This is a genomic window from Streptomyces sp. WAC03905, assembly GCF_057371075.1.
In genome coordinates this window covers 3,935,718-4,050,814 of record NZ_JBXYDZ010000003.1, presented here as the reverse complement: position 1 = coordinate 4,050,814, position 115,097 = coordinate 3,935,718, and the positions used below count along the sequence as shown (strand labels likewise).

The window sequence follows — 115,097 nt, the reverse complement described above, 5'->3', positions numbered from 1 at the left end:
ACTGGTCAACGCCGCCATCGCCCAGGCCACCGAGGCCGGCTTCATCCCGATGCTGACCCCGGCGCTGGTCCGCCCGCGCGCCATGGAGGGCACCGGCTTCCTCGGCCAGGCCGCGGAGAACGTCTACCACCTCGAGAAGGACGACTACTACCTGGTCGGCACCTCCGAGGTCCCGCTCGCCGCGTACCACATGGACGAGATCATCGAGGGGGACCAGCTGCCGCTGCGGTACGCCGGCTTCTCCCCCTGCTTCCGCCGTGAGGCCGGTACGTACGGCAAGGACACCCGCGGCATCTTCCGCGTGCACCAGTTCGACAAGGTCGAGATGTTCTCGTACGTCGCGCCGGAGGAGGCGGAGGCCGAGCACCAGCGGCTCCTGGAGTGGGAGAAGCAGTGGCTGACCAGCCTGGAGCTGCCGTTCCAGGTGATCGACGTCGCCACCGGTGACCTGGGCGCCTCCGCCTCGCGCAAGTTCGACTGCGAGGCGTGGATCCCGACCCAGGGCAAGTACCGCGAGCTGACCTCCGCCTCGAACTGCGACAGCTTCCAGGCCCGCCGCCTGTCGATCCGCTACCGCGACGGCAAGAAGACCCAGCCGCTGTCCACGCTGAACGGCACCCTGTGCGCCGTCCCGCGCACGATCGTCGCGATCCTGGAGAACCACCAGCTGGCCGACGGTTCCGTACGGGTGCCCCAGGCGCTCCGTCCGTACCTCGGCGGCCGCGAGGTGCTGGAGCCGATCAACAAGTGAGCCCGGTCCCGTTCCCGTACAAGCTCGTCGCGACCGACCTCGACGGCACGCTGCTGCGTGGCGACGACACCGTCTCGGAACGCACCCGGGAGGCGCTCGCCGCGGCCACCGCGGCGGGCGCGGCCCACATCATCGTCACCGGCCGCGCCGTGCCGTGGACCCGTCACGTACTGGACGATCTCGGCTACAAGGGGATCGCCGTCTGCGGGCAGGGTGCCCAGGTCTATGACGCGGGTGCGCACCGGCTGCTGACCTCCGTGACGCTGGACCGGCAGCTGGCCGGGCTCGCGCTGTCGAAGCTGGAGGCGGAGGTCGGTCCACTGGCCCTGGCCGCCAGCCGGGACGGGGTCGACGGGGAGGTCCTGTTCGGGCCGGGCTACCAGGTGCAGGAGGGCCTTCCGGCCCTCTACCTGGAGGACACGGCCGCGGTGTGGACGGCTCCCCTCAACAAGCTCTACATCCAGCACCCGGAGCTGGACGACGACCAGCTCGTCAAGGCGGCCCGGGTGACCGTGGGCAGCCTGGTCGACGTGGTCATGGCCGGCCCCGGCATCGTCGAGATACTGCCGCTGGGCCTGACGAAGGCCACCGGCCTCTCGCTGGCCGCGCGCCGGCTCGGGGTGAAGGCTGCGGAGACGATCGCCTTCGGCGACATGCCGAACGACATCCCGATGTTCGGCTGGGCCGCTCACGGAGTCGCCATGGCGAATGCCCATCCGGAACTCAAGGCGGTGGCCGACGAGGTGACGACCTCCCACGAGGAGGACGGGATCGCGGTCGTGCTGGAGCGCCTGTTGGGCGCTGGCTAGTGGGTGTCTTGTCGATCAGGCCGGATCAGGTGGCAGGCGCCGCGAGCCCGGCCTGATCGGCACGACACCCCCCAGTACGCAGGACGTGAGAGAGGTCCGGGGCAGCCCGCGCCAGTAGGCGCGCTCGAAGTGGCTGCCCCGGACCTTTTGTTGCTCCCCGCATCACTCACTCTGCCCCGCCCCGAAGCCGCGTACCAGCGAATTTCCGCGCATCAGCCGTGAATCCGACGGCGCCTCCAGTAGGCGACGGTCAGCACGCCCAGCAGCGGCCCCCACAGCAGCAGGGGGGCGTAGGACAGGGTGAAAACGCACCGGGCGAGTCCGGTGGGCGCGTCGGGGTTCGCGGCGTTGACTTCGGCCCACGTCGCGGCACCGAGGCAGGTGATGCAGGTGAGCGCGAGCCCGCCCAGTGCTGCGGGGACCACCGCCATCAGCGGGTGAACGCGACGCCCGCCGAGCACGGGGATCCGGCGGGGCAGCTCTTGGCCCCAGCGCCGCACCAGACCGAGGCTCAACAGGCCCAGGCATTCCTGCAGGAGAGTGACGAGGACGAGCACCAGGGATTCCCGCCCCGGGTAGTACGAGTGGTGCAGATCGCTGCCGGGCCCCAGCCCATGGGGATGCCGACCGCGAGCCGCCACAGGCCATCCGCCGATCAGCAGGTCCGGTGGGCATCGCCGGGCCCGCGGGTCGGCCGAACGGGAGATGGCCGGGCGGCGGCCGGCGCTCGTAGGGTCGGCGCATGAGCGTCAACCTGCGTGCTGTGTGGGCCCCGTTACTGGCTTCGGCCGCGCTCGCCGGGATCGCCGGGACCCTCCTGGGGGTGCCCGCGACGTGGCTGCTGGTCTGGGCGGGCGTGCTGCTCCTGCTGCTCGCCGTGGTGGCCCGCTGGGCGCCGTTGCGTCCGGGGGCGGTCGCGGGTGTGCTCGGCGTGGTCGCGGTCTCGGTGTGGCCGGTGCCGCTGGTGTGGGAGAGCGGATCGTGGCTGGAGCGCTGCGGGGTGGCGGGCTTCTGGGCCGTCCCGGCGCTCGGGGCGGTACTGGCCGGCGGCTACCTGCGCCGCCAGGCGAATCGGATGGAGCGGGCCGTCCGGGATGCGCGGCGCGATCAGCAACTGGAACTGGCCCGGGACCTGCACGACTTCGTGGCGCACGACGTCAGCGCCATCGTGGTGCAGGCACAGGCCGCTCGGTTCGTGGCCGCGCAGGACCCCGGGCAGGCGGTCCGCGCGCTGGAGCGGATCGAGACGGCGGGGCTGAGCGCGCTGGCTTCCATGGACCGCACCGTGCACGCGCTGCAGGAGGCCGCGGCCGGGCCGACGGCTCCCGTTCCGGGGCTGGCCCGGCTGCCGGAGCTGGTGGAGCGGTTCGAGGGCGGGGCCCTGGACTCCGACCCCGTGGCCGTGGGGAAGCTGTCACGGGAGGCGGACACCACCGCGTACCGAGTGGCGGTCGAGGCGCTGACGAACGTACGCCGGCACGCCCCCGGGGCGACTGAGGTCCGGGTCTGCGTACGCCGGACCGACGTAGGCACCGAGCTGAGCGTGACCAACTCCGCGGCTCCGCGCGGCGGGGCCGGGCTGCTGCCCCGCCGCAGGCGGGGCGGTACCGGGCTGGCGGGTCTGCGCGCACGGGTGGAGGCGGCGGGTGGAACCCTGCGGGCGGAGGCGGACGGGTACGGGGGGTGGCGGGTTTGCGCCGTCTTCCCGGTGCGGGAGGACGCCCGCAGGTGATCATGTCGGCGTGACCACTCGCATCCTGATAGCCGACGACCAAGAGGACATCCGCAGCGGCTTCCGGTTGATCCTCGATTCGCAGCCGGACATGACCGTCGTGGCGGAGGCGGCGGACGGCGAGAGTGCGGTCGCGCTGGCCCGGCGGCTGCGGCCGGACGTGGTGCTCGCGGACATCCGGATGCCACGGCTCGACGGGCTGGAGGTGACCCGACTGCTGGCGCCCGAGACGCGGGTGGTGGTGGTGACCACCTTCGACCTCGACGAGTACGTCCACACCGCACTGCGGAACGGCGCCTGCGGCTTTCTGCTGAAGCGGTCCGGGCCGACGCTGCTCATCGAGGGCGTACGGGCCGCGATGGCGGGGGACACCCTGATCAGTCCGCAGATCACGGTGCGCCTGCTGAGCCGGCTGACGCAGCCCGTTCCGGAATCCCGGCCCGTGATCCACCCGCTCACAGAGCGGGAACTGGACATCGTTCGGCTGGTGGCGCGGGGGCTCACCAACGCCGAAATCGGCGCGGAGCTGTTCATCACGGCGGGCACCGCCAAGACCCACATCGCGAACGTCCAGGCCAAGACCGGGGCCAGGAACCGGGTGGGGATCGCCGCGTGGGCATGGGAGCACGGCATCGTCAGGGCGGAGGCCGGCTGAGTGACGCGCCTGGTCACGTTTCACGTGAAACAGGCGGTGTTTCACGTGAAACAACGTGGCGCGTGAGCGGCCAGGCAAGCAGCCCCACGGACAGCGCGATGGCATGGCCGAGGTCGGTGAAGGTGCCGCCGGTGGCGAGGGGGATCCCGAAGAAGGCGATCGCGCCGGCGAGGTAGAGCCATCGCCAGGGATGGGGGAGCCGGTAGGTGAGGACCCCGATGGATGCGGCGAGGCCGTAGCTGACGCCGATGTCGACGACGTGGGTCATGCTGCGCGGGGCGCGGTGGTCCTGGATGGCCGTCAGAAGGACTTTCTGGCTGATCAGGGTGGCGACGACATGGGCGGTGGCCACGATCGCGAACCAGCGCAGGGTGCCGAGCCAACGCTCGACGGGAGCGTGGAACACCTCGAAGAGCACGGCGTAGAGGGCCAGCGACGCTGGGTTGGCTATCCAGAAGGCGCTGCTGATGAGCGCCCGGACGGGGTGCTGGACCAGCTGGTGGATGTTGCTGCTGTTGCGGTGGAGCAGGACCCGGTCCACCTGGTCCGGGGCTATCGCGACGACGACGCTGGTCACGGCGATGATCAACAGCCAGATGTGCGTTCCGGGCGAGGAACGTATCCAGGACCGCAGGGGCCGGGAAGGCTCCGGGTCGGTTCGCTCGCTCATGCACCGATGATGACCCGCAAAGCTGTGCCCCGCCCGGCCGATGGGCCGGGCGGGGCACTGGGGCGCGACTACCGGGGCCGGGCCTACTCCTCGCCGGCCAGGGTGAGACGGCGCAGCTTCTGACCCGCGTAGGCAGTCGCTCCGACGGTGACCACGACGAGCAGGACCGAGGCCGTGGGCAGTGCCACGGTGGCGTCCACGTAGCCCTCTCCGGCGACCTTCTCGGCCAGGGCCAGGGCCCACTGCTGCACGCTCAGGGTCTTGGCACCCGAGACCAGGCTGCCGAAGAGCGACTCCCAGATCAGGGCGTAGACCAAGCCGAAGACGACCGCGTGCCGGCTGACCGTGCCCAGCAGCAGGAACAGTGCGCTGTAGGCGATCGAGGCCACGAGTGCGGCGATCGTGTAGGCGACGGCGATCTGCTGGCCGTTGCCGTTGAGGATGAATCCGGCGATCAGGGTGGGGATCGCGGAGAAGGCCATGGTGACGGCGATGGCCACGATCAGCTTGGTCATGATGATCGTCGGCCGCTTCACCGGCTTGGCCAGCAGGTAGACGATGGAGCCGTCGTCGATCTCGGGACCGATGGCGCCGGTGCCCGCGATCACGCCGATCAGCGGGACCATCGTGGCGAGGGCGAATCCCCCGAGGAGATCCGCAGCGACCTTGTCGTCCACACCGACGAAGGCACGGACGACCCCGGCGATGACGATCAGCAGGGCGGGGAGTGCGAAGAGGATCAGCGCGCGACGCCGGCCGAGCAGGGCCCGGTAGGTGAGCCGGGCGACGGTGGGGTTGTACATGGGTGCCAGCTCCTTTCAGGCCGTGACGAGGTAGGAGAAGACCGACTCGAGGGACTCGTCGGAGGGCGAGACCGTCAGCAGCCGGACGCCGTGCTGTCGGGCCACGACGGGCAGCAGCTCGGTGAAGCGGCCGAAGTCGACGGCCTGGATGCGCAGCGCACCCTCCTTGAGGTCGACCTCGATGCCGGCCGTGGAGGGGTCGGCGATCAGGGCCGCCGCGAGGGCCCGGTCGTCGGAGGAGCGGATGAGGTAGCGGTGCGGGCGGTCCGTCATCAGGCGGCGGATCTTGCGGAAGTCGCCGGAGGCGGCGTGCCGTCCGGCCACGACCACCTCGATGTGGGAGGCGAGCTGCTCGACCTCCTCCAGGATGTGGGAGGAGAACAGGACGGTGCGTCCTTCGTCGCCCATGCGGCGCAGCAGGTCCATCAGCTGCATGCGCTGACGGGGGTCCATGCCGTTGAACGGCTCGTCCAGGAGGAGCACGGACGGGTCGTGGACGAGGGCGGACGCCATCTTCACGCGCTGGCGCATGCCCTTGGAGTAGGTGGAGATCTTGCGGTCCTGCGCGTACTCCATCTCGACGGTGGCCAGTGCGCGCTGCGCAGCCGCGTCGTCGAGGCCGTGGAGTTCGGCGTTGGCGACGACGAACTCACGGCCGGTGAGGAAGTCGTACATCGCCTCGCGCTCGGGCACCACGCCCACCTGCTTGTAGATCTGCTCGTTGCGCCAGATCGGAGCGCCGTCGAGGGTGACGGTGCCCGTTGAGGGGGCGAGGAATCCGCCCATCATGTTGATGAGCGTGGACTTGCCCGCGCCGTTGGGGCCCAGCAGTCCGGTGACGCCGGGACCGATGCGCATGGTCACGTCGTTGACGGCGACGACGTTCCCGAACCAGCGGGAGGTGTGGTCGATGTCGATGGTGGTCACAGCCCGGCCTTCCGGTAGCGGGCCATCAGGGCGGCGTAGGAGCCGGCGATCAGGCCGAGGGCGACGAGCAGGTAGACGATGCCGGTGCCGGCCGAGGGGCCCTCACCGCCGGGGAAGGCGGAGGTGGCGCCGAGGAACGCGGTCTGCACGCCGTCGATCAGGGTGATCGGGGAGAACAGGCCCAGCCAGTCGATGGCTCCCGGGTTCCCCGTGCTGTAGGCGATGCCCTGCACCGCGGTGACCGCCCCGTAGGGGATCAGAAGGACCGCGATGATCGCCGCGACGCCGAACCCGCGGCGCGGGGTGAGCGCGGCCATCACCAGACCGATCCCGGAGAAGAGCAGCGACAGCAGCAGAACCGACACGATTCCTTGCCCGAATCCCTTGGTCTGGTCGACGAAGTCGAACTTCGCCAGGAGTGCGCCGATCCACATGATCAGCAGCGGGGTCGCCGTGAGGATGAACATGGCCGAGGCCATGGCCGCGTACTTGGCGACGACGTAGTCGACGCGCTCGATGGGCCGCGAGAAGTAGAGCGGGACCGTCTTGAAGCGCAGGTCGCGCGAGACGGACTGCGGCGCCTGGGAGGCGAGGTACAGGCCGATGATCACCTGGGTGGTCAGGGCGTACGTCGTGTACTTGATCGGCAGGTCCGTGGAGCCGGGCACCGCGATGGCCACCGCGACGATGATCAGCGCCGGAACGCACATCACCGCGAAGAGCAGCATCGGGAGGACCTTGGACTTGGCGGACCGGCCGAGCCCGTAGGCGCCGCGCAGGGACTGCGAGAACAGCGACGTGCGGGCGTAGGCGCGGCCGAGCCGCGGTCCGTCGTAGGACCGGTAGCCGATGTTGTGGATCTGCGTCGACGTCTCAGGCGCCATCGGAACCGGCTCCCTTCTGCTGAGCGGTGTACGCGGGCTGGTCGTTGTCACGGAAGACCTCCGCGATGTGGTGGCGGCGCTGTTCCATGCGGACCAGGCCGATCCCCAGCTCGGCGACGGTGTCGCGGACGGTGTCGTAGGTGTGCTCGCCGGTGGCCTCGACGAGGAGGATGTGGCCTGCTCCGGGCAGGCCCTGCTCCTCGCCGGCGTGCAGGGTGAGCCCCGCCTCGGTGAGGGCCTTGCGCAGGGCGGCGGTGCCGTCCGGGTGGGCGTCAGAGTCGGTGACCTCGACCGCGAGGGTCGCGGTGGTCTGGGTGAAGTCGCTCGTGGAACTGGAGCGCAGCAGCTTGCCGCCGTCGACGACCACGACGTGGTCGCACGTCCGCTCCAGCTCACCGAGGAGGTGGGAGGTCACCAGGACGGAGATGCCGAAGTCGGTGTAGACGCGGCGGATCAGGCCGAGCATCTCGTCGCGCCCGACCGGGTCCAGGCCGTTGGTCGGCTCGTCGAGGAGGACCAGCTGGGGGTCGTGGACGAGTGCCTGGGCGAGCTTGACGCGCTGCTTCATGCCGGTGGAGTAGCCCCCGATGGGGCGGTAGCGCTCCTCGTACAGCCCGACGTGGCGCAGGGTGTCGGCGGTGCGCTCGCGGGCCGCGGTCGGCGGCAGTCCGGACATGCGCGCCATGTGGACGACGAACTCGGTGGCCGAGACGTCAGGTGGCAGGCAGTCGTGCTCGGGCATGTACCCGACGCGTTCACGGATGGCGCTGCCATGCGTATGGACGTCGAGGCCGAGCACGGCGGCGCTGCCCTCGGTGGCGGGGGACAGTCCCAGCAGAATCTTGATCAGCGTGGACTTGCCGGCTCCGTTGGCGCCCACGAGCCCGGTCACGCCGGGTCCGATGTCCAGGGAGAGCCGGTCGAGGGCGGTCACTCGGGGGTACCGCTTGCTCAGGCTTTCAGTCGCGATGACGGTCACGGAACCGACGTTAGTGGTGTGGCTCCCGCCAGGCGTCAGACCTGGAGCTGGATCCGGTCTCCGCCTTCCGGCGTACATACCCGTACTGGAGGCTGATGTGGACCGGACAACTTTGTCCACAGGTCCGTGCACGGCCCTTGACGTGATCTCCGGCCATTGTCACATTCATCAGTGTCAACTTACGGGCGCGCACGGCTCTACGGATGGACGGCTGACATGGCTGGGGACACCAGGCAACGCACCGCGCGACACCCCGGACCGCACTCCGGGCGGGGCTCCGGACGTCCTTACGCCGACCTGAGCGGCTTCAGAGAGGTACAGCGCCTCTCGTACGAGTGCGCCGAGGCGGTCGCGGCACAGCTGCGTCCCGGAGTCACCGAGCGCGAGGCCGCCCGCATGCAGCGCGCATGGCTGCGCGACCGCGGCGTCCGGGACTGGTTCCACCTGCCGTTCGCCTGGTTCGGGGACCGCACCGCCTTCGCCGACTTCCGCATCCCGCTGCAGTTCTTCCCGACCAACCGGCGGCTGGAGCCGGGGATGCCGTTCATCCTCGACATGGCACCGGTCTACAAGGGCTTCTCAGCCGACATCGGCTACTCGGGCAGCCTCGGCCTGAATCCGGTGCAGGACCGCCTCATGTCCGATCTGAGGGCGCACCGGACGCTGATCCTGGAGCAGGTGCGCGAGCGCCGCTCCCTGCGCGAGATCTACGAGGACGTCGAACGGCTGATGAACCGGCAGGGGTACGCCAACCGGCACCGCGCCTATCCCTTCGGCGTGATCGCCCACAAGATCGACCGGGTGAGGGAGCGGCGCTGGTCCCCGACGGTGTTCGGTTTCGGCACCCAGTCCCTCAAGGGACTGGCCAGTGACGCCCTGCACGGGCACCGTGAGGGCTGGTCCCCGCTGTGGAGCCCGTACCACTTCTCCGACCACCCGCCGCAGCCCGGCCTGTGGGCGGTGGAGCCGCATCTCGGCTTCCGGGGGACCGGCGCGAAGTTCGAGGAGATCCTGGTGGTCACCGACTCCCGGGACCCCGAGGAGAGCGCGTTCTGGCTGGACGACGACCTGCCGCACGTGCGGCGCTGGGCCGAGGAGGAGAAGGCAGCATGAGCGGCGTGAGCGGAGCAGGGGCGGCGGAGCTCGCGGGTGCGCGGGAGCAGTGGGTGCGCACCGGCGGGATCGAGTTGTGCGTGGTCGAACTCGGCGAGAGGGGCCGCCCGACCGTGATGCTGGTGCACGGCTATCCGGACAGCAAGGAAGTGTGGACGGAGGTCGCCGAACGGCTCGCGACCCGCTTCCACGTGGTGCTCTACGACGTACGCGGCCACGGGCGCTCCACCTCGCCGCAGCCGCTGCGCGGCGGGTTCACCCTGGAGAAGCTGACCGACGACTTCCTCGCGGTCGCGGACGCCGTCAGTCCGGACCGGCCGGTGCACCTGGTGGGCCACGACTGGGGTTCCGTACAGGGCTGGGAGTTCGCGACGGTCGGCCGCACGGAGGGCCGGATCGCGTCGTTCACCTCGATGTCGGGGCCCTCCCTGGACCACTTCGGGCACTGGATCAAGCAGCGCACGGCGCGGCCGACCCCGCGGGCGGCGGCGCAGCTCCTCGGACAGGGCGCCAAGTCCTGGTACGTCTACATGCTGCACACGCCCGTGCTGCCGGAGCTGGCCTGGCGCGGACCGCTCGGGAAGAGGTGGCCCGCGATGCTGCAGCGCGTCGAGAAGGTATCGGCCGGCTCCTACCCGACGGCGTCGCTGCCGTCGGACGCGGCGCACGGCGCCTGGCTCTACCGCGACAACGTACGGCCGAGGCTGCGCCGGCCGCGCTCCGACGCCTACGCCCACGTACCGGTGCAGCTGATCACCCCGACCGGGGACGCGTTCCTGTCCGAGCGGCTCTACGACGGTCTGGAGCGGTGGGCCCCGGACCTGCTGCGCCGGACCCTGCCGGCCAAGCACTGGGTCCCCCGGACCCGGCCGGACCAGCTGGCTGCCTGGATCACCGAGTTCGTCACGGCCCGGGAGGAGCCGGCCGCGCGGGCGCCCCGGCCGAAGGCACCGGCCAGGTACGCCGAGCGGTTCGGCGGCCAGCTGGTCCTGGTCACCGGAGCGGCCAGCGGCATCGGCCGGGCCACCGCCTTCGCCTTCGCCGAGGCCGGGGCGCGGGTGGTGGCCGTGGACCGCGACGCGGAGGGCGCGGCCCGCACGGCCGACATGGCCCGGCTCGTCGGCGCCCCCGAGGCGTGGGCGGAGTGCGTGGACGTCAGCGACGAGCAGGCGATGGAGAAGCTGGCGGCGAAGGTCGCCGCCGAGTACGGGATCGTCGACGTCCTGGTCAACAACGCCGGTATCGGCCTGTCCGGAGCCTTTCTCGACACCACCGCGGAGGACTGGAAGAAGGTCCTGGACGTCAATCTGTGGGGCGTCATCCACGGCTGCCGGATCTTCGGTCGGCAGATGGCGGAGCGCGGCCAGGGCGGGCACATCGTCAACACCGCGTCCGCCGCGGCCTATCTGCCCTCCCGCACCCTGCCCGCCTACAGCACCTCGAAGGCCGCCGTGCTGATGCTGTCGGAGTGCCTGCGCGCGGAGCTCGCCTCGCAGTCCATCGGTGTCTCCGCGATCTGCCCCGGCATCGTGAACACCAACATCACCGCCACCTCGCGCTTCGCCGGGGTGGACGAGGCCGAGCAGAAGCGCCGCCAGGAGCGCTCCTCGCGGCTGTACGGCCTGCGCAACTTCCCGCCGGAGAAGGTGGCCGACGCGATCCTGCGCGCCGTGGTCCGCAACGAGGCGGTCGTGCCGGTCACGCCCGAGTCCAAGGGGGCCTTGTGGATGTCCCGTTTCGCGCCGAGCGCCCTGCGCCGCATCGCCCGGGTGGAGCCCAGGTTGTGAGCGGGGAGGCGGCTGTGGTCCCACCTCCGTGGAGAGAGCCCGGCACGGCCATATCCCGCTACTTCCGGCAGTCGTACCATCCCTCGCAGGAGGTCTCGCTGCGCAGGGCGGTCGAGTACCTTGCGGCGCCACCTGCCGCCCGGGCCGCAGCCGGCGCGGGCTGCCGAGCCGCCATGTCGTAGGGAGCCGGGATTGTCCGATCAGGCGGTAGCCGAGTACCGGATCGAGGATCTGGCGCACCACAGCGGAGCGACGGTGCGCACGATCCGCGCGTACCAGGACCGCGGTCTGCTGCCCAAGCCGGAGCGGCGGGGCCGCTCCAACGTCTACCGGGACACGCATCTGGCGCGGCTGCGCCAGATCGCCGACCTGCTGGACCGGGGCTACACCCTGGCCTCCATCAAGGAACTGCTGGAGGCCTGGGACGCGGGGCGCGGGCTGGGCGGCGTACTGGGACTGGTCGCCGAGGTGCACGGGCCGTGGACCGACGAGGAGGCGGCCCGGATCAGCCGGGACGAGCTGAACGAACGGTTCGGGGGCCTGCCGGACGACAACGCGGTGGGCGAGGCCTGCGAGCTGGGCGTGCTCGAGCGGATCCCGGGGCGCCCGGACCAGTTCCTGGTGCCCTCCCCGCAGGAGCTCGCGGTGGCCGCCGAGCTGTACGCGGCCGGGGTGCCGCTCGCGGCGATCACCGGGCACCTCCGGGAACTGCGCGGCCAGGTGGAGCACATCGCCTCGCGGTTCCTGGAGTTCACCACCGAGCACGTCTTCGCGCGCTACCTCGGGCAGGTGCCGCCCACGGACGCGGACGCCGCGGAGGCGGCGACGATGGTGCGGCGGCTGCGCCCGCTGGCGCAGCAGACCGTGGACGCGGAGCTGGCGCGGGCCATGCGGCTCTTCGCGACCCGGCACCTCCAGCGTCACCTGGGGACGGCCGGCACGCCGCAGCCGACGGGGTCCTCCCCGGTGGCGCTGCCGGCGGGGACGGTACGGGCGGTGCAGGAACTGGTCGGCGCGGACCACGTGGCGGAGTTCGTGCGGGCCGCGACCGAGCGGGAGCTGCAGGCCCGGACGATGAACGATCTGGCGCGCCGGGCCGGCCGGTAGCGCACCCACCGGAGATCGGTCCACAGGTTCCACAGGGCGGATCACGCGTTTGCCGTCAAAACCCGCCCAAACGGCTGTGGACAACTGCCCCTTTCCTGTGGGCAACTGAGCAGGCGTCTCAGCCCACGGTCCGGTACGCGGCCCTGTCGGGCCCCTCACCGTCCACCGTGGCGACCCCGGGGAGCCCGGCCGGTACGGCCGCTCCGCCCGGCTGCGGTCCGGTTTTGCCGTCCGTCCCGTAGAGGAGGGCGGCCAGGGCCAGGCCGAGGATCCCGCCGGCCAGCTGGGCGGCGAGGAAGCCGGGCAGCGATCCGGGCGCGATGCCGGTGAAGGAGTCGCTGAAGCTGCGCCCGATGGTGCCGGCCGGGTTGGCGAAGGAGCCCGAGGAGGTGAACCAGATGGCGGCCGCGATGTACGCCGCCACCGCTGCCGGTACCAGCCCGGCGCGCCCGATCCGCCCCAGACCCTGGATCACGAGGACGAGGCCGGCGGTGGCGACCACCTCGCCGACGAGCAGGTGCCCGCCGTCGCGCACCTGAGTGGCGAAGGTGCCCGGGGTCCGGCCGAACATGGCCTCCGCGAGCACGGCGCCGCCGATGGCACCGGCCGTCTGGGCGGCGACGTAGACGGACACCTCGCGGCCGCCGAGGCCCGTACCGCCGGTGCGGCGGGCCCACCACGAGGTGAGGGTCACCACCGGGTTGAGGTGGGCCCCGGACAGCGGGCCGAGGAGGGTGATGATCAGGCCCAGGCCGATCGCCGACACGAACGAGTTGGCGATGAGGGCGACACCAGTGTCGGGGCTGAGCTCCGCGGCCTTGAGCCCGGAGCCGATCACGACCACGAGCAGGCCGGCGGTCCCGATCAGCTCGGCAGCCGCACGGCGTGGCAGAGAGGTATGGGCTGTCATGGGTTCCCCCCAGGGCAAGAGTGATAATGGAAAATATATTCCGCATCTTGGAATGACGATAGAGGGCCTCCGACCTCGGGCGGCCGGCAAAAATCGGCTGCCGAGGGGCCCGCGGAGCGGGCACGCTGGGGTTCATGGACGAAAGACGCACCGTGAAGGTCTCCAAATACGTCGCGAAACACCTGCGGCACCAACCGGAACGGATCGGACTGACGCTCGATCCCCACGGCTGGGTGGAGATCGACGACCTGCTGCGCGCCGCCGCCGCGCACGGCTTCCCCGTCAGCCGCGCCGAGCTCGACCACGTCGTGGCCGCCAACGACAAGCAGCGGTTCGCCGTCGACGGCACCCGCATCCGCGCCAGCCAGGGCCACACCGTGGCCGTGGACCTGGACCTGCCCGAGGCCGAGCCTCCGGCGTACCTCTACCACGGCACCGTGGCCGCGGCCCTCGACTCGATCCGCGCCGAGGGCCTGCGCCCGATGGCCCGCCACCACGTGCACCTGTCCCCCGACCGCGAGACCGCGACCCGGGTCGGCGCCCGCCGCGGCCGGCCCCTCGTACTCGGCGTGGACGCCGGGGCGATGCGTGCGGCCGGGCACGTCTTCCGGATCAGCGCCAACGGGGTGTGGCTGGTGGAGGCCGTACCCCCGCAGTTCCTGCGCTTCCCGTGACCCGGTCGGCACCTTGCTCCGCCGGCGCCTGAAATCGCGCGGAGTTTGTCGGACCATCCCCCTAATGTGTGTCCCACTCCGGGATCAGTGAGGGGGGGACCTCGCGATCGCCGAACCCTTCACGCACGCACGCGAGGTGACGCCCCATGACGTCCACACCCACGTCCGCCCCCACATCCCCGCCCACGCCCGCGCCCCACAGCTTCCAGGTCGATCTGCGCGGCCTGGTGGACCTCCTCTCCCACCACCTCTACTCCAGCCCGCGCGTCTACGTGCGCGAACTCCTGCAGAACGCGATTGACGCGGTCACCGCGCGCCGGGCGATCGACCCGCAGGCACAGGTCCGCATCCGGCTCTCGGCCTCGGGTGGCCGGGTGACCGTCGAAGACAGCGGCATCGGCCTGACCGCCGCCGAGGCCCACACCTTCCTCGCCACCATCGGCCGCAGCTCCAAGCGCGCCGGCGAGGACGAGGTCCACGACCGGGCCCTGGAAGCCACCCGCCACGACTTCCTCGGACAGTTCGGCATCGGACTGCTCGCATGCTTCGTCGTGGCCCGCCGGATCCGCGTCGTCACCCGCTCCGCCCGCGACCCGCAGGCTGCACCGGTGGAATGGCTGGCCACGGACGACGGCTCCTACACGGTGCGCGAACTGCCCCACGAGGCCCGCCCCGAGCCCGGCACCACGGTCATCCTGGAGGCCCGGCCCGGGACGGCCGAGTGGACCGTCCCGGCCAAGGTCGAGGAGCTGGCCCGCGACTACGGCTCCCTGCTCCCCCACGAGATCACCTTCGACGACGGCGAGGGCGGCGAACCGCGCCCCGTCACCGACCGGCCCGCCGTGTGGGAGCGCGCCTTCCCCACCCCCGACGCCCGCCGCGTCGCCCTGGCCGGGCACTGCGCGGGACTCTTCGGCTTCAGCCCGCTCGACAGCATCGACCTCGACCTGCCCGTCGCCGGTGTCCGCGGCGTCGCGTACGTCCTGCCCGACCCGACCAGCCCCGCCCACCGGGCCGGACACCGGGTCCACCTCAAGGGCATGCTGCTGACCCACCGGGCCGACAACCTCCTCCCGGACTGGGCGTTCTTCGTCCGCGCCGTCATCGACACCGACACCCTGCGTCCCACCGCCTCCCGCGAGAACCTGTACGACGACGAGACCCTCTCCGCCGTCCGGGAAGCCCTCGGCGCACGCATCCGCGGCTGGCTCGCCGAACTCGCGGCCAGCGACCCCGAACGCCTGGCCGCCTTCCTGCGGGTCCACCACCTCGGCGTGAAGTCCATGGCCCGCCACGACTCCGAACTGCTCGGGCTGATGCTCCCGTGGCTGCCGTTCGAGACCAGCGCCGGTTCGATGAGCCTGCAGGAGTTCGCGGCGGCGCACACCGACATCCACTTCACCCGCACCGTCGAGGAGTTCCGCCAGATCGCGCCGATCGCCGCGGCACACGGCCTCGGCGTCATCAACGCCGGCTACACCTACGACGCGGACCTGCTTGCCCTGCTGCCCGCCGTACGGCCGGAACTCAAGGTGACCGAACTGGACGCCGGGGCCGTCACCGAACGGCTCGACCCAGTGCCCACCGCGGCGGAACTGGCGCTCGCGCCCTTCCTCGCCACCGCACGCACCCGCCTCGAACCCCAGAGCTGCGACGTGGTGCTGCGCGCCTTCCAGCCCGTCACCGTCCCCGCGCTCTACCTGGACGACCGCCAGGCCCGCCAGGAGCGCGACCGCACCGCCGCGCTGGAGAGTGCCGACTCCCTCTGGAGCGGCATCCTCGGGTCGCTGCGCGGATCCGCGCCCCGGGCCCGCCTGGTCCTCAACCACAACAATCCGCTGATCCGCCGGATCTCCGGCCTGCAGGACGAGGCGCTGACCGGCACCGCCGTCGAATCGCTCTACGGGCAGGCCCTGCTGATGTCCCAGCGGCCCCTGCGCCCCGCCGACTCCGCCCTGCTCAACCGGGCCTTCCTCGGGCTCCTGGAGTGGGCGACGCACCCCACCGCGCCCTCCACCGGGCGCCCCACCGACGCCCACGACGGCGAGGAGGAGCAGAAGTGACGACCCTGACGCGCGAGGAGATCGTGCGGGGACTGGCCGAGAACCGCGAAGCCCCGAACGGCGCCGCACGCAACGCACACGCCGAGGTCCTGGCCGGTGCGGCCGAGGCCGACGGCGACCGGGCCCTGTTCCGCGAGGCCCTGGACAACCTCATCAACGCCTACCTCTACAGCTCCGAGTCGCCGAAGATCCTCGTGCCCTTCGCGCGCCTGCTCCAGGAGTACGACAAGGACCCGGCGGCCTTCTCCGAATGGGAGACCCACTCCCTGTTCTGGCAGTTCAAGTGGGTGGCGACGGCCATCGCCGACTCTCCCGGCATCTCGCTGGCGTCGGCGACCGGCTGGCTGGAGGAGATGGAGCGCCGCTACCGGCTCGCCGGATACAGCGAGCGGCCCGTGCGCGACGCCGAACTGTGGCTGGCCCACGCGACAGGTGATGACGCGCGCGCGGAGCGGGCGTTCCGGAGCTGGCTGGCGGCCGACCGCGACGACATGAGCGACTGCCAGGCCTGCGAGCTCGGGGGCCAGGGCCAGTACGCGATCCTGCGCGGCGACGACGCCGAGGCCCTGACCCTGTGGGAGCCGGTGCTGACGGGGAAGCTGGTGTGCGCCGAGGAACCGCACCGCGTGCTCGCCTCCTCACTGCTGCCGCTGCTACGGCTCGGCCGGACCGACACGGCACGTGCGAACCACCTGCGCGGCTACCGCATGGCCCGCGGCAACGAGAGCCTGCTGCCGTCGGTGGGACGGCACATCGAGTTCTGCGCACTCACCGGCAACACCTCGCGCGGTCTGGAGATCCTGCACGAACACGCCGCCCACGTCGCGCCGCTCGCCAACCTCGACGATCAACTCGCCTTCCACGGCGGCATCCTCGTCCTGCTGCACCGCCTGAAGGAACTGGGACACGGGGATCTCCCGACCGTCCCCTACGAGGGCACCCCCCGCACCGTCTCCGAGCTGTACGAGGTGCTGCACACCGGCTGCCTCGACATCGCCGGGCAGTTCGACGCCCGCAACGGCACCACCCGGGTCTCGGAGCGGTTCCTGGCGCGGGTCGGCCGGGAGCCGCTGGCGGAGGAGCTGCCCTTGGGGGTGCGCAGTACCGGGCTGCCCCGGCCGGCTTCCCCCACCGCCGACGCCGACGGCTCCGGCACCGCTTCCGTGTCCGGGAAGACCGGGGAGACGGGGGCGAACACGGTGACGCCCGCCGGCTTCGCCGAGCTCGTGGCGCGGGCCCGCAACGCCCGGGACCTGGGACATCCGGGTGCGGACGCCCTGTGGTCCGAGGTCGCCGCCCGGCTGGACGGCCGGCCGGAGACGGACCGGCTGGTCCGCGCGGACCTCGCCGACCAGCAGGCGCTGGCCGCCGCGCGGCGTGGGGCGCAGGAGGCGCGCGAACTGCTGGCCGCCGTCCGGGACGAGTACCGGGCTCTGGGCCGGGCAGAGCGGGCGGCGCTCGCGGAGCTGCGCCTGGCCGGCGCGGCCGCCCAGTCCGGTGCCGCACCCGCCGAGATCCGTGAACTCCTGCGCACCGCCCTGCGCTCCGCCGAGGCACTGGACCCCACCGAACCGCTCCGGGCACGGCGGATCGCCCTCGCGGAACTGTCCGCGATCCGCCTGGAGTCCTACCTGCGCACGGTGGAGACCACGGGGCCGGGCGGACACCACCACCAAGGCCCCTCACATGAGGGCGACCACACGCACGGTCATGCCGAACTCGCCGCCGAACTCACCGACTTCGTCTCCGTCCACCAGGACACGGCGCCGGACCTGGTGGCGGAGGCCGAGGAGATGCTGGGCCGGGTGTCCCTGGCCCAGGGCGACCCGGAACGCGCCCTGCCGTTGCTGGCGGCGAGCGCCGCTCGGGCGGTCGCGGCGGGTCGGCCCTGGCAGGCCGTGGACCCCTTGGTGCTGAGCGCCGGGGTGCTGATGTCTCTGGACCGCACCGACGAGGCAGAGCAGGCGGCGCGCGCCGGGCTGGAGCATGCGGCCGAGGTGACCGATGCCGAGGCGCAGGGCACCGTACGGCTGACCCTCGCCGACATCCTGCTGCGCCGGGGCGACGCGGAGGAGGCCGCGACGCACGCACTGACCGCTGCGCACTGGTTCGACCGGGCCGGTCCCGGCGCCGACGGCGGTGCCCAGGCCCGGCTGCTGCTGGCCAGGTCCTACGCACGGGACGACCGCGCCGCCGAGGCCACCGAGGTGCTGCAGTCGGCCCTGCCGGACCTGCTGGAGCACGGCGACGAGCAGACCGTGTTCGTTCGGGAGTTCCTGGGCGACCTGCTGCGCCGCCTGGGCGAGCTGCGCCCCGCGGCGGAGCAGTACCTGCTGGCGGCGGAGGTGACCCGGAACTGGGAGGACCCCCGTCCGCAGGCGAGCCTCGCGCAGTCGGCGGCGGACACCCTGGACGACGCGGGGCTGGCCGGGGAGGCCGTCGCCGCCTACGAACGGGCCCTGGAACTGCACCGCAGGACGAACTCGGATCCCGTCGCCGAGGTGCGGGTGCTGCGCTCCCTGGCCTGGCTGGGCCTGCGCGAGGAGATCACCGACGCAACGGTGGGCGGTGCCCGCCGCCGCATGGAGGAGGCCGCCGCGGTCCTGGAGGCGGCGCTCGCAACCGACCCCGGAGTCCCCGCCCTGCGGGCCGAACTCGCCCAGACCTGGCACCAGCTGGCGCAGGTGCTCGACCGGTACGTCGCCACCGCCGACGAGACCGACGGGGACGACGAGCCGGGTCCCTCCGGCCCGGCACCGCTGAACCCGACCGAGGTCGACGCACTGCGCCGGGAGGAGATCGAGTTGTGGAACCGGGCCTGCCGGACCTACGCGGAACTCGGGCCCGACCACCTGCGGGACTGGTTCCAGTGCCTGAACAACGCCGCCTGGACGGAGCAGGAACGGGGCGACGCGGCAGCCGGTGCGGACCGTGTCCGCGCGCTGATCGGCGAGGCCCGGACGCTTCCCGAGGACGAGGTACCGGACTGGCTCCTGCCCTCCGCCGAACGGCTGCTGGAGCAGTTGCAGAGCCGGAGCGGGTGACGGTAGGGCGCCCCACGTCGTCGCCGCTCCCGAGCCGGGAGCGGCGACGAGCGGGGATCAGCTGTCGAGCTGCGCCAGGGCCTCGGCGGCGATCTTCTCGAAGACGGCCTCGTCGGCGGCGAAGTCGGAGTCGGGGATCGGTGCGTGGATGACCAGCTCCGTGAAGCCCAGCTCGCGGTGCCGGCCCGCGAAGTCGACGAACGCGTCCACGGACTCCAGCACCGTGTTGGCCTCGGGCGTGAAGCCGGTCAGCAGGATCTTCTCCATGAGCTCGGGCGCCCGGCCGATCTCCACGAAGGCCTTGTCGAGCCTCTCCAGCTGGCCGCGCAGGGCCTCCAGCGACTGCTCGGGCGTGCCGTTCTCGAAGAGCTTCGGGTCACCAGTGGTCACCCACGCCTGCCCGTACCGGGCGGCGAGCCGCAGGCCGCGCGGGCCGGTCGCGGCGACCGCGAACGGCAGCCGGGGCTCCTGCACACAACCGGGGATGTTGCGGGCCTCATCGGCCGAGTAGAAGGTGCCCTCGTGGCTCACGGAGCCCTCGGTCAACAGCCGGTCCAGCAACGTCACGAACTCCGCGAAGCGGTCGGCCCGCTCACGCGGGGACCAGGCCTCCTGGCCCAGCGCCGTGGCGTCGAACCCGTTGCCGCCGGCCCCGATGCCGAGGGTGACACGGCCGCCCGAGACGTCGTCCAAGGTCATGAGGTCCTTGGCGAGGGTCACGGGATGACGGAAGTTCGGCGAGGTGACGAGCGTGCCCAGACGCAGCCGCTCGGTGGCGGCGGCCGCCGCGGTCAGGGTGGGCACGGCACCGAACCAGGGGCCGTCGCGGAAGGTCCGCCACGACAGGTGGTCGTAGGTGTAGGCCGTGTGGAAGCCGAGCTGCTCGGCCCGCAGCCACTGGTCCCGGCCCCCCTCGTGCCATCGACGTACCGGAAGGATCACCGTGCTCAGACGCAGACTCATGCGTCGAGCGTACGGCGGGCCGATGTTTCACGTGAAACAGGCTGTTTCACGTGAAACATCGGTCCCGGCGGCAGCCTGGCTTGATCATGGTTCGGTCCTCCGCCCGTATGGGCGAAGATGGAGCCGTGACCTCGGCTCCTCAGCGCCCGGACGGGCCAATCCCCACGCCCCGGCTCATCGCCACCGATCTCGACGGCACCCTGCTGCATGACGACAAGTCCGTCTCGCCGCGTACCGTCGCCGCCCTGGCCGCTGCCGAGGAGGCGGGGATCGAGGTCTTCTTCGTCACCGGCCGCCCCGCCCGGTGGATGGATGTGGTCGCCGACCATGTCCACGGTCATGGCCTGGCGATCTGCGCCAACGGCGCGGCAGTGGTCGACCTGCACGCCGATCGGGAGTTCGTACAGGTCAGGGCCCTCCCGAGGGAGGCCGCGCTCTCCGTCGTCGACGCGCTGCGGGCAGCGGCGCCCGGTACGTCGTTCGCGGTCGAGCTGACCACCGGCATCAACTACGAACCGGACTATCCGCCCTTCTTCAAGGACCCGGGCGCCACGCTCGCGACCGCCGAGGAGCTGCTCAGCGAGGACGCGGGCGAGAGCGCCGCGCCCGTGCTCAAGCTGCTCGCGCACCACCCCGAGATCACACCGGACGAGTTCCTCGCGCTGGCCCGCTCCGCCGCGTCCGCGTACGCGTCGATCACCCGGTCCAGCCCCACCGCTCTGCTGGAGATCAGTGGGCACGGCGTGTCCAAGGCGAGCACCCTGGCGCTGTGCTGCGCCGAACGGGGCATCTCGCCCGACGAGGTCGTCGCGTTCGGGGACATGCCGAACGATGTGGAGATGCTCAGCTGGGCCGGCACCTCCTACGCGATGGGCAACGCCCACCCCGACGTGATCACGGCGGCGTCCGGCCGGACGGTCGCCAACAACGAGGACGGGGTCGCCCTCGTCATCGAGCGCATCCTGGCCGAACGCCTCGCGCGGCACCAGGCCTAGTGGAGCGGGGCCTCCCACACCAGGGTGGTCCCGCCGCCGCCGTCCCCGATGCCGGGACCGTAGGAGCTCGTACCGCCCAGCGACTCCGCCCGCCGCCGCAGGTTGCGCAGGCCGCTGCGCCGCCCGCTCGCGGGGATGCCCACCCCGTCGTCGGCGACCTCCAGCCGGACCCCGGCTCTGCCGTCGGGCAACGTGACGGTGCAGTCCAGGACCACCTCGATCCGGGACGCCTCGGCGTGCCGGAAGGCGTTGGACAGGGCCTCGCGCAACGCGGCGATCAGGTTCTTGCCCACCAGCTCGCCGACGACGGTGTCAACCGCCCCCAGGAAGCGGTGGGCGGGTTTGAAGCCCAGCGGGACGGCCGCCATGTTGATCTCCCGCAGGACCCGGGTGCGCAGGCCCGACGGGGCTTCCGCGGGCCCCTGCTGGAGGGCGAAGATCGCGGTGCGGATCTCCTGGATCGTCACGTCCAGCTCGTCGACGGCCTTGCCCACGCCGTCGCGCACCTCGGGGACGATCGACCGGCGCGCGGCGCCTTCCAGCATCATTCCGGTGGCGAACAGCCGCTGGATGACGAGGTCGTGCAGGTCACGGGCGATCCGGTCGCGGTCCTCGAAGACCGCCAACCGCTCCCGGTCGCGTTGGGCTTCGGCCATCATCAGCGCGAGCGCCGCCTGCGAGGCGAACTGGGTGGCCAGGGTCCGCTCGGCCTCGGTGAAGGGTCGCTTGTCGCGGGCGCGCGGGGTGACGAGCGCTCCCAGCACCCGCCCCCCGCTGTGCAGCGGCAGCATCATGCAGGGGCCGTACTGGCTGGTGAGCGGGCTGACCATGCGCGGGTCCGACGAGGCGTCGTCGGTGAAGACCGGCTCCCCCCGCAACAGGTGGTCCACCACCGCGCTCTCGGCCGGGATCACCACCCCGAGCGACGTGGCGGGGTTGTCCGCCGACACCGCGACGATCTCCATGCCGCCGTCCTCGGCCGGCAGCAGGACGATCCCGGCCGCCGAGTCGGCCAGTCGGCGGGCCTGCTCGGCCACCACCGCGAGGGCGTCGTCGGCGTCCCCGCCGGACAGCAGGGCGGTGGTGACGGCGACCGAACCGTCGATCCAGCGCTCGCGCTGGGTGGCGGCCTCGTACAGGCGGGCGTTGCCGATGGCGATGCCAGCTTCGGTGGCCAGCACCCGGACCATGTGGAGGTCGTAGTCGTTGAACTCGACCCCGCCGTTCTTCTCGGCCAGGTACAGGTTGCCGAAGATCTCCCCCTGCACCCGGATCGGGACGCCGAGGAAGGTCTTCATGGGCGGGTGGTGCGGCGGGAAGCCCGCCGCGCGCGGGTCCTTGGTCAGGTCGGCGAGCCGCACGGTGTCGGAGTGCGAGATCAACGCCCCGAGCAGGCCACGCTTCCCGTCCGGACGGTGGCCGATCTTCCGTGAAAGCTCGGGGCTGATCCCGTGCGTGACGAAGTCCGAGAGCCCGCGGCCCTCCGTGTCGACGACTCCGATCGCCGCGTACCGGGCGTCCGCGAGCTCCGCCGCGGTCTCGCAGATGCGGTCGAGCGTGGAATGGAGCTCCAGGCCCGTGCCGACCGACCGCATGGCCTCCAGCAGCTGCGGCACCCGGGCCGTGAGCTCGGTGGACAGGCCGTGCAGGCTCTTGGTGGCCCGGGTGGCTGCCACCAAGGGGTCCGGTGTTCCCGGCGAGGGATCCGGCAGGGGATCCGGTGATTCCTGCGACGGCTGCGCTGACATGCCCTTGAGCCTAGTTAGTACCCATTAGAGGGGAAAGTTGGCCAACCTCCCGTCCGTTTCCCGTTCGCGGTCCAGCATCCGGCGCAGCGGCCCCTCGACGGCGGCCAGCTCCGCGTACCCGCCCCGCTGGACGACTTCGCCGCGGTCCAGCACGAGCACCTCGTCGACCGCCTCCAGGCCGGCCAGCCGGTGCGTGATCAGCACGGTGGTCCGGCCCTCGGTCGCGGCCAGCAGGTCCGCGGTGAGGGCGTCCGCCGTGGCCAGGTCCAAGTGCTCGGCCGGCTCGTCCAGGACCAGGACGGGGAAGTCCGCAAGCAGCGCCCGGGCCAGGGCCAGGCGCTGGCGCTGGCCGCCCGAGATCCGCTCGCCGTGCTCGCCGACGAGGGTGTCCAGTCCGTCCGGCAAGCCGTCCGCCCACTCCAACAGCCGGGCGGCGGCGAGGGCGTCCCGCAGCTGTTCCTCGCTCGCCCCGGTCCGGGCCAGCCTCAGGTTCTCCCGCACGGAGCTGTCGAAGAGGTGCGCGTCCTGGGCGCACAGGCCGACGAGCGCCCGTACGTCGTCGCCGTCGAAGGCGCGCGCGTCGGCGCCGCCCAGGCGGTAGGAGCCTTCGGCCGGGTCCAGAAAGCGGAGCATGACCTGGGCCAGCGTGGTCTTGCCGGAGCCCGAGGGACCGACGACGGCGATACGGCGGCCGGCCTCCAGCGTGAGGTCCAGCCCGCGCAGCGCATCCCGCTCCTGGCCCGGGTGGCGGGCGGTGAGCCCGGTCAGCGTGAGCGGGAAGGGGGAGGCAGGAGCGGCGGCGGGCCGCTCCGGCTCGACGACGGGGACGGGGGCGTCGATCACCTCGTAGACCCGTTCGGCGCTCCGGCGCACCCGCTGGCGGTACTGCACGGCGAGGGGGAGTCCGCTCACCGCCTCGAAGGCGGCGAGGGGCGTCAGGACCGCGACGGCCATGGCGACCCCGGACAGCCGTCCGTCGTGGACCGCGTTCGCGGCGACGGCCGCGGCGGCCACGACCGTGAGCCCGCAGACGAGGGCGGACAGCCCGCCGCCCAGCCCGCCCGCGGCGGCGCCCCGGGCGGCGATGCGCGTCAGGGCTCCGTCGCTCTCCCGGGCCCGGCCCTTGCGGTCCTCCAGCGCCCCGGCCACCGTCAGCTCCGCGGTGCCGGTGAGCAGGTCGGCCACCCGGGTGGCGAGATCGCCCCGGGCGGGTGCGAGCCGCCGCTCCGCACGGCGGGCGCAGGCACCGCTGACCAGCGGCACTGCGACACCCGCGGCAACGAGGCCGACGGCGAGCACCGCTCCGGCCTCCGGCAGCAGCCAGGTGGTGAAGGCGACGGAGCCCGTCCCGACGAGCACCGCGGTGCCGACGGGCAGCAGCCAGCGCAGCCAGTAGTCCTGCAGGGCGTCGGCGTCGGCGACCAGCCGGGCCAGCAGGTCTCCGCGGCGGTGCTCGCGCAGCCCGGCGGGCGCGATGCGCTCCAGCCGCCGGTACACCGACACCCGCAGGTCGGCGAGCATCCGCAGGACCGCGTCGTGCGAGACGAGCCGCTCCGCGTACCGGAAGACGGCGCGGCCCAGTCCGAAGGCGCGGGTCGCGGTGACGGCCACCATCAGATAGAGGACGGGGGGCTGTTCGGAGGCCCGGGAGATCAGCCAGCCCGACACGGCCATCAGGCCCACGCTGCAGCCGACGGCCAGCGACCCGAGCAGCAGCCCCAGCCGGAACCGGCCCTGCCATGCCCTGGCCACCGCCCGCACCCGGCGCAGCGGATCGGCTCCCCCCGCGTCGGACGTGCCACCGGGCCTCACCCGCTCGGCGGCGGCACCGAGGATCCACTCTCCGGCGTCCGGGTCGCAATCGCCCGGGGCGAGCTCCCCGGCCCCGGTCACCGCGGGGCGGGGGAGCCGCCCTGCGAGCGGGGCCGCCGCGGGGCGGGGACCCTCATGGGTGGGACCGGCCGTCATCCGGACCACCCGGTCCGCGACGGCGAGCAGGGCCGGCCGGTGCACGACCAGCAGCACCGTCCGCCCCGCGGAGAGCCGCCGGACGGCGTCCACGATGCCCGCCTCGGTTTCGCCGTCCAGGGCAGCGGTCGGCTCGTCCAGCAGCAGCACCGGGCGGTCCGCCAGGAACGCCCGGGCCAGCGCCAGCCGCTGCCGCTGCCCGGCGGAGAGGCCCGTACCGCCCTCGCCCAGCAGGGTCTCGGCACCGCGCGGCAGGGCGGACACGAACTCCCAGGCCCCGGCGTCCTGCAGCGCGGCGGCGACCTCGCCGTCCCTGGCCTCCGGGCGGGCCAGCCGGACGTTCTCGGCGACGGTCCCGGCGAAGAGGTGCGGCCGCTGCGGCACCCAGGCGATCTGCTCCCGCCAGTGCTCCGGGGCGAGTTCGGCCAGGTCCGCACCGGCGATCCGGATCCGCCCGGCGGTCGGCCGCACGAATCCCAGCAGCACCTGGAGCAGGGTGGACTTGCCGGCCCCGCTCGGGCCGGTGAGGGCCACGCACTCCCCCGGCGCGACGGTCAGCGAGACCGGACGGGGAGAGTCCTCGTCCCGTCCCTCGTAGCGGACGGCGATTCCCTCGATCTCGATCCGCAGGGGCGTGCCGGACGGCAGCTGCGCCGTACCGGCCGGGCAGGCGGTGGGGGTCTCCAGGACCTCGAAGATCTCCTCGGCGGCGGACAGCCCTTCCGCGGCCGCGTGGTACTGCGCTCCCACCTGCCGCAGCGGCAGGTATGCCTCGGGGGCCAGGATCAGGATGACCAGGCCGGTGTAGAGGTCCAGTTCACCGTGGACCAGCCGCATGCCGATGGTCACGGCCACGAGCGCGACCGACAGGGTCGCCAACAGCTCCAGGGCGAAAGAGGACAAAAAGGCGATGCGCAGCGTCCGCATCGTGGCCCGCCGGTAGTCGTCGGTGATCTTCCGGATCGACTCGGCCTGCGCCTTCGCCCTGCCGAAGACCTTCAGTGTGGGAAGACCGGCCACCACGTCGAGGAAGTGCCCCGACAGTCGCGAGAGGAGCCGCCACTGGCGGTCCATCCGGGACTGGGTGGCCATGCCGATCAGGATCATGAACACCGGGATGAGAGGGAGGGTGACCACGATGATGGCCGCCGACACCCAGTCCTCGGTGACGATACGGGCGAGCACCGCCACGGGCACCACGACCGCGAGCCCCAGCTGGGGCAGGTAGCGGGAGAAGTAGTCGTCGAGCGCGTCCACGCCCCGGGTGGCCAGCGACACCAGCGACCCGGTCCGCCGGCCGACCGGCTGCCCGGGCCCGAGCTTCCGCGGCCCGGTCCAGCAGCCGCCGCCGCAGTTCCGACTTGACCGCCGCGCCGGCGCGGTGCGCGGCCAGCTCCGTCAGCCAGGCGATCAGCGCCCGGCCGAGCACCACCGCCGCGAGCAGCAGCAGCGGCGTTCGCAGGGCCGCTCCGTCGAGCCCCTCCTCGAAGGCCCCGACCACGATCTCGGCGATGAGCATCGCCTGACCGACGACCAGCCCCGCCCCGGCGAGCCCCAGGGCCACCACCGCCCCCAGGAAGAAGCGGGTGGACCGGGCGTACCGGAGCAGGCGCGGGTCGATCGGTTTCACGTGAAACATCCCTCCAGGCTCAAGACGCGTCGCGGTTCAGTGCGCGTCGACGATGTGCTGTGTCCCGATCCGCTTGCGGAACACCCAGTACGTCCAGCCCTGGTAGAGCATCACGAGCGGGGTGGCCACCGCGGCCAGCCAGGTCATGATCTTCAGGGTGTACGGGCTCGACGAGGCGTTGGTGACCGTGAGGTTCCAGCCCGCGTCGAGCGAGGAGGGCATCACGTTCGGGAAGAGCGTCAGGAAGAGCATCGCCACGGCGGCGGCGATGGTGATCCCGGACAGGGCGAACGACCAGCCTTCGCGGCCCGCCAGGTTGAAGCCGAGCGCCCCGAGCAGGGCCAGGACCGCCACGGCCATCGCGACCAGGCTCTTGCCGTCACCGCGCGAGACCTGGGTCCAGATCAGGAAGACCAGCGCGAGCACGGCGGCGACGAGGCCCAGCACGGTCGCCGTTCCGCGCGCGCGGTCCCGGATGTCACCGACGGTCTTGAGCGAGGCGAAGACCGCGCCGTGGAAGGTGAACAGCGAGAGGGTGACCAGGCCGCCGAGGAGCGAGTAGACGTTGAGCAGGTCGAGGACGCTGCCGACGTACTCCTTGTTCTGGTCGATCTTCACTCCGCGCACGATGTTGGCGAAGGCCACGCCCCACAGGAAGGCGGGGATCAGCGAGGTCCAGAAGATCGCGTGTTCCCAGTTGGTCTGCCAGCTGTTCTCGGGGCGCTTGTGCCGGTACTCGAAGGCCACGCCGCGGATGATCAAGCAGACCAGGATGAGCAGCAGCGGCAGGTAGAAGCCGGAGAAGAGCGTGGCGTACCAGTCGGGGAAAGCGGCGAAGGTCGCGCCGCCGGCGGTGAGCAGCCAGACCTCGTTGCCGTCCCACACGGGCCCGATCGTGTTGATCAGCACCCGCTTCTCCGTACGGTCGCGGGCGAGCAGCTTGGTCAGTACGCCGATGCCGAAGTCGAAGCCCTCCAGGAAGAAGTAGCCGATCCACAGGACGGCGATCAGGACGAACCAGACGTCGTGGAGCTCCATGGTGCGTTCTCCTCAGCCTCAGTACGAGAAGGCCATCGGCCGGTCGGGGTTCTTGTCGTCCCCGCCGATCTTGGTGGGCGGGTTGAGGTCGGCCTCGGTGAGCTTCCGGGGGGCCGATCCTGACGTACTTGACCAGCAGCTTGACCTCGATCACGGCCAGCACGGCGTAGAGCAGGGTGAAGCCGATCATCGAGGTGAGCACCTCGCCCTGGGAGACGTGCGGCGAGACCGCGTCCCGGGTGCGCAGGACTCCGTAGACCACCCACGGCTGGCGGCCCATCTCGGTGAAGATCCAGCCCCAGGAGTTGGCGATGAGCGGGAAGCCCATCGTCCAGAGGGCGACCATCCAGTAGAGGTTGCCGAACTTGGGGCTCAGCGCCTTCTTGAAGAGGACCAGGTTCGGCACCTCGTCCTCACCGGTGCGCAGCCCCGGCGGGAGCAGGAACTTCCTGCGGGTCAGCCAGAGCCCCAGCATGCCGATGCCGAGCGAGGCCATGCCGAAGCCGATCATCCAGCGGAAGCCCCAGTAGGCCACCGGGATGTTGGGCCGGTAGTCGCCCGGCCCGAACCTTTCCTGCTCGGCCTTGTTGACGTCGTTGATGCCCGGGACGAAGGAGGTGAAGTCGTCGTTGGCGAGGAAGGACAGCAGGCCGGGGATCTCGATGGCCACCTTGTTGTGGCCCTTCTCGACGTCACCGTAGGCGAACACGGAGAAGGGCGCGGGTGCCTCGCCGTCCCAGAGGGCCTCGGCGGCGGCCATCTTCATGGGCTGCTGCTTGAACATGACCTTGCCGAGGAGGTCACCGCTGATCGCCGTGCCCATGCCGGCGATGATCAGGACGACCAGGCCCAGGCGCAGAGAGCTGCGCATCACGGGGACGTGCTTCTTGCGCGCGAGGTGGTAGGCGGAGATGCCCGCCATGAACGCGCCGCCGACGAGGAAGGCGGCCGTGATGGTGTGGAAGAACTGGGTGAGCGCGGTGTTCTGGGTCAGCACCAGCCAGAAGTCGGTGAGCTCGGCGCGGCCGCGCTCCTCGTTGATCCGGTAGCCGACCGGGTGCTGCATCCAGGAATTGGCCGCCAGGATGAAGTAGGCGGACAGGACGGTGCCGATGGACACCATCCATATGCAGGCCAGGTGGATCTTCTTCGGCAGCTTGTCCCAGCCGAAGATCCACAGGCCGATGAAGGTGGACTCGAAGAAGAAGGCGATCAGCGCCTCGAAGGCGAGGGGGGCACCGAAGATGTCACCCACGAACCGCGAGTAGTCGGACCAGTTCATGCCGAACTGGAACTCCTGGACGATGCCGGTGACGACACCCATCGCGATATTGATCAAGAAAAGCTTTCCCCAGAACTTGGTGGCCCTGAGGTACTTCTCCTTCTCGGTGCGCACCCATGCGGTCTGCAGGCCGGCCGTGAGCGCGGCGAGCGAGATCGTGAGGGGCACGAAAAGGAAGTGATAGACGGTGGTGATGCCGAACTGCCAGCGCGCCAGGGTTTCTGGCGCCAGAGCCAGGTCCACGTCCTCGTCTCCTTCGTGTCGCCGTGATCACAAGGGAGATCCACTTCCGGAGCCCACTCAAACCGGGAGGAAGCAGACGCGCTTGTGAACGCGTTCACATTCACAAGCATTATGGCGCACCACTTTCGGCCTCCTTCACCCGGGGTACCCCTCTGGCGAATCTATTCAACAGATTGTTGAATGCAGCTCATGCAGATTCGAATCTCCTGGCCCGCGGGCCAGCTCACCGCGACCCTGGACGAGACCCCGACCAGCAAGGCTCTGGCCGAGGCCCTCCCGATCTCGGCCTCCGCCCACACGTGGGGCGAGGAGGTCTACTTCGACACCGGCGTCTCCGTCGCCCTGGAGCACGATGCCCGGCAGGTCGTCGAGCCCGGCACCGTCGCGTTCTGGACCGAGGGCGACGCCCTCGCGCTGCCCTACGGTCCGACGCCCATCTCCCGCGGGGGCGAGAGCCGCCTGGCGAGCCCGTGCAACGTGCTCGGCTCGTTCGACGGCGACCCCCGCCTGCTGTCCACCGTTCGCGACGGCGATCCCGTCCGCGTGGAAGTGGCCTGAACCACCCCGCCCACCCGTCGGCGCCCACGGAAGACCTGAGCGCCCGGGGCCGGCTCCCGGAGACCGGACTACCGGACTACCGGACTACCGGACTACCGGAGACTAGAGCTCCTTGAAGAACGCCTCCGCCGTGTGCAGGAAGAGGTCGTTCGCCTCGGGCTCACCGATCGTGACCCGCAGGCCCTCGCCCGCGAAGGGCCGGACCACCACACCGGCCTTCTCGCAGGCGGCCGCGAACTCCACGGTCCGCTCGCCCAGCCGCATCCACACGAAGTTCGCCTGCGTGTCCGGCACGGTCCAGCCCTGCGCCAGCAGCGCCTCGTGGACCCTCGTCCGCTCGCACACCAGCGCCCCGACCCGCCCCATCAGCTCGTCCTCGGCGCGCAGCGAGGCCACCGCCGCGTCCTGTGCGAGCTGGCTGACGCCGAAGGGGACCGCCGTCTTGCGCAGCGCAGCCGCCACCCGCTCGTGCGCGACCGCGAAGCCGACCCGCAGGCCGGCGAGCCCGTACGCCTTGGAGAACGTACGCAGCACGGCGACGTTGGGGCGGTCGCGGTACAGCTCGATGCCGTCCGGGACGTCCGTGTCACGGACGAACTCGCGGTACGCCTCGTCCAGGACCACCAGGACGTCCGAGGGCACCCGGTCCAGGAAGCGCTCCAGCTCGGCCCGGCGCACGGCGGTGCCGGTGGGGTTGTTCGGGTTGCAGACGAAGATCAGCCGGGTCCGCTCGGTGATCGCCGCGGCCATGGCGTCCAGGTCGTGCACGTCCCCGTCGGTCAGCGGGACCTGCACCGAGGTCGCACCCGAGATCTGCGTGATGATCGGGTACGCCTCGAAGGAGCGCCAGGCGTACATGACCTCGTCGCCCGGGCCGGCCGTGGACTGGATCAGCGACTGGGCCACGCCCACCGAGCCGGTGCCCGTGGCCACGTGCTCGACCGGGACTCCGAACCGCTCGGCGATCTCGTTCACCAGGCCGGTGCAAGCCATGTCGGGGTACCGGTTGAAGGCCCCCGCCGCCGTGACGGCACTCTCCAGCACGCCCGGCAGCGGCGGGTACGGGTTCTCGTTCGAGGAGAGCTTGTACGCGACGGGCCCGCCCGCGGCAGCCGGCTTGCCGGGCTTGTATGTCGGAATGCCGTCCAGCTCGGCGCGCAGCTTCGGGCTGTTCTCGCTCACCGCAGGTCCTCCTCGACCGTCCCGTACGACGTCGCCGTCGACTCAATACTGCTCACCTTATGAGGATTCCGCCGTTCCGAGAATGGGGGCGCCTGGAATGCGGGGGAGCGCGCGCATATATGCGCGCGCCGGTGGCCTGCGCCGTGGCGCGCATCCCTCGTGCAGGTGAGTTGCGACCGATCCGAAACTGCGCCGCTTTGGCATGCCCGGTCCCGACGACAAGCCCCACCACCTGCATCCGCGATCAAACGCCTTTGTTTCCAAGGTCATTGGGGGTGGCGAACCATGCAGAAACGTGCCTGTCAACGCGTGCATATGCACTCGGACCACCCACCCCACCGAGCCCTACTATCGGCTCGCCATGACAGCAGCAGGGAAGCATCAGGTGAGCCGGACCGAGACCACCCGGCGGGCCGCCGGCCGACAGGGCCGGGCCGGCATCAGGGACGTGGCCGCCGCGGCGGGCGTCTCCATCACGACGGTCTCCGACGCGCTCAATGGCAAGGGACGGCTGCCCGACGCCACCCGCCGCCACGTTCGCGAAGTCGCCGACCGGCTCGGCTACCGCCCGTCGGCCGCCGCCCGAACCCTCCGTACCGGCAAGTCCGGCCTCATCGGCCTGACCGTGACCACGTACGGGGATGAACCTTTCACCTTCACCGAATTCGCCTACTTCGCCGAGATGGCCAGGGCCGCCACCTCGGCCGCGCTCGCCCGCGGCTACGCCCTCGTCATCCTGCCCGCCACCTCCCGCCACGACGTGTGGTCCAACGTCGCCCTCGACGGCACCGTCGTGATCGACCCCTCCGACCACGATCCGGTCGTCACCGAGCTGGTCCGCCAGGGCCTGCCCGTGGTCTCCGACGGCCGGCCCGCCGGCTCCCTCCCCGTCACCGCCTGGGTCGACAACGACCACGAGGCCGCCGTACTCGGTCTCCTCGACCACCTCGCCGCCGCCGGCGCCCGCCGGATCGGGCTGCTGACCGGCACCACCACCGACACCTACACCCGCCTGTCCACCACCGCGTACCTCAACTGGTGCGAGCGCGTCGGACAGGACCCGGTCTACGAGTCCTACCCCGCCCACGACCCGTGCGCAGGCGCCGTGGCCGCCGACCGGCTCCTCGCCCGCCCCGACCGCCCCGACGCCGTGTACGGACTCTTCGACCCCAACGGCACCGACCTGCTGGCCGCCGCCCGCCGCTACGGCCTGCGCGTCCCCGAGGACCTGCTGCTCGTCTGCTGCAGCGAGTCCACCGTGTACGCCAACACCGAGCCGCCCATCACCACCCTGTCCCTCAAACCGCGCCGCATCGGCACCGCCGTCGTGCAGCTGCTCATCGACGCGATCGAGGGCGTGGACACCGGACGACCGGTCGAACAGGTCGTCCCGACCGAGCTGATCATCCGTACCTCGTCGCAGCGCAGGCAGCCCCGCACGACCGTCAGCCCGCCCCGATCTCCGGCCCAGGACTGACCGCCGGACCGTCCGGTCGGCCTGATCGGCGGTCGGTCCAAGATTTCAGCAACGCCGATATCGGGAGAAAACGGTAGGAACCTTACGCTCCGCAAAGGATTCACCACCCCTGGTGCGTCACACAGCGCGAGCTGCATTCCTATGATGGGCGCACGACATCACGGACCCTCCTCCCCGGAGGTCAGGAGGGTCCGCAGGTGTACGGCAGCGCGACGGTGGTGGAGGGGTCGATGACTCAGGGGGCCGGTCAGGGACCCGCGATGCGGACGGAAACGCTGCGGGACTTCCGGGTGCCAGTCACCGAACCCGCCGCGCAGTACGCCGTATCCACCGGTATGCCCGACGAGGCCCCCGTGTACGGCGAGTACCCCGCGTACTACGAGGACGCCGCGCAGGCCTCCGTACCGCGGCAGCCCGACTTCGCGCCGCAGCCGCCCGCGCCCCCCGCGCCCCCCACGCCGCCGGTCCCGCACCACGATCCGCGTCAGGACCCGCGCCACGACCCACGGCACGACCCGCGCCAGGAGGAGCCGCACGCGCGTCCCCAGGGCGCCCCGCACCCCCTGGCGCACGCCGACGCCGACGCCGAGCCCGTGCACGCGACGGGCCAGGGCCCCGAGGAGGACGAGCCCGACGGCTACACCCCGACCTACCGGGACCTCCCCGTCATCGGCTCCGGCGCGCCCGGCGGTCCCGGCGACACCGTCCAGGTCCAGTACGTCCCGCAGGACGTCGCCGGGCCCGGCCCCCTGTACGTCGTGGGCGACGTCCACGGCTACCTCGACGAACTCGTCACCGAACTGCGCGCCCAGGGGCTGATCGACGCGGAGGGCCGCTGGTCCGCGGGCAACGCCCGGCTCTGGTTCCTCGGCGACTTCACCGACCGCGGCCCCGACGGCATCGGCGTCATCGACCTCGTCATGCGGCTGTCCGCCGAGGCCGCCGCCGCCGGCGGCTACTGCAAGGCCCTGATGGGCAATCACGAACTGCTGCTCATCGGCGCCAAGCGGTTCGGCGACACGCCCGTCGTCTCCGGCGCCGGCACCGCCACCTTCCAGGCCGCCTGGCTGCTCAACGGCGGCCAGCGCACCGACATGGAACGCCTGCAGGACGTGCACCTGCAGTGGATGTCGCGGCTGGACGCGGCCGTCCTGGAGGAGGGCCACCTGCTGCTGCACTCCGACACCACGGCCTACCTCGACTACGGCGACTCCATCGAGGACGTCAACGACACCATCCACGAGCTCCTCAACCGGGGCGACGTCGACATCACCTGGGACCTCTTCCGGAAGTTCACCAAGCGGTTCGCCTTCCGCGACGAGGAGACCGGCCCGCAGGCCGTCCGCGAACTCCTCGACACCTACGGCGGACACCGCGTCGTGCACGGCCACAGCCCCATCCCGTACCTGCTCGGCGAAGTGGGCGCCGAGGACGGCGACGAATCGCGCGGACCGGAGGCCGTGGACGGCCCGCACGTCTACGCCGACGGTCTCGCCATCGCGATGGACGGCGGCGTGACGATGGCGGGCAAGCTGCTCGTCGTACGACTTCCGCTGAGCGACTGAGAGCTTACGCAGAGGGGTATTTCCGGAAACCCCCTGTCACGGCGTGGCGTGGGCGCTCTACCATCGCTCTATCCGTAGCAGGCTCTCCTCCGTTTTCAGCCGGCGCCCGGGTCTACGCGGGCAAACCGGCTGCTACGGAGCATCGGGGGATGCACATGACCAGCGCTCCGCACCTGCTGACCGAAGACCGACCAGAATTCGACCGGCTCATCGACGAGGCACTGCGCGCCGCGGGCGAACGGCCCGAACTCGCCACCCTCGGCGAACGGCTGAACGCCGAACAGCTGCGCACGATGGCCCAGGGAGCCAGCGCCCTGCTGGCGGCCGCGGCGGCCGCCGAGTACGGCCACTACGTGAAGGTCCGCGGCGAACGACGCGACACGATGCTCTCGGCGCCGGGCACGACGGCGGACGAGGACGGCGAGCGGAGCAACGGCGGCGGCGCGGGCGTCAGCGCCGTGGTCGCGGTCCTCGCGCCGGTCCTGGCCGGCACCGCCATGCTGATCTTCCTGCTCGTCGGCTACATCCTGAAGATGATCGAGCCCGAACCGGCCTTCGCGCAGACCATGCTGACGGCGGGTTGGCTCTTCGGCGCGCTCACCGCGGCCGCCCTGCTCGTCGCCGTGATCGGACTGCTGGTCACGGCCGTCCGCAACAGCGCGACCGAGGTGGCGGCGGACGAGACCGAGGCGATACCCGACGAGGTGGCGCGGGCCCGCGAGGCCTGGCGGCACGCCCTGCTGGAGCGGGGCATCATCCCGTTCCTGCGGGACGCCCTGGCCGATCCGAGCGCGGGCCCTGGCTTTCCGACCCCCCGCACGCCAGGGGCCGGGCGCATCCCCAGTCTGGGGTACACCCGGCCCGACTTCACCAGTCCGGGACCCTCTTCACAGGGGTCCCCTCCCGGCTACACGCCTCCGGACTTCACGAGCCCGGACTTCGGCGGCCCCGAGCGCGGGCCGGAGTAGCCCCCTCCGGCCGCTCAGCGCCCTACTTCAGGCTCTTGGGCAGGTGGTTGGGGTCCATGGGGCGGACCGGAGGCGCGGCGGGCGTCCGGCGCAGGTCCGGGTCGTTCGGGTCCGGCTGCGGCACGTCCAGGTTCCACACCCCGTTGCAGGTGAGCGTGTCGGGCGTGCCCGGGTTGACGGTGCAGAAGGTCTCCCAGATCTGGCCTCCCGTGGTCACCACCTCGATCACCAGGCGGTTGGCCTGGTGGCCGATGGACACGCCGCAGGCGCCCGCCGGGTAGTTGCCGACGGGGTTGGTGGTGAGGTCGTACCAGGTCCAGGGGCCCACGACCGTGCCGCCCATCGACAGCTCACGGACGCCGGCGTAGGTGTTGCCGTCGCCGGGGTTGACCGCCTTGAACTCGCGGTCGTTGTTGTCCCGGACGGAGTCGATGTCGACGCAGGCGCTCGCTCCCGTGGCACCGGTCGCTCCCGTGGGGCCGGTCGCGCCGTCCTGACCGTCCTCGCCGGGCTCGCCCTGCGGGCCGCGCGGACCCGTGGGACCCGTCGGGCCCCGCTGGCCCTCGCAGTCGTCGCCGCCGCGCGGACCCGCCAGCCTGGTGTCCGCAGCCCGCGGGCTCCAGCTCGAGTCCTCCTTCGCCTCGCAGCCTCCGCCGGCGGTCGGACCCGCCGACCGGACCGTCGCGGCCGACTGGAAGCTCTGCGCGGTGGCTACGGCCGGGCTCGCGATACCCGCCACCACCAGGGCGAGGGACGCGAGGGTACCTCCCTTCACGACGGCATTCCGCCGGATCACCGGGCCAAGAGGTGACCTGGTCCTGTTCACGGGGCTCATATGTGCCGCTCCTTCTCCGAAACCGGATCGAACGTTGTGCGATCGGCCCGGGCGGGCCGCCTCGGCCATGGTCGGTACACCTCATGGACGGAGCCGACCGCCCCGCGCGGCAGTCATCTCATCGGACTATCAATAAAGCCCCAATGGCGGCTCACATCGTGGCTTCCTTGCACCCCCCTGGCGGGATCCCTACCGTCGCCTCACGGTCGTCTTCACCACTTCCGGGGACGGGATCCTTGAAAGCAAAAATCTGCCTGAACATGATCGTGAAGAACGAGGCCGCGGTGATCAGGCGCTGTCTCGAATCCGTACGACCCCTGATCGACACCTGGGTGATCGTGGACACCGGGTCGACGGACGGCACCCAGGGGATCATCCGTGAATTCCTCGGCGATCTCCCCGGTGAACTGCACGAACGCCCCTGGAAGGGGTTCGACGGAAGCCGCACCGAAGCCATCGACCTGGCCCGCGCCGAGGCCGACTACCTGCTGTTCGTCGACGCGGACGACGTCATCGACATCGACCCCGGATTCCGGATGCCGGAGCTCACTTTCGATTCGTACGGCATCGCGGTGCACCACCGGCCCATCATCCACTGGCGCCCCGCTCTGGTGTCCACGCGATTGCCCTGGAAATACGTCGGCGTCCTGCACGAGTACCTCGATTGCGACGCGCCGTTCACCCGGGGGGTTCTCGAAGGCTTCCATATCCGCGTCGTCGGCGGCGGAGCCCGCCAGGGCGAAGGAGGCGACCGGGAGAAGTACCTCCGCGACGCCGCGATCCTCGAAAAGGGCCTGCTGGAAGAGCCGGAAAACGCGCGCTACGCCTTCTATCTCGCGCAGAGCTGGCGCGACGCGGGTGAGCCGGAGAAGTCCCTGGCCGCCTACGACCGGCGGGCGTCCATGGGCGGCTTCGCCGAGGAGGCCTTCTGCGCCCAGCTGTACGCGGCGCGGCTCGCGGCGGGCCTCCGGCGTCCGCCGGCCGAGGTCATGGACCGCTACCTGCGCGCCCACGAGAGCCGTCCCGGGCGGGCGGAGGCGCTGGGCGACCTGGCGCGCCTGTGCCGTCTCGACAGCCGCTTCCAGCTGGCGTACCTGTTCGCCCGTCAGGCGGCTCGGATCCCGCGTCCCGACGACATCCTGTTCGTCGAGTTCGACTGGTACGAGTGGCGCGCACTGGACGAGCTGGCGGTCTCCGCGTACTGGGTCGGCGCGTACGAGGAGTCGCTGGAGTGCTGCGACCGGCTCCTGCGGGAGGGGCGGCTGCCGGAGGGCCAGCGCGAACGGGTCGGGGAGAACCGCGCGTTCGCGCTGTCCAAGCTCGGTCCGGAGTACCAGGTGGTGGCCTGAGGGCCGGGCGCTCCCGCACGGCCGAGGGGCCGGACGCATGCCCGGCGCGGGATGTGTCCGGCCCCTCTTCACGCGTGCGTCAGCGGGTGCGGTTGAGGGGGGTTCCGCGCATCGTGTCCCCCTTGAAGTCCTTGCCCCGCAGGGCTCCGGTCGGGCCCGGGGTCAGTTCGACCCACGGCTCGTCCCAGACGAAGTTCGCTCCGTTGGTGTCGCCGTGCGTCTGGTAGACCCTGTTGTCCGTGGTCAGGACCTTGATGTAGGAGTTCGGGCCCTGGGCGACGATGGAGATGCCGCAGGCCCTGCCGAACGGGAAGTTCGGGTTGTCCGCGTCCGTGAGGTTCTGCCAGACGGGCACGCCGCCGGGCAGGACGGCCCGGCCGGCGTAGGCGAGGCCGTTCGTGAGGACGGCGTTGAACGACTCGGTGTTCGACGGAACGGTGCTGTCGATGTCGCTGCACGGACCGGTGGCGCCGGTCGCACCGTTGGTACCGGTCGGACCCGTCGCCCCGGTGGCACCGTTCGTACCGGTCGGACCCGTCGCCCCGGTGGCACCCGTCGCGCCGTTCGTACCGGTAGCCCCAGTCGCACCCGTGGCGCCGGTCGCACCCGTCGCACCATCCGTACCCGTCGCACCGGTTGCACCATCAGTGCCGTTGGTCCCCGGCGCACCGGTAGCTCCGGTGGCACCCGTGGCACCGTCCACACCGGTCGCACCGGTCGCGCCCGTTGCGCCGGTCGCACCTGTCCCACCCGTGGCGCCCGTTGCTCCGTCCGAACCCGTGGCGCCCGTGGGCCCGTCCGGACCCGTGGGACCTGTGGCACCGGTGGCCCCGTCCGGACCCGTAGCTCCGGTCGCCCCCGTCGCGCCGTCCGCGCCACTGGGGCCGGTCGGGCCCGTCGGGCCGGGGAGGCCCGGCTCGCACCGATCGTCACCGCGCGGGCCGGCCATAATCCCCGACCAGGGGCCCTCGTCCGGGTCGAACTGCGGGTCGCCGTACGGTCCCTGGTCCGGGCCCTCCTCCGGACGGTCGTCAGGACGACCGTGGTGAGGGTGGTGAGGGCGGTGCCCGCCCGGCTCGCAGTGGTCCCCGCCCATCGGGCCCGCCGCGCCGACCCGTTCGGCGGCCCGCACGCTCTGCGCCACGGCGACGGCGGGACTCGCCATTCCCATCATCACCAGGGCGAGCGACGCGAGCGTGCCCGCCTTGCGCCAACTGCTCCTCGGCAGCGGGCCCAGCGGCGACCTGGTCCTGTTCTCGGGGCGCATACCACTCCTTCTCGAAACCGATCGAGCGATCGACGGCGGTGGGCCTCTCCGGCCACACCCGTAGCGTGAGAAACCCGCCCGCGGAGCCCCGAAACACCTCGCAGACAAGTCCACTCATCGGACTATCGATCTGACACCAATGGTCCCCGCGTCCCCCGGACGGCACGCAGAAACGGGCGGGCCCGCGACTCCCCCCATGGGTCGCGGGTCCGCCCGTCAGCCGGGTCCGAACTGTCGGCCTGCCGAACGGCCTCAGTCGGCCAGCGGCAGGTAGACGCGGTTGCCCGAAGCCGCGAACTCGGCGGACTTCGCCGCCATACCGGCCTGGATCTCGTCCGCCTTCAGGTCCCCGCCGTGCTCACGGCGGATGTCCTGCGAGATCTTCATCGAGCAGAACTTCGGTCCGCACATGGAGCAGAAGTGCGCGGTCTTGGCCGGCTCGGCGGGCAGGGTCTCGTCGTGGAACTCACGGGCCGTGTCCGGGTCCAGCGCCAGGTTGAACTGGTCCTCCCAGCGGAACTCGAACCGCGCGTCGGACAGGGCGTCGTCCCACTCCTGCGCGCCCGGGTGCCCCTTGGCCAGGTCCGCGGCGTGCGCGGAGATCTTGTACGTGATGACGCCGGTCTTCACGTCGTCCCGGTTGGGCAGGCCCAGGTGCTCCTTGGGCGTGACGTAGCAGAGCATCGCCGTGCCCCACCAGGCGATCATCGCGGCGCCGATGCCCGAGGTGATGTGGTCGTACGCGGGCGCCACGTCCGTGGTCAGCGGGCCGAGCGTGTAGAACGGCGCCTCCTCGCAGATCTCCTGCTGAAGGTCGATGTTCTCCTTGATCTTGTGCATCGGGACGTGGCCCGGGCCCTCGATCATCGTCTGGACGTTGTGGCGCTTGGCGATGGTGTTGAGCTCGCCCAGCGTCTTCAGCTCGGCGAACTGGGCCGCGTCGTTGGCGTCCGCGATGGACCCGGGGCGCAGGCCGTCGCCCAGGGAGTACGTGACGTCGTACGCCGCCAGGATCTCGCAGAGTTCCTCGAAGTTCGTGTAGAGGAAGTTCTCCTTGTGGTGCGCGAGGCACCACGCGGCCATGATCGAGCCGCCGCGCGAGACGATGCCGGTCTTGCGGCGGGCCGTCAGCGGCACGTACGGGAGCAGCACGCCGGCGTGGACCGTCATGTAGTCGACGCCCTGCTCGGCCTGCTCGATGACCGTGTCCTTGTAGATCTCCCAGGTCAGGTCCTCGGCGCGGCCGTCGACCTTCTCCAGCGCCTGGTAGAGCGGCACGGTGCCGATCGGGACGGGGGAGTTGCGCAGCACCCACTCGCGGGTGGTGTGGATGTTGCGGCCCGTCGAGAGGTCCATGACCGTGTCCGCGCCCCAGCGGGTCGCCCAGGTCATCTTCTCCACCTCCTCCTCGATGGAGGAGGTGACGGCGGAGTTGCCGATGTTGGCGTTGACCTTCACCAGGAACTTCTTGCCGATGATCATCGGCTCGATCTCGGGGTGGTTCACGTTCGCCGGGAGCACCGCGCGGCCCGCGGCGATCTCCTCGCGGACGACCTCGGGCGAGACGTTCTCGCGGATCGCGACGTACTCCATCTCCGGGGTGATCTCGCCCCGGCGGGCGTACGCGAGCTGGGTGACGGCGGCGCCGTCACGACCGCGGCGGGGCAGCCGGGGGCGACCCGGGAAGACCGCGTCGAGGTTCTTGAGGCCACCGCGCGGCGAGGTGTGCTTGATGCCGTCGTCCTCGGGGCGGACCGGGCGGCCGGCGTACTCCTCGGTGTCGCCGCGGCCGATGATCCAGTTCTCGCGCAGCGGCGCGAGGCCCCGTCGCACATCGGTCTCGATCTGCGGGTCGGTGTACGGGCCGGACGTGTCGTACAGGGTCACGTCCTTGCCGTTGGTGAGGTGGACCTGGCGGACCGGCACCCGGATGTCGGGGCGGGAGCCCGCCACGTAGCCCTTGTGCCAGCCCGGCTTGCGCTCGGTCGAGCCGTCGGCTTCCTGGCCGACGGCAGGCGTGCGTGCGTCCTGAATGGTCATGAGACCTGATCTCCCTACGCCGGCATTACCCGGTAACAGGTTCGGCGGTCGGCGCAGCCTCCTCCCGTACGCATCGTGTTCGCGTACGGTGATCAGCGCCCTCTCAGCCCGGTGCTCCGAGCTCCCGCGTTGTGCAAAGGTGCCCCCACGCTAGCGTCATCCATGGCGTGCTGAACAGTGGGCCCCCTCATCTCTTGCGATGATCTGCTGGTGACGTCCTCGCCGCAGCCCCCCACCGAGCCCACTGAGCCCAGCGTCCACTCCGGCCACGCGCACGACGGCCACGGGCACTCCCACGGTCATTCCCACAGCCATGGCCACGGACCGGCCGCCCCCGTCTCGAAGCACCTGCGCAAGGTCATTGCGGCCGTCCTGATCCCCTTCGCCGCCGCCGTCTTCGTCGGGCTGGTGGTGCTGTGGCCGGGCGGCACGCCCGCCCACGAGCGCACCGGGGTGGGCTTCGACCGGCAGACCCAGCAGGCCAAGGTCGTCTCGCTGGAGCAGGTCGACTGCAAATCCGTGAACGCGGCCCAGGTGCCGGCGGCCGGCGGGACCTCCGGGCCGTCGGGCGGCGGGGCCAAGGGCGCGCAGAGCGGCGAGTGCAAGAAGGCCACCGTCGAGATCGGGAGCGGCCCGGACAAGGGACGCACCTTCGTGGAGATCGTCCAGCCCGGCGCGCCACGGCAGTTGACGGACGGTCAGGAAGTGGTGGTGGCGTACGCCCCGGACGCGCCCCGCGACCTCCAGTACTCGGTGATCGACGTGAACCGCAAGCTGCCGCTGGCGGTGCTGGCCGGCATCTTCGCGCTGTCGGTCGTGCTCGTCGGGCGGATGCGCGGTCTGTTCGCGCTGATCGCCCTGGTGGTCAGCTTCGGCGTGCTGACGCTCTTCATCCTCCCCGCCATCCTCCAGGGGTCGAACCCCTTGGTGGTCGCGGTGGTGGGGGCGAGCGCGATCATGCTGATCGCGCTCTACATGTGCCACGGCCTGACCGCCCGTACATCGGTCGCGGTCCTCGGCACGCTCGTTTCGCTGCTGCTGATCGGCCTGCTGGGCTCGGTGTTCATCGACTGGGCGTTCCTCAGCGGCAACACCGACGACAACACGGGGCTGATCCACGGGCTCTACCCGGACATCGACATGAGCGGCCTGCTGCTCGCCGGCGTGATCATCGGATCGCTGGGTGTCCTGGACGATGTGACGGTCACGCAGACCTCGGCCGTCTGGGAACTCCACCAGGCCGACCCGTCGATGGGACCGCGGTCGCTGTACCGGGCGGCCATCCGGATCGGGCGCGACCACATCGCGTCAGTGGTCAACACCCTGGTGCTGGCCTACGCGGGCGCCGCGCTGCCCCTGCTCCTGCTGTTCTCGATCGCCAACAGCAGCATGGGGTCGGTGGCGAACAGCGAGCTGGTAGCGGTGGAGATCGTACGGACCCTCGTGGGCTCGATCGGGCTGGTGGCCTCGGTGCCCGTGACGACGGCGCTGGCCGCTCTGGTGGTCTCGGCCGACCGGCCGGAATCCTCCGCCGCCGCACCGGCCGCCGTACCGGCCTCGGGACCGGTCCGCGGCCGGGGCCGGCGGCGCAAGCGCTGAACGGAAGGTTCAGCCGGCGTTCTGCTCGTTCTGCTTCGACTCGGCCAGGATTCTGCCGAGCGCCTCGTCCAGGTGTTCCTCGAAATCGCCCGTGTTCCGCTCCTGTCCGAGCGGAACGAGCCGGTCGGTCCGGTCGAGGAACGCGACGAGCGGGGCCGCACTGGCACGGAACAGGGCCCGGTCGCCACCGACCTGGAGCCGGATGTGGACGTCGGACAACTCCTCGGGGCTGGTGGGGGCGATGTGCACATCGCCGTCACCGCATGGCTTGTTGATGCCGTCGAGGAGGAGCTCCCGGCCGAACGCCCAGGTCACGGGCGCGTCTCCGGGAAGGTGGAAGGTAAGGCGGACTGCATAGGGATCACGGGCGTCGTACCGGAGTTCCACCGGGATCCGGAACGAGAGCTCCTCGGAAACGAGGAAGCTCATCATGACCTCTGCCTGTACCGACTCGCGCATTGACTACCCCGCTGTAGTGGAAGTGGCCAGGAATGATCCCCCAGGGCCCTCTTGACAAGAGTGGTGGAAGCGCTAGCAGATCACAAGGAGTGAGTTTTCAGATACTGATAGAGAACGAGAGGGTGCTCAACAGCGCGCCTACTTCACTCCGTAGTCGATCGACTACATACAGCAATCGATCTTCCTGATGCAGGGGCAAAGAAATGGCCATGGTCGCGGCCACATCCCCGGCTGTGATGGGGATGGCCGCACAGACCGTGCCGAGGGCATATTCCTGCCGCTCGATTACAGGCTGCATTCGCCCGAGGGCCCCGATCCGGTTCTCCAAGGAACGCAGATCGCGCACGGTATAAGGGGTGATGGCCTCGACCGGATGACGGTCGTAATAGTCCTTGCGCGCGTCCTCGTCGAGCTGCCCGAGCAGGCACTGCCCGATGGCGTGCGCGTATCCCGTCTCCCGGAAGTCGGCCCACTCCTCGCACGCGGGGCTGCCCGGGGTGTCCGAGACGCCCACGACCTCGATTTCACCCTCGCGGTAGACCGCGAAGTAGACGGGGGCCCCGACCACGTCGCGGAAGTGCGCGAGCGAGTCGAGGATCATGCTGCGACGTTTCTGCTGGAGTCCCCCGTCGGCCAGCCTGCCGGCCGCGGCGCCGAGTACGAAGACTCCGCACTCTCTGCGCAGATAGCCCTCGTGGGTCAGGGTGCGCAGCAGGTGGTAGGCCGTGGGGAGCGGAAGCCCGGCCTCACGCGCCAGCTGCTTGGCGGGGGCTCCCCCGCTGTGGGATCCCGCCGCTTCCAGCAGCCTCAGCGCCCTCTGCACCGAACCGATCAGTGTCGGCACACCGGCATTGTGGACCGGAGACACAGCTCACCCCCAGGCATGGCGGCGGGCCTTGAGGGGTGACCCGCTCGGCGGGGGCCACCCCCGCGCATGCCGGGTCCTGGGGGTCGCGCTCGGCGGGTCGTCGGCATCACCCCAGGTCAGGGGTGATAGCGGCTCTCGGTGCCCAGGGAACGGCACAGATCGCGACTCTATCCACCGATTCCGGGGCCGTGAGCGGTCGAAAGCGTCACGTTCCCTCAGCTGGGTTAATCCGGCAGCCGCCCCCGCCCGTCACCGACCACTCGCCTACCACTCGCCGGAGGAGGACTTCGACGTTCCGCCGCCGACCTTCTTCACGACGAAGATCAGACCGCCGACGAGGCCGACGAAGAGGAGCAGCTTGAAGGCGAGCGAGATCAGTGCGCCCAGGATGCTGGTGATGACACCCCCGAAGACGAACAGGGCCAGCAGCGGGACCGCGACCCACTTCACCCACCTGGGCATGCCTGCGAATATCTCTCGGATGCCGTTCATGTCCTCGACCTCTTCCCGGTCTTCCCGTCGGTGACTTCCTGCTCCCGATGCTAGGAGCGCGCCGGCTCCGATCGGGGACCGCGAGCCCCCGGAGTCCCCTGATCCGCCCCTTAGGGGGATCAGGGGCGCGACCCTCAACCGCGGGGCAGGTCAGCCCTCCGGCGGGGAGAACACCACCATCACCCTCAGGTCCTCGGTGATGTGGTGGAACTTGTGCACGACGCCCGCCGGAACGTAGACCACGCTGCCGCGCGCCACGGTGGTCGTCTCCTCCCCGACCGTGATCGAGGCCCTTCCGCTGACGACGAAGTACACCTCGTCCTGACCGTGCGGCCGCTGCGGATCGGTCTGGCCGGCGTCGAGCGCGTACAGCCCGACCGACATGTTCCGCTCGCGCAGGAACTGCAGATAGGCGCCGTCGTTGGCGGCCCGTTCCGCTTCGAGCTCGTCAAGCCGGAAGGCTTTCATCGTGGTTGTGCCCCTTGTACTCGATCGTTCCCTCGCATCCGCTGATCCGCGGATGTCCCACCGGGATCTTCTCTGCCACGATCAGACACATGACGAATTTCGTAGTCAAGACGCTCGCCAACGCGGCGGCCCTGGCCGTCGCGGTGTGGCTGCTTTCCGGCATCACCCTCGACGACGGCAGCAGTCTCGGCCGCCGGACGCTCACCCTGATCCTGGTCGCCCTGGTCTTCGGCCTGGTCAATTTGATCGTCAAGCCGCTCGTGAAGCTGCTTTCGCTGCCGCTCTTCGTCCTCACCCTGGGGCTGTTCACGCTGGTCGTGAACGCCTTGATGCTGATGCTGACCTCGTGGCTGGCCAAGCAGCTCGATCTCAGCTTCCACGTCGACGGGTTCTGGACCGCGCTGCTCGGCGGCCTGATCATCTCCGTCGTCTCCTGGGCCGTGAACATGGTCCTGCCCGACAAGAACTGAGCGGCCCGCGCATGTACCGCGTCTGCTTCGTGTGCACGGGCAACATATGCCGCTCCCCCATGGCCGAATCCGTCTTCCGCGCCCAGGTCGAACGGGCCGGACTCGGCGCCCTCGTCGAGGTGGACAGCGCCGGCACCGGCGGCTGGCACGAGGGCGACGGCGCGGACCCGCGCACGATCTCCGTCCTGGAGGCCGCGGGCTACGCGCAGGACCACCGCGCCCGGCAGTTCCGTTCCTCCTGGTTCTCCCGCCTCGACCTCGTCATCGCGCTCGACGCCGGGCACCTCGCGGACCTGCGGGCACTCGCACCCACCGCACAGGACGCCGCCAAGGTACGGCTGCTGCGGTCCTACGATCCGGCGGCCGCGGCCGGGCAGTACGACGTAGCGGACCCCTACTACGGGTCGGTCGACGGGTTCGAGGAATGCCTGGAACTCATCGAGGCGGCCGGCCCCGGCCTGCTGGACGCCGTACGCGAGGCGATGAAGGAGCACACCGCGTGAACGAGCACTTCCCCGCAAGGACCCCCGCGTCGATCGGTGACGGCACCCGCGCCGTACGCGCCGGTCTGCCCGAGGCGGTCAAGAACGAACCGCCCCTGCCCGGGCCGGTCTTCGCCGCCCACTTCCACCTCCCCGGGGACGTCGAGGGCCCCTACGCCTACGGGCGCGACACCAACCCGACCTGGACCCTGCTGGAACGGGCGATCGGGGAACTGGAAGCCCCCGGCCAGGACGTGCACACCATCGTGTTCGCCTCCGGCATGGCGGCGGTCTCCGCCGTTCTGCTCTCCCAGACGCGCACGGGCGACACCGTCGTCCTGCCGGACGACGGCTACCAGGCTCTGCCGCTGGTGCGGGAGCAGTTGGAGGCGTACGGGATCCACGTGCGCACCGCCCCCACCGGCTCGGACGCCCAGATCGAGGTCCTCGACGGCGCCCGGATCCTGTGGATCGAGACGCCGTCCAACCCCGGCCTCGACGTCTGCGACGTACGACGCCTCGCGGAGGCCGCGCACGCCGGCGGAACCCTGGTCGCCGTGGACAACACCCTCGCCACCCCGCTGGGGCAGCGGCCTCTGGAACTCGGCGCCGACTTCTCCGTGGCCAGCGGCACCAAGGGCCTCACCGGCCACGGCGACCTGCTGCTCGGATACGTCGTGTGCCGCGACCCGGAGCTCGCGGCACGCGTCCGGGGATGGCGCAAGATCGTCGGTGCGATCCCCGGCCCCATGGAGGCCTGGCTCGCCCACCGATCGCTGGCCACGATTCAACTGCGCGCGCAGCGCCAGTGGGCCAACGCCCTCGCCGTGGCGGAGGCGCTGAGCGAGCGCCGCGACGTACGCGGCGTGCGCTACCCGGGACTGACGACGGACCCCTCCCACAAGACGGCCGCCCGCCAGATGCGGGGCTTCGGCTCGGTGGTCTCCTTCACGCTGCCCGACCGGGCGCACGCGGAACGCTTCATGACCGCCCTGCGCCTCGTCGAGGACGCCACGAGCTTCGGCGGCGTCCGGTCCACCGCCGAGCGGCGCGGACGATGGGGCGGCGACGCCGTGTCCGAGGGCTTCATCCGCTTCTCCGCCGGGGCGGAGGACACCGATGACCTGGTCGCGGACGTCCTGAGCGCCCTCGACCGGGCCCTCGGCCCGGCTGGTCACGATCGCTGACGCAGCCGTGGAAAGGGCGGTCCGAGCCTCCCCCCTAGTGGCTCGGACCGCCCCGGGTTCCGCGCGCGAAGAACCACCCGACAAGGCTAATTGACTCTGCGTCAGAGTCCAATCACGGTAGCGACAGGGGCCTATCTGCATATTTATAGTTGTAGACCCCCACCGAGAGGTGTCGCGATGGATCTGGCCCTGCTGCGCACCTTCGTCACGGTCCACCGGGCGGGCTCGTTCACGCGCGCCGCAGCCCTCCTCGGACTGTCCCAGCCCGCCGTGACCTCGCAGATCCGCACACTGGAGCGCCAGTTGGGGCGGCCGCTCTTCCACCGCCGGGCCCGCGGCGTGACTCCCACCGCCGTCGGCGACGAACTCGCCCACAAAGCCGCCCCGCACCTCGACGCCCTGCTCCGGATCACCGAGGCCGAGCGGGAGGACACCGGCGGACTGCGGTCCCTCCACGTCGCCGGGCCGCCCGAGTTCCTGTCGCTGCGCGTGCTCCCCGCCCTGGCACCCCTCGTGGGCCAGGGCCACACCCTGCGCGCCACCCTGCAGAGCGACTCCGGGACCGTCCTCGACGGGCTCGCCGCCGGCCACCACGACCTCGTCGTCACCACCGCCCACCCGCGCGGCGGCCCCTTCACCGCCACCGCGCTGTGCGACGAGGAGCACGTCCTGGTCGCCGCCCCCTACTGGGCCGCCCTCGTCGACACCGACCGGCTGCGGGAGGACGGTCCCGGGGCTCTGGAGGGCATCCCGCTCGTCGAGGTCCACGAGACCCTGCCGCTCGTCACCCGCTACTGGAGCGCCGTCTTCGATGTCCTGCCGACCGCCAGGTCCCTGACGGCCACCGTGGTCGCCCCCGACCTGCGCGCCGTACTGGAATGCGTCCTCGCCGGCGCGGGACTCGCGGTGCTGCCCCGGTACCTGTGCCAGGACGCCCTGGACAGCGGCCGGATCACAGCCGTGGCGGAGCCTGCCGTACCCCCGCTGCGCACGTGGTTCCTGGTCCTGCGAGCAGGGAGCCCTTCCCTCACCCACCTCGCCCGGGCGCGCGCGCGGCTGCTGGACGCCGCCGTGCACTGGTGAGCCCCCTGTTTCCGGCCCGTGGCGCGTTTCAGAAGCGGAGCGGTGGGCCACTCTTCTCCCATGACCGAACGTCCCGTGGTCAAACGCACCGCCCGCGCGATCCTGCTCGACGGTGACGACCTGATCCTCATCAAACGCACCAAGCCCGGCGTCGACCCGTACTGGGTCACCCCAGGCGGGGGAGTGGAGTCCTCGGACGCCACCGTCGTCGACGCCCTCCACCGAGAGGTCCACGAAGAACTCGGCGCGAAGATCACCGATGTCGTGCCCTGCTTCGTCGACACCGTCGAGCACATCGCCGATGGCGGAGTGACCGGCGTGAAGGTGCAGCACTTCTTCGTCTGCCGCCTCGAATCGATGGACCCGAGCCTCCGGCACGGCCCCGAGGTCGACGAGCCCGCCGGGGAGTACGAGATCGTCCGCGTGCCCTTCAGCCGGGTGGGCATCGCCGTGGTCCATCTCGTCCCACTGTCCCTACGGCACTACCTGGACGGCAACATCGAGGGCGTGCGCGCCATGCACGCGCCCGACCTGGGCTGAGGCCGCTCCGGGGCCGGTGGGCCGCCGCCGGTCCCGGACCGGTCGTGCCCGCCGGTCTCACCCGGCGATGCCCGCCAGTTCCTCGACGGCGTCGTGCCGGATCCGTTCGCCGGGGATGCCGATCCGCAGCAGCTCGTCCACCCCGCTGCGGATCATCGCCGGTGGTCCCGAGATGAAGGCGTCGTACGAGCTCCAGGGCCCGTGCTCACCCACGGCGTGCGGCAGCTGTCCCGCCAGCCCGTCACCGACCACCGGCCGTACCGACAGCCACGGGTGCGAGCGCTGCAGCCCCAGCAGGGTGTCTTTGTCGTACAGGTCGCTGTCGCTGCGGGCCCCGAAGAACACCTCCACCGGCCGACGCTCCCCGTGTCCGGCCACGTCCTCGATCAGCGCCTTGATCGGGGCGATACCCGTGCCGCCGCCCAGGCAGAGCATGCCGTTGTCCGTGGTGTGGTCCACCACCATCGACCCGGCCGGCGGCCCCAGACGCAGCACGTCGCCGGGGCGGGCATGGCGCACCAGCGCGTTGGAGACCCAGCCCGCGGGGACGGCCTTGACGTGGAAGGAGAGCAGTCCGTCGGCGCGGGGGGCCGAGGCGAAGGAGTAGTGCCGCCACACCCGCGGCCACCACGGGGTCTCGAGACTGGTGTACTGGCCGGCCAGGAAGGCGTAGGGCTGGTCGGGGCGGACGGTCAGCACGGCGATGTCAGGCGTGCGCAGTTCGTGGGAGACCACCTCCGCGTGCCACCAGGCGGGGCTCTTCACCTCGTCCGCGGCCGCCGCGTCGATCATGATCTGGGAGATCGCGGTGTACGCCCGCACCCACGCGGCCTCCGTCTCCGGTCCCCAGCTCAGCGTCGCGAACCGGGCCAGCGCCCCGACGAGCGCCTCACCGATCACGGGGTAGTGGCCGGCCATGGTGCCGTACTTGCGGTGGCCGGTGCCCAGGCGGCAGAGGTAGGGGGCGAGTACTTCGGGGTTGTCGATGTGCTCGGCGGCGGTCAGCAGGGCCTTCAGCAGGCGGTCGCGCTGCGTGTCCATGGCCACCGGGAACATGTCCCGCACCTCGGGATGCCCGGTGAAGACCAGGGCGTAGAAGTACGAGGTCACCTTGTCGGCGACCGGGGCGATCTCCGCGAGGGTCCGGCGGATGAGTACGGCATCCGGTGAGGGCTCGGCCGTACCGCCCTCGGAGGGTATCCGGGCCGCTTCGCGTCTGGCCGATCTGGTGGGCGGAGCGTCCATGCGGTGCCTCGCTTCGAGCATCTCGGTCGGTCTGCACACGCCACGGTCTATGAAGCCGTGGTTCCGGGTTTCACAGCGTGCCAGCCGTCCCAGAGGCCCGCGGGGAAACGCGGAAAATCCGCGTTTCGAACCCACTTTCCTCCTAAGATGCGTCAACTCCCGGGCGTGCCACCGCCACGAGCTGGTATACCTCCCGCAGATCCCGCCCTTCGTAGACGTGGCTCGCACGCGCGGCCAGATGCGGTCGCGCATTGACCGCCACCGAAACGGAAACCGCCTCGAAGAGGTGGATGTCGGTCGCCGAATCCCCGTACGCCACACAGTCGGCCCGGGTCACCCCGAACTGCTCGCACAGCCGGTCGGCCACCACGACCTTGGTCTCCGGGGTCAGGATTCCGGCCTCCTCGACGGGCCGCGTGAACGGCACCTCCGGGTAGACCGACCCGTGGGCGGCATGCGCGCCCCACTCCAGCAGCAGTTCCACGAAGAACGAGGGCGACAGGGAGACCACCGCGCAGTACTCCCCACGCTGCCTGATCTCCTGCCAGACGTCCCGGATGCCCGCCAGCCAGGGAGCCCCGTCGAACGCGGCCCGGACGTGCTCCTGCGTCAGCCCGGCCCACAGAGCGTGGACCGCCACCGAGAACTGGTGAGGCCCGATCTCCCGCGCGGCGAAGGACCGCTCCAGTGCGGCGATCTCGGTACTCACCCCGAGCTGGCGGGAAATCTCCACCGGAGCCGCCGAGCCGTACATCAGGGTTCCGTCGAGGTCGAAGAGGTGCAGGCGCGTCATAGCCCGAGGCTAGTGGCTTGGTTTCACGTGAAACACCGTGTTTCACGTGAAACACCGCTCCGGCGTTCACGGGGGGGGCGACGGCCCGCGCAGTCGCCCGAACACTCATGTTTCACGTGAAACATCGGCTCAAATCCTCTGGACGAGCCCACGCCCATGATCCAGTCTGGGCCGGTGACACCACCACACATCACCGATCTGCCGATCCGGGCGCTGACCGTGGACGATCTCCACCGCTGCGCCGACCTGTCCGAAGATCGTGGCTGGCTCCGCGAGGACCACAAGTGGGGACTTCTGCTCGCCGCCGGAAACGGCTTCGGCGTGGATGCTCCGGACGGCCGGGGCCTCGCCGCCGCCTGCGTCGTCACCCGGTACGGCAGCACCTCCGCCGGGCCAGGACTCGCCGCCATCGGCATGGTTCTCGTGGCCGACCGCTACGCCCGACAGGGCCTGGGGCGCACCTTGATGGTCCACGTCTGCAATGACGTACTCAAGGGTCTCCCGCTCACCCTGCACGCCACACCGTACGGGCGCCCGCTCTACGAGGAGCTCGGGTTCAAGACCACGGGGCGCGCCGAAATGCTGATGGGCGCTTTCCATGACGAAGGCGGCCCGGCCGCTCACGGAATTACACGGGTGCGGCCCGCGGTTGCCGACGATCTTCCGCGCATCCTGCACCTGGACGCCGAAGTCTTCGGAGCGGACCGCACGCACATGATCACGCGGCTGCCCGCCTTCGCCGACCAGTTGCTCGTCTGCGAGGAGCCCAGCGGGGACGGAACGCTCACGGGATACGCCGCCGCCTGGCCCAACATGCACACCCATGTCATCGGGCCCCTCATCGCCCGCGACACCGGCACCGCCAAGTCCTTGATCACCGCGCTCGCCCAGGGCACGGACCGGGTCCTGCGCACCGATGTGGACGTCCGGCACGAGGAACTGCTGGCGTGGCTGAAGGGCCGCGGGCTGGAGTCCGTGGCCTTCAACGCCGTGATGACCCGGGACATCCCCGAACTCCCCGGCGACTGGACCCGCCGCTGGGCACCGCTGACCGTGGCCGCCGGCTGAGAGGAGCTCCTCGTGACCCATTCCCCCGAACTGTCGATCAGGCCCGCCACCGAAGCCGATCTCCCGGCCATCGTCGCCATGCTGGCCGACGACCCACTCGGTGCCACCCGCGAGTCCCCGGAAGACCTCACCCCCTACCGCACGGCCCTGAAGCGGCTCGCCGATGACCCCAACCAGCACCTGGTCGTCGCCGTGCGGGCCGACCGGGTCGTGGGCACCCTCCAGCTGACCATCGTCCCCGGCCTGTCCCGCAAGGGCGCCACCCGCTCCGTCATCGAGGGCGTCCGCGTCCACGCCGACGAGCGGGGTGGCGGACTGGGCACCCGCTTCATCGAGTGGGCGATCGAGACGTCCCGGGCCGAAGGCTGCACGCTCGTCCAGCTGACCTCGGACGTGACCCGCACCGATGCCCACCGCTTCTACGAGCGGCTCGGGTTCGCGGCGTCGCACGTCGGGTTCAAGCTCCAGCTCTGACCCACCGCCGTGGGCCGGGCCGCAGCTCTCCGTCGGCGGCCCGGCCTACGATCGGGAAGATGAGCGCCCGTCTCCCCCTCATCAGCACCACGGAACGCCGCAGCCGGCTCGGCCGACGCCACCGGCTGGCTCCGTCGGCCCGTGCCACGACGGTCGCCGGGGCGGCGGACGCCGTGGTCGCCCTGCACGCCACCGACGCCGCGACCGTCTTCCTCTCCGCGCGGGCCCGGCTCGCCGAGGGCGGACCCGGGACCGTCGAGCAGGCGCTCTACGACGACGTCGGGCTCGTCCGGCTGCTCAGCATGCGCAACACCCTCTTCGCGGTGTCCTCGGAACTCGCCCCCTACGTCGACGCGTCGACCGCTCGTGGCATCGCCGTCAAGGAGCGCCGTACCTTCCTCAAGCACCTCGACGAGGACGGGCAGGGACTCGACGCCGAGTGGCTGGCCCGGGTGGAGACCGCCGCGCTGGACACCCTCGACACCCACGGACCGCTCACCGGCAGTCAGCTGTCCGCCGCCCTACCCGACCTGCGGCAGAAAATCACCCTCGGGCGGGGCAAGAAGTACGAGACGGAGCAGGGGGTCGCCACCCGGGTCATCCGGCTGCTGGCCGCCGACGGCCGGATCCGCCGGGACCGGCCACGCGGATCGTGGACCTCCAGCCAGTTCCGCTGGGTCCACACCGATCCCTGGCCCGCCGTACCGGCAGCCGAGGCCCGCGCGGAGATCGCCCGCCGCTGGCTGCACGCGTACGGCCCGGCCACCGAGGCCGACCTCAAGTGGTGGACCGGCTGGAGCCTCACCGACGTCCGCAAGGCCCTCGCGGCCGTCGGTCCCGACCAGGTACGCCTCGACGACGGCAGCACGGCCCTCGTCGGTCCCGGGGACACCGCGCCCGAGCCGGCCCCGGAACCCTGGGCGGCGCTGCTGCCCGCGCTCGACCCCGCCGGCATGGGGTGGTCCGACCGGGGTTTCCACCTCGACGCCGCCCACCGGCCCGCACTGTTCGACTACGCGGGCAACATCGGGCCCACCGTGTGGTGGAACGGCGAGATCGTCGGGGGCTGGGCGCAGCGTCCGGACGGTGAGATCGTCTGGCGGCTGCTGGCCGACCCCGGCCGCACCGCCCGGGAGGCGATCACCGCCGAAGCCGCCCGCCTCTCCGACTGGGTGGGCGACGCCCGCGTCACCCCGCGCTTCCGCACGCCGTTGGAGCGTGAGCTCGTCCTCTGAGGCCCGGCCGGTCAGCCGATGCCGCGCCAGCCCTGCGGGTCCACTCCGCCGGGCACCGGGGCCGCGGCGTCGTACGGCTCCCTCGTGAACACGAAGGACGCCAGGTCGAGGTGGCTCACCGAGCCGTCCTCCCGGCGCACCGCCCGCAGGGTCTCCCCGGCGTAGTAGCCCGACAGACCGGTCCAGCTGCCGTCGGGCTCGGCCCGGAAGCGTGCCGTGCGGCCCGCCCCGCCGACCGGCGCCAGTTCGAGGGTACCGTCCGCGATCAGCCGCACCACCTGGGCCGAAGTCCCCCAGTACCAGGGCCCGCACAGCTCCAGAGGCACTCGGTCCGCCTCCTGGAACGGCCGCCACGGCGGCGGGAACGGGGGCTCGGCGTCCGCCACGATCCCGACGAGGTCGGCGGCCACGGCCGTGGCCGCCGGCCCCGACGTGCAGTTGGCCAGGACCACCGCCGCCACGTCGTCCGCCTCGCTCAGCCACAGCCCCGCGAGGAACCCCGGCAGCGAGCCGCTGTGGCCCACCAGCCGGCGCGCACCGTGGGCCATCAGCTGCATCCCCAGTCCGTATCCGAAGTCGGCGAAACCGGGCTCGGGCGGCGCCACCGGCCGGCGCATCTCCCGTACCGACTCCGCGCTCAGGACCCGCTCGTCACCGCGCAGCAGGAAGTCGGCGAACCGTGCGAGGTCGCGGGTCGTGGACCACAGCTGACCGGCCGCGGCCATCAGCCCCAGGTCCTCCAGCGGTTCGGGCATCATCACGTCGGCCCACGGATGGACCGCCCAACCACCCGCGTGGGGAGCCTGCGGCAGCCCGCTCGTACGGTCCAGGCCGAGGGGCTCCAGCACCTCGGAGCGCAGGACCTCTTCCCAGGGCCGGCCGCGCATTGCCTCCACCAGTGAACCCAGCAGGGTGTAACCGGGGTTGGAGTAGTGGTGCCGGGTGCCGGGAGTGAGCTTGAAGGGCTCTTCGCCCAGCACGTCGACGAGCTCGGGCCGCTGCGTACCGGGGGTGCGCTCCCACCACTCTCCGGGGGTCTCCGCGGCCAGCCCGCCGGTATGGGCGAGCAGTTGCAAGACGGTCACCCGGCCGGCGGCCGTCCCCGGCAGATGCTTCTCCAGCGGGTCCTCGAGCCTCAGCAGCCCTTCGTCCCGCAGGCGCATGACGAGGACGGCGGTGAAGGTCTTGCTGATCGACCCGATCCGGTACTGGACGTCACCGTCCGGGCCGTGCCCTTCGACGGAGGTCCGGGAGCCCTCCCATACCACCTCTCCGCCGCGCAGTACGGCTGCAACGACGGACGGCGCCCGGCCGGCGCTCTGCGCGACGGCGAGCCGGTGCCGCAGCGCACGCCGGGTGGTGGGGAGCAGTTCACGGTCCTGGGCAGACTCATCCATGATCGGATGCTACGTGTTGGCCATGTCCACGAAGCGCGAGTAGTGGCCCTGGAAGGCCACGGTGATCGTCGCGGTGGGGCCGTTTCGGTGCTTGGCCACGATCAGGTCGGCCTCACCGGCGCGCGGGGACTCCTTCTCGTACGCGTCCTCACGGTGCAGCAGGATCACCATGTCGGCGTCCTGCTCGATCGAGCCGGACTCACGCAGGTCGGAGACCATCGGCTTCTTGTCGGTTCGCTGCTCCGGACCACGGTTCAGCTGGGACAGCGCGATCACCGGGACCTCCAGCTCCTTCGCCAGCAGCTTGAGGTTTCGGGACATGTCCGAGACCTCCTGCTGACGGCTCTCGGGCCGGCGCGAGCCGCCCGACTGCATCAGCTGGAGGTAGTCGATGACGACGAGCGAGAGGTCGTTGCGCTGCTTGAGCCGACGGCACTTGGCCCGGATCTCCATCATCGACAGGTTGGGCGAATCGTCGATGTAGAGGGGGGCGGCGGAGACGTCGGGCATCCGACGGGCCAGCCGGGTCCAGTCGTCGTCCGTCATCGTGCCCGAACGCATGTGGTGGAGCGCCACCCTGGCCTCGGCCGAGAGCAGACGCATGGCGATCTCGTTGCGCCCCATTTCGAGGGAGAAGATCACGCTGGGCAGGTTGCTCTTGATGGAACAGGCCCGCGCGAAGTCCAGCGCGAGGGTGGACTTACCCATGGCCGGGCGGGCGGCGATGACGATCATCTGGCCGGGATGCAGGCCGTTGGTCAGCGAGTCCAGGTCGGTGAAGCCGGTGGGGACGCCCGACATCTGCCCGCTGCGCGAGCCGATGGCCTCGATCTCGTCGAGGGCGCCCTCCATGATGTCGCCCAGTGGCAGGTAGTCCTCGGAGGTGCGCTGCTCGGTGACGGCGTAGATCTCGGCCTGGGCGCTGTTGACGATCTCGTCGACGTCGCCGTCGGCCGCGTATCCCATCTGCGTGATCTTCGTGCCGGCGGCGACCAGGCGGCGAAGGACGGCCCTCTCGTGGACGATCTCCGCGTAGTACTCCGCGTTGGCCGCCGTCGGCACGGACTGGACCAGGGTGTGCAGGTAGGAAGCCCCGCCGACCTTGCTGATCTCGCCGCGGCGCGTCAGCTCGGCGCCGACGGTGATCGGGTCGGCCGGCTCGCCCTTGGCGTACAGGTCGAGGATGGCCTGGTAGATCGTCTCGTGCGACGGCCGGTAGAAGTCGTGGCCCTTGATGACCTCGACGACGTCGGCGATGGCGTCCTTGGAGAGCAGCATGCCGCCGAGCACCGATTGCTCGGCGTCGAGGTCCTGCGGGGGGACGCGCTCGAAGCCGCCACCGTCCCAGGAGCCGCCCTCACGACCTCGGTCGTGCTGCTCGTCGCCGCGGCCCCGGCCCTCTCCGTTACGGCGCGGACGGGCGGGCAGACGGTCACTCGGACCACTGTCGGCCCAGGGGTCGTCCATGGGCTCGGGCATGCTCACCGGGCCGCCTCCTCCCGTCCGCTGCGCGGACCTCGCCGTGCGACTCTTTCTACGACACGGCTCTGACATTTGGGGCACCCGAATCCGCTCTCGGCGAGTCGGGCAACGCCCCACGGTAGGGCCGGGAGCGGCGTCAGCCAATCTTGTTATCCACAGGCTCTGTGGATGAGATGTGGATGACGGCGCCAATGCTGTGGGTAACTCCCCGGAAGCTGTGCACGGACCGGGGGACGACGCTGTGGACAAAATCACCCGGGGCACCCCGTTACCCCGGCTGACCTGCGATTTCCTCATCCACGGACGGCGGGCGCGAAAATTGTTCGGCGCGCTCTCGAGAACGCCTCCAACGAGGCGGGAAGAACCTGCAAGCCAGCACCTTGGTAAGGATCCATCAGGTGTTGCGTCCATTACCTGTGGAAGATTAGATTGGTCGCATGACACAGGCCCTCGCAGCACCCACGGCTGGGCCGAGACGGCATGACCGGGAGATCTTCGCTCTCGCAGTCCCCGCCTTCGGCGCCCTCGTTGCCGAACCCCTCTTCGTCATGGCCGACAGCGCCATCGTGGGACACCTCGGCACCCCGCAGCTGGCCGGCCTGGGCATCGCCGCCGCCCTGCTCACCACCGCCGTGAGCGTCTTCGTCTTCCTGGCCTACGCCACCACCGCGGCCGTCTCCCGCCGGGTCGGTGCGGGAGACCTGCAAGCGGCCATCCGGCAGGGAATGGACGGCATCTGGCTGGCTCTGCTGCTCGGGGTGGCCGTCATCGCCGTGGTACTCTCCGCCGCGCCCGCGCTGATCTCCCTCTTCGGCGCCTCCGACGCCGTCGCCCCGCACGCGATCACCTATCTGCGCATCTCCGCCCTCGGCATCCCGGCGATGCTCGTGGTCCTGGCGGCCACCGGGGTGATCAGGGGCCTCCAGGACACCCGTACGCCGCTCTACGTGGCGATCGGCGGCTTCGCCCTCAACGCGGTCCTGAACGTCGCCCTCGTCTACGGCGCTGGCCTCGGCATCGCCGGCTCCGCCTGGGGCACGGTCCTCGCGCAGTGCGCCATGGCCGCCGCCTACCTCTTCGTGGTCGTGCGCGGTGCCCGACGGCACGGCGCCTCCCTGCGTCCCGACAGCGCCGGAATCCGTGCCTGCGCCCAGGCCGGCGCTCCACTGCTGGTCCGCACGCTGTCCCTGCGCGCCATCTTGATGATCGCGACCGCCGTGGCCGCCCGGCTCGGCGACGCCGACATCGCGGCCCATCAGATCCTGCTCTCCCTGTGGAGCCTGCTCGCCTTCGCCCTGGACGCCATCGCGATCGCCGGACAAGCGATCATCGGCCGCTACCTGGGCGCCGGCGACACGGACGGCGCCAAGGCCGTCTGCCGCCGGATGGTGCAGTGGGGCATCGCGACGGGCATCGTGCTCGGCCTGCTGGTGGTCCTCGCCCGCCCGGTCTTCATTCCGCTGTTCACCAGCGACCCGGCCGTCGAGAACGCCCTGCTGCCCGCCCTTCTGGTGGTGGCCCTCTCCCAGCCCGTGTCCGGCATCGTCTTCGTACTGGACGGGGTACTGATGGGCGCCGGCGACGGACGCTACCTGGCCAGGGCCATGCTCGTGACGCTTGCCGCCTTCGCCCCCGCCGCACTGCTGGTCCCCGCTCTGGGCGGCGGCCTGACGATGCTCTGGTGGGCCATGACCCTGATGATGCTGGTCCGGATGGTCACGCTCCAGCTGCGGGCCCGCTCAGGCCGGTGGGCGGTCGCGGGAGCCACCCGGTAGGTGTTTCACGTGAAACACCCGCTCTGTGGTCGTCGTATCGGCTGCGGCCGCCGTGTTTCACGTGAAACATCGTCGGCCGACCGGCACGCAGAGCCCAGAAAACGACGAAGGGCCGCACCCCGTGGGGTGCGGCCCTTCATGTGCAGCCCTTAGGCGGCAACGACCTCGATGCCCACGTTCGCGGCCACGTCGGCGTGCAGACGCACGGAGACCTGGTACGAACCGAGGGTCTTGATCGGGGAGCCCAGCTCGACGCGGCGCTTGTCGACCTTCGGGCCACCGGAGGACTCGATCGCCGTGGCGATGTCGGCCGGGGTCACGGAGCCGAAGAGGCGACCGGCGTCACCCGCGCGGGTGGCCAGACGGACCTTCACGCCCTCGAGCTTGGCCTTGACCTCGTTGGCCTGCTCGATGGTCGCGATCTCGTGGATCTTGCGGGCGCGGCGGATCTGCGCCACGTCCTTCTCGCCACCCTTGGTCCAGCGGATCGCGAAACCACGCGGGACCAGGTAGTTGCGAGCGTAACCGTCCTTGACGTCGACGACATCGCCGGCGGTGCCGAGGCCAGAGACCTCGTGGGTCAGGATGATCTTCATTAGTCGGTCACCCTTTCCTTATCGCGCGGTGGACGTGTAGGGCAGCAGCGCCATCTCACGGCTGTTCTTCACGGCCGTGGCGACGTCACGCTGGTGCTGCGTGCAGTTGCCGGTAACGCGGCGGGCACGGATCTTGCCGCGGTCGGAAATGAACTTCCGCAGCATGTTCGTGTCCTTGTAGTCCACGTAAGCGGTCTTGTCCTTGCAGAACGCGCAGACCTTCTTCTTAGGCTTGCGCACAGGCGGCTTCGCCATTGTGTCTCTCCTGTGTGATCAAGAAGTTTGGATGGAGCTGCCCTAGAAGGGCGGCTCGTCCGAGTAGCCACCGCCGGAACCGCCGGAGCTTCCGCCCCAACCGCCCCCGCCGCCGCCCTGCTGCTGGCCACCGGCCGGCGCGCTGGACGCCCACGGGTCGTCGGAGGGAGCTTCGCCGCCCTGCTGGCCGCCGCCGCTGGGGGCTCCGCCCCAGCCGCCGCCACCCTGCTGCTGCTGACCGCCGCCGCCGTATCCGCCCTGGCCACCGCGACCGGTGGTCTTGGCGACCTTGGCCGTGGCGTTCTTCAGGCTGGGGCCGACTTCCTCGACGTCCAGCTCGTAGACCGTGCGCTTGACACCCTCACGGTCCTCGTACGACCGCTGCCTCAGCCGGCCCTGCACGATGACGCGCATGCCTCGCTGGAGGGACTCGGCGACGTTCTCCGCCGCCTGCCGCCACACCGAGCAGGTCAGGAACAGGCTCTCGCCGTCCTTCCACTCATTGGTCTGACGGTCGAAGGTGCGGGGGGTGGACGCGACACGGAACTTCGCGACCGCCGCACCCGAGGGGGTGAAGCGCAGCTCGGGGTCGTCGACGAGATTGCCGACGACCGTGATGACGGTCTCGCCTGCCATGGATGAACCTCTCGGCGGGGATTGCTGCTGGGCTGCTGTGCTACTCGATCCCGATTACCGCTGAACCGAAGTTCAGTGGGTCTCGGGGCGAAGGACCTTGGTCCGGAGAACCGACTCGTTCAGGTTCATCTGTCGGTCAAGCTCCTTGACGACCGCAGGCTCGGCCTGAAGGTCGATGACCGAGTAGATGCCCTCGGGCTTCTTCTTGATCTCGTAAGCGAGACGACGACGGCCCCAGGTGTCGACCTTCTCGACCTTTCCGTTGCCCTCACGGACGACGGAGAGGAAGTTTTCGATCAGCGGGGAGACAGCGCGCTCCTCGAGATCGGGGTCGAGGATGACCATCACTTCGTAGTGACGCATGTGGAACCCACCTCCTTTGGACTCAGCGGCCACGGTCGTTCCGTGACAGGAGGGTCGTGATGCGTGAGCACGGCGTCCGCAGAGCAGACACCGCGCAGCTGTACAGACTACCTGCTCGCGTCCTTCCGGTTGAAATCCGGCAGGAGAGGGCCACAATCTGTATCCATCGGGTGTGCTCGGTGCTATGCCCCCGGCCCCCTGCCGGAGACAACCCGCAGCACCGCCAGCTTCAGCCAGGAGGTGCCTTCCGATGGCACAGGCAATGCGGCCCCCTCAGATCTCCCTGCTCTCCACCGACGGCAAGCCCCACCCGCTGCAGGACACCCTGATGGCGGTCACTCTGACCCTCGGCGTCGTGGCGTTCATCACGGCCTTCTTCCACAACCTGCACCTGATCAGCTCGTGGGCCGGGCTGATCGGAATCCTGACGGGCGCGTACGGACAGTTCGTCTCCGTCACGACACGCGAGCGCTTCGCCCTGATCATCGGCCTTGGCGCGTCTGCCATCGGCTTCTACCTCGGCATGTTCCACGGCGGCCTGTTCGGAGGCTGACCGGGCTGCCCGCGGCACCTCCTCGGCAGGGCGCCGGCCGCACTCCGGCCCGGGCCCACGGCCCGTCCCCCAGAAGGGTGGCGCCCCTGTCGCAGTAGGCTTCGCGCCATAGCCAGCGAAGCCGCCGAGGAGACGCCCCGCATGAGCCTGTCCCTGAGGACCATCAGCCGAGAGCAGCATCTGGGTTACCTCCAGAGCCTGCCCTCGGCGAGCCACTGCCAGGTCCCGGCGTGGGCCGACGTGAAGAACGATTGGCGTTCCGAGAACCTCGGTTGGTTCAACGAGTCCGAGGAACTCGTCGGAGCGGCACTCGTGCTGTACCGGCAGCTGCCCAAGGTGAAGCGCTACCTCGCCTACCTCCCCGAGGGGCCGGTCATCAACTGGTACGCCCCCAACCTGGAGGAGTGGCTCCAGCCGATGCTGGCCCACCTCAAGCAGCAGGGCGCCTTCACCGTGAAGATGGGCCCGCCCGTCGTCATCCGCCGCTGGAACTCGGCCGCCATCAAGGCCGGCATCCAGGACCCGAACGTCAAGCGCCTGCGCGACGTGGAGGCCTCGGTCATCGAGCCGCGCGCCTTCGAGGTGTCCGACAAGCTGCGCCGCATGGGCTGGCAGCAGGCCGAGGACGGCGGCGCCGGCTTCGGCGACGTGCAGCCGCGCTACGTCTTCCAGGTCCCGCTGGCCAACCGCTCGCTGGACGACGTCCTCAAGGGCTTCAACCAGCTGTGGCGCCGCAACATCAAGAAGGCGGAGAAGGCGGGTGTCGAGGTCGTCCAGGGCGGCTACGACGACCTGCCCACCTGGCAGCACCTCTACGAGATCACGGCCGAGCGCGACAAGTTCCGCCCGCGCCCGCTCAGCTACTTCCAGCGCCAGTGGACGGCCCTCAACTCCGAGGACCCCAACCGGATGCGCCTGTACATCGCCACGCACGAGGGAGAGCCGCTGGCCGCCGCCACGATGCTCACCGTCGGCCAGCACGTCTGGTACTCCTACGGGGCCTCGGCCAACCACAAGCGCGAGGTCCGGCCCTCGAACGCGATGCAGTGGCGGATGCTGCGCGACGCGTACGCACTCGGTGCGAGCGTCTACGACCTGCGCGGAATTTCTGACACGCTGGACGAGAACGACCACCTGTTCGGTTTGATCCAGTTCAAGGTCGGTACGGGCGGCGAAGCCGTGGAGTACGTCGGCGAGTGGGACTTCCCGCTGAACAAGGTGCTGCACAAGGCGCTCGACATCTACATGTCGCGGCGCTGACCCTGACCACCCGCTTTCCCCCACACAGTTCCGCTGCCCTGCGCAGCTTCCCAGGAGAGGTCCCGGACGGGCATGGCGCTCACGCTCTACGTCGACACCGCGCGCTGGCGTGCGCACCAGAAGCAGGTCCAGGACCAGTTCCCCGGGATGATCCCGGTCTGCAAGGGCAACGGGTACGGCTTCGGCCACGAGCGGCTGTGCGAGGAGGCGACCCGGATGGGTGCCGACGTCCTCGCCGTCGGCACCACGTACGAGGCCGCCAGCATCAAGGACCTGTTCGGCGGCGACCTGCTCGTGCTCACCCCGTTCCGCCGGGGCGAGGAGCCGGTGCCGCTGCCGGACCGGGTCATCCGCTCGGTCTCCTCGCTGGACGGGGTCCGCAGCCTGGTCGGCGCGCGCGTGGTCATCGAGTGCATGAGCTCGATGCGCCGCCACGGAATCTCCGAGCAGGACCTCGGCCAGCTGCACGGCGCGATCGAGGACGTCCGGCTGGAGGGCTTCGCCCTGCACCTGCCGCTGGACCGCCCCGACGGCTCGGACGCCGTGGAGGAGGTCATCGGCTGGATGGACCGGCTGCGCGCCGCCCGGCTGCCGCTGCACACCATGTTCGTCAGCCACCTGCGCGCCGAGGAGCTGGCACGGCTCCAGCAGCAGTTCCCGCAGACCCGCTTCCGGGCCCGGATCGGCACCCGGCTGTGGCTGGGCGACCACGAGGCCACCCAGTACCGCGGCTCGGTGCTCGACGTCACGCGCGTGGCCAAGGGGGACCGCTTCGGCTACCGGCAGCAGAAGGCCGCCTCCGACGGCTGGCTGGTCGTCGTCGCCGGCGGTACCTCGCACGGTGTGGGCCTGGAGGCCCCGAAGGCGCTGCACGGAGTGATGCCGCGGGCCAAGGGCGTCGCCCGGGCCGGTCTGGCCACGGTCAACAGGAACCTGTCGCCGTTCGTGTGGGCCGGCAAGCAGCGCTGGTTCGCCGAGCCGCCGCACATGCAGGTGTCGATCCTGTTCGTACCCGCCGACGCGACCGAGCCGAAGGTCGGCGACGAGCTGGTGGCGCACCTGCGCCACACCACCACGCAGTTCGACCGGGTGCTCGACGCCTGAGCCGAACCGTCAGTGGCCGGGGCCGGTGCCCCAGTCGACCCGCTGTCCCTCCGAGGGCGCCGCGTACCGCGGCGCCCTCGCTGCGTCCGAGAGCACGAACACGTCCTCGGCCCCGTCCAGCACGCCCCCGGAGGGGTCGTCGGAGCCGTCCTGACGGACGACGTCGCGCTCCGGGAGGAGGATGTCGCGGACGATGACGGCGCACAGGTAGAGCGTGGTCAGCAGGTGGGCGGCGATCGCCAGCTGGTAGCCCTCCACGGGCAGGCCCTGGTGCTTGTCCCCGCTGTTGATGTACGCCAGGTAGGACCAGATCCCGAGGAAGTAGGCGACCTCGCCGGCCTGCCAGATCAGGAAGTCCCGCCAGCGCGGCCGGGCCAGCGCGGCGAGCGGGATCAGCCACAGCACGTACTGCGGTGAGTAGACCTTGTTGCAGAGGATGAAGGCTGCGACGACCAGGAAGGCCAGCTGCGCGAAGCGCGGGCGGCGGGGGGCGGTCAGGGTGAGCAGTCCGATGGCGCCGCAGAGCAGGAGCGTCAGCCCGGTCGCGTAGGTATTGGCGTCGTGCAGGGGGTTGCCCGAGCGCTGGGAGATCAGCAGCCATACGGACCCGAAGTCGATGGGCCGCTCCTGGCTGAAGGTGTAGAACTTCGTCCAGCCCTCCCAGGCGAAGAGCATGACGGGCAGGTTCACCGCGATCCAGGCCAGGGCCGCGCCCAGTGTCGCCAGACCGAACGCGCGCCACTTGCCGGCTCGCCAGCAGAGGACGAAGAGGACTCCGAGCAGCAGGACGGGGTAGAGCTTGGCGGCGGTGGCCAGGCCGATGAGGACACCGAAGAGGACCGTGCGTCCGCGGGACCACATCAGCATCCCGGCCGCGGTCAGCGCGATGGCCAGCAGGTCCCAGTTGATCGTCGCCGTCAGGGCGAATGCGGGCGCGAGCGCGAAGAGCAGGGCGTCCCAGGGCCGGCGGCGGTGGGTGCGGGCGACGCAGACGGCGATGACCGCCGCGCAGGCCATCAGCATGCCCGCGTTGACCATCCAGTACATCTGCTCGCGGTGCTGCATGGAGCCGCTGCCCGGGGTCAGCCAGGAGGCGATCTCCATGAAGAGCCCGGTGAGCACCGGGTACTCCAGGAACTCCATGTCGCCGGGCAGCCGGTCGAAATAGGGCGTCAGGTTGTCGGCGAAGCCGCGGACCGCGTACAGGTGCGGGATGTCGGAGTAGCAGGCGTGGGTGTACTGCGAGGTGGCGCCGCGGAACCACGCCCAGTCGTAGCAGGGCAGCTTCTGCACCATGCCGAGGGCGAACATCCCGATGGCGACGAGGGCCACGACGCGCACCGGTCCCAGCCAGTGGCCGCCGAGCCGGGCGTAGCGGCCGAGCGGGCCGCCGATGAGCTCACTGCCGGCTGCGGCGACCTCGTCCTGCTGCGTGGGCAGTACGGGGCGGTCCTCGTGCACCTTCGTCATGGGGCTCATCCTGCCGTACGTGGCCGGGCACGGGGGAAGGCCGCCGCACTGTGCGTGCGACGGCCTTCCGTGGGCCTGCGGGTCGGGCGGATCAGTCCTGCGTGGTGCCGGTGGTGTTGGTTCCGCCGGTCAGGCCGCCCGGGCGGCCGGGTCTGCCGCTGGGCGACGGGGACGGCGATCCGCTGGGTCCGCCGATGATCCCGGTGTTGGTGCCGGAGTTCGCACCGCCCTCGTTGGTACCGCCGCGCACGGTCTCCGGGTCGCAGTACAGCTCCCACGGCTTGCACGGCCGTCCGCCGCCCTTGGACGGGCTCGGCGACGGCGGCGGGGAAGCTCGGGGGCAGCGACGACGGGGACGGCGACGGGGACGCGGGTGCCACCGGGGTGGGGGAGGGGGCGCCGGCCGAGTCGGCGGTGACGCCGATGTCCTCGGCCTCGGGGAACTCCTTGACCGGCTTGCCCTTGAGGGCCTCGGCCATGTACTCGGTCCAGATCTCGGCCGGGATGTCACCACCGTGGAGGGAGGGGATGTCGCCCACGCCCTTCATGGAGATGAGCTTCTTCTCCGCCGAGTTGGGGTCGGTGCGGAAGAGGACCACGGAAGTGGACAGCTCCGGCGTGTAACCGACGAACCACGCGGACTTGTTCTCGTCCGTGGTGCCGGTCTTGCCCGCGGCGGGCCGGCCCAGCTTCTTGGCCTTCTTGCCGGTGCCGTTCTCGACGACGTTCTCCAGGACCTTGGTGACGTTGTCCGCGACCGCGTTGTCCATGGCCCGCTGGTCCTTGGGGGCCTCGAAGCCGGTGAGCTTCTCGCCGTTCTTCTCGACCGCCGTCACCGAGTACGGCTCGCGGTGCATGCCGGAGGCGGCGAACGTGGCGTAGGAGTCGGCCATGCGGATGGCACTGGGGGTCGAGGTGCCCAGGGCGAAGGAGGCGTCGGTGTTCGGGTTGATCGACTCCTCCAGGATGCCCGTGGACTTCGCCACGTTCCTGACCTTGTCGTGGCCGACGTCGAAGACGAGCTGGGCGAACGGGACGTTGATGGACTTCTCCATCGCCTCGTTGAGGGTCACGTATCCGAAGGCCGTGGGGCTCTCGTTCTTCTGCCGGAACGGCTGGCCCGAGGCGTCGCGCAGCGGCTTGCCCTCGCGGTTGTTGATCACCGTGAGGTCGTTGGCCTGGTACTTGCTGTCGACCGAGATGCCCTTGCCGTTGGAGTTCTGGGTGCCGTACTCCATGGCCGCCGCGAGCACGTACGGCTTCCAGGTCGAACCGACCGGGACGCCGCTGGTGTTGGCGTTGTTGCTGAAGTACTTCTGGTCCCAGCCCGGGCCGCCGTACAGGGCGACGAGCGCGCCGGTCTTGACGTCCACGGAGGCGGCGCCGAACTGTACGAAGGTGTCGGTCTCGGGGCGCTTCTTCTCGTCGATCAGGCCGGCGCGGATGTCCTCCACCGCCTTGGCCATGGCGTCCACCTTCGGCTTCTCGAAGGTGGTCTTGATCCGGTAGCCGCCCAGGGCCATCTGCTCGGCGGTGATGCCCTTGGTCTTCATCACGTACGCCTTGGCCGTGTCGACCAGGTAGCCGATCTGGCCCGTCATACCGCGGGCCTGCTCCGACTCGACGCGCGCCGGGAAGTCCATGTACTTGGCCCGCTCCGCCGGGTCCATGCGACCCACCTCGACCTCGCGGTCCAGCACCCAGGCCCAGCGCTTCCTTGCGCGGTCCTCGTTGAGCTCGGGGGTGGCGGCGGCGCCGATGCCGCCGTCCGGGTTGTAGAGGTTGGGGCCCTTGAGGACCGCCGCCAGGAAGGCGCTCTCGGAGGGGTTCAGGTCCTGGCAGTCCTTGCCGAAGTAGGCGCGGGCCGCGGCCTGGATGCCATAGGCGTCCCGGCCGTAGTAGGCGGTGTTCAGGTACCCGGCGAGGACGGTGTCCTTCTCCTCGGAGACGCCGAGCCTTATCGCGATGAAGAGCTCGGTGACCTTGCGCTTGAGCGTCTGGTCGGAGTCCAGGTACGTGTTCTTCACGTACTGCTGGGTGATGGTCGATCCGCCCTGCGTGGAGCCGCCCGTGCCCATGTTCCAGACGGCGCGGGCGATACCCATGGGGTCCACGCCCTTGTCCGTCTCGAAGGACTCGTTCTCCGCCGCGATCACGGCGTCCCTCATCGACCCGGGAATGCTGGAGATGGGGACGATCTGCCGGTTCATGGAACCGCCCGTCGCCACCATCTGGGTGCCGTCGGCCCAGTAGAAGACGTTGTTCTGCGCCTTGGCGGCCTTGTTCGGGTCCGGCGTGCTCACCATGGCGATGCCGATGCCGGCACCGGCGATGATGACCGCGAAGAAACCGAGGGCGGTGCCGGAGACCAGCTTCCAGGACGGCACGAAGCGCTTCCAGCCGTCCCGGTCGGACCGCGGGTAGTTGATGAGCCGCTTGTCCGGGCGGCCGGCGCCGCGCGCGCTCCCCGCAGCGCCTCTGCCGCGGCCCGAGGACCCTCTCTGCGCCGCCCGGCGGGCGTCGGCGCGATTGCCCTGGGCGGGCTGCTGTGCGTACGGGCCGCTGTGTGACGCCGTGGGGACGTCACGTCCGGCCGGGGCACCCCTGCCGGGGCGCTGCTGGGCGGCGCGGCGGGCGGAGGCCCGCCCCCCGCCCTGGGGCTGCGGCGGTTTGCGGCGGTGCTCGCTCATCGAACGACTACTCCTCGGGCAGGCGAGTGGCCTGGAAGCGGCAGATGAATTCCGGTTCCCCCCGGTGTCATGGCGCACAGACTACGCACGGTCAAAACCCGCCCAGTGCCGAAGTTCACCCCAAATCAGGCAACCTGGCTGGTGCGAATCGGTGATGTGATGCCGGTCACCATGTCTCCCCTTGTCGATGAAGGCGGCCCGTTCTATCGTCTGGATGTATCGAGTCGATACATCAGCTCGACATAAAGACTCAGGGGTGGAGGAGAGGCAGGCGGATGAGCAGACGCTCCGGCATCCTCGAGTTCGCCGTCCTCGGCCTGCTCCGCGAATCCCCCATGCACGGCTATGAGCTGCGCAAGCGGCTCAACACCTCGCTGGGAGTGTTCAGAGCCTTCAGCTACGGGACGCTCTACCCCTGCCTCAAGACGCTCGTCGCCAACGGCTGGTTGATCGAAGAACCGGGCAATGCCCCGGAGGACGCTCTCGCCGCTTCACTCGCAGGGCGCCGCGCCAAGATCGTCTACCGGTTGACGGCCGCGGGTAAGGAGCGCTTCGAGGAGCTCCTCTCCCACACGGGACCCGAGACCTGGGAGGACGAGTCCTTCGCCGCCCGCTTCGCCTTCTTCGGCCAGACCGAACGAGACGTGCGGATGCGGGTCCTGGAGGGCCGCCGCAGCCGGCTGGAGGAGCGCCTGGAGAAGATGCGCGCCTCACTCGCCCGAACGCGGGAGCGCCTCGACGACTACACGCTTGAGCTGCAGCGGCACGGCATGGAGTCCGTGGAGCGCGAAGTGCGCTGGCTGAACGAGCTCATCGAGAGTGAGCGGGCGGGACGGGATCGGAGACGATCAGGTCCGTCCGACGAAACCGAAAAATGAGGGCTGCATCTTGCAGGCCTTGTCCGAGAACAAACAGGGAGCAACCGGAATGGGTTCGGTTCGCGTAGCCATCGTCGGCGTGGGCAACTGCGCCGCCTCGCTGGTGCAGGGCGTCGAGTACTACAAGGACGCCGACCCGGCGTCCAAGGTCCCCGGGCTGATGCACGTCCAGTTCGGCGACTACCACGTGCGTGACATCGAGTTCGTCGCCGCGTTCGACGTCGACGCGAAGAAGGTCGGCCTCGACCTTTCGGACGCCATCGGCGCCAGCGAGAACAACACCATCAAGATCTGCGACGTCCCGAACGCCGGTGTGACCGTCCAGCGCGGCCACACCCACGACGGCCTGGGCAAGTACTACCGCCAGACCATCGAGGAGTCCGCCGAGGCCCCGGTCGATGTCGTCCAGGTCCTCAAGGACCGCGAGGTCGACGTCCTGATCTGCTACCTGCCCGTCGGTTCCGAGGACGCTGCGAAGTTCTACGCGCAGTGCGCCATCGACGCCAAGGTCGCCTTCGTCAACGCCCTCCCGGTCTTCATCGCCGGCACCAAGGAGTGGGCCGACAAGTTCACCGAGGCCGGTGTCCCGATCGTCGGCGACGACATCAAGTCCCAGGTCGGCGCCACCATCACGCACCGCGTGATGGCGAAGCTCTTCGAAGACCGCGGTGTCCGTCTCGAGCGCACCATGCAGCTCAACGTCGGCGGCAACATGGACTTCAAGAACATGCTCGAGCGCGACCGCCTCGAGTCGAAGAAGATCTCCAAGACGCAGGCCGTCACCTCGCAGATCCCCGACCGTGAGCTCGGCGAGAAGAACGTCCACATCGGCCCGTCCGACTACGTCGCGTGGCTCGACGACCGCAAGTGGGCCTACGTCCGCCTCGAGGGCCGCGCCTTCGGCGACGTCCCGCTGAACCTCGAGTACAAGCTCGAGGTGTGGGACTCCCCGAACTCCGCCGGTGTCATCATCGACGCCCTGCGCGCCGCGAAGATCGCCAAGGACCGCGGTATCGGCGGCCCGATCCTGTCGGCGTCCAGCTACTTCATGAAGTCCCCGCCGGTCCAGTACTTCGACGACGAGGCCCTGGCCAACGTCGAGAAGTTCATCAAGGGCGAGGTCGAGCGCTAGTCGAACCCCGCGGGTCCGGGCGACACCTGGACTTCGGCTGTTCTTCCGCGGAGGGTCCCCGGGCAATGTGCCCGGGGACCCTCCGCGTATGTGACCCTTTCCCTCATGCCTGTCGTACGTGATCTGCGCGTACTCCTGCGCCTGAGGGACTTCCGCAATCTGCTCGCCGTACGGCTGCTCTCCCAGGCGGCGGACGGCGTGTACCAGGTCGCGCTCGCCACCTATGTCGTCTTCTCCCCCGAGAAGCAGACCTCCCCGGCGGCCATCGCCTCGGCCATGGCGGTACTGCTGCTGCCCTACTCGGTGATCGGCCCCTTCGCCGGTGTGCTGCTCGACCGCTGGCGCCGTCGCCAGGTCTTCCTCTACGGCAACCTGCTGCGGTCCTTCCTCGCCTGCATCACCGCCGTACTGATCGTCGCGCACGTGCCCGACTGGCTGTTCTACGCCTCGGCGCTGTCCGTGACCGCGGTCAACCGCTTCGTCCTGGCGGGCCTGGCCGCCTCGCTGCCCCGTGTCGTCGGAGCCGACCAGCTGGTCACCGCGAACGCTCTCTCCCCCACCGCGGGAACCCTCGCGGCCGTGGCCGGCGGAGGGCTGGCCTTCCTCGTGCGGCTGCTCGCCTCCGGCTCCAACGCCCTCGTCGTACTGCTCGGAGCCGGTCTCTACCTGTGTGCGGCCCTGGTCTCCCTGCGCCTGGCCATCGGACTGCTCGGCCCGGACCACCGCGCGGGGCAGGTCCATCCCTCGCTGGCCCAGGGCATCGCCCTCACCGTGCGGGGCATGGCCGAGGGCCTCCGGCATCTGGCCGCCCGGCGCCGGGCGGCCAGGGCTCTCACCGCGATGACCATGATGCGGTTCTGCTACGGCGCCCTGTTCGTCATGCTCCTGATGCTGTGCCGCTACGCCTGGTCGGACACCGAGGCCGAGGGACTCGCCCTCCTGGGCGTCGCCGTCGGCGCCTCGGGGGCCGGATTCTTCGCGGCCGCGGTCGTGACCCCCTGGATGGTGGGGCGGCTGGGCACCCTCGGCTGGATCACCGCCTGCGCGGCGGGCTCCGCCGTCCTGGTGCCGGCCCTCGGCCTCTTCTTCGCTCCGGGGCCGATGCTGGTCGCCGCGTTCGTCCTCGGTCTCGCCACCCAGGGCGCCAAGATCTCCACCGATACCGAAGTGCAGTCGCAGGTGGACGACGACTACCGCGGCCGGGTCTTCTCGGTGTACGACGTGCTGTTCAACGTCGCTTTCGTCGGAGCGGCGGCCGTGGCCGCCCTCATGCTCCCCGTCGACGGACGCTCCGTGGTCCTGCTCGTCTGCGTCTCCGCCCTCTACGCCCTGACCGCGGTGATGCTCGGCCGACGTAGTCGATGTTTCACGTGAAACATCGCCCCTCCCGGTCCGCGGGTATCGATGTTTCACGTGAAACATCGACACCCGCGCCCTGGGGTCAGGCCTGGGCCGCCCACCACTCCTTGAGGGCGATCACCGCGGCGTCATGGCCCATCGGGCCGTTCTCCAGCCGCATCTCCAGCAGGAAGGCGTAAGCCTTGCCGATCACCGGCCCCGGGCCGACGTCCAGGACGCGCATGATCTCGTTGCCATCCAGGTCGGGCCGGATCGCATCCAGCTCCTCCTGCTCCTGGAGCTGCGCGATGCGCTGCTCCAGCCCGTCGTAGGTGCGGGAGAGCGCGTTGGCCTTGCGCTTGTTGCGGGTGGTGCAGTCGGACCGGGTCAGCTTGTGCAGTCGCTCCAGCAGAGGCCCTGCGTCACGGACGTAGCGCCGCACCGCGGAGTCGGTCCACTCGCCGTCCCCGTAACCGTGGAAGCGCAGGTGCAGCTCGACCAGCCGGGACACGTCCTTGATCATGTCGTTGGAGTACTTCAGCGCCGTCAGCCGCTTCTTGGTCATCTTCGCCCCCACCACCTCGTGGTGGTGGAAGGAGACCCGGCCGTCGCTCTCGAAGCGGCGGGTACGGGGCTTGCCGATGTCGTGCAGCAGGGCGGCGAGACGCAGCACGAGGTCCGGGCCGTCCTCCTCCAGCGCGATCGCCTGCTCCAGCACGATCAGCGAGTGGTCGTAGACGTCCTTGTGGCGGTGGTGCTCGTCACTCTCCAGCCGCAGCGCCGGCAGCTCGGGCAGCACCCGGTCGGCCAGCCCGGTGTCCACCAGCAGACCCAGACCGCGACGCGGGTTGGCGGAGAGGATCAGTTTGTTCAGCTCGCCCTGGACCCGCTCCGCGGAAACGATCTCGATCCGCTCGGACATCGCCTTCATGGCCGCCACGACCTCCGGGGCGACCTCGAAGTCCAGCTGCGCCGAGAACCGCGCCGCCCGCAGCATCCGAAGGGGATCGTCGGAGAAGGAGTCCTCGGGAGTCCCGGGGGTGCGCAGCACGCCCGCGGCCAGGTCTTCCAGGCCACCGTGCGGGTCGATGAACTCCTGCTCGGGCAGGGCGAGAGCCATGGCGTTGACCGTGAAGTCACGGCGCACGAGGTCCTCGTCGATCGAGTCTCCGTAGGAGACCTCCGGCTTGCGCGACGTCCGGTCGTAGGCCTCCGACCGGTAGGTCGTCACCTCGATCTGGAAGTTCCGCACGGCGTCCCCGACGCGCGCGTTCTTCTGGGCCCCTACGGTGCCGAAGGCGATGCCGACGTCCCAGACGGAGTCGGCCCACGGCCGGACGATCTTGAGGACGTCCTCGGGGCGGGCGTCGGTGGTGAAGTCGAGATCGTTGCCGAGACGCCCGAGCAGCGCATCGCGGACGGACCCGCCGACCAGGGCGAGGCGGAAGCCCGCCTCCTGGAACCGGCGGCCGAGCTCGTCGGCGACAGGAGCGACCCGCAGCAGTTCACTGACCGCACGGCGCTGCACCTGACTCAGGGCACTGGGGTTGTCTTCGTTGGCGTTCGGCACAACTGAAAAGGGTACGTGCCCGGCCCACCGGGGACCGCCCCGTTTATCGGGGACCCCGGTACCCGGCCGCCCCGGGCCCGAGCCGATCATGTGGAGCAAGGGGCGGCACTCGCACACAGCGCACCTCGTTACCATTCGTGGACGCACAAAAGACGACCACTGACACTTCTAGGGACGGGCTAGCGCGTGGCCGAGGCGGCAGACATCCAAGGGGCGTCCCCCGCCCCTGTCCGGCGCCGGTGGCTGCGGCGCGCGATCGTCCTGCTCGCCGGGACCCCCGTGCTGGCCGCTCTCGTCTACGCCCCCGCCCTGCAGGCCGAGGCCGCACCGGCCTCCTCCGTGGACGTCCAGCTGGTCTCCATGGCGCCCAGCGCCCCTGTGAAGGGCGACACCCTCACCCTCCAGGGCACCGTGGTCAACACCGGCTCCGAGACGATCACCGACGCCCACGTCGGCCTGCGGGTCGGCCCCGCCCTCTCGGACCGGTCCTCCATCGACGAGACGGCCGACCGCAACGGCTTCCGGGCGGGAACCGACCCGGGCGAGATCGACTCGGCGTACGCGGTGAAGATCGCTTCCCTGCCGTCGAAGGTCACCCAGAACTTCACGCTCACCGTCCCGGTCAGCAAGCTCGAACTGGACAAGGACGGCGTCTACCCGCTCGGTGTCTCGGTGTCCGGGGTCACCGACAGCCGACCGTCCGAGCAGGTGCTGGGCATCAAGCGGACCTTCCTGCCCTGGCAGCCGGAGGCCGCGGGCAAGCGCTCCCAGCTGACCTACGTGTGGCCGCTGATCTCCACCACCCGCGTCACGGCGGAGACCGGCTCCGACGAGCTCCAGACGCCGGTGTTCCTCGACGACTCCCTCTACGAGGAGCTCCGGTCGGGCGGACGTCTGGAGCAGATGGTCACCCTCGGCAAGGACCTGCCGATCACCTGGGTCATCGACCCCGACCTGCTCTACACCGTCGACGCGATGACCAAGGGATACCGGGTCCGCGGCCCCAACGGAAAGACCGTCCAGGGCAAGAACAAGGCCGTCGCCGAGCAGTGGCTGAGCTCCCTGGAGGCGGCCGTCCAGGGCAAGAAGGTCGTCGCCCTGCCCTACGCCGACCCCGACCTCGCCTCCCTCGCCCACCACGGCAAGGACGTCTCCGGCACCCTGGGGCAGCTGCGCCCGGCCACCGACAAGGCGAAGCAGGCCGTCGAGACGGTCCTGCACGTCCCCGCGTCCACGGACTTCTCCTGGCCGGTGAACGGCGCCATCGATCCGTCCATCGTGAACGTCGCCACCTCGGCCGGTGCCCACAACGTCCTGACCCGCAGCGACAGCCTCGTCGAGAGCGGCGCCCTCGGCTACACGCCGTCGGCCGCCCGGCCCATCGGCGCCGGCACCACCGCCGTCGTGGCGGACGCCGAGCTGTCCACCGCGTTCGAGGGCGACATGCTCAACGCAGGGAGCGCCACGCTCGCCGTGCAGCGGTTCCTCGCCCACAGCCTCGCCCTGAACCTGCAGAGGGCCGAGGAACCGCGCAGCTTCGTCGTGGCTCCGCAGCGGATGCCCACGATCAGCCAGGCGCAGAGCATGGCCGCCGCCATACGCGGCCTCCAGGGGGGCCGCTGGACGCAGCCCGCGGACCTGGAGGCAGCGGCCGCCGCCAAGCCCGACCCGGGCGCCACCACCCAGGTGCCGGGTGCCGGTCAGTACCCCGAGGACCTGCGCAAGCAGGAACTGCCGGTGTCGGCCTTCGAGAAGATCCGCACCACGCAGAACACGCTGGACCATTTCAAGGTGATCCTCGCCGCGCCCGACCGCGTGGAGATCCCCTTCGGCAACACCGTCAACCGTGAGATGGCGACCTCCTGGCGAGGACGGCCCGACGAAGCCCGCCTCTACCGGGACCAGGTGCAGGAATACCTGATCGGTCTCACCGAGAAGGTCAAGGTCATCCCCAAGTCCGACGCCACTCTGTCCGGACACAGCGCCACCATCCCCGTCAGCGTCCAGAACAGCCTCGTGCAGGACGTGCACGACCTGGTCCTGCGCGTGAAGTCCGCCAACCCGTCCCGCCTGATGTTCAACGGCAGCGGTCAGGCGGAGCAGCAGGTCACCGTGCAGGGCGATCACACGCAGACCGTGAAGTTCCCCGCCAACGCCACGGCGAGCGGACCCGTCGAAGTCACCGCGCAGCTCTTCACCAAGGACGGCGTCCCCTACGGCAAGGAACGCCGGTTCACCGTCGAGGCCACCGAGATCACTCCCACCGTGATGCTCGTGATCGCCGGCGGCGTGCTCCTGCTGGTCCTGGCGGGCATCAAGATGTACGCCAGCCGCAAGCGTGTCGCGGCGCGCGCCGCCGCCGAGGAGAGCACGCAGCCGAGTGACGAGTCCCTGGACACCGAACCGCAAAGCACCGAGGGGTCCGGCACGAGTGAGACAGTGGACCGTTGAGCGATGCCGTGGCCGGTCGGCCTGGGGACGATGAGGTGGGGTTTCGATGAACGCGCCGTACGACGGTGACCGCGCGCAGGGCACTGGCGGGCCTGCGCCCTCCCAGGGCACTGCCCCGGGCACCCCGGTGCCCGGGCAGGTTCCCGCGCCTGCGCCCGCGCCGGAACACGACCCGTATGTCCAGGATGCCTACGACTACGACCCGTACCGGTCCCAGGACCTGTCCGCCCAGGACCCCGTGGGCGAGGTCCTCTACGACCGTGCCGCGCACCCGCCGCCGCCCCCCGGCACCTTCCAGGAACCCGGTCCGCTGTACGCGGCGCCGGCCGCGCCCCTGTACTCCCCCGATCCGCGCGTCTGGGCCCAGACCCCGCCGCCCGAGCCGGACGGTCCCTCCCGGCACCTGCCGTACGGCGACCACGCCACCACCACCGAGTTCGTGGGCGTGGACTCCCTCGTCACCCGCGCCGCGGAGGATCAGCCCGAGCCGGACGCCTTCGCGCACCTCTACCGGGACCAGGAGGCGGCTCCGCGCACCCCCGTCGAGGACGTTCCTGTCGCCGCCCCGGCGCCGGCCAAGCCCGCCGGACGCGCCGCGAGCCTGCTCAAATCCAGCGCGCTCATGGCCGCGGGAACGATCGTCTCCCGCATCACCGGCTTCCTGAGAACCCTGGTCATCGCCGCGGCGATCGGCGTCGGCACCTTCAACGACACGTACCAGATCGCCAACACGCTGCCCACGATGATCTACGTCCTGGTCGGCGGTGGCGCCCTCAACGCCGTCTTCATCCCGCAGCTGGTCCGCGCGATGAAGAACGACGACGACGGGGGAGAGGCGTACGCCAACCGGCTGCTGACCCTCGTCGTGGTCCTGCTGGCCGGCATCACCACCATCTGCGTCCTGGCCGCGCCGGTGTTCATCACGATGATGTCGCCGAAGATCGCATCCGACCCGCAGCAGATGGACGTGGCCGTCGCGTTCGCGCGCTACTGCCTGCCCACCATGTTCTTCATGGGCGTCCACGTGGTGCTGGGTCAGATCCTCAACGCCCGCGGCCGCTTCGGCGCGATGATGTGGACCCCGGTCCTCAACAACATCGTGGTCATCGCCACCTTCGGCGCCTTCATCTGGGCCTTCGGCGGCTTCACCACCTCCGGGGTCAACGCCACCACCGTCACCCCGGAAGGCGTCCGCCTGCTGGGCCTGGGCACCCTCCTCGGCCTGACCGTCCAGGCCCTCGCGATGCTCCCGTACCTGCGCGACGCCGGCTTCACGCCGCGTCTGCGTTTCGACTGGAAGGGCCACGGCCTCGGCAAGGCGGCCCGTCTGGCCAAGTGGACGTTCTTCTTCGTCCTCGCCAACCAGGTCGGCCTCGTCATCGTCACCCAGCTGGCCACCTGGGCCGGTTCGGTCGCCGAGAAGCAGGGCCACCCCGGTACCGGCATCACCGCCTACAACTACGCACTGCTGTTGTGGCAGATGCCGCAGGCGATCATCACCGTCTCCGTCATGACGGCCGTCCTGCCCCGCATTTCCCGCTCCGCCCACGACGGGGACGCCGCCGCGGTCCGCGACGACATCTCCTACGGGCTGCGCACGTCGGCCGTCGCGATCGTGCCCTGCGCCTTCGCGTTCCTCGCGCTCGGCGTCCCGATGGCCACACTGCTCTACGCGGGCTCCGGCGCCGGCGCCCAGAACATCGGCTACGTCCTGATGGCCTTCGGCCTCGGACTGATCCCGTACTCCGTCCAGTACGTCGTCCTGCGCGGCTTCTACGCCTACGAGGACACCCGCACGCCGTTCTACAACACCGTCATCGTCGCCGCGGTCAACGCGGCGGGCTCGGCGATCTCCTTCTTCGTGCTCCCCGCCCGCTGGGCGGTCGTCGGCATGGCGGCCTCCTACGGTCTCGGTTACGCCGTGGGCGTCGGCGTGGCCTGGCGCCGCCTGCGCACCCGGCTCGGTGGCGACCTCGACGGCGCCCACGTGATGCGCACCTACGCCCGCCTCACCGGCGCCTGCGTCCCGGCCGCCGCCGTGGCCGGAGCGGCCGCGTTCGGCGTCACCCAGTGGCTCGGCAGCGGAGTCCTCGGTTCCGCCACTGCCCTGATCGCCGGCGGTATCGCCCTGGCGGCCGTGTTCCTCATCGCCGCCAAGCGGATGCGGATCGAAGAGCTCAACGCGATGGTCGGAATGGTCCGAGGACGTTTGGGGCGCTGATGCGCACAACCGTCGCCCCCTTTCGTGTGTCGTGCATAGCGTCGGACTGTGGGCACAATTGGCATGGCTTCGCAGACTGGCCTACAGCGCGCAACGGATGGGGAGGCAGGAACGACGGTGGCGGAACGTAGCACGGCTGCCGTCGACGTGGCCGACAACGACGGCGACGAGCCGTCTGCCGCTCAGGCGGTAAGGGCCACGTCCGACGGGGTGGACACCCAGAACGGACGAGCCGCGGACGGACCCATGCCCGAAAAGGACGGCGAACGCACGACCCCGGCCTCCACGGCCGCACCCGAACTCCACAGCGGCCACAAGCTCGCCAGACGGTACCGGCTGGAAGAGTGCGTCACCCGTGTGGACGGATTCAGCAGTTGGCGCGCGATGGACGAGAAGCTGCGCCGCGCCGTGGGCGTGCACCTGATGCCCGCCGACCACGCGCGGGCGCGCTCCGTCCTGGCCGCCGCCCGCTCGTCCGCCCTGCTCGGCGATCCGCGGTTCGTGCAGGTGCTCGACGCCGTGGAAGAGAACGACCTCGTCTACGTCGTCCACGAGTGGCTGCCCGACGCCACCGAACTCACCGCGCTGCTCGCCGTGGGCCCGCTGGAGGCCCATGAGGCCTACCAGCTCGTCAGCCAGGTCTCCCAGGCCATGGCCGCCGCGCACCGCGAGGGGCTCGCGCACCTGCGGCTTACGCCGAGCGCGATACTGCGGACATCCACGGGCCAGTGGCGCATCCGCGGCCTCGCCGTGAACGCCGCGCTGCGCGGCATCACCAGCGAGACCCCGCAGCGCGCCGACACCGAAGCCATCGGCGCGCTGCTGTATGCCGCCCTGACGCAGCGCTGGCCGTACGAGAGCGACGCGTACGGCCTCACCGGTCTGCCCAAGGGGGTCGGCCTGATCGCCCCCGACCAGGTACGCGCCGGGGTCCACCGGGGCCTGGGGGAGCTCGCCATGCGTGCCCTCGCCAACGACGGGGCCACCGCCTCCCGGCAGGAACCGGCCTGCACCACCCCGGAGGAGCTGTCCAAGGCCGTGGCCGCGATGCCCCGCATCCGGCCGCCGGAGCCCGCCTTCACGGCGCCGCCGGAGTACCAGCACACCACCTACCAGCAGGGCAGCTACGGCCGCCCCACGCCGCCCGGCGTGACCACCGTCCAGAGCCTGCCGGTCGCACCCCCGCCGCCGCCCTTGCAGAGCCGTACCGGCCGCGCGCTCAAGTGGGGGGTGGCAGCCCTGCTCATCGCCGCCCTCGGCCTGGGCAGCTGGCAACTGGCCGACACCCTCCTGGAACGCGGCACCCAGAAGGGCGACAGCGGCACGAGCAACACCACCAAGCCGGGCACCGACGACAACGGGGAGGAGAAGAAGGAGCCGACCCCCCTCACGATCACGGGTGCCCAGGAGTACGCCCCGGACGGCAAGCCGCAGAACGCCGAGGACGTCACGAACACGTACGACGGCGACGCCGCTTCCTACTGGCGGACGAAGAGCTACATCGACGGCCCCGAGGTGAAGATCAAGGACGGCCTCGGCATTGTGTACGACCTCGGGTCCGAACAGGACGTCAGCGCAGCCTCGATAGCGCTGAAGTACGGCGGCCCTCACACCACGCTCACCCTCTACGCCACCGACGCCAAGTCCCCCAAGGGCTCCGTCGGCTCCATGTCGAAGATCGCCAGCGTCTCCAGCTCGGATACCAGCCTCCAGCTGACCGCCGAGAAACCCGTCAAGACGCGGTACGTGCTTGTGTGGATCACCGCCATGCCGCAGGCGCCGGCCGATGACTTCAGCGGTTCCGGATACAAGCAGGCCATCACGGATGTGAAGTTCTCGGGCTGACCGCACCACGGGAGGGGCGAACCGTTGAACGACACGACACCCGGCGCGTGCAGCGACCAGGAGCTCCTGGAGCGGCACGCGGCCGGGGATCCTGATGCCTTCGGGGAGCTCGTGCGGCGGCATCGGGACCGGTTGTGGGGCGTGGCGCTGCGGACGCTCGGGGACCGGGAGGAGGCCGCGGACGCCGTGCAGGACGCCCTGGTGTCCGCGTACAGGGCCGCGCACACGTTCCGCGGGGAATCCGCCGTCACCACCTGGCTGCACCGGATCACCGTCAACGCCTGCCTTGACCGTGCCCGCAAGGCCGCCTCGCGCAGGACGGCGCCCCTGGACGACACGGAGCGCCTGGAGCGCCTTCTGGAGCCTCACGAGTCCGCCGAAGCACCCGCGGAGCGGGAGGACCTCCACCGCCAGCTCCTGGCCGCCCTCAGGACCCTCCCGGAGGAGCAGCGAGCCGCCTTGGTCCTCGTCGACATGCAGGGATACCCCGTCGCCGAAGCGGCCGGCATCCTCGACGTGCCCACCGGCACCGTGAAGAGCCGGTGCGCCCGCGGCCGGGCGAAACTCCTGCCGCTCCTCACTCATCTGCGCGCGAATGCCGGGGATAACACCACCGGCGAGGGGGGAAGGAACCGGACGCCGGGCCCGCCCGTCCCACCAGCGGCAGGACCCAGGCAACCAGACCCAGATGCTGTGAAGGGCGGAGGTGGACGACCATGAGCCCTGCGACTGACGCGCCCGGCACGACCGGCACGATCCGGCACCCGGACGTCTCGGAGATCTCCGACCTGACCGAAGGGCTGCTCTCCCCGGCCCGTACGGCGGAGATCCGCCGTCACCTCGACGACTGCGCCCTGTGTGCCGACGTGCACTCCTCCCTGCAGGAGATCCGCGGCCTCCTGGGCACGCTCCCCGGGCCCGCCCGTATGCCCGGCGACATCGCAGGACGCATCGACGCGGCCCTCGCCGCCGAGGCCCTCCTTGACGCGACCCAGCCACGGGACGAAGCCACCCCGGCTCCTCGCCCCCGTACTACAGCCCGCGACGTTTCACGTGAAACATCGCCGACAGGGCACCCGAGCGGCCCCACCGGTCCCGGCCGGCGCCGCGCCCGACGTCGGATCGCTGTTCTGGGCGGCCTGGCCGGCGCTGCCGTCTGCGCTCTCGGCCTCTTCCTGTTCGTCGACTTCTCCGGCGCTCCCCACCCCAACACCGCAGCCTCGGACTCCGCCGCGCACCCTCCCGTCAGCGCACCCGCCGACGGTGCCTACACCGCGCAGGGGCTCGAAGACAGCGTCCAGCGGCTCGTCGCTCCGGGAACGGCCGCCAAGACCGCCCCCGGCGAGCAGAACAACACCTTCGGGATGGACGACACCACCGGCGCTCCCGGTGTCGCTCCCGGGGACAAGCGGGTGGCATCGGCGATCCCGGGCTGCGTCCAGGACGCGACCGGCCGGTCCGAGGCACCGCTCGCCGCCGAACGCGGCAGCTACCAGGGCGATGCGGTCTACCTCCTCGTCCTGCCGCACCCGCAGGACACCTCCCGCGTGGACGCCTACCTCGTCGACACCACATGCGAGAACTCCGGCTCGACAGCCCCGGGAAAAGTCCTCCTGAGGAACAGCTATCCCCGAAGCTGACCCGTTCACCTCCGCACCGCGACGGGTGGGGAATGCCGGCGCCGTAGGATCCGTTGGGTGGGGTGAGAGTCCGCACCGGCCCCCGGTAGGCAGCACGCAGTCCGCAGAGACGAGGAAGAAACCCGTGAGCGACGTTCGAAACGTGATCATCATCGGCTCCGGGCCGGCCGGTTACACCGCCGCCCTGTACACCGCACGCGCTTCGCTCAAGCCGCTGGTCTTCGAAGGCGCCGTCACCGCTGGTGGTGCCCTCATGAACACCACCGACGTGGAGAACTTCCCGGGCTTCCAGGACGGGATCATGGGCCCGGACCTCATGGACAACATGCGTGCCCAGGCCGAGCGCTTCGGCGCCGAGCTGGTTCCGGACGACATCGTGTCCGTGGACCTCACCGGTGAGATCAAGACCGTCACCGACACCGCCGGCACCGTGCACCGCGCCAAGGCCGTCATCGTGACCACCGGCTCGCAGCACCGCAAGCTCGGCCTGCCCAACGAGGACGCGCTCTCCGGCCGCGGCGTCTCCTGGTGCGCGACCTGTGACGGGTTCTTCTTCAAGGACCACGACATCGCCGTCGTCGGCGGCGGCGACACCGCGATCGAGGAAGCCACCTTCCTCTCCCGGTTCGCCAAGTCCGTCACGATCGTCCACCGCCGTGACAGCCTGCGCGCCTCGAAGGCCATGCAGGACCGTGCCTTCGCCGACCCGAAGATCAAGTTCGCCTGGGACAGCGAGGTCGCCGAGATCCACGGCGAGCAGAAGCTCTCCGGCCTCACCCTGCGCAACACCAAGACCGGTGAGACCTCCGAGCTGCCCGTGACCGGCCTCTTCATCGCCGTCGGCCACGACCCGCGCACCGAGCTGTTCAAGGACCAGCTGGACCTCGACGACGAGGGCTACCTCAAGGTCTCCGCCCCCTCCACCCGGACCAGCGTCACCGGTGTGTTCGGCGCCGGCGACGTCGTGGACCACACCTACCGTCAGGCCATCACCGCCGCCGGAACCGGCTGCTCGGCCGCCCTCGACGCCGAGCGCTTCCTCGCCGCCCTCGCGGACGCCGAGAAGGCGGCCCACGCGGCGGTCTGACCGGTCCGATACCGCACCGTCCCTACACCCCACCCCGCAGGAAGAACAAGGAGGCCGCTGTGGCCGGCACCCTCAAGAACGTGACCGACGCCGACTTCGACGCCGAGGTCCTCAGGAGCGACAAGCCCGTACTGGTGGACTTCTGGGCCGCCTGGTGCGGACCGTGCCGCCAGATCGCACCGTCCCTCGAGGCCATCGCCGCCGAGTACGGCGACCAGATCGAGATCGTCAAGCTCAACATCGACGAGAACCCGGCCACCGCCGCCAAGTACGGCGTCATGTCCATCCCGACGCTGAACGTCTACCAGGGCGGCGAGGTCGCCAAGACGATCGTCGGTGCGAAGCCGAAGGCCGCCATCCTGCGCGACCTCTCCGACTTCGTCGAGGTCAAGACCGCCTGACAACGGCAGATGTTTCACGTGAAACGGGCCCGCCCCTTCGAGGGGCGGGCCCGTTTCCGTACGGCGCTCAGAGCGGTCGCAGTGCCGGCTCCTTGCGGGCCGCGCCCAGCAGCCGGTCCAGCGCCAGCTCGACGTCTTCCTTCCAGGACAGGGTGGACCGCAGTTCGAGGCGCAGCCGGGGATGAGCCGGGTGCGGCCGTACGGTCTTGAAGCCCACCGCCAGGAGATGGTCCGCCGGGAGCAGGCAGGCCGGCCCCTCCCACCGCGCATCCCCGAAAGCCTCTATCGCCCGGAACCCCCGGCGCAGGAGGTCCTTGGCCACCGTCTGCACCATGACCCGGCCCAGCCCCTGCCCCTGGTATCCCGGCATGATCCACGCGGTGATCAGCTGCACGGCGTCCGGCGAGACCGGACTCGTCGGGAAGGCGGTGGCCCGGGGGACGTAGGCCGGCGGTGCGTAGAGCACGAAGCCCACCGGCACGTCGTCCACGTAGACCACACGGCCGCAGGACCCCCACTCCAGCAGGACAGCGGAGATCCACGCCTCCTTCTCCTCCGCCGAGGTGCCCGCCTTCACAGCGGCCTCACCGCTGACGGGATCCAGTTCCCAGAAGACGCAGGACCGGCAACGTCGGGGCAGATCCTGGAGGTTGTCCAGCGTGAGCGGTACCAGCCGACGACCCATGACGGCATCGTATCCACTGGTCCCTCGTTCTTCGACAGCAAAGCGAAGGGGCGGACCGCCGGTTGTCACCGGCATGATCCGCCCCTCGGTCCAGCCGGAGATCATTCCCCGGCGAGGCCCTGATCCAGCACCCGGCCCTCGCCCGGCGCCAACGTCCCGAGGATCCGCTCCAGATCCTCCATCGAGGCGAACTCGACGGTGATCTTCCCCTTCTTCTGGCCGAGGTCCACCTTCACCCTGGTCTCGAAGCGGTCCGACAGCCGCGTCGCCAGCTCGCTGAGCGCAGGCGACACCCGGGCGCCGGCACGCGGACCCTTCGGCTTGACCGCACTCGACGGCTCCGAGGCCATCAGCGTCACGATTTCCTCGACCGCACGCACCGACAGCCCCTCGGCCACGATGCGGTGGGCCAGCCGGTCCTGTTCCGCGGAGTCGTCCACCGAGAGCAGCGCCCGCGCATGCCCCGCGGAGAGCACCCCGGCTGCCACTCGGCGCTGCACCGGCGGCGACAGCTTCAGCAGACGCAGGGTGTTCGACACCTGAGGACGCGAACGGCCGATCCGGTCGGCCAGCTGGTCGTGCGTGCAGTTGAAGTCCTGGAGCAGCTGGTCGTAGGCCGCGGCCTCCTCCAGCGGGTTGAGCTGGGCCCGGTGCAGGTTCTCCAGCAGCGCGTCCAGCAGGAGTTTCTCGTCGTCGGTCGCACGGATGATCGCCGGAATGGACTCCAGCCCGGCTTCCCGACAGGCGCGCCAGCGACGCTCACCCATGATCAGCTCATAGCGGCCGGGCGCCGACTGGCGCACCACCACCGGCTGGAGCAGACCCACCTCCTGAATGGAGGTCACCAGCTCGGCGAGCGCGTCCTCGTCGAACACCTCGCGCGGCTGCCGCGGGTTCGGCGTGATGGTGTCCATCGGAAGCTCGGCGAACATCGCTCCCGCCACCACGTTCGCCTCAGGCTCAGGCTCCCGCGCCGGCTCCGGCTCCGGCTCCGGGACGACCGCCGACTCGTCCACGGTGACGACCGCCAGGGATGTTTCACGTGAAACATCGGCCTGCGCCAGCGCCGCGAGCTTCGCCGCCGCGATCCCGCGCTCGGACGTCAGCTCCGGTACCGCCGCCGGCGAGGTGGAACCGGCACTGCTCGTCGGCATCGTCTTCTCCTGCGGAGCCTGCGGGATCAGTGCAGCGAGCCCCCGTCCCAGACCTCTACGTCGCTCACTCACTGGATCCCCTCCACCGCACTCTGCGTGCTGTTCATGCCCGCGCCCAGGTGGGCGTGCTGGGACTCGTACTGCATTCCGACCCCCCGATACGCGATCTCTCGCGCCGCCTCCAGATAGGAGAGGGAACCGCTGGAACCCGGGTCATACGTGAGCACCGTCTGCCCATAGCTCGGCGCTTCGGAAATACGCACCGACCGGGGGATGCTCGTGCGCAGCACCTCCTTGCCGAAGTGGCTGCGCACCTCCTCCGCCACCTGCGATGCCAGCCGCGTCCTGCCGTCGTACATCGTCAGCAGGATGGTCGACACGTGCAAGGACGGGTTGAGGTGGGCCCGCACCAGATCGACGTTGCGCAGCAGCTGACCGAGGCCCTCCAGCGCGTAGTACTCGCACTGGATCGGGATCAGCACTTCGGCGCCCGCGACCAGGGCGTTCACGGTCAGCAATCCGAGGGAGGGGGGACAGTCGATCAGGATGTAGTCGAGAGGCTGGTCGTAGGCCTGGATCGCCCGCTGGAGCCGGCTCTCCCTCGCCACCAGCGACACCAGCTCGATCTCCGCACCTGCCAGATCGATCGTGGCCGGCGCGCAGAAGAGCCCCTCCACGTCCACGACCGGCTGGACGACCTCCAGGAGAGGCCGGCTGTCCACCAGCACGTGGTAGATGGAGGGCACGTCAGCATGGTGGTCGATGCCCAGAGCGGTGGACGCGTTGCCTTGCGGGTCGAGGTCGACCACGAGGACCCGTGCCCCGTTCAGAGCCAGTGAGGCCGCCAGATTCACGGTCGTCGTGGTCTTGCCCACGCCGCCCTTCTGATTGGCGACCACCATGACCCGGGTCTGTTCCGGGCGGGGCATGGCCGCACCGGAGCGTCCCATGGCCTCCACCGCCTGCTGGGCGGCTCGACCGATGGGGGTCTCGTTGTCTACAAGGGGTGGGGGCGATGTTTCACGTGAAACGTCTTCACCCACCGGTTCTGAGCGGGGACCGGGGACCGGGTCGGCCATCGGCCCCGCGAGGTTGGCGTCGGACCGCACGGTGTCACTCTCCTCGACATCAGGCTCGCGATGAACAGAGCCTGCCATGTCACCGGGGTCGCGAACCAGCGGGGCCCGTACTCCTGTGGATGAATCCACCGATGTGGACAACTCCGTCCCCCTTGCGTCTTTGCGCTGGAGGGGCGAGGCGGCCGCACGACCGCGGCTGATGATTCCGTGCAGCAGAGAGCGACGTTTCACGTGAAACACGATGCCCGGACGGAGTCTTCAGGCCTCTACGACACTCCGAAATCCATACCTATAGGGCCCAACACAGACGAAATATCCGCTTGGGCCCCACAGCACCAGAGAATCAACGACGGCGGCGAGCTCGGCCGACCCTGGCAGCCTTAGCCCGCTTGGCCGCGAACCTCACCCCTCCGGGGCTTTCTCCGACCTCGACGCGCACCACCGTCGACTGCGGATCAACCAGGCCCTCGCCCACCTGCAGCACCGAGGTCTTCACCACACCGAGCTTCGTCAGGGCCGTCTTCGCCGTCACCAGCTCCTCCTCGGCGGTGTCGCCCTTGAGCGCCAGCATCTCTCCGTACGGGCGCAGCAGGGGAACGCCCCAGCCGGCCAGTCGGTCCAGAGGAGCCACCGCACGCGCCGTCACCACGTGCACCGGCTGGAGTTTGCCGAGGACCTCCTCGGCCCGCCCGCGCACCACCGTGACGTGGTCGAGGCCCAGCAGTTCCACGGCCTCCTGGAGAAAGGTCGTCCGCCGCAGCAGCGGTTCGAGCAGTGTGATCTTGAGATCCCGTCGCACCAGTGCCAGCGGGATGCCGGGCAGGCCCGCACCGGAACCCACATCGCAGACAGTGACGCCCTGGGGCACCACTTCCGACAGCACCGCGCAGTTCAGCAGGTGCCGCTCCCACAACCGCGGCACCTCACGCGGGCCGATCAGGCCGCGCTTGACTCCCGCGTCCGCGAGCAGCTCCGCATACCGCACAGCTTCCGGGAAAAACTCACCGAACACCGCGCGCGCCTCTTCGGGCGCCTCGGGAAGCTCAGCTGCCTCCGTCACGGGACCGTCCTTCCGTACCTCGTGGTCCTGAAGACCACGTCTTCAGGATGCCGCGTCGTTCACATGCCAGGCTGACAAACATCGGCCCCGCCTGCGACACAGACGGGGCCGAACACACATGCCGGTGATCAGGCCGGGAGCACAACGACGAAGCGCTGCGGCTCCTCGCCCTCGGACTCGCTCCGCAGACCGGCAGCCGCCACGGCGTCGTGGACGACCTTCCGCTCGAACGGGGTCATCGGCGCCAGCTTCAGCGGCTCGCCCGACGCCTTCACGTCCTCCGCGGCCTTGGCGCCCAGGGCCGCCAGCTCCTCGCGCTTCTTCGCCCGGAACCCGGCGATGTCGAGCATCAGCCGGCTGCGGTCCCCGGTCTCCCGGTGCACGGCCAGACGGGTCAGCTCTTGGAGTGCCTCCAGGACCTCACCGTCGCGGCCCACGAGCTTCTGCAGGTCGCGGCTGGCGGAGTCACTGACGATCGACACAGCGGCACGGTCGGCCTCGACGTCCATGTCGATGTCACCGTCGAGGTCGGCGATGTCCAGCAGACCCTCGAGGTAGTCGGCCGCGATCTCACCCTCCTGCTCGAGGCGGGTCAGGGTGTCGCCACTCTCAGCGGCGGCGGTGGTGGTGCCTTCCGTCACGGGAGGGACTCCTTCTTACTTCTTGGGAGAGGGCTTGCTGGGCGTCTGGCGCTGCGACTTCGTCTGCCGCTTCGGCTGCTGCCGCTTGGCGGCACCGCCGCTGGCCGCATCCGAGTCCGCCGTGGTCTCGGAACTCTTGATCACGGAACCGTCCGCCTGAGCGGCCAAGCCCTGCTTCGACAGGGCCGTGATGAACTTCCGCTCGTTGTCGTTGCGGTCCGGACCCTTGGCCACGATGCCGGCGACGATCTTCTTCCTGCCCCGGCCCTTGACCTCACCGTGCGAGGTGGCGTGCTTGAGCAGCCGCGTCAGGTACTGGTCCTGCGCCTTGCTGCCCGGCGTCGGGTTCTGGTTGATCACGTACATCTGCTGACCCATGGTCCAGACGTTGGTGGTCAGCCAGTAGACGAGGACACCGACGGGGAAGTTGATGCCCATGACCGCGAAGATCACCGGGAAGATGTACATCAGCATCTTCTGCTGCTGCATGAACGGCGTCTTGACCGACAGGTCGACGTTCTTCTGCATCAGCTGACGCTGGGTGTAGAACTGCGACAGCGACATCATGATGATCATGACCGCGGTCACGATGCGGACGTCCGTGAGCGTGGCCCCCAGGGCCGCGACCTTCTCGGGGCTGTCCATGAACTTCGCCGCGATCGGAGCACCGAAGATCTTGGCCGCGCGAGCGCTGTCGACCAGCTGCTGGTCCATCGCGCCGACGGCCTTGCCATCGGCGATGTTCGACAGCACGTGGTAGAGGGCGAAGAAGAACGGGGACTGCGCCAGGATGGGCAGGCACGAGGAGAGCGGGTTGGTACCCGTCTCCTTGTACAGCTTCATCATCTCTTCGGACTGACGCTGCTTGTCGTTCTTGTAGCGCTCCTGGATCGCCTTCATCTTCGGCTGGAGCGCCTGCATGCCACGCGTCGCCTTGATCTGCTTCACGAAGAGCGGGATCAGGCAGATACGGATCAAGATCACCAGGGACACGATGGACAGGCCCCAGGCCCACCCACTCGACTCACCGAAGATCGCCCCGTACATCGAGTGGAACTGGACGATGATCCACGAGACGGGGTAAGTGATAAAGCTGAACAGACTGGCAATCGTGTCCACTAATCAGGCTCCTTGAGCATTGCGAGATCTACGCAACGCACTGCGCAGCTGCTCGTGCCAACGCGGGCGTTTACGGGGTGGGACATGGTCCACACCGCCCGGGGACCACGGATTGCACCGCAGGATCCGCCAGGCGGTCAGCGCTGTCCCCTTCACCGCACCATGCCGGTCGATGGCCGTGTACCCGTAGTGCGAACACGACGGGTAGTAGCGGCACACCGGCCCGAGCAGCGGACTGATCGTCCACTGGTACAGCTTGATCAAAGCGAGCAGCGGGTACTTCATCGAGCCACGCCTCCCAGGAGCCGCACCAGAGCGGCATCCAGGTCCCGGGCCAGTTCATCGGGGCCGGCATCACCCGCTCCGGGCAACGCTCGTACCACCACCAGGCTACCGGCGGGCAGCTGTGAGAGCCGCTCGCGGACCAGGTGGCGAAGGCGACGCTTCACCCTGTTCCGTACGACGGCGTTGCCCACGGCCTTGCTGACGACGAAACCCGCACGCGACGAGGGATCGATCTCCCCCGACTCGTGCGGGTCCGTTGCACCGCTTGTACGTAGGTGGACGACGAGGAGTGGGCGACCGGCCCGGCGTCCTCGGCGTACCGCGCTCGCGAAGTCCTCGCGCCGCCTCAGCCGATTCTCGGGAGACAGCACGACGTCACGACCTGCGCGTTGTTACGCGGAAAGGGCGGCGCGGCCCTTGGAACGGCGGTTCGCCAGGATCGCGCGACCGGCACGGGTACGCATCCGCAGGCGGAAGCCGTGGGTCTTGGCACGACGGCGGTTGTTCGGCTGGAAGGTGCGCTTGCTCACTCGGGGGCTCCAGAGAATGAATCGTTGTGGCGGGACATCGCCTGGCTGTCACCGTGCGCCCACGAGGAAACTCGCGTGTTCGCCCGAGTGGCACCGCTAATTGATCACTATCAGTGACCTTCGCCCATCGGTAGGCAGGCGGCAGCAGCCATCGACAACTCGACCTCGTTACGGTACGCGCGGCTACGCCATCCGGTCAAACCGAGCCTGCCCGACCCCGCACTGTGCACAGGCTGTGGACAACGACTTGAACCGCAGCCTCTGGCCTGACTACCGTTGCCTGACCCCGGATTTTTTGTCCCGACCGTCCCAAAGAACCACACATTCGTGGGACCCCTGTGAGAGAGCGTGCTCTGTGGCTGACGTACCTGCCGATCTTGCCGCAGTGTGGCCAAGGGTGCTGGAAAAGCTCCTCGGGGAGGGACAGCCGGGCATCGAGCCCAAGGACAAGCAGTGGGTCGAGCGGTGCCAGCCCCTGGCCCTCGTCGCCGACACCGCCCTCCTGGCCGTCCCCAATGAATGGGGAAAGCGCGTCCTCGAAGGCCGCCTCGCCCCGCTGATCAGCGATGCGCTCAGCCGCGAGTGCGGCCGCCCCATCCGGATCGCCATCACCGTGGACGACTCGGCCGGCGAACCCGCCCCCTCCGCCCCGCCCGCCCCGCAGCAGGGCGGCTACGAGCCGTACGGCGGCCAGCGCCAGGGCGGCGGCGGCCCCGGCGGCGGCCCCGCGGACGACCAGCTCCCCACGGCGCGCCCGGCCTATCCGGACTACCAGCAGCCGCGCCCCGAGCCCGGCGCCTGGCCCCGCGGCGGCCAGCAGGACGACTACGGCTGGCAGCAGCCGCGCCTGGGCGGCTTCCCCGAGCGCGACCCCTACGCCTCCCCGCAGCCGGGCTACCTCCAGCAGGCGGAACCCTCGGGCTACGACCAGCAGCAGTACGACCAGGGCTCCTTCGACCAGCAGCCGTACGAACAGCAGCCGTACGAACAGCAGCAGTACGAGCAGTCCCCGTACGAGCAGCAGCAGTCGCACCAGTCCCACCAGGCGCACCAGAGCCATCAGTACGAGCAGCAGTCCTACGAGCAGCCGGCCTCCCGCCAGGCCCCCGGCCGGCCGGCAGCGCCGCCGGCGCCGTCCGGCGGCTCCACCTCGGGCCCGCTGGAGCCGACCGCCCGGCTCAACCCCAAGTACCTCTTCGACACCTTCGTGATCGGAGCGTCCAACCGCTTCGCGCACGCCGCCGCGGTGGCCGTGGCCGAAGCGCCGGCGAAGGCCTACAACCCCCTCTTCATCTACGGGGAGTCGGGCCTGGGCAAGACGCACCTGCTGCACGCCATCGGGCACTACGCGCGGAGCCTCTACCCCGGCACCCGCGTGCGGTACGTGAGCTCCGAGGAGTTCACGAACGAGTTCATCAACTCGATCCGCGACGGCAAGGGCGACGCGTTCCGCAAGCGCTACCGCGAGATGGACATCCTGCTCGTCGACGACATCCAGTTCCTCGCGAGCAAGGAGTCGACGCAGGAGGAGTTCTTCCACACCTTCAACACGCTCCACAACGCCAACAAGCAGATCGTCCTCTCCTCCGACCGGCCGCCCAAGCAGCTCGTCACCCTCGAGGACCGGCTCCGCAACCGCTTCGAATGGGGCCTGATCACGGACGTCCAGCCGCCCGAGCTGGAGACCCGCATCGCGATCCTGCGCAAGAAGGCCGTCCAGGAGCAGCTCAACGCCCCGCCGGAGGTACTGGAGTTCATCGCCTCCCGCATCTCGCGCAACATCCGCGAGCTGGAGGGGGCGCTGATCCGGGTCACGGCCTTCGCGAGCCTCAACCGCCAGCCGGTCGACCTGGGCCTCACCGAGGACGTCCTCAAGAACCTCATCCCCGGCGGCGAGGACAGCGCACCGGAGATCACGGCCACCGACATCATGGCGGCCACCGCGGACTACTTCGGTCTGACCGTGGACGACCTGTGCGGCTCCTCGCGCAGCCGGGTCCTCGTCACCGCCCGGCAGATCGCGATGTACCTGTGCCGGGAGCTCACCGACCTGTCCCTGCCGAAGATCGGGGCGCAGTTCGGCGGCCGCGACCACACCACGGTCATGCACGCGGACCGCAAGATCCGCGCGCTCATGGCCGAGCGGCGGTCCATCTACAACCAGGTCACCGAGCTCACCAACCGCATCAAGAACGGCTGACAGGCCCCTTCAAACGCTTTTCGAGGGCGCTCCCGGTCCACAACGGGGGCGCCCTTCTTCGTGCGTGCGCCCCTGACCTGTTCGAATACGCCCCCCGCGGAGCAACTCATCCACAGATTCGGCGACTTTCTTCCGTCCACACCCTGGGGACCGCCCGCGTCACCCACAATCTGTCCACAGGGCTGCCTGGTGAGGATCCATCAGCCCTGGTCAGCACCCTGTGGATTTGTGCGCAAGCGCTATCCACAGCCTGTGGACGAAAATCTTCTCCACAGCCCTGTCCACGACGTTGTCCACCGCCACCCCACAGGTTCCCTCATGCTGTGCACAGGTTCTGCGGACTTCTCCACACCCTTGTCCACTGTTCGGCAACCCGCCACCCCCTCTCACCGCCCGGAGTGAAAGCCGTCACACGGATGTAGACGTTTGGGCTGTGGAGTACCGGGGGAAAGCTGGGGACACACCTGTGGAGTAACCAGGGGCACCTGGGGACAGCCTGTGCAGAACTTTTCGTTCTCCACAGGAGCACCGGGTTGTCCACCGGCGCCACCCACAGGCCCGGTGGATAAAAAATGCGGTCTGACCTGCGACGACGGGCTTATCCACCGTTTCCACAGGCCCTACTACTACCCCCATGGAGAGTTAGGCCGGTTTCGGTTTTCAAGCAGGCCCTGTGCACAACTCGTCGGTCGCCCGCCCCGACGCTCCGCTCCCGACTTGACCGCCGGCCGCACCGAGTGTCGGCGCCGTACGTCAGACTGGTCCCCGGCATCGGTCGAGGCATCGACGAGCCGACGACGAAGGCCGGCAGACGAGCGAGCAACAGCAGGAGGCGGTTCCGGTGAAGATCCGGGTGGAGCGCGACGTACTCGCGGAGGCGGTGGCCTGGGCGGCCCGCAGCCTCCCGGCCCGGCCGCCGGTGCCCGTCCTCGCGGGCCTGCTGCTCAAGGCCGAGGAAGGCACCCTGAGCCTCTCCGGCTTCGACTACGAGGTCTCGGCGCGGGTCTCGGTCGAGGCGGACGTGGAGGAGGACGGCACCGTCCTCGTCTCCGGCCGGCTGCTCGCCGACATCTGCCGCGCCCTCCCCAACCGCCCCGTGGAGATTTCCACAGACGGTGTACGGGCGACCGTGGTCTGCGGTTCCTCGCGGTTCACCCTCCACACCCTGCCTGTGGAGGAGTACCCGGCCCTGCCGCAGATGCCCACCGCGACCGGCACCGTGCCCGGCGAGGTCTTCGCCGCCGCCGCCAAGCAGGTCGCCACCGCCGCGGGCCGCGACGACACGCTGCCGGTGCTGACGGGTGTCCGCATCGAGATCGAGGGCGACCGCGTCACCCTGGCCTCCACCGACCGCTACCGCTTCGCGGTCCGCGAGTTCCTGTGGAAGCCCGAGAACCCGGAGGCGTCGGCCGTGGCCCTGGTGCCCGCCAAGACGCTCCAGGAGATCGCCAACTCGCTGACCAGCGGTGACACCGTCACTCTGGCGCTTTCCGGCTCCGGCGCGGGCGAGGGCCTGATCGGTTTCGAGGGCGCCGGCCGCCGCACCACCACCCGGCTCCTCGAGGGCGACCTGCCCAAGTACCGGACGCTCTTCCCGACGGAGTTCAACTCCGTCGCCGTGATCGAGACCGCGCCGTTCGTCGAGGCCGTCAAGCGCGTGGCCCTGGTGGCCGAGCGCAACACCCCCGTCCGCCTGAGCTTCGAGCAGGGGGTGCTGATCCTGGAGGCCGGCTCCTCCGACGACGCACAGGCTGTGGAAAGGGTCGACGCGCAGCTCGACGGCGACGACATCTCGATCGCCTTCAACCCGACCTTCCTGCTGGACGGCCTCAGCGCGATCGCGTCCCCGGTGGCCCAGCTCAGCTTCACCACGTCGACCAAGCCCGCGCTCCTCAGCGGCCGCCCCGCGGTCGACGCGGAGGCCGACGAGGCCTACAAGTACCTGATCATGCCGGTGCGCCTGTCCGGCTGACGCCCCACCCGTCGACGCCGGGCCCGGTCTCGCACGCTGCTGCGGACCGGGCCCGCCGTCGTCCACAGGCTGGGGAGGGCTCCGGGAGAACCGGAAAGCCGGAAAGCCGGACCGGTCGCATGGAGCGCCCGCGGGGCCCGTCGCCGCGGCCCGGCGTAGGCTCGGACCCGGTGGGAGGCCCCCGCCCGTCCCGCGCGGACACGTGCCGGGGCAGCCCCGGCAAAGACGGCCACAACGCTTAAGGAACCACCTGATGGAGCTTGGTCTCGTCGGTCTCGGCAAGATGGGCGGCAACATGCGCGAGCGCATCCGCCGCGCAGGCCACACCGTCATCGGATACGACCGCAACCCGGACCTCGCGGACGTCCACAGCCTCCGGGAACTCGTGGACAGCCTGCAGGCCCCCCGCGTCGTGTGGGTGATGGTCCCCGCCGGCGCTGCGACGCAGTCCACCGTCGACGAGCTGGCCGAGCTGCTCTCGATCGGCGACATCGTCGTCGACGGCGGCAACTCCCGCTGGACGGACGACGAGAAGCACGCCGAGGAGCTGGCGGCCAAGGGCATCGGTTTCGTCGACTGCGGTGTCTCCGGCGGTGTGTGGGGCCTGGAGAACGGCTACGCCCTGATGTACGGCGGCGCCAAGGACCACGTCTCCCGCGTCCAGCCGATCTTCGACGCCCTCAAGCCCGAGGGCGACTTCGGCGCCGTGCACGCCGGCAAGGTCGGCGCGGGCCACTTCGCGAAGATGGTCCACAACGGCATCGAGTACGCCATGATGCAGGCCTACGCCGAGGGCTGGGAGCTCCTGGAGAAGGTGGACTCGGTCACCGACGTCCGCGAGGTCTTCCGCTCCTGGCAGGAAGGCACCGTGATCCGCTCCTGGCTGCTGGACCTGGCCGTGAACGCCCTCGACGAGGACGAGCACCTGGAGCAGCTGCGCGGCTTCGCGCAGGACTCGGGCGAGGGCCGCTGGACGGTGGAGGCGGCGATCGACAACGCCGTGCCGCTGCCCGCGATCACGGCCTCGCTGTTCGCGCGGTTCGCCTCGCGGCAGGACGACTCGCCGCAGATGAAGATGATCGCCGCGCTGCGCAACCAGTTCGGCGGCCACGCGGTCGAGAAGAAGTAGCAGTTCAGCAGCACAGCACCAGAGAGCAGTGGAAAGCCGGGGGAGGTCGGCGCCGTATGCATGTCTCGCATCTCTCATTGGCCGACTTCCGCTCGTACGCCCGGGCCGAGGTTCCCCTCGACCCGGGCGTCACGGCTTTCGTGGGGCCCAACGGCCAGGGCAAGACCAACCTCGTCGAGGCGGTCGGCTACCTGGCGACCCTCGGCAGCCACCGCGTCTCCTCGGACGCCCCGCTCGTCCGCATGGGCGCGGACCGGGCCGTGATCCGCGCGGCCGTCACCCAGGGCGAGCGCCAGCAGCTCGTCGAGCTGGAGCTGAACCCCGGCCGCGCCAACCGGGCCCGGATCAACCGGTCCTCGCAGGTCAGACCGCGGGACGTGCTGGGGATCGTGCGGACGGTGCTGTTCGCGCCGGAGGACCTGGCCCTGGTCAAGGGCGATCCGGGCGAGCGGCGGAAGTTCCTCGACGACCTGGTCACGGCGCGTTCGCCGCGGATGGCCGGGGTCCGCTCGGACTACGAGCGCGTGCTCAAGCAGCGCAACACCCTGCTGAAGTCCGCGGCGATGGCCCGCCGCCACGGCGGCCGCTCGATGGACCTGTCCACCCTCGACGTGTGGGACCAGCACCTCGCGCGCGCGGGCGCGGAGCTGCTGGCGCAGCGCCTCGACCTGATCGCGACGCTGCTGCCGCTGGCGGACAAGGCGTACGAGCAGCTCGCGCCCGGCGGCGGCCCGCTGGGGCTGACGTACAGGAGCTCGGCCGGCGAGAGCGTCGACCGTGGTGCGGCGCGCGGCCGGGAGGCGTTGTACGAGGTGCTCCTCGCCGCGCTCGGGGAGGTGCGCAAGCAGGAGATCGAGCGGGGCGTGACGCTGGTCGGCCCGCACCGCGACGACGTGCTCCTGCGGCTGGGCGAGCTGCCCGCCAAGGGCTACGCCAGCCATGGGGAGTCCTGGTCGTACGCGCTGGCCCTGCGGCTGGCCTCCTACGAGCTGCTGCGCTCGGAGGGCAGCGAGCCGGTGCTGGTCCTGGACGACGTGTTCGCGGAACTGGACGCGCGGCGCCGGGAGCGGCTGGCGGAGCTGGTGGCGCCGGGTGAGCAGGTACTGGTGACGGCGGCCGTGGACGACGACGTCCCCGGTGTGCTGGTGGGAGCGCGGTTCGGGGTGTCCGGCGGTGAGGTGACCCGGTTGTGAACGAGCACGGCAAGGATCCGCGGCAGGACGAGGATCCGCGGCAGGGCCGCAGGACCCCGGAGGCCTCCGGGGTGGACCTGGCCCGCCAGGCCCTCGCGGCGGCCCGCGAGCAGGCGCGGGCCCGGGGCAACGCGGCGGCCGGCCGCAAGCGCCAGCAGCAGCCGGGGCTGCGTTCGGGCGCCCGCGCGGACGGCCGGGACCCGATGCCGCTGATGGCGGCGCTGGACCGGCTGCGCACCGAGCGCGGCTGGGAGATGCCGATGGCCGTGGCGGGCGTGATGGAGCGCTGGCCGGAGATCGTCGGCCCGGAGATCGCGGCGCACTGTGAACCGCAGCGGTACGAGAACCGTGAGCTTGTCGTGAGGTGCGACTCCTCGGCGTGGGCGGCGCAGCTGAAGCTGCTGGCCCCGCAGCTGGTGGCGCGGCTGAACGCGGATCTGGGGCAGGGCACGGTCCGCCTGATCAAGGTGCAGGGACCGGGCGGACGCCCGAAGGGGTACGGCCCCTGGCGGGCTCCGGGGAGCACCGGACCCGGCGATACCTACGGGTGAGTAGCACCCGTGGGCGGCCGGCGTGCCCGCGTCGGCGGGTGGCGTCCCTCACGGTAGCCGGAGGTTGACAGGCCGAAGCGCTGGGTGCCCGTGTGAGCCTCTTTGAGCCCCTGTCCGGATGTGGGGAGTCGGAGAGAGGAGGTTCAGGGCGGCACATGCGGACTCAGGTACCGGCAAACCCCCATTCATGTCCGTGGTACCGGTAGACTGGAGCCAATCCCGCCCATTTGCGGGATCACGCAGACAACGCAGATCGACGCGGCCGCTCCGCTGGCGCACTTGCTGGGTCCGGAGCAGGGGCTGCGCTGTGCCAGAAAGGGCGCTTCGTGGCCGATTCCGGCGACTCCAACGAGAAGAATTACGACGCCAGTGCGATCCAGGTCCTCGAGGGCCTGGACGCGGTCCGCAAGCGGCCGGGTATGTACATCGGCTCGACGGGTGAGCGTGGTCTGCACCACCTCGTCTACGAGGTCGTCGACAACTCGGTCGACGAGGCCCTGGCCGGGCACGCGGACACCATCGACGTGACGATCCTCGCCGACGGCGGGGTGCGCGTCGTGGACAACGGCCGCGGTATCCCGGTCGGCATCGTTCCGTCCGAGGGGAAGCCGGCCGTCGAGGTCGTCCTGACGGTCCTGCACGCGGGCGGCAAGTTCGGCGGCGGCGGCTACGCCGTCTCCGGCGGTCTGCACGGCGTCGGCGTGTCCGTGGTGAACGCCCTGTCGACCAAGGTCGCGGTCGAGGTCAGGACGGACGGCCACCGCTGGACCCAGGACTACAAGCTCGGCGTGCCGACGGCCCCGCTGGCCAAGAACGAGGAGACGGCCGAGACCGGCACCTCGGTCACCTTCTGGGCCGACGGCGACATCTTCGAGACGACCGAGTACTCCTTCGAGACGCTGTCGCGGCGCTTCCAGGAGATGGCCTTCCTCAACAAGGGCCTGACCCTGTCGCTGACGGACGAGCGCGAGTCGGCGAAGGCCACGGTCGGCGCGGACGACCCCGACGCGGACACGGCCGAGCCCACCGCGCGCACGGTGAAGTACTACTACGAGGGCGGCATCGTCGACTTCGTGAAGTACCTCAACTCGCGCAAGGGCGAGCTGATCCACCCGACCGTCATCGACGTCGAGGCCGAGGACAAGGAGCGCATGCTCTCGGTCGAGATCGCGATGCAGTGGAACTCGCAGTACACCGAGGGGGTCTACTCCTTCGCGAACACGATCCACACGCACGAGGGCGGCACCCACGAGGAGGGCTTCCGCGCGGCGCTGACCGGTCTGGTCAACCGCTACGCGCGGGACAAGAAGCTGCTCCGCGAGAAGGACGACAACCTCGCCGGCGAGGACATCCGCGAGGGTCTGACGGCGATCATCTCGGTCAAGCTGGGCGAGCCCCAGTTCGAGGGGCAGACGAAGACCAAGCTGGGCAACACGGAGGCCAAGACCTTCGTGCAGAAGGTCGTCCACGAGCACCTCAACGACTGGTTCGACCGCAACCCGGTCGAGGCCGCGGACATCGTCCGCAAGGCCATCCAGGCGGCGACGGCCCGCGTCGCGGCCCGCAAGGCCCGCGACCTGACGCGCCGCAAGGGCCTGCTGGAGAGCGCCTCCCTGCCGGGCAAGCTGTCCGACTGCCAGTCGAACGACCCCACCAAGTGCGAGATCTTCATCGTCGAGGGTGACTCCGCCGGCGGTTCGGCGAAGTCCGGCCGCAACCCGATGTACCAGGCCATCCTGCCGATCCGGGGCAAGATCCTGAACGTCGAGAAGGCACGCATCGACAAGATCCTGCAGAACACCGAGGTCCAGGCGCTGATCAGCGCCTTCGGCACCGGTGTGCACGAGGACTTCGACATCGAGAAGCTCCGCTATCACAAGATCATCCTGATGGCGGACGCCGACGTCGACGGCCAGCACATCAACACCCTCCTGCTGACCTTCCTGTTCCGCTTCATGCGGCCGCTGGTCGAGGCCGGTCACGTGTTCCTGTCCCGTCCGCCGCTCTACAAGATCAAGTGGGGTCGCGACGACTTCGAGTACGCGTACTCGGACCGCGAACGCGACGCGCTGGTGGAGCTCGGCAAGCAGAACGGCAAGCGGATCAAGGAAGACTCGATCCAGCGCTTCAAGGGTCTGGGCGAGATGAACGCCGAGGAACTGCGCGTCACCACCATGGACGTGGACCACCGCGTCCTCGGCCAGGTCACGCTGGACGACGCGGCGCAGGCCGACGACCTGTTCTCGGTGCTGATGGGTGAGGACGTCGAGGCGCGGCGCTCCTTCATCCAGCGCAACGCCAAGGACGTCCGCTTCCTCGACATCTGAGTCGGCTCCGCTGACCGCCGCCTGAAAGGACTTCTGACCAGCAATGGCCGACGAAACCACTCCCACCGCAGAGAACCCCGCGGAGGAGCAGCCGCAGCTGCGCATCGAGCCCGTCGGGCTCGAGACGGAGATGCAGCGCTCCTACCTCGACTACGCGATGTCCGTCATCGTCTCGCGCGCCCTGCCGGACGTGCGCGACGGCCTCAAGCCGGTGCACCGCCGCGTGCTGTACGCGATGTACGACGGCGGCTACCGGCCCGAGAAGGGCTTCTACAAGTGCGCCCGCGTCGTCGGCGACGTCATGGGCACCTACCACCCGCACGGTGACAGCTCCATCTACGACGCCCTGGTCCGCCTGGCCCAGCCGTGGTCGATGCGCATGCCGCTGGTGGACTCCAACGGCAACTTCGGCTCCCCGGGCAACGACCCGGCGGCCGCGATGCGCTACACCGAGTGCAAGCTCATGCCGCTGGCCATGGAGATGCTCCGGGACATCGACGAGGAGACCGTCGACTTCCAGGACAACTACGACGGCCGCAACCAGGAGCCCACCGTCCTGCCGGCGCGCTTCCCGAACCTGCTGATCAACGGCAGCGCCGGTATCGCGGTCGGCATGGCCACCAACATCCCGCCGCACAACCTGCGCGAGGTCGCGGACGGCGCGCAGTGGTACCTGGCCAATCCGGAGGCCACGCACGAGGAGCTCCAGGACGCGCTCATCGAGCGCATCAAGGGCCCGGACTTCCCGACCGGCGCCCTGGTCGTGGGCCGCAAGGGCATCGAGGAGGCGTACCGGACCGGTCGCGGCTCCATCACGATGCGCGCGGTGGTGGCGGTCGAGGAGATCCAGAACCGCCAGTGCCTGGTGGTCACGGAGCTCCCCTACCAGACCAACCCCGACAACCTCGCGCAGAAGATCGCCGACCTGGTCAAGGACGGCAAGGTCGGCGGCATCGCCGACGTCCGCGACGAGACGTCCTCGCGGACCGGCCAGCGCCTGGTGATCGTCCTCAAGCGCGACGCCGTCGCCAAGGTCGTGCTGAACAACCTCTACAAGCACACCGACCTGCAGACGAACTTCGGCGCGAACATGCTGGCACTGGTGGACGGCGTGCCGCGCACGCTGTCGATCGACGCCTTCATCCGCCACTGGGTGACGCACCAGATCGAGGTCATCGTCCGTCGTACGCGCTTCCGCCTGCGCAAGGCGGAGGAGCGCGCGCACATCCTGCGCGGTCTGCTCAAGGCGCTGGACGCGATCGACGAGGTCATCGCGCTGATCCGGCGCAGCAACACCGTCGAGATCGCGCGCGAGGGCCTGATGGGCCTCCTGGAGATCGACGAGATCCAGGCGAACGCGATCCTGGAGATGCAGCTCCGCCGCCTCGCGGCCCTGGAGCGCCAGAAGATCGTCGCCGAGCACGACGAGCTTCCAGGCCAAGATCAACGAGTACAACGCGATCCTGGCCTCGGAGGAGCGCCAGCGCTCCATCGTCAGCGAGGAACTGGCCGCGATCGTCGAGAAGTTCGGCGACGACCGGCGTTCGAAGCTGGTGCCCTTCGACGGTGACATGTCCATCGAGGACCTGATCGCCGAAGAGGACATCGTCGTCACGATCACGCACGGCGGCTACGTCAAGCGCACCAAGACCGAGGACTACCGCTCGCAGAAGCGCGGCGGCAAGGGCGTGCGCGGCACGAAGCTGAAGCAGGACGACCTGGTCGACCACTTCTTCGTCTCCACCACGCACCACTGGCTGCTGTTCTTCACGAACAAGGGCCGGGTCTACCGGTCCAAGGCGTACGAGCTGCCGGACGCCGGCCGCGACGCCCGCGGTCAGCACGTCGCGAACCTGCTGGCCTTCCAGCCGGACGAGAAGATCGCGCAGATCCTCGCCATCCGCGACTACGAGGCGGCGCCCTACCTGATCCTGGCCACCAAGGGCGGCCTGGTGAAGAAGACGGCGCTGAAGGACTACGACTCGCCCCGTTCGGGTGGCGTGATCGCGATCAACCTGCGGGAGACCGAGGACGGCAGCGACGACGAGCTGATCGGCGCCGAGCTGGTGTCCGCCGAGGACGACCTGCTGCTGATCAGCAAGAAGGCGCAGTCGATCCGCTTCACGGCGACCGACGACGCGCTGCGCCCGATGGGCCGTGCGACGTCGGGCGTGAAGGGCATGAGTTTCCGAGAAGGAGACGAACTGCTCTCGATGAGCGTCGTCCGGCCCGGTACGTTCGTCTTCACCGCGACCGACGGCGGCTACGCCAAGCGGACGCCGGTCGACGAGTACCGCGTCCAGGGTCGTGGTGGTCTGGGTATCAAGGCCGCGAAGATCGTGGAGGACCGCGGGTCGCTCGTCGGGGCGCTCGTGGTGGACGAAACGGACGAGATTCTCGCCATCACGCTCAGCGGTGGTGTGATTCGCACGCGCGTCAATGAAGTCAGGGAGACCGGCCGTGACACCATGGGCGTCCAGCTGATCAACCTGGGCAAGCGCGATGCCGTGGTCGGCATCGCCCGTAACGCCGAGGCCGGTCAGGAAGCTGACGAGGTCGAGGTCGACGAGAACGAGACCGAGGCGGCCGACGCACCGGCCGCCGAGGCCGCCGAGGGCACGCAGCCTTCGGCCGGGGAGCACGAGGAGTAAGTCGTGAGTGGAGCCACGGGCGCCGGACCGGCCAAGACTGGAGCGAACGGTGCCCGTGGCCCCGCCGCGGACTCCCAGGGGGGAACCGTGACGGACACCCGAGGGCCGAAGGCGCCGGAGGAGACCGGGGCCGAGGCCGTCGCAGGCGCGGACAAGCCCGCGCAGCCGTACCAGCCGCCGCAGGCCTACGCGGCGCCCGCGGGCCCGGGTGCGCCGCGCGGCGGCGGTGCGCCCGCCACCCAGCGCAAGCCGCGCACGCCGGTCCGTACGGCCCCCAGGACGCGCAAGGCGCGGCTGCGGGTGGCCAAGGCCGATCCGTGGTCGGTGATGAAGGTCAGCTTCCTGCTGTCGATCGCGCTGGGCATCTGCACGATCGTGGCGGCGGCCGTGCTGTGGATGGTCATGGACGCCATGGGCGTCTTCTCGACCGTCGGCGGCACCATCAGCGAGGCGACCGGGTCGAACGAGGGCAACGGCTTCGACCTGCAGGCGTTCATGTCGCTGCCGCGCGTGCTGATCTTCACGTCGGTGATCGCGGTGATCGACGTGGTGCTGGCGACGGCACTGGCGACGCTGGGCGCGTTCATCTACAACCTGTCGGCCGGCTTCGTCGGCGGCGTCGAGCTCACCCTCGCCGAGGACGAGTAGGCCTCCCGGAGGAGCGGCTGCGAGGGGTCGGATGACCTGCGCAGACGCCCCCCGGGAACGGATTTTGGCCTGACCGGGTCTGTGCGCTAATCTTCAGGAGTCAGCGCGCAGCGCGGATGGGGCTATAGCTCAGTTGGTTAGAGCGCATCCCTGATAAGGATGAGGCCACAGGTTCAAATCCTGTTAGCCCCACAGTGTCGAAGACCCCCAGGCCAAGGCCTGGGGGTCTTCGTCGTTGGGCCAGTTGGCGCACCGGCAGGTCACCGATCGGTATCGGTCGGTGTGTATTGTTGGGCGCCAGAAGTCCCCTACGTCAACGAAAGACGAGGTCGCGCGGTGAAGAAGCTGCTCCTGGTCGCACTGGCCGCCATCGGCGGGCTCCTCGTGTACCGCCAGATCCAGGCGGACCGCGCCGAGCAGGACCTGTGGACGGAGGCAACCGACTCCGTGCCCTCTGGTTCCGGTGTGTGAGACCGAAGGCTGAGTTCATGAAGCCCCGGCTGCCGCTGCGGCCGGGGCTTTGTGCTGTTCTGTGACGAAAACTTGCGTTATGCAAAGATTTGGCTTGCGGTAGCGAACTCGGGGGTCGTGATGGGTCGGGCACGGACGACGGTGTGGGCGGCGGCCCTCAGCATGGCGGTGACCGGTGCGTCCGGCGTCACCGTGACCGCGTACGCCGACGGGACCGCGCCCCGGCCCCTGCCCGTCTACCGCGCCGCCGACGGCGCCCGGCCGGTCGAGGGCGGGCCGTCCACGGCGGACGCCCCGCTCATCGAGGCCGGGAAGACCTACGGGGACACGATCGGGCCCGGTGAGCGCCTCTACCGGCTCGTCCTGGAGAAGGACGGCTCCGACACCTACGTCTCCGCCGTGGTCAGGCCGCCGGCGGGCGCCGAGGTCTCCGGCAGCGACGGCATCGAGGTGGAGCTCATGACCACCGCCGGGCGCTCCTGCCCGGGCAGCACGGGCCGGGCGACCTTCGGCTACGACGCGGTGCCCCTCGCCGCCGCAGGGGTCCGCCGGGGCGCCGAGGACGCCGACTGCGCGCCCGGCGGCGTCTATTACGCGAAGGTCACCCGGACGTCGGCCAAGGATTCCGACCAGAGGCCCTGGCCGCTGGAGCTGAAGGTCCAGCGCGAGCCCGGACGCGCGGCCGGGGGGCCCACCACCGCGCCCAGCGGTCTGCCCACGGGAGCCCCGTCGTTGCCCGGCACCGAGGCCGTGGGCCGGGCCGGCGGCACCGGCTTCAACGACGCGCGGGCCCTGGGCCCGGGCGTGTGGCGCGACGAGATGCGGCCCGGGCAGACCCGCTGGTACCGCGTCCCGCTGGACTGGGGGCAGCAGCTGGGCCTGGGGGCCGAGCTGTCCGCGGCCCGGGTGACGAAGAAGTTCACCTCCGCCTCGGGCGGACTGGCCGTCACCCTCTACACCCCGTACCGGGGCCAGGTCGCGGGCAAGAGCACCTCCTACGACGGGGTGCAGGCCGGGGTGACCCTGGAGAAGACCCCGCCCGTCGGCTACGCGAACCGATTCTCCAGCGACCGCGAGGTCCAGCCGGTGAGCGTCGCGGGCTGGTACTACGTCGCCGTGACGATGGGCGGCAAGGTCGCGGACTTCACCGAGGACGCGGTCCCCGTCCCGCTGACGCTGCGGCTGGAGGTCACCGGGACCCCGGCGAAGGCGCCCGCGTACCAGGGCGATCCGGCCGCGGGCGGCTTCGCCGTCGGGGCGGCCGACCGGGCGGCGGCGCAGGAGGGGCTCACGGCGCCGGAGGCCGCCGAGGCGGCCGGGACCCGCTCGCTGATGCGCGTCGTGGCGGGCGCCGGCTTCGGCACCGGGGCGGTGCTGCTGGCGGTGCTGGGCGGCTGGGTCTGGCTCGGGCGGCGGGGGCGCGGCGCTACATCTGCGTGAGGGCCCAGACGCCGACCGCGAAGCACAGCAGCGCCGCGGCGAGCAGCGAGGCCACCGCCTTCGGCGGGGGCGGGCCGACGGCGCCGCGCGTCCGGACCGGCGCGGCCGCGGGGACGGCCGGCGGGGGCAGGTGGAAGCTGCCCGTCTCCGAAGGCCCGTACGAGGGCGGGGGCCCGTACGCGGGGGCCGGGGCCGCCGGGGTGGCCTGCTGCGGGACGGGGGGCGCCGTGGCGGAGGAGCTGCGGGGGTCGGTACGGACGGGTTCCGCGGCCACCGTCACGGCGGCCGGCCCGCCCGGCGCGGGAGCGCCCGCGGTGGACGGCGGCGCGGCGGCGGGAGGGGACACCGGCGGGGCTGCGGGAGCGGACACCGGCGGGGACGCGGGCGCGGTGGACGGCGGGGTTCCGGGAGCGGGCGGGACCGGTCCCGTCGGGCCGTCGGGGCCGAAGCCGGGCGGGAGCGGGCCGAGTTGGTCGAAGACCTCCACCGGATCCTCGTCCGGGGCGGGCGGGGGCAGCAGTTGGACGGCCTCGGCAAGGGCCTTGCGCGCCCCTGTGGCGGTCCGGAAGCGGCTCTGGGGGTCGGGCTGCAGGAGGTTCGCGATGACGTCCCAGAGCACGGCGGGGACGCCCTGCGGGGCGTCCGGGGTCCCGTGGGCGCGGAAGTGGTCCACCAGCGCCCGGGAGTCGGGTTTGCTGCCCAGGAGCAGGTACAGGGCGACCAGTCCCACGGCGAAGAGGTCCGCGGCGAAGTCGGGCTCGGCGCCCATCAGTTGCTCGGGTGCGAAATAGCCCGGCGTGCCGACCACGTAGTCGGTCTCGGTCAGGCGGGGCTCGCCCTTGCGCATGGAGATGCCGAAGTCGGACAGCCGCAGGTGCGGCCGCCCGCTTCCGGTGGCCTCCAGCAGGATGTTGGCCGGCTTGATGTCGCGGTGCACCACGCCTTCCGCGTGCACGGCAGCCAGGCCCGAGAGGAGCTGGTCGAGCAGCGTGCACACGAAGCGGGGCGGGAGGGCGCCGTAGTCCCCGATCACGTGGGCGAGGGAGCCGCCGCCGACCAGGTCCATGGTGAAGAGGACCTTGTCGTCGTCGGCCGCCCAGCTGGCGGGAGCCAGTACGTGCGGGTGGTCGATCCGCAGCGCCTGCTCCCGGACGAACCGCAGCAGCGTGTGGGCGTCGCTCTGCAAGAGCACCTTCGCGGCGACGTAGCGGCGGCGGCGGTGGTCCCAGGCCCGCCATACGGCACCCGCGCCACCGCGCCCGATCGGATCGATCAGCTCGTACCGGCCGGCGAAGACCTCACCCATCGCTGCGCCCGTCCCCCGTCACCCGTTGTCCGCGTCGTGCGTGTCAGTTCTGGTGCGCCTCGTAGTGGGCGACCGCGTCGGCGGTGCGGCCCGCTCCGTAGACCCTGAGGAACTCTGCCAGTTCCGGATGGCTGGGGGCGAGGCTGTTCGCCGCGTCGATGATGTCGCCGGCCGCGGAGACGGAGCGCAGCAGCGACTGGATCTCGCGGACCACGCGCTTGACGGTGGGTGCGCCGGAGCCGGTGGTGGTCTGGCCGCTGCTGCTGAGGACGGATCCTCCCTGGGTCTTCTTGATCTCGTCCATCCGGTCGGTCGCCTCCGCCGCGCTGACGCTGCCGTCGGCCACCTGTCCGGCGAGGTCCTGGAGGGCCTGGACGCGCTGGACGACCGCAGGGTTGCCGATCTTGGCGCGCTGGCCGCTCATCAGCTGGGACAGCATGGGCGCCGACAGCCCGAGTACGGCAGCGAGACGGGCCTGGTTCAGGCCGAGGTCGTCTATGAGCCGACGGAAGAGCGCTCCCAGCGGCTCCCCGTACCAACTGCGCTGAAGCTCTCTGGCTCTGGCCGTGGCCTCTTGCTGCACTGCGTCCACTCTTACTACTCCCCTTCGCTGGTGCGAACCTCGCGAGCATCTTACGGAGAGTGGTCGCAGGGCGGGAGTCCCTATCATTTTGCGAGATGAGGGGGTAGACCCGGTACTCTGTTCTGCGGAACGACCACATCCCGCACGCGGGAGGGGTGCGTCCAGTTCCGAGGGGCCTTAGCTCAGTTGGTAGAGCGCTGCCTTTGCAAGGCAGATGTCAGGAGTTCGAATCTCCTAGGCTCCACATTCAGATGCTCTCCGACCTGCGGAAACGCGGGTCGGAGGGCATTTTTTTAGTGCCGGTCGGCGGCCGCCGCCCCGGTCTCGACCCCAGCGGTGTCTCCCGGGGGCGTGAGGTCTGCCCGTCCGTTCCCGCCCGGGCTGCCCCCGCGGACCCGCGCAGGGGGCCGGTAGTGCAGGCGTCCATGTCGTTGCCGGGCCGGCGCCCGTCCGAAAGTATGGTGGATACACCTATCGGTGCGGGGCCGCGCGTTCGGGGCAACTCCACGGCCGGTCGGCGGGTTTGGACCGGCTGAAGTCTCGCTAAAGCGGCGGGGTCCGAGGGCTCCGGAGTGGCGTACGCCACGGTGGGCGGGCCCTTCCGCAAGGTACGGTCATATGCGTACCTCCGTTTGGAGACGTACCTGCATGCAAGAGGGGGAACTCAGCCATGTCCACGACCCTGGCCACCGAACTCAGTTACGCGAGCACCGTGACGCGGGCCCTTGTGCACCGAGCGGCCGTCTGCGAGGTGTTCCTCACGGACTCGGTCCGGGTGGCCGAGGACGAATACCTCATCGCCGCGCAACTCCCGCGCGTGCACAGCTACTACAGCGACCAGATCGCCTCGCCGGCCGTCTACGACCCGCTGCTCCTCGTCGAGGTCTTCCGCCAGGCGTCGATCTACGCCGCCCACACCTTCCTCGACGCCGCGATCGACGAGAAGTTCATCTTCAACGGCGGCGAGATGATCGTCACCGACCTCACCGCCCTGCACATCGGCACCCGGCCGGGCCACGCGCGGATCCACGCCCGGCAGGCGGGGCTGAAGCACCGCGACGGCGTCGTCACCGGCAGCACGCTCGACATGGTCCTCACGGTCGACGGGCGCGAGGCCGCGACCATGCGCACCACCTGCCAGTGGATGCCCGGCCGGGCCTGGGACCGGATGCGCGAGAAGGGCCGCGCCCTGCTCGACCTCGACACCGCCCGCCCGCACCACACGGGGCGCCGCGTACCGCCGGCGTCCGTCGGCCGTGTCTCCCCGCACAACGTGGTCCTGTCCGAAACCGAGGTCCGCGAGCACGAGGTCCTCACCCAGATCGTCGTCGACCAGGCCAACCCGGCCCTCTTCGACCACCCGCTCGACCACATCCCGGGCGCGCTGATCTTCGAGGGCTTCCGCCAGTCCGCGGTGCACGCCGCGCACGAGCTGTTCGGCCTCTCGCCGCAGGGGCTGGTGCTCACGCGGGTGGAGACGGACTTCACCCGCTTCGGCGAGTTCGAACTGCCCACGGACTGCCTGGTGCGGGTGGTGGAATCGCCGACCCCGGACACGGTGGCCTTCGAGATCACCATGACCCAGGAGGAGCAGATCGCCCGGGCCCGGGTGCACCTCGCTCTGACCAGCCCGATCGGCGGGGCGCTGCTGAACCGGTTCTTCTCCGCCCCCGTCGGCGCCTGAGAGCCCGTATCCCGTATCCGGGCGACACAAGGAGACACCGCAGTGCCCCAGCCCATGATCTGGTTCGACTTCGGTGGCGTGCTCTCGCCGCCGCTCGACGAGCTCTTCGACTCGTACCACGCGCGTACGGGCATCACGCCACGTCAGATGAAGACCGCGCTGGCCGCGGTCGCGGCCGAGCTGGGCGTCGAACCCCTGGCACCCCTCGAACTGGCCCTGCTCACCGAGGCCGAGTGGGGACGCGCGATGGTCCGCGTCCTGCGGGAGGCCCACCCCGGCATCGACCTGTCCCGTGCGCGCTTCGAGGAGTTCGGCCGGCAGTGGTTCGAGGGGGTCCGCGCCAATCCGGTGATGGTCGCGACGGCCCGGCACGCCAAGGAGCACGGCTACCGGGTCGGGATCCTCAGCAACAACGTCGTCGAGTGGGAGCCCTACTGGCGCGCGATCGTCGCACCCGTCGGCGAGGTCGACTGCATCGTCGACTCGTGCGTGGTGGGCGTCCGCAAGCCCGACCCGGAGATCTTCCGGCGGGCGGAGAAGGAGGCCGGCGTGCCGGCCGCCGAGTGCGTGCTGATCGACGACCTCGCCGAGAACTGCGCCGCGGCGCGGTCCGTCGGCTGGCGCGCGGTGCACTTCCGCAACAACGCCCGGACCGTACGCGAGCTGGCGGGCCTCACCGGGCTGCCCGCGCTCGTCTGACGCACCACTCTTCCCCACGGAGCACACATGACCACCACCGTCACGTCCGCGGCCGTCACCGTCACGGACATACCCCACCTCGACCCCGTCCCGGCGTTCACCGTGCTCGACGAGCGCGGTCCGGGCGGCGTCCCGCTGATCCAGCTGCCGAGCGGCCACAAGGTGGCCCACCTGACCCGCTACGCCGACGTGCACAAGGTGCTCACCGACCCGGCGTCGGGCCGTACCGAGACCAACGTCGAGGGCGGGCCGAGCTTCCTGCCGACCGTGATGCCCAAGGAACTGCTGCTCAACCTGGACGCCCCGCACCACGCCCGCATCCGCGGTTTCGTCGCGGCCGACTACAGCGCCGCGGGCACCGAACGGCTGCGCCCGGTGATCGCGGAGGTGGTGGACGAGGGCATCCGGCGGCTGCGCTCCAGCGCGTCCCCCGACCTCTTCGCCGACCTCCTCGACACGGTCCCGGTCACCGTCAACGCGCACTTCCTCGGCTTCCCGATCGAGGACGTGCCGTACTTCCGGCCGTCCTCGCGGATCGTGCAGATCGCCTCGCACGAGGACGTGCCGGACCTGGTGGAGCACTTCTACCGGGTGTACGGCTACGTCCATGACCTGGTGACCGGGGAGCGGCCGGTCGTTCCCGGCGGCCTGATCGACCGGTTCCGCGGCGACCGGGACCGGGCCGAGCCGCCGCTGGACGACGCCGAACTCACCGGCATCTTCTTCGGCTCGCTGCTCGGCGGCGACCAGAACGTCGTGTCCGTGCTGACCAAGTCGCTGTATGCGCTGCTCGCGGCGCCCGCGGTGTGGCGCCGGCTCGCCGACGACCCGTCGATCGCCCCGCGTCTGGCCGAGGAACTGATCCGTCTGATCCCGCTGGGGGCGATCTCCGCGTTCCCCCGGATCGCCGGCCGTGACCTGGAGACCAGCGAGGGCGTCGTGACGCAGGGCACCGTGGTCTACCCGGACGCCTTCGCCGCCAACCGGGACCCCGAGGCGTTCCCGGACCCGCTGACCATCGACCCCGACCGCGAGCCGGCCAAGCGGCACCTGCAGTTCGGCTACGGCATGCACCACTGCATGGGCGCCGCACTCGCCCGCATGGAGATCGTTGCCGTACTGACGCGGCTGGCCCAGGAGTTCCCGAACCTGGCCCTGGCCGTCGACCCGGCGGACGTCCCCTGGGACAACGGGACGGTGCTGCGGCGCCCGACGTCGCTGCCCGTGCGGTGGTGAGCCGGGACCGCGGCTGATCCGGCGCCGGGAGGGGGCGGGCACGGGGTATCCGTGCCCGCCCTTCGCCGTGCCCGTCAGCGGGGCTCGCCGAACCACTGGCGCAGCGTGTCGGCCAGCGAGCCGCCGTCCGCGGCCCAGGCGACGTATCCGTCGGGCCGGACGAGGACGGCGTCCCAGGGCAACGGGACGGCGCTCGTGGCGGGGACCGTGTGCAGTACGTGGGCCCAGCGCGCGGCCTGTTCGCGGTGGACCCCGCCGTCCTCGCCGAGCAGGATCAGCAGGGGGCGGCCGGGCAGCAGCAGCCGGATCAGGTCGGTCGGGCCGTCGTCCGTGGTGAGCGGCAGGTTCGGCAGGAAGCGGCCCTCCCAGCGGGAGCCGAGGCCGCCCTGCGAGGTGTACGCCGTTTCCTGGGCGCTGATCATGTGGCCGAGGCGGCCCTTCACCTCGTCGAGGCCGAGCAGCTCGGTGACGAGGTCCCGCAGCGGGTCGAGGCCGGGGGCGGGCCGCATGAGGGCCAGCTGGGCCCGGGTGTTGTCGATGACGCGCTGTCCGGCGGGCCGTCGTTCGGCGTCGTAGGTGTCGAGGAGGTCCTTGCCCGCGGTGCCCGCGAGGGCGTGGGCGAGTTTCCAGGAGAGGTTGAGTGCGTCCTGCAGACCGAGGTTGAGGCCCTGCCCGCCCACGGGGAAGTGCACATGGGCGGCGTCGCCGGCGAGGAACACCCGGTCCTGGCGGTAGTCGCGCACCAGGCGGGCGAAGTCGCTGAAGCGGGAGAAGAAGACCGGGTCGGCCATCGGCACGTCCCGGCCGAGGATGCGTTCGCCCTCGTGGCGCAGTTCTTCGAGGGTGAGCGGGGAGTGCCGGTCGGGGTGCGGGCCGCGGAAGTCGATCGTGATGAACCGGCTGTGCCCGTACGGGTTGACGCCCGCCACCGTCCAGCCGCGCGGGGTGCGGTGCCAGCCGTACGGCACGTGGTCCGGGTCGGTCAGCCGTACCAGGCCGAGCAGGGCGGACACGGTCGCGGGGTGGGTGTCCTCGGGGAAGCCCAGCCGTTCGCGCACGAAGCTGCGGGCGCCGTCCGCGCCGACGACGTACTCGGCGGTGAAGCGCCGTACGCCGTCCGGGCCTTCGGCGGTCACCTCGACCGCGTCGGGGCCCTGGTGGATGTCGGTGACGCGGTGCCCGCGGAGCACGGTGACGCCCCGGGCGCGGGCCCGCTGCTCGAAGTCCCGCTCCAGGTCGGCCTGCGAGCGCCCGACGATGGGTCCGGGCTCGGTGGCCGGTGCGGTGATGACGAGCCCCGGCATGCCCGCGAAGTGGAAGGCGTCGGCGGAACTGCGGCGCAGCCGGTCCTCGGTCGCGGGGTGGGCGGGCAGATGACCGCGCCGGGCGAGGCCCTGCACGGTGCGGGCGTGCAGGGTGCCGGCCTTGGGCTGGTCGAGGGTCCGCGGTTCGGCTTCGAGTACGACGGTGGCGACGCCGTGGTGCCCGAGCTCGGCGGCGGTGAGCATGCCGACCGGTCCGCCGCCGACGACCAGGACCTGGGCCTGTACGGGGGCGGGGCGGAGGCCTCGGAGGGCACGGTTCATGGGGGCGCGGGTCCTTTCCTGGGGCCGCCCCGCCGGTCGGACACGGTGGGCCGCGGCAAGCGCGGTGGCGGCGCGGGTGAACGCGGGAGGCCCGGCGCCTTGACGGGGGAATCGGGGCGCCGGGCCGGTCTCGGGGACGTCGTGCGGAACGGGAGGGGAGCGCGGTGCGCGCTCCCCCCGCTCACGGCACGGTCAGGCGGTGTTCTTGGCGGGGCCGCCGCGCAGCAGGGCGGCGACCACGGCGCAGAGCACGACGCAGACCGCGGCCAGTCCCCACAGGACGGTGTGGAACGCGGAGTCGTAGGACTGGGCGAGGAAGTGGCCGAACCCCTCGGTGTCCACGGCGCCGGAGACCTCGGTGGCGCGGGCGAAGTCGCCGCCCGCGGCCTGGTCGGCGACCTGGTCGGCGTTCCCGGCGCCGGCGTAGTCGCCGATGCCGTCCTCGATGCGGGTGCCGAGGACGGTCGCGAGGACCGATCCGTACACCGCCACGGCGATGGCCTCGCTGCCGAGCCGCAGCGTGTTGAGGAAGCCCGCGGCCATGCCGGCCTTCGCCGGGTCGATCAGCTCCAGCGCCTGGCCGTCGACGAGTCCGGCGGAGAGGCCCATGCCGGCGCCGGTGACGAGCATGGGCAGGGCGACGACGAGGACCTTCACGTCCGGCGAGAAGAGCGTGAGCGCCACATCGCCGACGACGAGGCAGGCGAGGCTGACGTAGATGAGGGTGAGCGCGGAGATCCCGCGGGTGACGAGCTTCGCGGCGAGCATCGGGCAGACCAGCACGGGCGCCGTGAGCAGCAGCATGATCAGGCCGGCTGCGCCGGTGTCGCGGCCGGTGGCCGCGGTCAGGTAGCTCGGCAGGTAGGTGAGCATGGTGACGAACCCGAAGGACGCCGCGACGGGCACCAGGCACAGGCCGACGAACCGCCGGTTGCGCAGCACGCTCAGGTCCAGCATGGGGTGTTCCCTGCGGTTCTCGACGGCCGCGAACACGGCGAGGACCACGACGGCGCCGGCGAACAGCGCCAGCACACCGGTGCTGCCCCAGCCCCACTGCGAGCCCTGCACGATGGCGGTGGTCAGCAGCACCATGGCGACGACGAACAGCGCGCTGCCGGGCACGTCGATGCGCGCGCCGCTGCCGCCGTCGGCCGGCATGGCCTTGGCGATGGCGGGCACCGCCAGCAGGACGAGGAGGAGGGCGACGGCGTGCACCGCGAACACCCAGCGCCAGCCGAGGCCTTGTACGAGTACGCCGGCCAGCGAGGGGCCGATCGCCACGCCTACGCCCGCGACCGTGCCGAACAGGGCGAACGCCTTGGCGCGGGCCGGGCCGTCGAACACGGTGGCGATGATCGCCGCGCCGCAGGAGAAGATCGCCGCGCCGCCGATGCCGGCGAGGGCGCGGGCGCCGTCCAGCCAGAGCACGTTGGTGGCGAGCGCGCTGGCGAGGGAGGCCACGGCGTAGACGGCGGCGCCGGCCGCGAAGGCCTTGACCCTGCCGACGATGTCGGCGATGGAACCCCAGACGAGCGTGAAGCAGGCGAAGGCGACGTTGAAGGCGTTCACCACCCACTGCAGGGGGGCGAGGCCGGCGTCGGTGTCGGCGCCGATGTCGGGCAGTGCGACGGCGGTTCCGGAGATCGACATGGGGACGACGAACACCGCGAGGAGCACTGCGGCGAGGGTGAGGGTGCGGCCCGGCTGCCCCTCCGCCTGCACAGGTGGCGCGGCCGACGACGTGGTCTGCGTACTCATGGGGGCACAACTCCAGGCTCGGCCCGGCCGACGGCGCGACCAGGTACGGTTTGGATCGAACCTTAAGCTGACACAGAAGAGAGGTATGATGCAACCCGTACCTCAGGAAGGAGCATGCGATGCCCGATGAGGATGGCCACCCCTCCATCGAGGAGATGAGCCTGCCGGCCGTACTGAGCGCGCTCGCCGACCCCCTGCGCTACGCGGTCGTCTCCGCCCTGCTGAAGGAGCCGGAGGGCACGGCGCGGACCTGCGCGTCCTTCAACCTGCCGGTCTCGAAGTCGACGATCACCCACCATTTCAAGGTGCTGCGCGAGGCGGGCCTGGTGGGACAGGTGGACCGCGGCAACAGCAGGGCGGCGACCCTGCGCCGGACGGAACTGGACGAGCGCTTCCCCGGCCTGCTGGACCTGATCCGCGCCAACCACTGACCACCCGGCACGTGCGGCCGCCGTGAGCCGGCGCGCCGTGCCTCCCGCACGCCCGCGAGCCCCCGGGAAATCCCGCCGCGCGGACGGCGCTGTCCTGCAGCGCCGCGCCGTGCGGCTCCCCGGCATGCCCCCGGGCGGCCACGCGAAGGAGAGACACCATGACGACAAGCAAGGGCTTACCCACAGGTCACGCCGTTGGGGTCGAGGGCGGAGCCGCCGAGGACGCGGCCCTCGGCGGGCTGCTCGTCAGGGCGGCGGCGCGGTACCCGGAGCACGGGGTGCGCCACTGCTCGGGGGAACGGCCCCTCGACCACACGCTCCTCACCTATCCGCAGCTGCTCGACGCATCGCTGCGCCTGCTGGGCTCCCTGCGCGGGGCGGGGGCCCGCCCCGGCCGGGTCGTGGCGCTGCTGCTGGAGCGGACCGAGGACTTCCTCCCGGCCTTCTGGGCCTGCCTGCTCGGCGGGATCACCGTGTGCCCGCTGGTCCCCGTCCAGAACGACCCGCAGCGCTGGGCCGCGCAGTTGGCCCACGTCGACACCCTGCTCGACGGGCCGCTCCTGATCACCGACAGCCGGACCCGCGCGGTGCTCCCCGCCGTCGGGGACCTGGCCGTCACCACCGTCGAGGACCTCTCCCGGGCCGCGACCGCCACGGACGCGCGCACCGTGGCCGTGGCCGCGCCCGCCCCCGACGAAGTGGCTCTGCTGGTCCTCACCTCCGGTTCCACCGGCGCCTCCAAGGCGGTCCGGCTCACCCACCGCAACCTCCTCGCCGCGATGGCCGCGAAGGCGGAGGCGCAGTCGCTCACCGCGCAGGACGTGACGCTCAACTGGATCTCCTACGACCACGTCGCCGCCCTGCTCGAAGCGCACCTGCTCCCGCTGTCCGTGGGGGCCGACCAGCTGCAGGTCCCGCCCGCCCCGGTGCTGGCCGACCCGCTCCGCTTCCTGGAGCTGATCGACGCCCACCGGGTGACGATGACCTTCACCCCCAACTTCCTGCTCGGGCTGATCAACAAGGCCCTCGACCAGGCGTCCGCCCCGCAGCCGCTGGACCTCTCCTGCCTGCGGCACATCGTCTCGGGCGGTGAGGCCAACCCGGTCGCCACGGGCACCGGCTTCCTGGAGCGGCTCGCCCCGTACGGGCTGCACCGCGGAGCGCTCTGGCCCGCCTTCGGGATGACCGAGACGTGCGCCGGCAGCATCTACAACCGGGAGTTCCCCGACGCCGACCGCGGAGCCGAGTTCGCGTCGGTCGGCCGGCCGGTGGGCGGCCTGCGGATCAGGATCGCGGAAGAGGACGGCGCCACACCGCTCCCGGACGGCGAGGTGGGCGAGGTACAGCTCACGGGGCCGATGATCACGTCGGGGTACTTCAACGACAAGGAGTCGACCCAGGCCGCGTTCACGGCGGACGGCTGGTTCCGGACCGGAGACCTCGGACGGCTCTCCGGGGGCCGGCTGACCCTCGTCGGCCGGAGCAAGGACAGCATCATCGTCAACGGCGTCAACTACTACAGCCACGACCTGGAGTCCGTGCTCGACGGCCTCGAAGGCGTCGAGAAGTCCTTCGTCGCCGCGTTCCCGACCCGTCCGCGGGGCAGCGACACCGAACAGCTCGCGGTGGCGTTCGCGGCCGACCCGGCCGTCGCCCGCGACGAGGCGGCGCTGCACCGGCTGCTCATCGCGGTCAGGAACAGCGTGGTCCTGCACTGGGGCTTCCGTCCGGCGCTGCTCCTGCCGCTGCCCAAGGACGCCTTCCCCAGGACGAGCCTGGGCAAGATCCCCCGGTCGCTCATGCGCCGCCGGCTGGAGGCCGGCGACCTCGACGAGCACGTGGCGGCGGTCGGCGACCTCGTGACCCGGCAGCTCGGTGGGCACGTGGCCCCCGAGGGAGCCGTCGAGAGGACCCTCGCCGAGCTGTACGCGGAACTGTTCGCGGTGGAACCGTCCGCCATCAGCGCCACGGCCGGCTTCTTCGACCTCGGCGGGACCTCACTGGACATCCTGCGTCTCAAGAGCCTGGTCGCCCAGCGCTTTCCCGACGCCGACCTGCCGGTGCTCGCGATCCTCACCTCGCCCAGCGTCCGCGCGCTGGCCGCCCGCATCGAGGCGGGCCGGAGCGCGGAGCGTCCCCCCTACGACCCGGTCGTCGCACTGCAGACCAGCGGCGACGGGACACCGCTCTTCTGCATCCACCCCGGGGTCGGCGAAGTGCTCGTCTTCGTCAACCTGGCCAAGTACTTCGTCCACGAACGGCCCTTCTACGCCCTCCGGGCACGCGGCTTCGACCCCGGGGAGAAGCCGTTCGAGAGCTTCGAGGAGATGACGCGCACCTACGTGGAGGCGATCCGCTCCAGGCAGCCGCACGGCCCCTACGCCATCGCCGGCTACTCCTTCGGCGCGGCGGTCGCCTTCGAAGTGGCCAAGCGGCTGGAGGCCGACGGCGAGCGCGTGGACTTCCTGGGCAGCTTCAACCTGCCCCCGCACATCAAGTACCGGATGGACGAACTCGACTTCGTCGAGACCGCCGTCAATCTGGCGATGTTCCTGGACCTCGTCTCCGCCGAGCAGGCCAGGACGCTGCCCGCCGAACTGCGCCCGCTGGGCCGGCGCGAGCAGCTCGGCCACCTGCTGGCGATCGCACCTGCCGACCGGCTCGCCGAACTCGACCTGGACCTGGAGCGGTTCACCGCCTGGGCCGACCTCGCCGACGGCCTCACCGGCCTCGGCCGGACCTACCACCCGTCCGGCAGCGTCGCCGCCATGAGCGTCTTCTACGCCATCCCGCTGCGCGGCACCAAGCAGGACTGGCTGAACGGCGAACTCAGCCGCTGGGAGGACTTCACGCGCGAGAAGCCCCGGTACATCGACGTCCCCGGCGAGCACTACACCCTCATGGGGCCGGAGCACGTGGCCGCATTCCAGGCGGTCCTGCGGGCCGAGCTCGACCGGGCCCTGAGCGGACCGGTCCGCGCGGACGGCCGGGACGGCGGGCCCGCATGCTGACCGGAAAGAAGATCCTGATCACCGGGGCGAGCGGGCTGGTGGCGCGCTCCGTCGCCGAGACGCTCGCCGAGCACAACGACGTGTGGTGCCTGGGCCGCTTCTCCGACCCCGTGACGGCCCGCCGGCTCACGGAGCGGGGGGCGCGGACCCGGCACTGGGACATGGCCGCGGACGCGCTGGACGGCGTACCCGACGACTTCACCCACGTGCTGCACGCGGCCGTCGAGCGCGGCAGCGGGGACTTCGAGGACGTCGTCGCGGTCAACTCGGTGGCCACCGGCCGCCTGATGACCCACTGCCGGTCCGCCGAGGCCTTCCTGTACGTCTCCACCAGCGCGCTCTACGCGCCGCGGGCACTGGACCACCTCTACACCGAGACCGACGCGCTGGGCACGCAGTCCCCGTGGCTGCCGACCTACCCGGTCGGCAAGCTCGCCACCGAGGGTGCCGTGCGGGCGCTCGCCGTGACGCTGGGCCTGCCCACGACCATCGCGCGGCTCAACGTCGCCTACGGACCGCACGGGCACGGGGGACTCCCGGTCATCTTCTTCCGGCAGATGCTGGCCGGGGAACCGATCGCGGTGCCCCGCGCGGGTCAGCACTACTGCTCCCCCATCCACACCGACGACATCGCGCGCCACGTGCCCCGGCTGTGGGCCGCGGCCGGGACCCCCGCCACCGTCGTGAACTGGGGCGGGGACGAGGTCGTCGGCGTACAGGACCTCATGACCCACGTCTCCCGGCTCACCGGGGTGCCCGTCGACTTCGTACCGAGCGACGTCACCCGCGCCGTCGGCGCCTACGACGACACCCGCCGCAGGAGCATCGCCGGCGCCTGCGGGCGGACCTGGCGCGAAGGGGTCCGGCAGACCATCGCGGCCCACTTTCCCGGCACCATCGACACCACCTCCCGGACATGAGGAGTTCCACCGTGACCACGGAACCCGACACCGCACGCCACACTGCACCCGACACCGCACCCGGCGCCGCACCCGACACCGCACCCGGCGCCGAGCCGGACGTGCTGGGACTGCTGGAGCGCGCC

At 70.6% G+C, this 115,097-nt stretch carries 99 protein-coding genes, 2 tRNA genes and 3 pseudogenes (2 of these 104 cut by a window edge); 60 read left to right on the top strand and 44 right to left on the bottom strand.

The features are described 5' to 3' along the window. On the top strand, positions 1 to 751 hold the 3' portion of the coding sequence (serS, locus tag AC2RP6_RS20790) for a serine--tRNA ligase (RefSeq protein WP_486447554.1). Its footprint begins 527 nt before the window's first position; 751 of the gene's 1,278 nt are visible here — the last part of the coding sequence; the start codon falls outside the window, past its left edge; it ends in the stop codon at positions 749 to 751. Next, positions 748 to 1,560 carry an HAD family hydrolase gene (locus AC2RP6_RS20785; protein ID WP_486447553.1) on the top strand — a complete coding sequence of 271 codons (813 nt, stop codon included), beginning with the start codon at positions 748 to 750 and terminating at the stop codon, positions 1,558 to 1,560. The genes serS and AC2RP6_RS20785 overlap by 4 nt, the downstream gene beginning before the upstream one ends. A gap of 212 nt (positions 1,561 to 1,772) precedes the next feature. On the opposite strand, the gene AC2RP6_RS20780 is transcribed toward AC2RP6_RS20785, so the two are convergent. Further along, a complete protein-coding gene (locus AC2RP6_RS20780) occupies positions 1,773 to 2,201 on the bottom strand; it encodes a hypothetical protein (RefSeq protein WP_486447552.1) in 429 nt (142 codons plus the stop codon). 101 nt (positions 2,202 to 2,302) lie between these two features. Here AC2RP6_RS20780 and AC2RP6_RS20775 point away from each other — a divergent pair, with 101 nt between their 5' ends. Both AC2RP6_RS20775 and AC2RP6_RS20770 read left to right on the top strand, forming a co-directional pair. Continuing rightward, positions 2,303 to 3,292 carry a sensor histidine kinase gene (locus AC2RP6_RS20775; RefSeq protein ID WP_486447551.1) on the top strand — a complete coding sequence of 330 codons (990 nt, stop codon included), beginning with the start codon at positions 2,303 to 2,305 and terminating at the stop codon, positions 3,290 to 3,292. Positions 3,293 to 3,302: 10 nt separating this feature from the next. After that, a complete protein-coding gene (locus AC2RP6_RS20770; RefSeq protein WP_486447550.1) occupies positions 3,303 to 3,947 on the top strand; it encodes a response regulator in 645 nt (214 codons plus the stop codon). Positions 3,948 to 3,960: 13 nt separating this feature from the next. On the opposite strand, the gene AC2RP6_RS20765 is transcribed toward AC2RP6_RS20770, so the two are convergent. The 5 genes from AC2RP6_RS20765 to AC2RP6_RS20745 all read right to left on the bottom strand — a co-directional run bounded on the left by AC2RP6_RS20765 (position 3,961) and on the right by AC2RP6_RS20745 (position 8,210). Continuing rightward, on the bottom strand, positions 3,961 to 4,617 hold the full coding sequence (locus AC2RP6_RS20765) for a rhomboid-like protein (protein ID WP_486447549.1): 657 nt from the start codon (positions 4,615 to 4,617) through the stop codon (positions 3,961 to 3,963). An 83-nt stretch (positions 4,618 to 4,700) separates the two neighbouring features. Continuing rightward, complete coding sequence (locus AC2RP6_RS20760) at positions 4,701 to 5,420, bottom strand: ABC transporter permease (protein ID WP_486447548.1); 720 nt, start codon at positions 5,418 to 5,420, stop codon at positions 4,701 to 4,703. Positions 5,421 to 5,435: 15 nt separating this feature from the next. Continuing rightward, on the bottom strand, positions 5,436 to 6,347 hold the full coding sequence (locus AC2RP6_RS20755; protein ID WP_486447547.1) for an ABC transporter ATP-binding protein: 912 nt from the start codon (positions 6,345 to 6,347) through the stop codon (positions 5,436 to 5,438). After that, complete coding sequence (locus AC2RP6_RS20750) at positions 6,344 to 7,231, bottom strand: ABC transporter permease (RefSeq protein ID WP_486447546.1); 888 nt, start codon at positions 7,229 to 7,231, stop codon at positions 6,344 to 6,346. Before AC2RP6_RS20750 ends, AC2RP6_RS20755 begins: the two co-directional genes overlap by 4 nt. Next, positions 7,221 to 8,210 carry an ABC transporter ATP-binding protein gene (locus AC2RP6_RS20745; protein ID WP_486447545.1) on the bottom strand — a complete coding sequence of 330 codons (990 nt, stop codon included), beginning with the start codon at positions 8,208 to 8,210 and terminating at the stop codon, positions 7,221 to 7,223. The genes AC2RP6_RS20750 and AC2RP6_RS20745 overlap by 11 nt, the downstream gene beginning before the upstream one ends. 216 nt (positions 8,211 to 8,426) lie before the next feature. On the opposite strand from AC2RP6_RS20745, the gene AC2RP6_RS20740 reads away from it, so the two are divergent. From AC2RP6_RS20740 to AC2RP6_RS20725, 4 genes and pseudogenes are all read left to right on the top strand, one after another. Then, a complete protein-coding gene (locus AC2RP6_RS20740; RefSeq protein ID WP_486447544.1) occupies positions 8,427 to 9,323 on the top strand; it encodes a M24 family metallopeptidase in 897 nt (298 codons plus the stop codon). Then, entirely contained in the window at positions 9,320 to 11,110 is a 1,791-nt protein-coding gene (locus tag AC2RP6_RS20735; RefSeq protein ID WP_486447543.1) for an SDR family oxidoreductase, read from the top strand. Before AC2RP6_RS20740 ends, AC2RP6_RS20735 begins: the two co-directional genes overlap by 4 nt. A gap of 23 nt (positions 11,111 to 11,133) precedes the next feature. Next, positions 11,134 to 11,292, top strand: a pseudogene (locus AC2RP6_RS20730) (metal-dependent hydrolase); the annotation flags it as partial. A 10-nt stretch (positions 11,293 to 11,302) separates the two neighbouring features. Beyond that, on the top strand, positions 11,303 to 12,217 hold the full coding sequence (locus tag AC2RP6_RS20725; protein ID WP_486447542.1) for a MerR family transcriptional regulator: 915 nt from the start codon (positions 11,303 to 11,305) through the stop codon (positions 12,215 to 12,217). A gap of 118 nt (positions 12,218 to 12,335) precedes the next feature. Here the strand turns inward: AC2RP6_RS20725 and AC2RP6_RS20720 are convergent, their stop codons facing one another. Beyond that, positions 12,336 to 13,127, bottom strand: a complete 792-nt coding sequence (locus AC2RP6_RS20720) for an aquaporin (RefSeq protein ID WP_486447541.1) — start codon at positions 13,125 to 13,127, stop codon at positions 12,336 to 12,338. 134 nt (positions 13,128 to 13,261) lie between these two features. On the opposite strand from AC2RP6_RS20720, the gene AC2RP6_RS20715 reads away from it, so the two are divergent. The 3 genes from AC2RP6_RS20715 to AC2RP6_RS20705 all read left to right on the top strand — a co-directional run bounded on the left by AC2RP6_RS20715 (position 13,262) and on the right by AC2RP6_RS20705 (position 18,908). Further along, on the top strand, positions 13,262 to 13,801 hold the full coding sequence (locus AC2RP6_RS20715) for an RNA 2'-phosphotransferase (protein WP_486447540.1): 540 nt from the start codon (positions 13,262 to 13,264) through the stop codon (positions 13,799 to 13,801). 146 nt (positions 13,802 to 13,947) lie between these two features. Beyond that, positions 13,948 to 15,864, top strand: coding sequence for an HSP90 family protein (locus AC2RP6_RS20710; RefSeq protein ID WP_486447539.1), 1,917 nt, complete (start codon positions 13,948 to 13,950; stop codon positions 15,862 to 15,864). Continuing rightward, the gene (locus tag AC2RP6_RS20705) at positions 15,861 to 18,908 is read left to right on the top strand and encodes a tetratricopeptide repeat protein (RefSeq protein ID WP_486447538.1); all 3,048 of its coding nucleotides are present in this window, start codon (positions 15,861 to 15,863) and stop codon (positions 18,906 to 18,908) included. Before AC2RP6_RS20710 ends, AC2RP6_RS20705 begins: the two co-directional genes overlap by 4 nt. A 57-nt stretch (positions 18,909 to 18,965) precedes the next feature. Here AC2RP6_RS20705 and AC2RP6_RS20700 read toward each other — a convergent pair whose 3' ends face one another. Then, positions 18,966 to 19,871 carry an LLM class flavin-dependent oxidoreductase gene (locus AC2RP6_RS20700; protein WP_486447537.1) on the bottom strand — a complete coding sequence of 302 codons (906 nt, stop codon included), beginning with the start codon at positions 19,869 to 19,871 and terminating at the stop codon, positions 18,966 to 18,968. A gap of 107 nt (positions 19,872 to 19,978) precedes the next feature. Here AC2RP6_RS20700 and AC2RP6_RS20695 point away from each other — a divergent pair, with 107 nt between their 5' ends. Next, positions 19,979 to 20,866 carry an HAD family hydrolase gene (locus tag AC2RP6_RS20695; protein WP_486447536.1) on the top strand — a complete coding sequence of 296 codons (888 nt, stop codon included), beginning with the start codon at positions 19,979 to 19,981 and terminating at the stop codon, positions 20,864 to 20,866. Here AC2RP6_RS20695 and AC2RP6_RS20690 read toward each other — a convergent pair. Next, the gene (locus AC2RP6_RS20690; RefSeq protein ID WP_486447535.1) at positions 20,863 to 22,614 is read right to left on the bottom strand and encodes a GAF domain-containing sensor histidine kinase; all 1,752 of its coding nucleotides are present in this window, start codon (positions 22,612 to 22,614) and stop codon (positions 20,863 to 20,865) included. The two genes, AC2RP6_RS20695 and AC2RP6_RS20690, sit on opposite strands and share 4 nt — an antisense overlap. Positions 22,615 to 22,638: 24 nt before the next feature. Continuing rightward, positions 22,639 to 25,860, bottom strand: coding sequence for a thiol reductant ABC exporter subunit CydC (cydC, locus tag AC2RP6_RS20685; RefSeq protein WP_486447534.1), 3,222 nt, complete (start codon positions 25,858 to 25,860; stop codon positions 22,639 to 22,641). Positions 25,861 to 25,943: 83 nt separating this feature from the next. On the opposite strand from cydC, the gene AC2RP6_RS20680 reads away from it, so the two are divergent. After that, entirely contained in the window at positions 25,944 to 26,108 is a 165-nt protein-coding gene (locus tag AC2RP6_RS20680) for a hypothetical protein (protein ID WP_486447533.1), read from the top strand. Positions 26,109 to 26,248: 140 nt separating this feature from the next. Here the strand turns inward: AC2RP6_RS20680 and cydB are convergent, their stop codons facing one another. Together cydB and AC2RP6_RS20670 are read right to left on the bottom strand one after the other, a co-directional pair. Next, complete coding sequence (gene cydB / locus AC2RP6_RS20675) at positions 26,249 to 27,250, bottom strand: cytochrome d ubiquinol oxidase subunit II (RefSeq protein WP_486447532.1); 1,002 nt, start codon at positions 27,248 to 27,250, stop codon at positions 26,249 to 26,251. Between the two features lie 18 nt (positions 27,251 to 27,268). Continuing rightward, positions 27,269 to 28,775 (bottom strand): annotated as a pseudogene (locus AC2RP6_RS20670) (cytochrome ubiquinol oxidase subunit I). A 189-nt stretch (positions 28,776 to 28,964) separates the two neighbouring features. Here AC2RP6_RS20670 and AC2RP6_RS20665 point away from each other — a divergent pair. Then, positions 28,965 to 29,333 (top strand): cyclophilin-like fold protein, encoded by a 369-nt coding sequence (locus AC2RP6_RS20665; RefSeq protein ID WP_486447531.1) that lies wholly within the window; start codon positions 28,965 to 28,967, stop codon positions 29,331 to 29,333. 102 nt (positions 29,334 to 29,435) lie between these two features. Here AC2RP6_RS20665 and hisC read toward each other — a convergent pair whose 3' ends face one another. Beyond that, positions 29,436 to 30,515: a histidinol-phosphate transaminase gene (hisC, locus tag AC2RP6_RS20660; protein ID WP_486447530.1), complete on the bottom strand. Its 1,080-nt coding sequence runs from the start codon at positions 30,513 to 30,515 to the stop codon at positions 29,436 to 29,438. A 361-nt stretch (positions 30,516 to 30,876) separates the two neighbouring features. On the opposite strand from hisC, the gene AC2RP6_RS20655 reads away from it, so the two are divergent. From AC2RP6_RS20655 to AC2RP6_RS20645, 3 genes are all read left to right on the top strand, one after another. Then, positions 30,877 to 31,992 (top strand): LacI family DNA-binding transcriptional regulator, encoded by a 1,116-nt coding sequence (locus AC2RP6_RS20655; protein WP_030028209.1) that lies wholly within the window; start codon positions 30,877 to 30,879, stop codon positions 31,990 to 31,992. Between the two features lie 260 nt (positions 31,993 to 32,252). Then, entirely contained in the window at positions 32,253 to 33,557 is a 1,305-nt protein-coding gene (locus tag AC2RP6_RS20650) for a metallophosphoesterase (protein ID WP_486447529.1), read from the top strand. Positions 33,558 to 33,706: 149 nt separating this feature from the next. Next, positions 33,707 to 34,525, top strand: coding sequence for a hypothetical protein (locus AC2RP6_RS20645; protein WP_486447528.1), 819 nt, complete (start codon positions 33,707 to 33,709; stop codon positions 34,523 to 34,525). 22 nt (positions 34,526 to 34,547) lie between these two features. Here AC2RP6_RS20645 and AC2RP6_RS20640 read toward each other — a convergent pair whose 3' ends face one another. Continuing rightward, positions 34,548 to 35,300, bottom strand: a complete 753-nt coding sequence (locus AC2RP6_RS20640) for a hypothetical protein (protein WP_486447527.1) — start codon at positions 35,298 to 35,300, stop codon at positions 34,548 to 34,550. Positions 35,301 to 35,620: 320 nt separating this feature from the next. On the opposite strand from AC2RP6_RS20640, the gene AC2RP6_RS20635 reads away from it, so the two are divergent. After that, the gene (locus AC2RP6_RS20635) at positions 35,621 to 36,709 is read left to right on the top strand and encodes a glycosyltransferase (protein ID WP_486447526.1); all 1,089 of its coding nucleotides are present in this window, start codon (positions 35,621 to 35,623) and stop codon (positions 36,707 to 36,709) included. A gap of 79 nt (positions 36,710 to 36,788) precedes the next feature. On the opposite strand, the gene AC2RP6_RS20630 is transcribed toward AC2RP6_RS20635, so the two are convergent. After that, positions 36,789 to 37,976 (bottom strand): hypothetical protein, encoded by a 1,188-nt coding sequence (locus AC2RP6_RS20630; RefSeq protein WP_486447525.1) that lies wholly within the window; start codon positions 37,974 to 37,976, stop codon positions 36,789 to 36,791. Positions 37,977 to 38,228: 252 nt separating this feature from the next. After that, positions 38,229 to 40,016 (bottom strand): phosphomethylpyrimidine synthase ThiC, encoded by a 1,788-nt coding sequence (gene thiC, locus AC2RP6_RS20625; protein ID WP_486447524.1) that lies wholly within the window; start codon positions 40,014 to 40,016, stop codon positions 38,229 to 38,231. 210 nt (positions 40,017 to 40,226) lie between these two features. On the opposite strand from thiC, the gene AC2RP6_RS20620 reads away from it, so the two are divergent. Beyond that, positions 40,227 to 41,615 carry a YibE/F family protein gene (locus tag AC2RP6_RS20620; RefSeq protein ID WP_486447523.1) on the top strand — a complete coding sequence of 463 codons (1,389 nt, stop codon included), beginning with the start codon at positions 40,227 to 40,229 and terminating at the stop codon, positions 41,613 to 41,615. 9 nt (positions 41,616 to 41,624) lie between these two features. On the opposite strand, the gene AC2RP6_RS20615 is transcribed toward AC2RP6_RS20620, so the two are convergent. From AC2RP6_RS20615 to AC2RP6_RS20600, 4 genes are all read right to left on the bottom strand, one after another. Next, positions 41,625 to 42,074 carry an SsgA family sporulation/cell division regulator gene (locus AC2RP6_RS20615; protein ID WP_030647381.1) on the bottom strand — a complete coding sequence of 150 codons (450 nt, stop codon included), beginning with the start codon at positions 42,072 to 42,074 and terminating at the stop codon, positions 41,625 to 41,627. Positions 42,075 to 42,171: 97 nt separating this feature from the next. Beyond that, positions 42,172 to 42,918 carry an IclR family transcriptional regulator gene (locus AC2RP6_RS20610; RefSeq protein ID WP_486447522.1) on the bottom strand — a complete coding sequence of 249 codons (747 nt, stop codon included), beginning with the start codon at positions 42,916 to 42,918 and terminating at the stop codon, positions 42,172 to 42,174. Positions 42,919 to 43,206: 288 nt separating this feature from the next. Continuing rightward, positions 43,207 to 43,434: a DUF5326 family protein gene (locus AC2RP6_RS20605; RefSeq protein WP_486447521.1), complete on the bottom strand. Its 228-nt coding sequence runs from the start codon at positions 43,432 to 43,434 to the stop codon at positions 43,207 to 43,209. A 150-nt stretch (positions 43,435 to 43,584) separates the two neighbouring features. Beyond that, on the bottom strand, positions 43,585 to 43,902 hold the full coding sequence (locus AC2RP6_RS20600) for a cupin domain-containing protein (protein ID WP_486447520.1): 318 nt from the start codon (positions 43,900 to 43,902) through the stop codon (positions 43,585 to 43,587). An 89-nt stretch (positions 43,903 to 43,991) separates the two neighbouring features. On the opposite strand from AC2RP6_RS20600, the gene AC2RP6_RS20595 reads away from it, so the two are divergent. The 5 genes from AC2RP6_RS20595 (at position 43,992) to AC2RP6_RS20575 (ending at position 47,664) form a co-directional block, all read left to right on the top strand. Further along, a complete protein-coding gene (locus AC2RP6_RS20595) occupies positions 43,992 to 44,372 on the top strand; it encodes a phage holin family protein (RefSeq protein ID WP_486447519.1) in 381 nt (126 codons plus the stop codon). Positions 44,373 to 44,383: 11 nt separating this feature from the next. After that, entirely contained in the window at positions 44,384 to 44,875 is a 492-nt protein-coding gene (locus AC2RP6_RS20590) for a low molecular weight protein-tyrosine-phosphatase (protein WP_486447518.1), read from the top strand. Further along, the gene (locus AC2RP6_RS20585) at positions 44,872 to 46,041 is read left to right on the top strand and encodes a cystathionine gamma-lyase (protein WP_486447517.1); all 1,170 of its coding nucleotides are present in this window, start codon (positions 44,872 to 44,874) and stop codon (positions 46,039 to 46,041) included. Before AC2RP6_RS20590 ends, AC2RP6_RS20585 begins: the two co-directional genes overlap by 4 nt. Before the next feature lie 177 nt (positions 46,042 to 46,218). Continuing rightward, positions 46,219 to 47,124, top strand: a complete 906-nt coding sequence (locus tag AC2RP6_RS20580) for a LysR family transcriptional regulator (RefSeq protein WP_486447516.1) — start codon at positions 46,219 to 46,221, stop codon at positions 47,122 to 47,124. A gap of 60 nt (positions 47,125 to 47,184) precedes the next feature. Then, entirely contained in the window at positions 47,185 to 47,664 is a 480-nt protein-coding gene (locus tag AC2RP6_RS20575; protein WP_486447515.1) for an NUDIX domain-containing protein, read from the top strand. A 57-nt stretch (positions 47,665 to 47,721) separates the two neighbouring features. Here AC2RP6_RS20575 and AC2RP6_RS20570 read toward each other — a convergent pair whose 3' ends face one another. Both AC2RP6_RS20570 and AC2RP6_RS20565 read right to left on the bottom strand, forming a co-directional pair. Then, positions 47,722 to 48,930 (bottom strand): globin domain-containing protein, encoded by a 1,209-nt coding sequence (locus AC2RP6_RS20570; RefSeq protein WP_486447514.1) that lies wholly within the window; start codon positions 48,928 to 48,930, stop codon positions 47,722 to 47,724. A gap of 121 nt (positions 48,931 to 49,051) precedes the next feature. Further along, a complete protein-coding gene (locus AC2RP6_RS20565; protein WP_486447513.1) occupies positions 49,052 to 49,702 on the bottom strand; it encodes an HAD family hydrolase in 651 nt (216 codons plus the stop codon). A 174-nt stretch (positions 49,703 to 49,876) separates the two neighbouring features. Between AC2RP6_RS20565 and AC2RP6_RS20560 the strand changes: the two genes are divergently transcribed. From AC2RP6_RS20560 to AC2RP6_RS20550, 3 genes are read left to right on the top strand one after another with little or no spacing between them, the layout of a single operon-like run. Then, positions 49,877 to 50,770: a GNAT family N-acetyltransferase gene (locus AC2RP6_RS20560; RefSeq protein ID WP_486447512.1), complete on the top strand. Its 894-nt coding sequence runs from the start codon at positions 49,877 to 49,879 to the stop codon at positions 50,768 to 50,770. Between the two features lie 12 nt (positions 50,771 to 50,782). After that, positions 50,783 to 51,244 carry a GNAT family N-acetyltransferase gene (locus tag AC2RP6_RS20555; RefSeq protein ID WP_486447511.1) on the top strand — a complete coding sequence of 154 codons (462 nt, stop codon included), beginning with the start codon at positions 50,783 to 50,785 and terminating at the stop codon, positions 51,242 to 51,244. Positions 51,245 to 51,303: 59 nt separating this feature from the next. Beyond that, positions 51,304 to 52,479, top strand: coding sequence for a winged helix DNA-binding domain-containing protein (locus AC2RP6_RS20550; RefSeq protein ID WP_486447510.1), 1,176 nt, complete (start codon positions 51,304 to 51,306; stop codon positions 52,477 to 52,479). A gap of 11 nt (positions 52,480 to 52,490) precedes the next feature. On the opposite strand, the gene AC2RP6_RS20545 is transcribed toward AC2RP6_RS20550, so the two are convergent. Next, on the bottom strand, positions 52,491 to 53,876 hold the full coding sequence (locus AC2RP6_RS20545) for a serine hydrolase domain-containing protein (protein ID WP_486447509.1): 1,386 nt from the start codon (positions 53,874 to 53,876) through the stop codon (positions 52,491 to 52,493). 9 nt (positions 53,877 to 53,885) lie between these two features. Beyond that, entirely contained in the window at positions 53,886 to 55,343 is a 1,458-nt protein-coding gene (dnaB, locus tag AC2RP6_RS20540; RefSeq protein WP_486450390.1) for a replicative DNA helicase, read from the bottom strand. A 452-nt stretch (positions 55,344 to 55,795) separates the two neighbouring features. Here dnaB and AC2RP6_RS20535 point away from each other — a divergent pair, with 452 nt between their 5' ends. Then, the gene (locus AC2RP6_RS20535; RefSeq protein ID WP_486447508.1) at positions 55,796 to 57,133 is read left to right on the top strand and encodes an MATE family efflux transporter; all 1,338 of its coding nucleotides are present in this window, start codon (positions 55,796 to 55,798) and stop codon (positions 57,131 to 57,133) included. A gap of 149 nt (positions 57,134 to 57,282) precedes the next feature. Here the strand turns inward: AC2RP6_RS20535 and rplI are convergent, their stop codons facing one another. From rplI to rpsF, 4 genes are all read right to left on the bottom strand, one after another. Next, a complete protein-coding gene (gene rplI, locus AC2RP6_RS20530) occupies positions 57,283 to 57,729 on the bottom strand; it encodes a 50S ribosomal protein L9 (RefSeq protein ID WP_468131048.1) in 447 nt (148 codons plus the stop codon). Between the two features lie 18 nt (positions 57,730 to 57,747). Then, positions 57,748 to 57,984: a 30S ribosomal protein S18 gene (gene rpsR / locus AC2RP6_RS20525; RefSeq protein WP_005315025.1), complete on the bottom strand. Its 237-nt coding sequence runs from the start codon at positions 57,982 to 57,984 to the stop codon at positions 57,748 to 57,750. A gap of 42 nt (positions 57,985 to 58,026) precedes the next feature. After that, complete coding sequence (locus tag AC2RP6_RS20520; protein ID WP_486447507.1) at positions 58,027 to 58,620, bottom strand: single-stranded DNA-binding protein; 594 nt, start codon at positions 58,618 to 58,620, stop codon at positions 58,027 to 58,029. A gap of 72 nt (positions 58,621 to 58,692) precedes the next feature. After that, the gene (gene rpsF, locus AC2RP6_RS20515; protein ID WP_004950685.1) at positions 58,693 to 58,983 is read right to left on the bottom strand and encodes a 30S ribosomal protein S6; all 291 of its coding nucleotides are present in this window, start codon (positions 58,981 to 58,983) and stop codon (positions 58,693 to 58,695) included. 250 nt (positions 58,984 to 59,233) lie between these two features. On the opposite strand from rpsF, the gene AC2RP6_RS20510 reads away from it, so the two are divergent. The 3 genes from AC2RP6_RS20510 (at position 59,234) to AC2RP6_RS20500 (ending at position 61,900) form a co-directional block, all read left to right on the top strand. Then, positions 59,234 to 59,536, top strand: a complete 303-nt coding sequence (locus AC2RP6_RS20510; protein ID WP_030647425.1) for a hypothetical protein — start codon at positions 59,234 to 59,236, stop codon at positions 59,534 to 59,536. Positions 59,537 to 59,677: 141 nt separating this feature from the next. Beyond that, a complete protein-coding gene (locus AC2RP6_RS20505) occupies positions 59,678 to 60,796 on the top strand; it encodes a lipid II:glycine glycyltransferase FemX (RefSeq protein ID WP_486447506.1) in 1,119 nt (372 codons plus the stop codon). Between the two features lie 72 nt (positions 60,797 to 60,868). After that, positions 60,869 to 61,900, top strand: coding sequence for an alanine racemase (locus AC2RP6_RS20500; RefSeq protein WP_030647429.1), 1,032 nt, complete (start codon positions 60,869 to 60,871; stop codon positions 61,898 to 61,900). Positions 61,901 to 61,909: 9 nt separating this feature from the next. Here the strand turns inward: AC2RP6_RS20500 and AC2RP6_RS20495 are convergent, their stop codons facing one another. Next, positions 61,910 to 63,370 carry a glycosyltransferase family 87 protein gene (locus AC2RP6_RS20495; RefSeq protein WP_486447505.1) on the bottom strand — a complete coding sequence of 487 codons (1,461 nt, stop codon included), beginning with the start codon at positions 63,368 to 63,370 and terminating at the stop codon, positions 61,910 to 61,912. A 5-nt stretch (positions 63,371 to 63,375) separates the two neighbouring features. Beyond that, a complete protein-coding gene (locus AC2RP6_RS20490) occupies positions 63,376 to 66,060 on the bottom strand; it encodes a transglycosylase domain-containing protein (RefSeq protein ID WP_486447504.1) in 2,685 nt (894 codons plus the stop codon). 275 nt (positions 66,061 to 66,335) lie between these two features. Between AC2RP6_RS20490 and AC2RP6_RS20485 the strand changes: the two genes are divergently transcribed. From AC2RP6_RS20485 to AC2RP6_RS20475, 3 genes are all read left to right on the top strand, one after another. Further along, positions 66,336 to 66,938 (top strand): PadR family transcriptional regulator, encoded by a 603-nt coding sequence (locus AC2RP6_RS20485; protein ID WP_030839336.1) that lies wholly within the window; start codon positions 66,336 to 66,338, stop codon positions 66,936 to 66,938. A gap of 49 nt (positions 66,939 to 66,987) precedes the next feature. Then, complete coding sequence (locus tag AC2RP6_RS20480; RefSeq protein WP_486447503.1) at positions 66,988 to 68,070, top strand: inositol-3-phosphate synthase; 1,083 nt, start codon at positions 66,988 to 66,990, stop codon at positions 68,068 to 68,070. Between the two features lie 105 nt (positions 68,071 to 68,175). Then, positions 68,176 to 69,444 carry an MFS transporter gene (locus AC2RP6_RS20475; protein WP_486447502.1) on the top strand — a complete coding sequence of 423 codons (1,269 nt, stop codon included), beginning with the start codon at positions 68,176 to 68,178 and terminating at the stop codon, positions 69,442 to 69,444. 67 nt (positions 69,445 to 69,511) lie between these two features. Here AC2RP6_RS20475 and AC2RP6_RS20470 read toward each other — a convergent pair whose 3' ends face one another. After that, a complete protein-coding gene (locus AC2RP6_RS20470) occupies positions 69,512 to 70,978 on the bottom strand; it encodes a CCA tRNA nucleotidyltransferase (RefSeq protein ID WP_486447501.1) in 1,467 nt (488 codons plus the stop codon). A gap of 186 nt (positions 70,979 to 71,164) precedes the next feature. On the opposite strand from AC2RP6_RS20470, the gene AC2RP6_RS20465 reads away from it, so the two are divergent. From AC2RP6_RS20465 to trxA, 7 genes are all read left to right on the top strand, one after another. After that, positions 71,165 to 73,429 (top strand): DUF6049 family protein, encoded by a 2,265-nt coding sequence (locus tag AC2RP6_RS20465; RefSeq protein WP_486447500.1) that lies wholly within the window; start codon positions 71,165 to 71,167, stop codon positions 73,427 to 73,429. A gap of 46 nt (positions 73,430 to 73,475) precedes the next feature. Beyond that, a complete protein-coding gene (gene murJ, locus AC2RP6_RS20460) occupies positions 73,476 to 75,650 on the top strand; it encodes a murein biosynthesis integral membrane protein MurJ (protein WP_486447499.1) in 2,175 nt (724 codons plus the stop codon). Positions 75,651 to 75,767: 117 nt separating this feature from the next. Further along, a complete protein-coding gene (locus AC2RP6_RS20455) occupies positions 75,768 to 77,495 on the top strand; it encodes a protein kinase family protein (protein ID WP_486447498.1) in 1,728 nt (575 codons plus the stop codon). Positions 77,496 to 77,519: 24 nt separating this feature from the next. After that, a complete protein-coding gene (sigM, locus tag AC2RP6_RS20450; RefSeq protein WP_486447497.1) occupies positions 77,520 to 78,215 on the top strand; it encodes an RNA polymerase sigma factor SigM in 696 nt (231 codons plus the stop codon). Next, positions 78,212 to 79,135, top strand: coding sequence for an anti-sigma factor (locus tag AC2RP6_RS20445; RefSeq protein ID WP_486447496.1), 924 nt, complete (start codon positions 78,212 to 78,214; stop codon positions 79,133 to 79,135). The genes sigM and AC2RP6_RS20445 overlap by 4 nt, the downstream gene beginning before the upstream one ends. A 124-nt stretch (positions 79,136 to 79,259) precedes the next feature. After that, the gene (gene trxB, locus AC2RP6_RS20440) at positions 79,260 to 80,222 is read left to right on the top strand and encodes a thioredoxin-disulfide reductase (protein ID WP_486447495.1); all 963 of its coding nucleotides are present in this window, start codon (positions 79,260 to 79,262) and stop codon (positions 80,220 to 80,222) included. Positions 80,223 to 80,281: 59 nt separating this feature from the next. Continuing rightward, entirely contained in the window at positions 80,282 to 80,623 is a 342-nt protein-coding gene (trxA, locus tag AC2RP6_RS20435) for a thioredoxin (protein WP_030025741.1), read from the top strand. Positions 80,624 to 80,690: 67 nt separating this feature from the next. Here trxA and AC2RP6_RS20430 read toward each other — a convergent pair whose 3' ends face one another. The 9 genes from AC2RP6_RS20430 to rpmH form a co-directional block, all read right to left on the bottom strand. Further along, positions 80,691 to 81,308, bottom strand: coding sequence for a GNAT family N-acetyltransferase (locus AC2RP6_RS20430; RefSeq protein WP_486447494.1), 618 nt, complete (start codon positions 81,306 to 81,308; stop codon positions 80,691 to 80,693). Between the two features lie 101 nt (positions 81,309 to 81,409). Then, on the bottom strand, positions 81,410 to 82,534 hold the full coding sequence (locus AC2RP6_RS20425) for a ParB/RepB/Spo0J family partition protein (RefSeq protein ID WP_486447493.1): 1,125 nt from the start codon (positions 82,532 to 82,534) through the stop codon (positions 81,410 to 81,412). Then, positions 82,531 to 83,619: a ParA family protein gene (locus AC2RP6_RS20420; protein WP_486447492.1), complete on the bottom strand. Its 1,089-nt coding sequence runs from the start codon at positions 83,617 to 83,619 to the stop codon at positions 82,531 to 82,533. Before AC2RP6_RS20420 ends, AC2RP6_RS20425 begins: the two co-directional genes overlap by 4 nt. Before the next feature lie 265 nt (positions 83,620 to 83,884). Beyond that, complete coding sequence (gene rsmG, locus AC2RP6_RS20415; protein ID WP_486447491.1) at positions 83,885 to 84,601, bottom strand: 16S rRNA (guanine(527)-N(7))-methyltransferase RsmG; 717 nt, start codon at positions 84,599 to 84,601, stop codon at positions 83,885 to 83,887. A 128-nt stretch (positions 84,602 to 84,729) separates the two neighbouring features. Further along, entirely contained in the window at positions 84,730 to 85,242 is a 513-nt protein-coding gene (locus AC2RP6_RS20410; protein ID WP_030647477.1) for a Jag family protein, read from the bottom strand. A gap of 15 nt (positions 85,243 to 85,257) precedes the next feature. Further along, positions 85,258 to 86,361: a membrane protein insertase YidC gene (gene yidC / locus AC2RP6_RS20405; protein WP_486447490.1), complete on the bottom strand. Its 1,104-nt coding sequence runs from the start codon at positions 86,359 to 86,361 to the stop codon at positions 85,258 to 85,260. 3 nt (positions 86,362 to 86,364) lie between these two features. Further along, positions 86,365 to 86,646: a membrane protein insertion efficiency factor YidD gene (gene yidD / locus AC2RP6_RS20400; RefSeq protein WP_076043740.1), complete on the bottom strand. Its 282-nt coding sequence runs from the start codon at positions 86,644 to 86,646 to the stop codon at positions 86,365 to 86,367. Next, positions 86,643 to 87,017 carry a ribonuclease P protein component gene (gene rnpA, locus AC2RP6_RS20395; RefSeq protein ID WP_078851074.1) on the bottom strand — a complete coding sequence of 125 codons (375 nt, stop codon included), beginning with the start codon at positions 87,015 to 87,017 and terminating at the stop codon, positions 86,643 to 86,645. The genes yidD and rnpA overlap by 4 nt, the downstream gene beginning before the upstream one ends. A 21-nt stretch (positions 87,018 to 87,038) precedes the next feature. After that, entirely contained in the window at positions 87,039 to 87,176 is a 138-nt protein-coding gene (gene rpmH, locus AC2RP6_RS20390; protein WP_018547628.1) for a 50S ribosomal protein L34, read from the bottom strand. 235 nt (positions 87,177 to 87,411) lie between these two features. Here rpmH and dnaA point away from each other — a divergent pair, with 235 nt between their 5' ends. From dnaA to AC2RP6_RS20335, 11 genes and pseudogenes are all read left to right on the top strand, one after another. Then, on the top strand, positions 87,412 to 89,376 hold the full coding sequence (gene dnaA / locus AC2RP6_RS20385) for a chromosomal replication initiator protein DnaA (protein WP_486447489.1): 1,965 nt from the start codon (positions 87,412 to 87,414) through the stop codon (positions 89,374 to 89,376). 841 nt (positions 89,377 to 90,217) lie between these two features. Beyond that, positions 90,218 to 91,348 (top strand): DNA polymerase III subunit beta, encoded by a 1,131-nt coding sequence (dnaN, locus tag AC2RP6_RS20380; RefSeq protein ID WP_350990382.1) that lies wholly within the window; start codon positions 90,218 to 90,220, stop codon positions 91,346 to 91,348. Positions 91,349 to 91,601: 253 nt separating this feature from the next. Further along, on the top strand, positions 91,602 to 92,477 hold the full coding sequence (gene gnd / locus AC2RP6_RS20375) for a phosphogluconate dehydrogenase (NAD(+)-dependent, decarboxylating) (RefSeq protein WP_486447488.1): 876 nt from the start codon (positions 91,602 to 91,604) through the stop codon (positions 92,475 to 92,477). A 56-nt stretch (positions 92,478 to 92,533) separates the two neighbouring features. Beyond that, complete coding sequence (gene recF, locus AC2RP6_RS20370) at positions 92,534 to 93,670, top strand: DNA replication/repair protein RecF (RefSeq protein WP_486447487.1); 1,137 nt, start codon at positions 92,534 to 92,536, stop codon at positions 93,668 to 93,670. Then, complete coding sequence (locus AC2RP6_RS20365) at positions 93,667 to 94,221, top strand: DciA family protein (protein WP_486447486.1); 555 nt, start codon at positions 93,667 to 93,669, stop codon at positions 94,219 to 94,221. The genes recF and AC2RP6_RS20365 overlap by 4 nt, the downstream gene beginning before the upstream one ends. A gap of 305 nt (positions 94,222 to 94,526) precedes the next feature. Further along, a complete protein-coding gene (gene gyrB / locus AC2RP6_RS20360) occupies positions 94,527 to 96,548 on the top strand; it encodes a DNA topoisomerase (ATP-hydrolyzing) subunit B (RefSeq protein ID WP_486450389.1) in 2,022 nt (673 codons plus the stop codon). Positions 96,549 to 96,591: 43 nt separating this feature from the next. Beyond that, positions 96,592 to 99,199: pseudogene (gyrA, locus tag AC2RP6_RS20355) on the top strand (DNA gyrase subunit A). An 87-nt stretch (positions 99,200 to 99,286) separates the two neighbouring features. Continuing rightward, entirely contained in the window at positions 99,287 to 99,847 is a 561-nt protein-coding gene (locus AC2RP6_RS20350) for a DUF3566 domain-containing protein (protein ID WP_486447485.1), read from the top strand. A 118-nt stretch (positions 99,848 to 99,965) separates the two neighbouring features. Then, positions 99,966 to 100,039 (top strand) — tRNA-Ile (locus AC2RP6_RS20345). 144 nt (positions 100,040 to 100,183) lie between these two features. Then, the gene (locus AC2RP6_RS20340; RefSeq protein WP_208809277.1) at positions 100,184 to 100,318 is read left to right on the top strand and encodes a DLW-39 family protein; all 135 of its coding nucleotides are present in this window, start codon (positions 100,184 to 100,186) and stop codon (positions 100,316 to 100,318) included. Positions 100,319 to 100,438: 120 nt separating this feature from the next. Then, entirely contained in the window at positions 100,439 to 101,758 is a 1,320-nt protein-coding gene (locus AC2RP6_RS20335) for a hypothetical protein (protein WP_486447484.1), read from the top strand. On the opposite strand, the gene AC2RP6_RS20330 is transcribed toward AC2RP6_RS20335, so the two are convergent. After that, a complete protein-coding gene (locus AC2RP6_RS20330; protein ID WP_486447483.1) occupies positions 101,745 to 103,064 on the bottom strand; it encodes a serine/threonine-protein kinase in 1,320 nt (439 codons plus the stop codon). The two genes, AC2RP6_RS20335 and AC2RP6_RS20330, sit on opposite strands and share 14 nt — an antisense overlap. A 43-nt stretch (positions 103,065 to 103,107) precedes the next feature. Beyond that, a complete protein-coding gene (locus tag AC2RP6_RS20325) occupies positions 103,108 to 103,656 on the bottom strand; it encodes a helix-turn-helix domain-containing protein (protein ID WP_030647515.1) in 549 nt (182 codons plus the stop codon). A 162-nt stretch (positions 103,657 to 103,818) separates the two neighbouring features. Between AC2RP6_RS20325 and AC2RP6_RS20320 the strand changes: the two genes are divergently transcribed. From AC2RP6_RS20320 to AC2RP6_RS20305, 4 genes are all read left to right on the top strand, one after another. Continuing rightward, positions 103,819 to 103,891, top strand: a tRNA-Ala gene (locus AC2RP6_RS20320). Between the two features lie 426 nt (positions 103,892 to 104,317). After that, positions 104,318 to 105,331 carry a ScbA/BarX family gamma-butyrolactone biosynthesis protein gene (locus tag AC2RP6_RS20315; RefSeq protein WP_486447482.1) on the top strand — a complete coding sequence of 338 codons (1,014 nt, stop codon included), beginning with the start codon at positions 104,318 to 104,320 and terminating at the stop codon, positions 105,329 to 105,331. Between the two features lie 42 nt (positions 105,332 to 105,373). After that, a complete protein-coding gene (locus AC2RP6_RS20310) occupies positions 105,374 to 106,030 on the top strand; it encodes an HAD family hydrolase (RefSeq protein WP_486447481.1) in 657 nt (218 codons plus the stop codon). Positions 106,031 to 106,057: 27 nt separating this feature from the next. Continuing rightward, the gene (locus AC2RP6_RS20305) at positions 106,058 to 107,266 is read left to right on the top strand and encodes a cytochrome P450 (protein ID WP_486447480.1); all 1,209 of its coding nucleotides are present in this window, start codon (positions 106,058 to 106,060) and stop codon (positions 107,264 to 107,266) included. 74 nt (positions 107,267 to 107,340) lie between these two features. Here AC2RP6_RS20305 and AC2RP6_RS20300 read toward each other — a convergent pair whose 3' ends face one another. Together AC2RP6_RS20300 and AC2RP6_RS20295 are read right to left on the bottom strand one after the other, a co-directional pair. Continuing rightward, a complete protein-coding gene (locus AC2RP6_RS20300; RefSeq protein WP_486447479.1) occupies positions 107,341 to 108,852 on the bottom strand; it encodes an FAD-dependent monooxygenase in 1,512 nt (503 codons plus the stop codon). A gap of 192 nt (positions 108,853 to 109,044) precedes the next feature. After that, positions 109,045 to 110,610: an MFS transporter gene (locus AC2RP6_RS20295; RefSeq protein WP_486447478.1), complete on the bottom strand. Its 1,566-nt coding sequence runs from the start codon at positions 110,608 to 110,610 to the stop codon at positions 109,045 to 109,047. A gap of 119 nt (positions 110,611 to 110,729) precedes the next feature. On the opposite strand from AC2RP6_RS20295, the gene AC2RP6_RS20290 reads away from it, so the two are divergent. From AC2RP6_RS20290 to AC2RP6_RS20275, 4 genes are all read left to right on the top strand, one after another. Continuing rightward, positions 110,730 to 111,041: an ArsR/SmtB family transcription factor gene (locus AC2RP6_RS20290; protein WP_486447477.1), complete on the top strand. Its 312-nt coding sequence runs from the start codon at positions 110,730 to 110,732 to the stop codon at positions 111,039 to 111,041. Between the two features lie 158 nt (positions 111,042 to 111,199). Further along, positions 111,200 to 114,052, top strand: coding sequence for an AMP-binding protein (locus AC2RP6_RS20285; RefSeq protein ID WP_486447476.1), 2,853 nt, complete (start codon positions 111,200 to 111,202; stop codon positions 114,050 to 114,052). Continuing rightward, positions 114,046 to 114,972 carry an NAD-dependent epimerase/dehydratase family protein gene (locus AC2RP6_RS20280; RefSeq protein ID WP_486447475.1) on the top strand — a complete coding sequence of 309 codons (927 nt, stop codon included), beginning with the start codon at positions 114,046 to 114,048 and terminating at the stop codon, positions 114,970 to 114,972. Before AC2RP6_RS20285 ends, AC2RP6_RS20280 begins: the two co-directional genes overlap by 7 nt. Beyond that, positions 114,969 to 115,097, top strand: partial view of a methyltransferase gene (locus AC2RP6_RS20275; RefSeq protein WP_486447474.1) — the beginning only. Its footprint extends 975 nt past the window's final position; the window shows 129 of its 1,104 coding nt (coding positions 1–129); it begins with the start codon at positions 114,969 to 114,971; its stop codon lies beyond the right edge, outside the window. The genes AC2RP6_RS20280 and AC2RP6_RS20275 overlap by 4 nt, the downstream gene beginning before the upstream one ends.

Bases quoted from the DNA above. Each gene is read 5' to 3' on its own strand.
- AC2RP6_RS20520 (WP_486447507.1), bottom strand. From the start codon at position 58,620: ATGGCAGGCGAGACCGTCATCACGGTCGTCGGCAATCTCGTCGACGAC.
- AC2RP6_RS20590 (WP_486447518.1), top strand. From the start codon at position 44,384: ATGTACCGCGTCTGCTTCGTGTGCACGGGCAACATATGCCGCTCCCCC.
- AC2RP6_RS20485 (WP_030839336.1), top strand. From the start codon at position 66,336: ATGAGCAGACGCTCCGGCATCCTCGAGTTCGCCGTCCTCGGCCTGCTC.
- cydB (WP_486447532.1), bottom strand. From the start codon at position 27,250: ATGGAGCTCCACGACGTCTGGTTCGTCCTGATCGCCGTCCTGTGGATC.
- AC2RP6_RS20510 (WP_030647425.1), top strand. From the start codon at position 59,234: ATGGCACAGGCAATGCGGCCCCCTCAGATCTCCCTGCTCTCCACCGAC.
- AC2RP6_RS20700 (WP_486447537.1), bottom strand. From the start codon at position 19,871: ATGAGTCTGCGTCTGAGCACGGTGATCCTTCCGGTACGTCGATGGCAC.
- AC2RP6_RS20430 (WP_486447494.1), bottom strand. From the start codon at position 81,308: ATGGGTCGTCGGCTGGTACCGCTCACGCTGGACAACCTCCAGGATCTG.
- AC2RP6_RS20295 (WP_486447478.1), bottom strand. From the start codon at position 110,610: ATGAGTACGCAGACCACGTCGTCGGCCGCGCCACCTGTGCAGGCGGAG.
- AC2RP6_RS20575 (WP_486447515.1), top strand. From the start codon at position 47,185: ATGACCGAACGTCCCGTGGTCAAACGCACCGCCCGCGCGATCCTGCTC.
- AC2RP6_RS20735 (WP_486447543.1), top strand. From the start codon at position 9,320: ATGAGCGGCGTGAGCGGAGCAGGGGCGGCGGAGCTCGCGGGTGCGCGG.
- AC2RP6_RS20420 (WP_486447492.1), bottom strand. From the start codon at position 83,619: ATGGCAGGCTCTGTTCATCGCGAGCCTGATGTCGAGGAGAGTGACACC.
- AC2RP6_RS20665 (WP_486447531.1), top strand. From the start codon at position 28,965: ATGCAGATTCGAATCTCCTGGCCCGCGGGCCAGCTCACCGCGACCCTG.
- AC2RP6_RS20280 (WP_486447475.1), top strand. From the start codon at position 114,046: ATGCTGACCGGAAAGAAGATCCTGATCACCGGGGCGAGCGGGCTGGTG.
- AC2RP6_RS20300 (WP_486447479.1), bottom strand. From the start codon at position 108,852: ATGAACCGTGCCCTCCGAGGCCTCCGCCCCGCCCCCGTACAGGCCCAG.
- AC2RP6_RS20760 (WP_486447548.1), bottom strand. From the start codon at position 5,420: ATGTACAACCCCACCGTCGCCCGGCTCACCTACCGGGCCCTGCTCGGC.
- AC2RP6_RS20490 (WP_486447504.1), bottom strand. From the start codon at position 66,060: ATGAGCGAGCACCGCCGCAAACCGCCGCAGCCCCAGGGCGGGGGGCGG.
- AC2RP6_RS20335 (WP_486447484.1), top strand. From the start codon at position 100,439: ATGGGTCGGGCACGGACGACGGTGTGGGCGGCGGCCCTCAGCATGGCG.
- AC2RP6_RS20655 (WP_030028209.1), top strand. From the start codon at position 30,877: ATGACAGCAGCAGGGAAGCATCAGGTGAGCCGGACCGAGACCACCCGG.
- rplI (WP_468131048.1), bottom strand. From the start codon at position 57,729: ATGAAGATCATCCTGACCCACGAGGTCTCTGGCCTCGGCACCGCCGGC.
- dnaB (WP_486450390.1), bottom strand. From the start codon at position 55,343: ATGGACGACCCCTGGGCCGACAGTGGTCCGAGTGACCGTCTGCCCGCC.
- AC2RP6_RS20595 (WP_486447519.1), top strand. From the start codon at position 43,992: ATGACGAATTTCGTAGTCAAGACGCTCGCCAACGCGGCGGCCCTGGCC.
- murJ (WP_486447499.1), top strand. From the start codon at position 73,476: ATGAACGCGCCGTACGACGGTGACCGCGCGCAGGGCACTGGCGGGCCT.
- AC2RP6_RS20505 (WP_486447506.1), top strand. From the start codon at position 59,678: ATGAGCCTGTCCCTGAGGACCATCAGCCGAGAGCAGCATCTGGGTTAC.
- AC2RP6_RS20290 (WP_486447477.1), top strand. From the start codon at position 110,730: ATGCCCGATGAGGATGGCCACCCCTCCATCGAGGAGATGAGCCTGCCG.
- AC2RP6_RS20630 (WP_486447525.1), bottom strand. From the start codon at position 37,976: ATGCGCCCCGAGAACAGGACCAGGTCGCCGCTGGGCCCGCTGCCGAGG.
- AC2RP6_RS20330 (WP_486447483.1), bottom strand. From the start codon at position 103,064: ATGGGTGAGGTCTTCGCCGGCCGGTACGAGCTGATCGATCCGATCGGG.
- AC2RP6_RS20605 (WP_486447521.1), bottom strand. From the start codon at position 43,434: ATGAACGGCATCCGAGAGATATTCGCAGGCATGCCCAGGTGGGTGAAG.
- AC2RP6_RS20615 (WP_030647381.1), bottom strand. From the start codon at position 42,074: ATGCGCGAGTCGGTACAGGCAGAGGTCATGATGAGCTTCCTCGTTTCC.
- AC2RP6_RS20720 (WP_486447541.1), bottom strand. From the start codon at position 13,127: ATGACAGCCCATACCTCTCTGCCACGCCGTGCGGCTGCCGAGCTGATC.
- gnd (WP_486447488.1), top strand. From the start codon at position 91,602: ATGGAGCTTGGTCTCGTCGGTCTCGGCAAGATGGGCGGCAACATGCGC.
- AC2RP6_RS20445 (WP_486447496.1), top strand. From the start codon at position 78,212: ATGAGCCCTGCGACTGACGCGCCCGGCACGACCGGCACGATCCGGCAC.
- AC2RP6_RS20315 (WP_486447482.1), top strand. From the start codon at position 104,318: ATGTCCACGACCCTGGCCACCGAACTCAGTTACGCGAGCACCGTGACG.
- AC2RP6_RS20750 (WP_486447546.1), bottom strand. From the start codon at position 7,231: ATGGCGCCTGAGACGTCGACGCAGATCCACAACATCGGCTACCGGTCC.
- thiC (WP_486447524.1), bottom strand. From the start codon at position 40,016: ATGACCATTCAGGACGCACGCACGCCTGCCGTCGGCCAGGAAGCCGAC.
- AC2RP6_RS20635 (WP_486447526.1), top strand. From the start codon at position 35,621: ATGATCGTGAAGAACGAGGCCGCGGTGATCAGGCGCTGTCTCGAATCC.
- AC2RP6_RS20305 (WP_486447480.1), top strand. From the start codon at position 106,058: ATGACCACCACCGTCACGTCCGCGGCCGTCACCGTCACGGACATACCC.
- AC2RP6_RS20500 (WP_030647429.1), top strand. From the start codon at position 60,869: ATGGCGCTCACGCTCTACGTCGACACCGCGCGCTGGCGTGCGCACCAG.
- AC2RP6_RS20480 (WP_486447503.1), top strand. From the start codon at position 66,988: ATGGGTTCGGTTCGCGTAGCCATCGTCGGCGTGGGCAACTGCGCCGCC.
- AC2RP6_RS20715 (WP_486447540.1), top strand. From the start codon at position 13,262: ATGGACGAAAGACGCACCGTGAAGGTCTCCAAATACGTCGCGAAACAC.
- AC2RP6_RS20580 (WP_486447516.1), top strand. From the start codon at position 46,219: ATGGATCTGGCCCTGCTGCGCACCTTCGTCACGGTCCACCGGGCGGGC.
- rpsR (WP_005315025.1), bottom strand. From the start codon at position 57,984: ATGGCGAAGCCGCCTGTGCGCAAGCCTAAGAAGAAGGTCTGCGCGTTC.
- AC2RP6_RS20765 (WP_486447549.1), bottom strand. From the start codon at position 4,617: ATGAGCGAGCGAACCGACCCGGAGCCTTCCCGGCCCCTGCGGTCCTGG.
- AC2RP6_RS20545 (WP_486447509.1), bottom strand. From the start codon at position 53,876: ATGGATGAGTCTGCCCAGGACCGTGAACTGCTCCCCACCACCCGGCGT.
- AC2RP6_RS20285 (WP_486447476.1), top strand. From the start codon at position 111,200: ATGACGACAAGCAAGGGCTTACCCACAGGTCACGCCGTTGGGGTCGAG.
- AC2RP6_RS20565 (WP_486447513.1), bottom strand. From the start codon at position 49,702: ATGACGCGCCTGCACCTCTTCGACCTCGACGGAACCCTGATGTACGGC.
- AC2RP6_RS20600 (WP_486447520.1), bottom strand. From the start codon at position 43,902: ATGAAAGCCTTCCGGCTTGACGAGCTCGAAGCGGAACGGGCCGCCAAC.
- AC2RP6_RS20495 (WP_486447505.1), bottom strand. From the start codon at position 63,370: ATGACGAAGGTGCACGAGGACCGCCCCGTACTGCCCACGCAGCAGGAC.
- AC2RP6_RS20570 (WP_486447514.1), bottom strand. From the start codon at position 48,930: ATGCTCGAAGCGAGGCACCGCATGGACGCTCCGCCCACCAGATCGGCC.
- yidD (WP_076043740.1), bottom strand. From the start codon at position 86,646: ATGAAGTACCCGCTGCTCGCTTTGATCAAGCTGTACCAGTGGACGATC.
- AC2RP6_RS20550 (WP_486447510.1), top strand. From the start codon at position 51,304: ATGAGCGCCCGTCTCCCCCTCATCAGCACCACGGAACGCCGCAGCCGG.
- AC2RP6_RS20690 (WP_486447535.1), bottom strand. From the start codon at position 22,614: ATGTCAGCGCAGCCGTCGCAGGAATCACCGGATCCCCTGCCGGATCCC.
- AC2RP6_RS20695 (WP_486447536.1), top strand. From the start codon at position 19,979: ATGGGCGAAGATGGAGCCGTGACCTCGGCTCCTCAGCGCCCGGACGGG.
- rpsF (WP_004950685.1), bottom strand. From the start codon at position 58,983: ATGCGTCACTACGAAGTGATGGTCATCCTCGACCCCGATCTCGAGGAG.
- AC2RP6_RS20650 (WP_486447529.1), top strand. From the start codon at position 32,253: ATGCGGACGGAAACGCTGCGGGACTTCCGGGTGCCAGTCACCGAACCC.
- AC2RP6_RS20475 (WP_486447502.1), top strand. From the start codon at position 68,176: ATGCCTGTCGTACGTGATCTGCGCGTACTCCTGCGCCTGAGGGACTTC.
- AC2RP6_RS20710 (WP_486447539.1), top strand. From the start codon at position 13,948: ATGACGTCCACACCCACGTCCGCCCCCACATCCCCGCCCACGCCCGCG.
- recF (WP_486447487.1), top strand. From the start codon at position 92,534: ATGCATGTCTCGCATCTCTCATTGGCCGACTTCCGCTCGTACGCCCGG.
- AC2RP6_RS20645 (WP_486447528.1), top strand. From the start codon at position 33,707: ATGCACATGACCAGCGCTCCGCACCTGCTGACCGAAGACCGACCAGAA.
- AC2RP6_RS20535 (WP_486447508.1), top strand. From the start codon at position 55,796: ATGACACAGGCCCTCGCAGCACCCACGGCTGGGCCGAGACGGCATGAC.
- AC2RP6_RS20740 (WP_486447544.1), top strand. From the start codon at position 8,427: ATGGCTGGGGACACCAGGCAACGCACCGCGCGACACCCCGGACCGCAC.
- AC2RP6_RS20775 (WP_486447551.1), top strand. From the start codon at position 2,303: ATGAGCGTCAACCTGCGTGCTGTGTGGGCCCCGTTACTGGCTTCGGCC.